Below are 114,881 nucleotides of genomic sequence, written 5' to 3' on the forward strand. Positions count from 1 at the left end.
AACAGGACCCTCGACAAGTCCCATCGTTGCAGGTCAGGAGCACTCTCCGCTTATTTGATCAAGCCTCGGACACCCCATCTCGTGAAAGCGCGAGGCTAGGGCTCCATGACGCCGGTTGCGCATCATGAACTCGACGTTCGGGGTTAGTAGGTCCTCGGGGGTAGTGATCTCGGTCATTGGGTTACTTCCTCGGGAGTGGTGGTTATCAGGAACCGGGACGGAGAATCCCAGTAACGATGCGGGCGGCTAGTTCCTCGCCCTCGGCGCGCTGCATGAACTCGGCATGACTCTTACGCGCTGCGGCCAATTGCTCGGTGAGGCTGGAATTCGGCTCAAGGGCTAGGTCGTCCTGCCAGCGCTCGCCCAATTCCTGACGCTTGCGCCGTTCGACGTCTGCCTTTTCCTCGGCCCGGTATGCCTCTAGCTCGCGCTGCTCCGCTTCCTTGCGTGCGGCGCGTTCCTCGTAAACGTCGGCATAGCTCACAGCGGAGGAACCGGCCCGACGCTCGCTTAGTAGCCGGTCGGCATTCTCGGTCGAACCCTGCTGCATTCGCGCGCTGTTCAGGCGGGAGTTTGAACCCGCCCCCGGCGTGGTCATGTCGTGTGCGGTCATCGGGTGATTCCTTCCGGATACGAGAAAGGGCCCCCTTACGCGCCGGGTCTCTGCATAGACCACAGCGGGCAAGGGGGCCCGAACGGCGAGGAGTACGCCGCTATATGCGCGCGTGACTTCAACTCACCGAAGAATGAGGAGGATTGCGGATGCAGCCGCAGGCGGGGAATCGGGGCTCATCACCCCTTAACGTTGAGGGGTGATCCGACGGCCGGGCCGATCGCAGGAGAAACGACCGGCCACGTGCCGAAGGGGAAGCCACCCAACTCCCGTGACGGCAGGTCTCCCCGCCGCTACTACCAAGAGAGTGAGTTGGTAAAGGGAATGGGTCGGAATTCTCGGGATAACGACTGCCGACCGGCATTCCGTTACCGAGTTGAGACAATGCCGACTGGAGGCCATTTCGGCACTACAGCGGGGATGACGCAGTGACGCTAGTGACGCACCCTCACAGACACTTTCTCTCTATGGGTTGTCTCTCTCCAAATACTTTCTTCAACCTAGCGTCACTTGCGTCACTAGCGTCATAACCCCAGGTCAGACGGGGTGACGCACGATGACACAAGGCGGTGACGATGACACATCATGCGTCACCGCCACCCCTCCCGCTGTCTCGCCTGCGGCGATTCCTAGGAATTCCGCCTACGTCATGCGTCACCGGCCATCAGGCAGCGTCACTAGCGTCATGCTGTGTCACGCCTGCGTCATTCGCTGAAGATGCCGGGACCGGTGAATGCGTCACTCGACAGTCGCACCCCGCGCAGTCCTCGGGCCTTGGCATTGCGGAACGGCTCTAGGGAACTGTCCCGCTCCCGCAGTGCCAGCGTGAGAGTGCGCGAGGAACGGAACGGCGGGATTCCCTGATCCTCGGCCCAATTCCGGTACGCCTCCCAAATGTCGGCCGTCTGCGTCTGCGCTGTCGGGTCGGCCACCAGGACGCCGGGGAAGAATCCGGCTAGCGGGTCGGAATCCTCGCGGTAGTCCGCTGTCGCCTCGGCCACAGACGGAGTCTCCCCGAGGCCGTACGCGTGCCACTCCATAGCGCCGCGAACGGCCCAAGCAAGGATGCCGGGGAACTCGGCCCGTAGCGTTTCCTCAAGCGAGTAATCCCGTTCGTGCGCCTCGAACTTGCGCTCAAACGGCAGCAGCTTGACGCGTCGCCACGTGCCGTAATCCTGCTCCCGAATCTCCGGCCGGTAGTTCGTGGCAAGGAGAATGAGCGCCTGCGGCTTGAACGAATACGGGTCGCGGTACTTGGGGTTTACGTTGATCTCCTCCCCGCCGGTCGCATTCTTGATTGCCGCGCTGTCCAGGGTCGCGCCCCGGTTGATCTCACTTGCCAGCGCGAGCCGGGCCCCGCGCAATAGCTCGGCGTCTGCCCCACCGCGCTTAGTGCCGTTGCCGGTGAACATGTCGAAAGGCACCGTTGCCGAGTGGTCCGCGAACAGCAGCCGAAGCGTGTTCAGGAATACCGACTTGCCGTTAGAACCCTCGCCGTAGAGGACCGCGAACACCTGCTCCCGCGTGTGGCCGGTAATGCCATAGCCGATCAGCCGCTGTACGTACGCCGGTAGTTCGGGGTCACCGGGGAACACTTCCGCGAGGAATCGCAGCCAGCGCGGACACGTGGCCTCGGGGTCATAGTCGATGCCGACAGCGCGGGTGATCATGTCGCCGGGCCGTCCCTCGCTGACAGCACCGGTGCGGAGATCAACAACGCCATTCCGGCACGCGAGCAAATCGGGGTTGGCGTCCCAGCGCTGGCCCTCCACCAGGACGCCGGGCAACGTCTTGAGCATTGCCACAACGGCGTCACGCCGGGCGCGGGAACCGAGGTTGCGATACTCGAAAGTGCTTAGCCGGTCACGGATCTTGTTGCGGAAATTGCGAATGAATTCCTGCGCTGCCTGCTCCACCATGAGGCCGTTGGGGTGCCACTTCCACGCGTGCCCGCCCTCGGGGAACAGTGCCCAACCGGTGGACCGGTCATAGCGCACGTTGCGCCCGAGGTGATCGAACAGCGCACGCGCTAGGTCGTCGTCGCTGTCTCCGTCGATTGTGTCGGCCGCCGCATTCTGTGACGCGAGCGCGGCGAAAGCCTGCGCAATCTCGGGCGATAGGTTCTTTAGAAAATCGGCGTCAATGCTCATCGGGTGGCCTCCATCGGGACTAGGTTGTACGACCCGCCGGGGCCGGTCTTGCAGTGGGCTACGCGGTGCCCATATGCGGGGTTGTCGGGGTCACCGGCACCGTGTCTGTGCAGCGAGCCGCAGATAGGGCACGAGAGCACGAATTCGCCGGGACTCATGTTGGGGTTAGTCGGCGGGATGAATCGAGCGGGAACGTCGATTAGGTCGGCGCTCCCGCTGGGTAGTCGTCGGGTCATTTCGGGTGGCTCCTGGGGTGAGCACCCCTTAACGTCAAGGGGTGGTTAGCGGGTGGTGCCGTAGGTCTTGCGCTGGTAGTAGGCGCGGCTACGGCATGAGCGGCTGCAATAGATGGGGCGGCGGCCGGTCCCGTGATACGGCGGGAGCGGTGCACCACAGTTGCACTTTGAGTGCATGGCGGATCTCCTTTGGATTAATCCAAAACGGGCCAAAGAAAAAGCACCCTCGGCGGGTGCCTTCACAGCAAAGAGAGTGAGCCGGTAAAGACTCTTAGGGAGGGACAGCGAGCGCGGTTAAGTCATAGGACGTCGTGACCTAGCGCCGCCCGCTGTCCCTCGTAGTACAGAGAGCGAGTTGGTAAACCGCACAAGGGTCGGAACGGGCATTGCCGACAAGGCCGTTACCAATCCGTTATATGGAGTGCCGGCGAGTCCATTATCACTCTCCGTAATGCTTTGATTACAGCTTTGCCCTATGGCTCTCTGACGGCCTATCCGGGGTCTCGACAGGGACCGGGCCAGCGAGCGGGAGAACGGCGCTCACGCGGCCGTCTGCGGCTTTCTCGGGCCCGTTGTCGGCAACCGGGGTTCACCCCCTCGGCGCTGGCCGGTCGGCATAGCCGCTGTGCGGCCGTCTGCGGACATGAAAGAACCCCGGCGGGTAGTTCTCCCACCGGGGTTCTCAGCGTGTCTCAGCGAGCCTTACGGGCCGTCAGTCCTCCGTCTCGTCCTCGGCCGTCGGCCGGTTGAATTCCAGGACGATTCGTGGGGCCACGTCGTACCCGCCGCGCACTCGGCCAGCGTGCGGGGTGTCCGTCGCGTTGACCGTGATGCGCCGGACGAACAACTCAACGAACCTGCGCCGGTCGGCCAGTTCGGCCGTCGCCCACCATGATCCCTTGCCCAACGGGTCTCCGTTGTCGGCCCCCTCCAGCCAAGCGGACAGCGGGAGTTCGATCGTTTCCGGGTCGGCCAGTTCCTCAAGCCGCGTATCGGCCGCACGGATGCGAGCCTCAATACGCGCTTTCTTTTCCTTGAACCGGTCGCGCCCCATCTTTCCGTCGTAGAGACCGGCGTCTAGGTCGTCGTAAAGGTCGCTCAGTGCGTTGTTCGCGTCGGCCCGCTCGGTCACCACCTCGGTTCGCTCGGCGGCCGTCTCGGGGTTCTCGATGCCACGGGAGAATACCCGCGTTGCCTCGGCCACGATCTCCAATTCGTCGTCCGTCGCTGCTCCGCTTTCCACGCTGGCAATCACAGCGAAGATGCGCCGGGCCACGTGGTCGTCAAGGTGGCTTTGCATCACCCGGTTGAGTCCCGAGTGTTCGCCATTACTGGCCACGGTCGTTCCCCGAGTGCAGCGGTAAATGGGCTTGGCCCCGCTGTTCTGTGCCGACTGCGGGCGGCCACACTCACACGTGAGGACAGCCTTACGGGGAGCGCTGCGGAGACCGGAAAGGAGAGACGTACCGCGCGCCACCCCTTCACCCTGCCCACGGCCCAACAGCCAATCGCGGATGACGAACCATTGCGCCGGGGGAATGATCGGGTCACAGACTGTTTCGGGGCGGCCGTCCTCATCCCGAATGATCCGGTATCCCTCAAGCGTGTTGGTCTTGGTGCCGTCCTCCCGCAGCTTGTAAATCGGGTCGGCCCGCATACCGGCAATCGCGGGGTTAAGGAGAATCCATTTCAGCGTGCGAACCTGCCAGGTGGAGTTCTTCCGTTCCTTCCCCTTGCGCTGTCCTCGGGTCGGAATGCGCCGGGCGTTCATGTCGTCGCACAGCGCGGAAAGGGTGCCGGGGTTCCGCTGGCCAGGCTTGCGCGTGATCGGGTCGTTCATGTGCTTGAGGATCAGCGCGCCGACTCGGCGGAGGTTCGCGGCCTCGGCCTTGTTGTGGACGAGACGCATAAGCGGCATCTTGCCTTCGATGTACGACTCAGCGTCAAGGCCGTACGGCGTCTGTCCGCCAAGCCAGGAACCCCGCGCCCGCTGTGCCGCCTTTACGTCGCGGACTTTCTTGGACTTGGTCTCTGATTCCTTGTTCACAGCGTCGGCGCGCATCATGAGTTGCATGAGCTGCCACGTGTCGCCGTTCGGGGGGAACACCCCGTCCTCAAGGCTGACAATCGTGATGCCGTAGTTCTGGAGTTCCAGAACCAATTGGATGGCTTGCCGAACTTCCTGCCGGGAAAAGCGGGAGAGGTCGTAAACGATGAGCATGTTGAATGCGCCAGCGCGGGCGGCCTTCAACATGTCTTCGAATCCGGGGCGTTCGGCGTCCGGGTCCCAACCGGAAATGCCAATGTCCTCGTAGTGCCGGACGAACCGCGCGTTGAGTTCAGCGGCCCGTGCTTCATTGGCTGCGCGCTGAGTGAGCGGAGATGCCTCGGTCTTGTTGGCTTTCGCCGAGGACTGCCGTACGTAGCTGACGGCCACGGCCTCAAGCGCCGGACGCTCGGGCAGGAAGCTAGCCGGGATACCGGCCGGTGTGGTGGTGCCCACGCCTCTACTCCTAGGGGTCTCGTAGTGGACCCCTCGGGGCCGCTACCTAGGAGCGAGCGAGTCTGTGAAGACCGTGGTACCTAAGCGGCAACCCCGAACGCGTTGCCGAGGACGACGAAGGCGGTCTTGCGGCCCACGCCCGGCAGCTTGACGAGGTCCTCGAGACGGCCGGGGACCTCGCCCCCGAAGTCGTCCCTGAGGGCCTTGGACAGCCCTATGACGGCCTTGGTCTTGGCCCGGAAGAACCCGGTCGGCCGCAGGATCTCCTCGACCTCCTCCGGGTTGGCGGCGGCGAGGTCCTCGGGAGTCGGGTACCTGGCGAAGAGGGCCGGTGTCGTCTGGTTCACCCTCAGGTCGGTCGTCTGGGCCGACAGCACGGTGGCGAGCACCAGCTGGAACGCGTTCTCGAAGTCCAGCTCGGGGTGTGCGTACGGGTACACCTCGGCGAGCTCGCGGTTGATCCGCCGGGCGCGGCGGACGAGCGCGGTACGGGACTCGGCCTTGGCCGCTCCCGCCACCGTGGCCACTCCCGCCGCCTTGGCCGCCTTCGCCGCCTTGGCGGGCGCCTTGGCCGCGGTCCCCTTCTTCGCACTGCCGGCCGCTGCGGCCGCCTTGGTGGCCTTCGCCGCGGCCTCCTTCACCGGCTTCTTCACCGGCGCCTTGGCCGACGGCTCCCCTGCAGCCGACTTTGCCCCTTTTGTCGCTTTCCTGCTTCCACTGGGATCCTGTTCGCCCACAGCGGAATCACGACGTACAACCACCCGTACAGCCCCCTTGGCCTGTGCTCTCACCGGCTATTTGGACACCCGGCCAGCCTAAAGCCCGCCACCGACATCCGCCGTGGACCCGGAGGATCAGCCCCCAATTGGCCCCCTGCCACACTGCTCGGGACAACCGTGCGGCAGACTTGTGACTGATCACACTGTTTGGACCGCCCGGCAAAATGGGGAACACGGTCCCCTGGATGTACGGGGGAACAAGATCCCCTGAGCAGGTCGAATAGGAGAGAACTCGTGGACGACGTTCTGCGGCGCGCCCCGCTCTTCGCGGCGCTCGATGACGAGCAGGCCGCGGACCTCCGCGCCTCCATGAGTGAGGTGACCCTCGCGCGCGGCGACGCGCTGTTCCACGAGGGCGACCCGGGTGACCGCCTCTACGTGGTCACCGAGGGCAAGGTCAAGCTGCACCGCACATCGCCCGACGGCCGGGAGAACATGCTCGCCGTCCTGGGCCCCGGTGAGCTCATCGGCGAACTGTCGCTGTTCGACCCCGGCCCGCGGACGGCCACGGCCACCGCGCTGACCGAGGTGAAGCTGCTCGGCCTCGGCCACGGCGACCTCCAGCCCTGGCTGAACGTGCGCCCCGAGGTGGCCGCCGCGCTGCTGCGCGCCGTCGCCCGGCGCCTGCGCAAGACCAACGACCAGATGTCCGACCTGGTGTTCTCGGACGTCCCCGGCCGTGTCGCCCGTGCGCTGCTGGACCTCTCCCGCCGCTTCGGCGTGCAGTCGGAGGAGGGCATCCACGTGGTGCACGACCTCACCCAGGAGGAGCTGGCCCAGCTGGTCGGCGCCTCCCGCGAGACGGTCAACAAGGCGCTCGCCGACTTCGCCGGCCGCGGCTGGCTCCGCCTGGAGGCCCGCGCCGTCATCCTGCTGGACGTGGAGCGCCTCGCGAAGCGCTCGCGCTGACCCTGCCGCCTGCCGCCTGCCGGCCCACCGGAACATCGCCGCGTACGAACGCCTGTACGTGAGCCGCTGAGGCCCCGTCTCTCCCGAGGCGGGGCCTCAGCGCGTCCCGGGGCCTCCAGGTCTCCGGCGCCGGCCCGGCATGATCCGAACGAGAGGGCCTAGATGAGTCCGTGCTCGCCGAGGTAGTCCAGCTGCGCCCGCACCGACAGCTCGGCCGCCGGCCACAGGGAGCGGTCCACGTCGGCGTACACGTGGGCGACGACCTCCTGCGGCGACCGGTGTCCGTCCTCGACCGCCGTCTCGACCTGGGCGAGCCGGCTGGCCCGGTGGGCGAGGTAGAACTCGACGACCCCCTGGGCGTCCTCCAGGACGGGGCCGTGCCCCGGCAGCACCGTGTGCACGCCGTCGTCGACCGTCAGGGAGCGCAGCCGGCGCAGGGAGTCGAGATAGTCGCCCAGGCGCCCGTCCGGATGCGCCACCATCGTCGTGCCGCGTCCCAGGACCGTGTCCCCGGTCAGGACCGCCCCGTCGGCCGGGAGGTGGAAGCACAGCGAGTCGGAGGTGTGGCCGGGTGTCGGGACGACGCGCAGTTCGAGGCCGCCGACGGTGATGACGTCCCCGTGCGCCAGTCCCTCGTCGCCCAGCCGCAGCGCCGGGTCGAGCGCCCGTACGCCGGTCCCGGTCAGCTCGGCGAAGCGTGCGGCGCCCTCCGCGTGATCGGCGTGCCCGTGCGTCAGCAGGGTCAGCGCGACCCGCTTCCCCGCCCTCTCGGCCGTCTCCACGACCCTGCTCAGATGCCCGTCGTCGAGGGGGCCGGGGTCGACCACGACCGCGAGGCCGGAGTCCGGCTCGGCGAGGATCCAGGTGTTCGTGCCGTCCAGGGTCATCGCGGACGCGTTCGGCGCCAGTACGTTGACGGCCCGTGCGGTGGCGGGGCCGCTCAGCACGCTGCCCCGCGGCCGGCCCGGGAGCACGCTCGCGTTCGTCATGAGGAGTCTCCACCGCTCGGGATGTGCTTGGTGAACTCGTCGTGGCCGGGCCAGGAGAGGACCAGCTCGCCGTCCTCCAGCCGTGCCTCGGCGATCACCGGGGTCAGGTCGCGGGCGGGCGCGGCGGCGAGGGCGTCGGCGGCCGCGGCGTACGGGACGAGCTGCCGGAGGGTCGCGATGGTGGGCGGCATCATCAGCAGCTCGCCCTTGTCGTACCCCTCCGCCGCGTCGGTGGGGCTGATCCAGACGGTGCGGTCGGCCTCCGTGGAGGCGTTGCGGGTGCGCTGGCCCTCCGGGAGGGCGGCCACGAAGAACCAGGTGTCGTAGCGGCGGGGCTCGAACTCCGGGGTGATCCAGCGCGTCCAGGCCCCGAGCAGGTCGGAGCGCAGGACGAGACCGCGGCGGTCGAGGAACTCCGCGAAGGACAGGTCACGGGCGACCAGCGCCGCGCGGTCCGCCTCCCAGTCCTCGCCCGTCGTGTCGCCGACCACGGTGCCGGGGGTGGGCCCGGCGAGGAGGACACCGGCCTCCTCGTACGTCTCGCGCACGGCGGCGCAGACGATGGCCTGGGCGGACGTCTCGTCGACGCCCAGCCGGCCGGCCCACCACGCGCGCGTGGGGCCCGCCCAGCGGACGTGACGGTCGTCGTCACGCGGGTCGACGCCGCCGCCCGGATACGCGTACGCGCCCCCGGCGAAGGCCATGGAGGCGCGTCTGCGCAGCATGTGGACGACGGGCGCGCCGTCGGTGTCCTTGAGCAGCATGACGGTGGCCGCCCGCCTGGGGGCGACCGGCGAGAGCGTGCCGTCCGCGAGCGCGCGGATCCGCTCGGGCCACTCCGGTGGGTACCACTGCCCATTAGCCATGGGCGGAGGCTATCCCGTAGTGCGCTGATGTTCGAGAGGCGACAATGGGCTGCTCCGGGCGGGTGCCCGGAGCAGAACGACCGACGAGGACGACCGACAAGGACGACCGACGAGGGCGGTCCAAGAGGACCATCGGCGGACCCGGCGGGTCAGCCGTCCGTCAGCTCCACCTGGATCTCGACCTCGACCGGCGCGTCCAGCGGCAGGACCGCCACACCGACGGCGCTGCGGGCGTGCACGCCCTTGTCGCCGAAGACCTCGCCCAGCAGTTCGCTGGCACCGTTCAGGACGCCGGGCTGGCCGGTGAAGTCCGTGGCCGAGGCCACGAAGCCGACGACCTTCACGACACGCGCGACGCGGTCCAGGTCGCCCACGACCGACTTCACGGCGGCGAGCGCGTTCAGCGCGCACGTACGGGCCAGGTCCTTGGCCTCCTCGGCCGTGACCTCGGCGCCCACCTTGCCGGTGAGCGGCAGCCCGCCCTCCACCATGGGGAGCTGGCCGGCGGTGTACACGTACGCGCCGGACCGCACGGCGGGCTGGTAGGCGGCGAGCGGCGGGACCACCTCGGGCAGCTTCAGGCCCAGTTCCCGCAGCCGGGACTCGACCGCGCTCATGACTGCCTCTCCCGCTTCAGGTAGGCCACGAGCTGCTCGGGGTTGGGCCCGGGCACCACCTGGACGAGCTCCCAGCCGTCCTCGCCCCAGGTGTCCAGAATCTGCTTCGTGGCGTGGACGAGCAGAGGAACGGTTGCGTATTCCCACTTGGTCATGTGGCCGACTGTAGCCGCTGTTATCCACAGCCTCCCGCGTAGCCCGGGCGCGGACTGGTTAGGCTCGAATACGTGAGCAGGCTCCAGGTCGTCAGCGGCAAGGGCGGTACCGGCAAGACCACGGTGGCCGCCGCCCTCGCGCTCGCCCTGGCCACGGAGGGCAATCGCGCCCTCCTGGTCGAGGTCGAGGGCAGACAGGGCATCGCGCAGCTCTTCGAGACAGAGGCGCTGCCCTACGAGGAGCGGAAGATCGCCGTCGCTCCGGGGGGCGGGGAGGTGTATGCCCTGGCCATCGATCCCGAACTGGCTCTCCTCGACTATCTCCAGATGTTCTACAAACTGGGGGGAGCCGGACGCGCGCTGAAGAAGCTCGGCGCGATCGACTTCGCCACCACCGTCGCGCCCGGTCTCAGGGACGTGCTCCTGACCGGAAAGGCGTGTGAGGCGGTGCGCAGAAAGGACAAGAGCGGACGTTTCGCCTACGACCACGTGGTGATGGACGCCCCGCCCACCGGCCGCATCACGCGCTTCCTCAACGTGAACGACGAGGTGGCCGGGCTGGCGAAGATCGGCCCGATACACAATCAGGCGCAGGCGGTCATGCGGGTCCTCAAGTCCGCCGAGACGGCCGTGCACCTGGTCACCCTCCTGGAGGAGATGCCGGTCCAGGAGACCGCCGACGGCATCGCGGAGCTGCGCGCGGCCCGGCTGCCCGTCGGCCGGGTCATCGTGAACATGGTGCGGCCCGCCCTCCTCGACGACGCCGGCCTGGAGCTCACGGCCGCCGCCCCGCGTGCCGCCATCGCCAAGTCGCTGTCCACGGCGGGACTCGGCGGCGCCCGCCGCGGCGGGAACGCCGAGCGGCTGGTCGGCCCCCTTCTGGAACAGGCCGCGGAGTACGGGGAGCGCCACACCCTGGAGCGTGAGCAGCGGGCCCAGCTCACCGAGCTCGGCCTGCCGCTGCACGAACTCCCGCTGCTCGCCGAGGGCATGGACCTGGCGGGACTGTACGAACTGGCCAAGGAACTGCGTCAGCAAGGGATCTCATGAGTTCGGACCCGGCCCGCACCCCGAGGAACTCCGCCCGCGCACCCGGATCCGAGTCCTCCACCGGAGGTCACGCGTCCCCGCCCTCCGGCGGCGATCACGGCACCGGCCGCGCCCGGGGGTCCGGCGACACCCGGGGGTCCGTCCGGGCCCGGGAGTCGGCGCGTGCCCTCCGTGCCGCACGGCTCCTGGACGTCGACCCGCTGCTCGACGACCCCGGTACCCGCATCGTGGTGTGCTGCGGTTCGGGCGGTGTCGGCAAGACGACCACGGCTGCGGCCCTCGGGCTGCGCGCCGCCGAGCGCGGCCGCAAGGTCGTCGTCCTCACCATCGACCCGGCCCGCAGGCTCGCCCAGTCGATGGGCATCGACTCCCTCGACAACACTCCGCGCCGGGTGAAGGGCGTGGAGGGCGACGGCGAACTGCACGCCATGATGCTCGACATGAAGCGCACCTTCGACGAGATCGTCGAGGCGCACGCGGATCCCGACCGGGCGGCCGCGATCCTGGGCAACCCCTTCTACCAGTCACTCTCGGCGGGCTTCGCGGGCACGCAGGAGTACATGGCGATGGAGAAGCTCGGGCAGCTGCGCGCGCGGGACGACTGGGACCTCATCGTCGTCGACACTCCCCCCTCACGCTCGGCGCTGGACTTCCTGGACGCCCCCAAGCGGCTCGGCTCCTTCCTCGACGGCAAGCTGATCCGGGTCCTGATGGCTCCCGCCAAGGTCGGAGGCCGGGCGGGCATGAAGTTCCTGAACGTCGGGATGTCGATGATGACGGGCGCCCTGGGCAAGCTGCTCGGCGGCCAGCTGCTCAAGGACGTGCAGACGTTCGTGGCCGCCATGGACACCATGTTCGGCGGCTTCCGCACCCGTGCCGACGCCACGTACAAGCTGCTCCAGGCGCCCGGCACGGCGTTCCTGGTGGTGGCGGCCCCGGAGCGGGACGCGCTGCGGGAGGCCGCGTACTTCGTGGAGCGGCTGGCCGCCGAGGACATGCCGCTCGCCGGTCTGGTCCTCAACCGCGTCCACGGCAGCGGCGCGGCCCAGCTGTCCGCGGAGCGGGCGCTCGCCGCGGCGGAGAGCCTCGACCTCGCGGCGGCGGAGCGTCTCGACCTCGCCGCGGCCGAGGACGCGGCCGTCTCCGCCACTGAGGAAGCGGCCGTCGCCGCTGGTGACGGCGGGGACGCGGCGGCTGGGGAAAATCTTGCAGCCACCCGCATTGTGGATCATATGGACGGGAAAGCTGGACTTCGTAACTCCCCCGAAACGCAAGGAAGTTCAGACCCTCTCCCATCGACACGGCGCACCTCTCCCACCGACTCGCCGGCAGGCTCCCCCACCGGCGTCCCGGGCAGGGACGGGACCGTCGACCAGCTGACCGCGCGCCTGCTGAGGCTGCACGCCGAGCGGATGAGGCTGCTCTCGCGCGAGCAGCGCACGCGTGACCGTTTCACCGCACGCCATCCCGACGTGGCGGTGGCCGAGGTGGCCGCGCTGCCCGGCGACGTGCACGATCTCGCGGGGCTGCGGAACATCGGCGACCGGCTCGCGGACAACCGGACGGAGCTGCCCGAGACCGACGTCAGGACCGAGGCCGAGGCCTAGGCACACCGGAGGCGAGGCCTAGGCACACCGAAGGCGAAGACTCAGGCACGTACCCGACACCTGGCAGCCACCCCGCTGCCGGGCGTCGATGGTTCCCGCACGGCCCTGGCCGGCCCTCCTGGGTCCGGCGGGGCTCACGGGCCTCGCGTGGATCACGGGCCTCGCGGGCCTCGTGTGGATCACGGCTCTCGTGGGGCTCAGCCCACCGCCGCGTAGTTCTCGAACACCTCTTCCTCGTCCAGAGGGAGCAGTCCCGCGCCGCGCTCGTACTCCGTGCGCGCGGTCTCCAGGAGGCGACGCCACGACGTGACGGTGGGCCTCCTGCGCAGCAGGGCGCGGCGCTCGCGCTCCGTCATTCCGCCCCACACGCCGAACTCGACACGGTTGTCGAGCGCGTCGGCGAGGCACTCCGTGCGCACCGGGCAGCCGGTGCACACCGCCTTGGCCCTGTTCTGCGCTGCTCCTTGAACGAACAGTTCATCCGGATCGGTAGTGCGGCAGGCCGCCTGCGCACTCCAGTCGGTTACCCAGCCCATACCGGCGCCGTCCTCTCCCGAATCGAGGCTCCCCCACGGCGGCAGCGGCATATTCACCGCCGCCAGTTGAGGACGTTACGGAAGGTGGGCACAGCGCAACACCCCCTTCGGGCCCAATCTTGAATGGCCCGAACGGACTATGCGTCAGCGGCAGGTCACCCGGGGGAGTGATCGAACGACATGCGTGAGGATTCCGGCGAACCGGGACGGTTCGGTGCAGTCACAACGGGCGCCAGGTGACGCATGAGGCGATTCGGACACGCGTCCAACAGAAAGTCGGGGAACTTCCGGAACGATTCGGGGGCACCGGACGTATTGATACGTGACCGCGCTGCTGTGACAGTTGAGAGCAGCTTAGGCCAAGGCATATACGTGTGTCCGGCGAATGAGAACGTAGGCTGCCCTCATGCCAAAGAAGCCCTCCGGCGGTGGCCTGTCGCCCATGCAGCAGGCTGCCAAGTTCCTCGGTGTCAGCGTGCTCGCGGGAGCCGTCATGGCGGGAATCGCGCTGCCAGCGGCGGGCGCGCTCGGCCTGGCGGCCAAGGGATCGGTCGAGGGGTTCGACGAGATCCCGGCCAATCTCAAGCGCCCCCCGCTGAGCCAGCGCACCACGATCCTGGACAGCGAGGGCGGGCAGATCGCCACGGTCTATTCCCGTGACCGCACGGTGGTCGACCTCAAGGACATGTCGCCGTACATGCAGAAGGCGATCGTCGCGATCGAGGACTCCCGCTTCTACGAGCACGGGGCGGTGGACCTCAAGGGCATCCTGCGCGCTGTGAACCAGAACGCGCAGAGCGGCGGAGTCTCCCAGGGCGCGTCGACGCTCACCCAGCAGTACGTGAAGAACGTGTTCGTCGAGGAGGCCGGCGACGACCCGACGAAGGTCGCCGAGGCCACCCAGCAGACCATCGGCCGCAAGATCCGCGAGCTGAAGTACGCGATCCAGGTCGAGGAGGAGCTGGGCAAGAAGCGCATCCTGGAGAACTACCTGAACATCACGTTCTTCGGTGAGCAGGCGTACGGCGTCGAGGCCGCCTCCCAGCGTTACTTCTCCAAGCACGCCAAGGACCTCAACCTCCAGGAGTCGGCCCTGCTCGCCGGCATCGTCCAGTCGCCGAGCCGGTACGACCCGGTCAACGACGAGGCCGAGGCCACCAAGCGGCGCAACACCGTGCTGCAGCGCATGGCCGAGGTGCACGACATCTCCCGGGCGGAGGCCGCCAAGGCCAAGAAGAAGCCGCTGGGCCTGAAGATCAGCAAGCCGAAGAACGGCTGCATCACGGCGGTCAAGGGCGCCGGCTTCTTCTGTGACTACGTGCGCGAGGTGTTCCTGAACGACAAGGTCTTCGGGAAGACCAAGAAGGACCGCGCCAAGGTCTGGAACCAGGGTGGTCTGACGATCCGCACCACGCTGGACCCGCAGGCGCAGGACTCGGTACAGGCGTCGGTCAAGAGCCACGTCAACAAGTCCGACGAAGTGGCGACGGCCGCCAGCATCGTCGAGCCCGGCACCGGCAAGATCCTCGCGATGGGCCAGTCGCGGCCGTACGGATTCGGCAAGCACGAGACCCAGATCAACCTCTCCGTGGACAAGGACATGGGCGGCGGCGCCGGGTACCAGCCCGGTTCGACGTTCAAGCCGATCGTCGCGGCGGCGGCCATAGAGGGCGGCAAGCCGGCGACGCAGACGTACTCCTCGCCGTACGAGATGCCGTACCCGAGCCCGATCTCGGCCTGTGACGGCAAGAACTGGGTGAACACCGAGAACGCCAAGCTCTCCAACGAGAACGAGTCGGAGCGCGGCCCGTACGGCATGAAGGAGGCGACCGCGAAGTCGGTCAACACCTACTACGTGCAGCTGATCAGCGACATCGGCATCTGCCCGGTCACCAAGATGGCCAAGAAGATGGGCGTCGAGCGCGCCGACGGCGACAAGATCACCCAGGCTCCGTCGATCGCTCTCGGCACCCAGGAGATGTCGCCGCTGACGATGGCCAACGGGTACGCGACCTTCGCCTCGCGCGGCATGTACTGCACGCCCATCGCCATCGAGTCGATCAGCCAGAAGGTGGGCAACTCGAAGAAGTCCCTGGCGGTGCCCAAGTCGACGTGTTCGCGGGCGATGTCGGAGACGACCGCCGACACGGTCAGCACCCTCCTCAAGGGCGTGGTCGAGGACGGTACGGGCCAGCAGGCGGGCCTCGGCAGTCGCCCGAGCGCCGGCAAGACCGGTACGACGGACTTCCGCTACGCGGCCTGGTTCGTCGGCTACACGCCGAACATGGCAGGCGCGGTCTGGGTCGGCGACCCCGCGCACAAGCGCCGGATGACCAACATCACCATCGGCGGGGTCTACCACGCCAAGGTGTTCGGCGGTGAGGTCCCGGGACCGATCTGGCGCGACATGATGAGCGGCGCCCTGGACGGCAAGCCCGCGCCGGGCTTCAACCTGGTCGACATCCCTGACGCCGGCGACAAGGACAAGGACCGGGGCAGGGGCCACAACGATGGGGACAACGGCGACCACGGCAACGGGCACGGGAACGGCGGCGTCCAGACCAACGGCGGGGTCAACGGCGGGACCATCACCGGTGCCACCATCGGCGGCACCTCCCCGAACCCCACGCCCACCTTCTCCATCCCGGACGGCTTCATCCAGGGACAGGGCGACGGCGGCAGGGGTAACGGCGGCCAGAGAGGCTAGCCGGTACGACGGTGGGGGCGCCCCTTTTCACTGGGGCGCCCCCACCGTCGTACGCGGGTGGCGTGACCGCTGCCTCGCGGCCTGCCGTGCCGCTCAGCCGGTCCAGCGCGGGCCGTGCCGCTCAGGCGGTCCAGCGGCCTGCCGTGCCGCTCAGCCGCCCGCGAGGAGCTGCTTGACGATCGCGGCGACGCGGCCGCCCTCGGCCTGACCGGCCACCTTCGGGTTCACGATCTTCATGACCTGGCCCATGGCGCGGGGGCCCTCGGCGCCGGCCGCCTTCGCCTCCTCGACGGCCTGGGACACGATCCGCTTCAGCTCGTCGTCGGACAGCTGCCTGGGCAGGTACGCGGCCAGCACCTCGCCCTCCGCCTTCTCCCGCTCGGCCGACTCGGCACGGCCACCCTGCGCGAAGGCGTCCGCGGCCTCGCGCCGCTTCTTCGCCTCCCGGGTGATCACCTTCTGCACCTCGTCATCGGAGAGCTCGCGCTTCGTCGTGCCCGCGACCTCCTCCTTGGTGATCGCGGTGAGGGTCAGCCGGAGCGTCGAGGAGCGGAGCTCGTCGCGCTCCTTGATGGCGGCGTTGAGGTCTTCCTGCAGCTTCGACTTGAGCGTGGTCATGCGGCGATTGTCGCAGGTGTGGCCCGGCCGCCGCGCCCTCATTTAACGGCGGTGCCACAGCGGTGCGCATGCCCGCGCCTCCGCCGGACGCCTTCCTCTCCGCGCCTCCACCGGGGTTGTCCACAGGGGGACATGCGCCGGACCGCGGGTCTGACACGATGGACACATGCGCGCTCGATACGGAGTACCCCTGGGAATCGCGGCGGCCGGCGCCGCCGGTGTGTTGTACGCGGCGGGATTCGAAGCCCGTTCGTTCCGTCTGCGGCGGGTGACGGTCCCCGTGCTGCCGACCGGAATGCGGCCGCTGCGCGTCCTCCAGGTCTCCGACATCCACATGGTGAGCGGACAGCGCAAGAAGCAGCGCTGGCTCCGCTCGCTGGCCGGTCTGCGCCCCGACTTCGTCATCAACACCGGGGACAACCTCTCCGACCCGGAGGGCGTCCCCGAGGTACTGGACGCGCTCGGCCCGCTGATGGAGTTCCCGGGGGCGTACGTCTTCGGTTCGAACGACTACTACGGCCCGACACTGCGCAACCCCGGCCGGTACCTGGTGGAGAAGGTGCAGGGCCGCCACGGGATGAACGGCAACAAGCCCGCCGTGAGTGTCGTCCACAACCCGTGGGAGGACCTGCGCGACGGATTCGACGCGGCGGGCTGGCTGAACCTGACCAACACCCGAGGGGCGCTCAAGATGGAGGGCGCCTCGGTGGAGCTGACGGGGCTGGACGACCCGCACATCAAGCGGGACCGGTACACGGAGGTGGCCGGCGGCCCGTCGGCGTCGGCCGACTTCTCGATAGGAGTGGTGCACGCCCCGTACCTGCGCAGCCTGGACGCCTTCACCTCGGACGGCTATCCGCTGATCCTGGCCGGTCACACACACGGCGGCCAGATCTGCATCCCCTTCTACGGCGCCCTCGTCACCAACTGCGACCTGGACACGGACCGGGTGAAGGGGCTGTCCCGGCACACGGCGGACGGGCGGACCTCGTACATGCACGTCTCCGCGGGCTGCGGCGCGAGCCGCTACACGCCGGTGCGGTTCGCCTGCCCACCGGAGGCGTCGCTGCTGACGCTGGTGGAGCGGGGCTAGCACGACGCCGGGCCGCTTCGGCGGACGGCAGGCAGGCGGCAGGCGGACGGCACGCGCGATGGGACGACGGGCCGCTTCGGCGGACGAGCGCGGTGGCGGGACATCCGGGCGGCATAACCCACCCGGATGCCTCACATCGCCCCATATGTCCGTTGGTCCTAGCGTGAGGGCATGATCGCCCCCCTCCCCCGGGACATACCGGATCTCCCCCCGATCCCGGGCGTACCCGTGCTGTACCCGTCCTTCGTTCCCGCGTCCGCCGTCGTGGCCCCCGTCCGCCGTCCGGCGGCAGCGGCGTTCCGCGCCCTGGTGGCCGTGGCGGCGCTGACGGGCGTGACCCTCGACCTGGTCGTGGGCAGCCCGGCGCGCGTGCTGAGCCACTTCGCCGTCCAGAGCGCGGTGCTGGTGGCGGTGGTCTTCGCCGCCTCGGCCCGCCGGGCCTGGACGCGCCGCCGCCCGCTGCCGCCCCTCCTGACGGGCGGCGTCCTGCTCTACGCCATGATCACGGCCCTGGTGCATCACCTGGTCCTCGCGGACCGGCCGGGCGGCTTCTCGATCACGGGAGCCACCGGCACGCTCACGGCCCGGGAAGCGGCAGCCGGTCTGCTCCTCCACACGGTGATCCCGGTCGCCGTGGTGATCGACTGGCTCCTCCTGACCCGCTCGGACGCCCTCCGCGTACGCCACGCGGCGATCTGGCCCCTCTACCCCTTGACCTACCTGGCCTTCTCCCTGCTCCGCGGCACACTCATCCCCGCTGGCTCCCCCGGCCGCTACCTCTACCCCTTCGTCGACGCCGCCCGCCACGGCTACCTGGGCGTCCTCGGCTACGCGGCCCTCCTGACCCTCGCCTTCCAGGCCCTGGCCCTCCTCGTCGTGGCCACCGACCACGTACGCCCGGACCCGGCCCGCCGCCACCCGGCCCACGGCCCGGAAACCGGATTTCGTGTCCAGCCACCCGTGGGCTAAAGTAAACGTCGTCGCCACGAAAGCGGCGACAATCGGGGTGTAGCGCAGCTTGGCAGCGCGCTTCGTTCGGGACGAAGAGGTCGTGGGTTCAAATCCCGCCACCCCGACAGCTAAAACACCAGGTCAGGGCCGGTGCTGAGAGATCAGCACCAGCCCTGATTTGCGTTGCGGGCCCATTTTGGGAGCCATTTGGGAGCCGACCTCAGTGAGCGGCTCCCGGACGGCTCCCCGAGTCCTAGCGCCAGGGGAGAGACGAGCGTCCAGCCGACGTGGGCTTCCACCCCGCTTCAGACATCGTCGCCTCCGATTGTCAGTGGCAGTCCTTACTCTGAGACGTGCTCGGCCGCACATCTCCAGGAGCACCCGTGGACTACTTCTACAAAGACCTCGGCAACCTCAAGAGAGGTTCCACGGTCATCGTCACCCTGCGCAACCAAGCCAACGTCCAGGTGATGACGCGCAGCGAGTACAGCAAATACAAGTCGGGGAAGAGATACCGGTACCTGGGCGGTCGCGTCACTCGCTCGCCTCACCAGATCACCATCCCCAGTAACGGACAGTGGGTCGTGGCCATCGACCTTGGCGGCTATTCCGGTCGCATCTCTGCGTCTGTCCAAGTCCAGCCACCTCCGCGGGGCTTCCTGCCCCCGGCCCGCGACCCACAGGGCAGTCCGGCCCGCTCCGTCGCGGTCCATGAACCGGAGGAGCCTACTGGCGACATACTTGGTGGCCAGACCTGGGACGTCTTCATCTCCCACGCGTCCGAGGACAAAGGAGCTGTTGCCCGCCCCCTTCGAGACGCGCTTACCAAGCTGGGTGTGACTGTCTGGCTCGACGAAGCCCAGATGCGGATCGGCCACAGCCTCCGCCGCAAGATCGATGAAGGGATCAGGGCGAGCCGCTTCGGCATCGTAGTGCTCTCGGCCCCCTTCTTCGCCAAGGGTTTGGACCAACCACGAACTCGACGGACTCGTCACCCGTAATGTGGCCGGGGAGCAATCACTCCTGCCAATCTGGCACAACCTGAGTGCAGAAGACGTCCGGCGCTACAGCCCCTCCCTCGCAGACAAAGTGGCGATGAGCACCAGCGACTACTCCATCGAGGAGATCGCGCAGCAGATCGCTGACGTGGTTCAGGAGGAAAGCGCCGCTTAGCTCCAGAGCACCAGCACGCCGCTTCGGTGTGCACCGGTTCCAGCGAGTCGTGTCGGCGGCCAAGGATCTGGGCTGCTCGGACAGCGAGGTGCGGTGCCTTCTCCTCGTCGATTCGGCCAAGCCACACAAGGTCGCTGCCAGCAACGGCCGACGGCTCCTCCTCATCCAGGCCGAGGTGAACGGCGAGTTCGGTGATCGGCTGGTGCTCCGCGTACCGCTCGATCATCTCGGGCGAATAGCAGTAGAGCCGTGACCGCCTGCCATCGAAGGCCGCGTCGGCGTGCTGGAAGACGGGCGAGTGCTGGAAGGTGGCGACGTCACAGTCCAGCTCGTTCCACTTGCGCGTCCAGGCCGGCAGGGACGGGTATTCGTGCCCCACGACCAGGAGGTCGTATCCAGTGTCGCGAAGCTCGCGCTCGGCGAGCGATCCGGCGGTGATGTCCTCCAGTCGGACCGGCCGACGAACCCAGTCGTTCTCCAGGTCCGTGAGCCAGCCCGGCCCAAGAAGGTGTACGTCGGCGCCTGCGGCTCGGGCGCCTACGGCGACCGCCCACAGCCATCGTTCGATCCCGCCGTAGCCGGCGGGTGGGAAGGCGTAGCTACCAGGGAAGTCGCAGACGCCGACGAGCACGTTATGCCTCCGGTGTTCCGTCCGCCGAGATACGGCGGAAGCCGAGGTACGGGACGAGCGATTCGGGCAGGACGATGGAGCCGTCCTGCTGCTGGCACTGCTCGAGGAGAGCGGCCAGGGTGCGGCCGACGGGGAGACCGGAGCCGTTGAGCGTGGCGACGAGCTTGGGCTTGCCGCCCTCACCGCGGGTCCGGATGTTCGCCCGGCGGGCCTGGAAGGTGCCGAAGTTGGAGACCGAGGAGATCTCTCGGTACGTGTTCTGGCTCGGGATCCAGACCTCGATGTCGTACGTCAGCTGAGCGGAGAAGCCCGTGTCACCAGCTGCCAGCTTGACGACGCGGTAGGCGAGGCCGAGTTCCTTCAGGCACGCCTCGGCGTGGCCGACCATCGTCTCCAGCGTGGTGTCCGCGTCCGCGGGGTCGACCATCTGGACGATCTCCACCTTGGCGAACTGGTGCTGACGAATCAGGCCCCTGGTGTCGCGGCCGTACGACCCGGCTTCGGACCGGAAGCACGGCGTGTGGGCGGTGAGCGCCAGCGGCAGCTCAGCCGGCGGGATGATCTCGTCGGCGTAGAGGTTGGTCAGCGGCACCTCGGCCGTCGGGATCAGGAACAGCTCGCGGTCGGCGACGCCGGTCTTGAACAGGTCCTCCTCGAACTTCGGCAGCTGCCCCGTGCCGGTCATCGTCTTGCGGGTGACCAGGTACGGGACCGCGTGCTCGACGTATCCGTGACGACGGGTGTGCAGGTCGAGGAAGAGTGTGGCCAGGGCACGCTCCAGCGCCGCTCCGGCGCCGCGCGAGACCGCGAAGCGCGGGCCGGACAGCTTCGTCGCCCGAGCGAAGTCGAGGATGCCGGTGGCCTCGCCGAGGTCGACGTGGTCCTTCGGCTCGAACGGGAAGGCCGGCGGAGTGCCGACCCGTCGGACCTCTTCCGCGAAATCCTCGGAGTCGCCGTCGGGGGCCGCGTCGTCCGGCAGGTTCGGGATGCTGAGGAGGAGGTCGCGGAGCTGTTCCTCGACCTGCACCTGCCCGGCCTCGATGTCCCGGATCTGGTCCTTGAGCTCGCGGGCGCGCTCCTTCAGTTTGGAGATGTCGCCGCCCTGCTTGGCCGTCTGCTGGACCTCACTCGCCACCCGCTTGGACTCAGCCCGCAGCTCGTCGGCCGAGCGGATGTTCTGGTTGCGCCGAGACTGGAGGGACTCCAGCTCGGACAGGTCCAGGGAGTAACCGCGACGAGCGAGCCGACGAACCGCTTCGGCACCCATTTCGATTAGGGCGCGGGCATCATGCATGAGGAAGATCCTTTTGATCCGGCTGGTGGGATACGGAATCGACGGTAGCAACCGCCGAGCCCTCACCGATCCGGAATATGTCCGCGCCACCGCGGTCGGCGCGACCTCCGGGAACGTCCCTGTCGAGATCACTCATCAGCGCCGTGATCCAGTCCGGCAGCTCGTCGTCGGGTATGGCGATCGGCTCGACGTACGGCGCCTCGGGGAAGAAGAGCGGCATGGCCTCCTTCGGAGATCGGTTCTGATGCCAGAGGAGCACGGAGGCCAAAAGGCCGTGGCCTACGAGAACGCGGGGTCCGGGTCGCTCCAGGGTGGCGAGCAATCCGGTGAGCATCCTCCGGATGCCGGCGCGCTGGGACTCGGTGCCACCCGCAGGCCGCTCGTTCGGACCCTGGCCGTCAAGCCAGACCGCGTACTCCAAGAACGGGCGGCCCTCGAACTCTCCGTAGTCGAGTTCATTCAGGCGAGGATCGATGACCAGCTTCGCCGCCGGCACTCCCATCATCAGAGAAGCCGTCTGCTGGGCACGCGGGAACTCGCTGGTCAGCCACGTCCTCACGGTGTGGAGGGGGAGGGTGGACCAGCCCAGGCTCAGCGATTGCCGACCCTCCTCAGTCAGGTGGATGGGTTGGGACGGGTCGCCGTTGACAAGGTACCGCTTGCTGTAGTTCGTCTGGCCGTGGCGGAGGACGTAGGTGGTCACGAGCCCCTCCTCGAGGTCGACGCGGAAAGGCCGGCGAGCACTTCCGCCATCTGCGGTGCTCTCGGGTCCCCGGCCTCCAGGTAGTAGAGGAGTCCGTCGAGGGCCAGCGCTCTGCACCACGGCGCGAGTACGGGAACGGGGATCCGCGAGATCCGGGCGGCAGCGGCCAGCCGCCCGTCGGTCCCGTGCCCAAGGTCGTAGTAGACGGTCCAGAAGGCCCAGTCGAATGCCGCGTCGCCCAGCATGGGCAGCGGATCGAGTAGGCGAGGGTGCCCCAGACAGTCGAACGGCACGTTCTCCCGATACAAGTCCGCGTGCAGGACGGTCGTCCTGCCTGGGTCTTCCTGCAGTCCTGCGAGCGCCGAGAGCGCGGCGTCGACGAGGGGATGCCATGCGTCGAGGTCGAGCGTCTCCATCCGTCGCCGGATCCGCGGCAGCACCTCCGTGCCGAGGTGGTCGGTGAGCAGCAGGAAGCTGTTCGGTCGCCTTCGGCGCTGGCCGAGGATGTGCAGCCCCTGAAGGGCAGCCGCCACCATCTGAACCTCGCGCTCTGGCCGCTGGGCGCCACCAGGGCGCCCTCCCACCAGCTCCAGGGCGGCCACCGCCAAGTCGTCAGCGGCCTCGACGACGTCCGCCGTCGGTCCGCCGGCCCACAGCCGCAGTGCACTCACTTCGTGGCGATACCGGGTGGGGTCGGTCCATGCCTTGAGGAGTAGCGGACGCCCGTCGAGGGCGGTCGCTGTCGCGATCACCGAGGCGTGGCGCTTCACCCCGGCGGTCCAGCTGGTGAACGATGCGGCAGCCGTGATGCAGCCTGGCCTGCGCACCGCGAACGACGAGTACCTCTCGGTCTACGGCACCCTCTTCCTCGCTGGCGCCATGGCGGCCGCCCGAGCGGAGGACCGGGCGACGACGCAGACCTTCCTTCGAGAAGCCGACGAAGCCGCACAGCGGTTGGGCACCGATGCCAACCACCTGTGGACGGCCTTCGGCCCGACGAACGTGGCTATCCACTGCGTCGCCACCGCCGGAGAGCTCGGAGACATCCAGATAGCCGCGGACCTCGGACAACGCATCGACACCAGCGGTTTGCCGGTGGAACGCCGCGTGAGGCACAACCTGGAAGTCGCCCGAGCACTCAGCGCCTGGAACCGGACCGACGAAGCCCTGGCCACCTTGCTGGACGCCGAACAGGCTGCCCCCGAACAGGTGCGCCACCACTACCTGAGCCGGGAACTGGTCATCGGCTGGATCCGAGGTACCCGAGGCCGCCCGTCCCAGCCGGTGGCAGACCTGGCACGCAGGCTCGGCGTCGTCGGCGGTTAGAGTCCGTCCCGTGAGCGAGAACGAGCACGAAGCGAAGATGGCCCACCCGCGCATGGCAGCCGGCGCACTCTTCTTCGACGACGCCGACCGGGTCCTGCTCGTCGAACCCTCGTACAAGGACTACCGCGACATCCCCGGCGGATACGCCGAGCACGGAGAGTCTCCGCGACAAGCCTGCATGCGCGAAGTCCACGAAGAGCTGGGTATCAAGCCCCACATCGGCCGCCTACTCGTCGTGGACTGGGCACCGAATCCGGGAGAGGGAGACAAGGTCCTCTACCTCTTCGACGGTGGCCGTCTCAGTGCGGAACAGCGCCAGCAGATCGCCTTGCAGGCCGACGAGCTCCGCAGCTACGACTTCCACGACGCCCAGCAACTGCCAGAACTCACCATTCCACGCCTCGCACGCCGGATCACCGCCGGGATCCAGGCCCGTGCAGCTGACCTGACTGCCTACCTGGAACAAGGAGTGTCGCCAGAAACAGGGGCTTGACCAGGGGCCGCTTGGCCTCAGCACGCGCGACGTGCTCGCCTCGAAGCGACCTCGGCTCGTCGGTCTGATCAGGATGGCCGAGTTCGATCTCGAACATGCCCTGACGGTCGCCGGCCAGCGGGAGTTCTCTCTGTCGAGCCCCTTCGGGGCCTGGGGATGTCGTAGGGAGAGTCCACCTCATGAAGGAAGCCCCCGTGTGAACGATCACGTAATTCGTGACCGCTCACACCGCTCGATTGCCAGGCCAGTGGAGGGCAGTCCATCCAACGGCGGATAGCCGAAGAGACCCGGTGGTACTGCCGAAGAGGGGTCACGCGGGACGCAAGTCGCGCCAGGGAGCCGAGCGCTCGCCTATCCAGTCACCCCATGGATTTGTTGACATCGCCAACGCATGCACTATCGGATTCTATCCCGATTGCGTGTACGGTGGAGCTATGAAGGAATCGACTCCCCCGGCTTCCGACTCACTGATCACTGGTGCAGAGATTGCCAGGCTGGCGGGAGTGACACGTGCTGCTGTCTCCAACTGGAGGCGGCGGTACAGCGACTTCCCAGCACCTGCTGACGGTGGAACGAGCACGCCCCTCTTTTCGCTGACCGAGGTCCGTTCCTGGCTGGCCAAGCAGCAGAAGGGCACCGATCTTTCAGACGACGTCCGCCTGTGGCAAGCACTGCGGGGTGCCTTCGGTGACGACATGGTCGCAGGCATCGCGGGCGCTGCCCGCTTCCTCGCACACGAGGATGATTCCAGGCTGGACGACAACCTGGTCGATCTGGCTGCGAGGGTGGCGGCTAAGGAATCAGCAGCCCGAGTCATCGACCAGCTGGTCGAACGCTTCCTGGACTCCTCACGACGTGCTGGCTCCGACCAGGTCACGTCGTTGCGGCTGGTCAAGGCCGTGAGGCACTTCGTGGGACCAGTGCCCGACGACTCTGTCATTCTCGATCCGGCCTGCGGTATCGGCACGCTCCTCCTTTCCGTTGGTCTCACCAAGGGGTCTGTACGCCGGGGTCAGGAGATCGATCCAGCGGCTGGGGAGCTGGCCCAGGCGCGAGCCGAGCTCACAGGGCCACAGGACACCGTCATCGAGATCGGGGACTCTCTCCGCGAGGACCGCTGGCCCGATCTGCGCGCCGACCTTGTCCTGTGCGACCCCCCGGCCGCCGGCCCGGACTGGGGCCGGGAGGAGCTGCTCCTCGATGCCCGCTGGGAACTGGGCACGCCTTCCAAGGCGGAGGGGGATCTGGCCTGGCTCCAGCACTGCTACGCCCATACCGCTCCAGGCGGTCGGGCCGTGGTCGTCATGCCCGCTTCCGTGGCCTACCGCAAGGCCGGCAGGCGCATTCGGGCCGAAATCGTCCGGCGCGGCCTCCTTACTGAGATCGTGGCACTCCCGCCCGGCATGGTGGCATCACACGCTCAACCGGTGCATCTGTGGGTGCTGCAGCGCCCGAGCGGCCCCTCTGACAGCGCGACTTCAGTGCGGATGGTGGATCTCACCGCCAATGCGCCCGATGGCCCCATGGAGCCGACAGCCGAGCAAGTCGCCGACGTACCACTGATCGATCTCCTGAACGACTCTGTCGACCTCACGCCGAGCGCGCACGTGGACGCTTCCCGGCAGGACTTCCCCGCCGAGTACCGCGCCTTGCAACGGGGCATCGAGGAGCGGCTCAACCGATTGGCCGCATTGCTGCCCGCCCTCACAGCGGGCGAAGGACCGGGAACACTGGACAGCGCGACGATCAGTCTGGCCGATCTCTCCCGTGCTGGGCTCGTCGACCTCGCCGATGCTGAACCAACCTCTACCAGTGAGCAGTTGGACACCGAGTATCTACGGGGGTTCCTGCGCAGCGCTTCCAACAATCGTCGTTCGACGAGTGGCAGCGGCTCCTATCGCCTCGACGTCAAGGGAGCGCGCATCCCGCAGATGGCCGTGGAAGAGCAACGCCGTTACGGTGCCGCCTTCCGTGCGCTCAAAGAGTTCGAGGAGCACATCGGCGAAGTGACCCGGCTGGCAGAACAAGTCAGCGCTCTTGCCCGTGACGGCCTCACCAATGGGGCACTTCTGCCTCCCGAGGACGGTGCCTGACGGATTCCTGGGTAGGTCACGTCGCGACCGCGCCTTCGACCATCGAGCGGGCGATGGACGTGATCGCGGCCAGCAGCTCGTCGGGCGACTGTTCCAGGGCCAGGGCGTGCTGATGGATACGGATTCCCGCGTGCCGCACCCGATGAGTCGCGCTCGGCTCGTAGCCCCTCGCATAGACGAGATGACCGTCGCGGAGTCCGAGCGCCGTGCAGTAGGCGAGCATCTGATAAAGGTCGGCGTCCGGAAATCCTTCGGGCTTCTCCGCCTTGTACTTGGCGTCCGCGACAGCTCGTGGGATGCCATGGTTGCCGTACCAGACCAGGTCCGGACGCATCCGAATAGCCTGGGCCTCATCGAGGTGCACGCCCTGCGCCTGAAGTGCGCTGCGCCCCCCATATTGCGCCAGCGCCTCGCGCAGTGCGATGCAGACGAAGTCCTCGAAGATCTTGTGCGTATCGAAGAGGTACCCGTCGATGGTGATCCGGCCGTCCATATGCTCCACGGACAAGCCGCGCAGCACCGTCTCGGCCAGCCGTAGCGCGGGCTGGTAGCGGAGGTTGAGCCGGCTCGCCCTCCACTGCGGCAGATCACGGCTGCCGGGGATCAGCGGCTGTGCGTCCAGCAGCCGGCCACGGTGGTGGCGCAGCCGACGGCGTACGCGGTCGGGCACCCTGGGCAGGGTCAGCAGCCGCTCCGTGGCAGCGCGCAGCAGCCGGTTCTCCGCGATGTCGGTCCCGTAGTCGTCGTAGGCGACCTCGACCGGGAACGCCCGCCCATGGTGCCGCCTGACCTGGTCCGCTTCTCTGATACGTCCTCGGACGACCGGTGCGGCCTCTTCCGTGTGCCGGTATCCCTGGAGCACTCCCTGCCGGAGGGCACGTTCGAGGGATCTCTCGAATCCCTGCGCCAGCGCGGGAAGCAGCTCGTCCTGCTCGGCAACACTCACCTCCCCGTCCCGGTGGAAGTGGGGGTTCGATGCGTAACCGATGAGGAAGAACAGCCGCGCCACCGGCACCTTGGGGGCGATGCGGAGGGTGACGGCGCTGTGCCCGGGTGACCTCAGGGCCACCGCGCCGACCTTGCCGCCGGCGCGCAGCCGCCAGCAGCCCGACCGGTAGGGATCGGGTGCGGCTTCGACGATCCTGGAGGCAGCGAGCGAGCGCCCGACTTCGTCCGGGAGAGGCACAGTGACGGGCGGCCCGTACTCGGCCAACTCGACAGTCGTCACGGCGAAGGCTCGTACGATTCGCCGTCGCCGATGGACCGGGCCAGCGCATCGAGTCCGTAGCGCTTCTCGATGTCGAAGGACTCCCCGTAGTGATGCTCCTCCAGCAGCGGCAGGATCTTGGTCCGCCAGGTGCGCTCCAGACCGCCCTGCCGGTGTGCCCCCTTCTTCATCAGGTAGGAGGGACCGATACGGAAGTCCGCTTCTTCGATACGGGAGTTGAGCGCGTCCAGAAGGTCCGCGGCCCGGGTGTCGAGCCCCTCCCGGTCGAGCCAGCGCCGTAGCAGGCCGCTGGTGGGCTCGGTGCGGGGTGACAGCTCGACGAAGGCGAAGCGCCTGCGCATCGCCGCGTCCACCAGGGCGATCGACCGGTCGGCGGTGTTCATCGTGCCGATGACGAAGAGGTTCGGCGGGAGCGCGAAGTCGTCGCCGGAGTAGGTGAGACGTACCGACTTGTTGCGGTACTCCAGGAGGAAGTACAGCTCGCCGAAGACCTTGGCCAGGTTGGCCCGGTTGATCTCGTCGATGATCAGGAAGTGCGGGATGTGCCGGTTGCCCTCGCGGGACGCCAGGTCTGCGAGCTCGCGCAGGGGGCCGGCGGTGAGACGGAAGGCGACTTCCCTTGTATCCGGGTCCTCACGAGGGCGGAACCCCTCGAAGAAGTCCTCGTAGGCGTAAGAGGGGTGGAACTGCACGAGCTTCACCTGCTCGGGCCCGCCGCCGAGGTTTTCGGCCAGTTTGAGGGCCGTGTACGTCTTGCCGGTTCCGGGCGGGCCATAGAGGATCAGCTGCCGTTCGTCCCACAGCAGGTCGCGGATGTCCCGTAGCCAGGCCACGTCGTGCACCAGTAGTTCGTCGGCGAGGTGCTGTTCCGGCACGGGGAGTTCCAGCTCACGCCGGGCGGTGAGGGCGGGTGTCGTGCCGCTGGGGTCGTGCTCTATCGCCTCGGCCTCGTCCGCCAGTTCCTCGTCGGAGAGGCCGAGCCCTTCGATGAGCGGCTGGACCGTGGTGAGGTCCACGACATCGTGCTGGACGGACAGCCGCTGCTGGATCTCCTCGGGCAGCACGTCGTACGGGTGGCCGGTGCTCTGCCACTCGACGGGCCGCCGCAGATTGGACCGGCCGTTGTCGGAGGCGGTCTGCTCGGCGGGGCCGGTGATCTCACCGACGTAGAACCGTCCGCCGGAGAGTGTGCACACGGTGTCGCCGGGCTTCATCCGGGACAGGAACGCATGGAGTTCCTCGACGAGTTCCAGCTTCTGGTTGTACGTGGCCGTGGTGCCCCAGTCCTCCTCGACGACCGTGCGCAGGCGCTCTTTGCTGGTTCCCTGGTCGATCCCCTGGCGCAGGCGAGGGGCGGCGAGCGAGACCCGCTCCTCGGGAAGCCACAGCTTCTGAACGAGATCGGCCCCGGCCACGTTGGAACCCCGGACGAGCCAGGCTCTGGCAGGACCCGGCCAGACCCCCTCCATGAAGTCCGAGAGCGGCGCCCCCGCTTCCGTCTTCCAGTCCACCCAGCCGTTGCGCGGCGCCCCGACCAGAACGCCCGCGGCGAAGGACGGGGACCCGCAGTCGACGTCCTGGGCCAGCTCCAGCCACCCGGGCCAGCGGGTGGACGGGCGCAGCACACCCGTGTTCTTCATCGTCTCCCGCGCGACGGCCGTGCCGGAGAAGTGCTTGGAGAAGGACGGCATCTCGCGGTCCCTGGCGGGCGAGCCCGCCAGGATGCGGAATTTCCGGCTTCCGTTGGTCCCCACCTCGTCCAGCAGCACCCCTCGTGCCCGGTCGACCCCGCTCGCCCCCGGCAGTCGCAGCAGGAACTGCGGCGGCTCCCCCGAGTCGGGAGTCCCGCCTTCGGTCTCGGTCATGTTCGCTCCCCCGTTCCGGGCGGCACAAGCATTGCCACCTTTCCCAACAACCCTATTTTTTGGCGTAGTTAAGCGCATAATCTCCCGCCAGGGGAGCACGGTGTGTGTCACCCCACGGGTGGAGGGACACAGTCGCCGTGACCATCATGGATCAGCTCACATTGCGACGGGACGGCACGACGCCGAAGGACTACGCGGCCACGTGTTCCGGTGCGCAGTCCAGGGGGGTGGCGGGGGTGTGGCGGGTGCAGTTGGCCGGCCGGCCCGGTCTGACGATCCACGACACGCGGTGGGAGAACGGGGAGCGTGACCTCGTCCTGTACCAGCCCGCCGTCGTGCCGGAGATGCCTGCTCCGCTGTCCAACCTGCACAACCGGCGGCGTGCCGGTATCCAGGAGTCCGAGCTGTACGACGAGGAACTGCGGATCATGGGCTGGGTCGCCGTCCCCGGCGACCGCCCAAGCTTCAAGAAGACGTTCACCACTGCCGACTTCGTCGACCTGTGCGGTCTCGACGATCTGCGTGAGCTGACCGATCGCCCCGGGGTGGTGCTCGACGTGGCCTTCGAGCGGCCGGACCCGCTGCTCATCGACCTGGACGAGCCGCAGGACACGGATTCCGTTCAGCACGCGCTCTTCTTCCCGCAGGACGATGACCAGACACCGGTGGTGTTCTTCCTGCTCAGTCGGGTCGCGCCGACACTGCGCCACATCGGCTGGCTGCCGGATCTCGTCCGGCCGTAGCCAGACGACGCGGACGGCTCCCGGTACGTTCACGGGCCGCCGACGACCGGAGGTTCGGCCCGTCGTCCCGGCGGCGGGCAGGGCTTCGGTACGGGGCGGCCCGCCCGCAGGTGCCCCGTCGGGGGCACGGCGGGAGTCGCGGCCAGTGTCGTGGTCCGGACGGTCGGGGGGACCGGAGCCGGGATGACCACGGCAGGTGTGGCGGTGGGCGCCCCGTCGAGTGCGTCGAGCAGGGCGTTCACCTCCAGCAGACGCGCCTGGATCTCGGCGGGCAGGGGAGGCAGTTCGGGCACGCGGTGGTGGCAGACACCGCTGAGCGCGGACCAGGTGAGGCGCCAGCGCCGGGCGGTCCCCCGGTCCGTGTACGCCTCCAGGCACAGCATGCGGTGCTTGGCGTTGCGCGTCATGGCAGGGGCCACACCGTGCCAGAAGTCGTCCAGCCGCTGGTCGAGAGCGAGGCGCAGCAGCATGGCGGCGGCGCGGGCCCGTACGCCGGGGCTGAGCGGTCCCGCCGTGCCTGCCGGAGGCTGCAGAAGGGCCTCGGCATCGGAGACGAGTTCGCGGGCGTTGTCCGTCATCGGGCACCGCCCTGCGACACGACCGTTCCCCGGCCACGCCGGATCGCCCCGGCCAGCCTCTCCGTACGCGTCACGAGCTGCCTGCGGTCGTCCAGGGTCGGCAGCCCCGGGTGAGAGCCCTCGTTGAGCTCGTTGATCAGCGCCCATCCCCCGTCGTACAGGCTCTCGACCACCGTCTGGGGCCTCCCGGAAGAGTCACCGAGCAGGGCGAGGGCCACATGTTCCTTAGTGCGCACCAGCGGGGAGATACGCTCCTCGATCTCCGCGAGGCCAAGGCCATGGTCGTCCCGCAGCGTACGGCGCGCGGTCTCCATGCAGGCGACTTCCAGTGCGTGCCGGCACATCGCCGGAATCACCCGGTCGGCGACGCTCTGAGGCAGATGCTGATCGTAGGAGAGGTCACGGGCCTCCTGGAACGCCTGCTTGACGGGATCGCTCCTCTTCTCGACAGTGACGACGGAGTCGCTCTCGCGGGAGATGTGGAGGATCGTCGCCTCGATGCCGAGGTGGGAGATGGCCTGCTCCAGCCGCGTGTCGTGGGTGAAGACGACCACCTGCCGGTGGCGGGCGCACTCGCTCAGGACGGTGGCCAGCCCTTCCACCTTCTGCGTGTCCATCGACTGCACCGGGTCGTCGATGACGAGGAAGCCGAACGGGCTGTCGTCGTGCGTCGCGCGCGGGATGAACAGCGACAGGGCGAGCGAGTGCAGTTCGCCCTGGCTCATCACGCTGTACGCGGGCGCCTCGTGGGCGTCCACGGAGACGCCGAGCTGCACACTCCCCTGCCGGGCCGTGCCCTTCAGCTCAATGTTCCCGAGCGACACGCTACTGCTCTCGCAGAGCTTGTTCCACACGTCCTGCGACTGCTTCTCGAACTTCGCCATCCGTACTTTTCTCAGGTCGTCCGTCTGCGTCCTGAGCCAGAAGCGAGCCTCTTCGGCCTCCTTGCGCTGGTCCTTCGCCTCCGCGGCCTTCTCCGTCGCGTCGAGCCACTCGGCGAGCCGCACGGCCGCGGGCCGCCAAGCGGTGTTGCGGTCGGTGAGCCTGCGGGCGGCCTCCTCGCTGGTCTGCCGGCATGCCGCGCCCAGCGTCGGGGCGACGCGTTCGACGCGGTTCGCCAGCTCGGCGGGGTCGGTCAGGCTCCGGCACAGGGCCCATTCGCGCCAGAGGCCCGCCAGTTCCGACTCCTCCGCCCGCAGCAGGTCGGGGACCGGCTGCACCAGGTCGTGGACGGCACGCTGCGCGGCGCCGAGCGCCCGGCGGGCCGTTTCGGCCCCGGCCGCCTCCGACTGGAGCCGCTCGATCTCCGCCCGCGCGCCGTCCGCCCAGGCCGGGTCCAGCCGGTCCGCGGTGCCACAGACGGGGCAGTCGGCGTTCTGGGAGCGGCGACGGTGTTCGAGGGCACTCTCCAGCAGCCCGGCGAGCCGCCGCGCGTCCTCGGCGTCGGAGTGCCGTACGTCCTCGGCTGCGGCAGCCGCCTCCCGCAGCCGGGCCAGCGCCCCGGCGACCTCCTGCTGGTCGGGGCCGGTCAGGGTGGCGAGTGCCCGGAGGCGGACGTCCGCACCCGAGTCGGTGACCGCGTCCCGGTCGAGCAGGGCGCGGACGGCGTCCGCATCGGGGATACGTCCGCCGAGTGCCCGAGCAGCTTCGACGGCACGCTGGTCGTCGAGTCCGGTCAGGGCGTCGACGGCCGCGGTCTTCAGGGCGCCGGGCCGCTTCTCGACGTCCTTGCACTCCTTGATACGGGCCGCGAGCCGGTCGTCGATGTCGCCGAGCTGGCCGAGCCCGATGAACCGGGCCAAGGTGTTGTGCAGGGCGCTGAGCGTCCCGTCGACCATCGAGCCCAGCTCGCTGTACGGCAGGAACGGGCGGTAGAGGGAGAGCGTCGAGGCGTCGAGGCTCTCCTCCAGCTTCTGCTCCGTGCCGTCCGCCCGCTCCACCGTCGTGCGCGCCTCGTCCACCTTCGCCCCGTACCACGTGCGGCGCACGGTGACCGGGTCGCCGGTGTCGTCCAGGGTGAGCCGTACGGAGACGGTCGGAACCGTGGAGTCGTGCAGGTTGCGCCACCCTTCCTTCCACACCGCCGTACGAGCCTTGCCGTTGCTCCCGTCCCAGCGGGCGTTGAAGCCCGTCAGCGCCATCTCGGCGGCTTCGGCGAAGCTCGACTTGCCGGTGCCGTTGCGACCCGCGACGACGGTCAGCCCGGGGCCGGGCGGAAGGTCGAGCGTGGTCTCGGGGCCGACCCCCCGCCAGCCCGCCGCCGTGATGGAGCGCAGGTACACGGGCCCGGCGCGTCCGGTCCTCTCCGGCGTCGGCTCGGGAAGCATCCCGCGCAGCAGGTCGGCCGCCTCCGGGGCCAGTTCGGACGCGGCGAGGCTCGCGGTGAGGCGGTCATCGAGCAGCTGACGCAGAGGGGTGTCGTCGGTCATGGCAGTGCTCCTTGCACGATCAGGCGGAGAGCACGACGGGACCGCCGCACTGTTCACTGCTCGATCTTCCAAGATGCACGTTGGCGATGTCAACAGACTTTGCTATGTTCAGAAACTCGAAAACGTGTACGGTATGGATCCCGGCGTGGCCCCGTAGGCGGTCCACTCGCCCGGAACCCGCGAATGCAACCCGTCTGAACCGAAGTACGAGAAGGGGTCAACAAGTGCAGCCCACCCGACCGAACGGGACGGAAGACCTCATGGCCGATGAAGGGCAGGGGGTGCAGGAAGAGCTGGAGCACGATCCGCTGGAGACGGCGCGTACGCACGTAGGTGCCCTGCTCCACCACGCCCGCATGCTGAGGGGCGAGCCCGGCGACGTCCTCGACATGGCCTTACGGACAGCGCAGCGCGCCTTCGTCGAGATCGACGCATGCAACTCGCTGCTCGACGCGGCCTCCGAGCGTGCGCATGCCCTTGCGCGGGAACTCGAAGGCCGTCTCGCCGAGGGGGACTCGGCTGCCGTGCCCGGCATCCTCGACGAACTCGACACTCTGGCGGCCAGGGTGGCCGTTTCCGAGGCTGAGCGGCAGGTCGTTCTGCGCATCCTGGACATGGAGGACGCTGTCGCTACCTCGGATGACGGCAGATCTGCGGGAGCCGTGAGGATTTGATGAGCCTCTCGAGCGCCGGGACCCCGTCATGGTAAATAGCCGGGCCTGATGCACCGGGCATGAGTCGGCGCAGGGCACCGGTTGCGATATCGGCGAGCGTAGTTCCGATGTCGCTGCCTACGTCGATGGGCAACGTGCCGATGAGGGTGACCTCGCGGTCATCCCACTCGTCGATGTGTTCAGTGAGGAAGTCCACCGCCACCGACTGCCGACGGGCAAGCAGGAGCAGCTCGCAGGCGTGCACGGCGTCGCGGAGATCGAAACGGAGGCGGGCTGTGATGCCTGAGGGTCCGGACCCGGGCTCCTGGCAGGTGATGACAAGCTCGTCAGCGTCACGGCTCTTGGCGGTGATACTCATCTGCATGCCGCCGCGGACAAGCAGTTCCTGCGCCGCAAGTTGTTCGCGCTCGTCGTGCAGGGCGATCGACCACCATGGAAGCGGGCCCCAGGTGCCGTGTGTTGTCACGTGCTCGGGGAAAGGGGTGAAGGACCGGTACCGCTCCAGCAGATGCTGCTGGAAGGTGACAAGGCAGCCGTCCTGGAAGTGTTCGTCCCGGCTACGCTCGCGTAGCAGCTCGTACTCGATGGCGCTCATGCCCTCTACAGCCAGGGCGATGTGCTCCAACTGTTCCTGGATGATCTTTGCGGCCCGCTCAAGAACACCGCGGAACTCATCGCCGGGAGGTGCCTGATCGAGGAGACGGCCGAGAGCACGCTGCGCGGCCTGGCAGCGGACGAGATCTCCGCCGAGGCGCACCAAGTGGCGAGCCTTGAGAATGCTCCAGGTGCGGGTGGACATCCACCGATCCCAGGCGCGGTCGCCGCCACCCCGCTCGCCGAGCACCATGGCCCCCGCGTTGCCGACGCGGAAGTCCGACTCGTCTTTCAGCCTCTTCCACACGTCGGGATATGCCTCCAGTGGAGAGGACGGCAGCGCCGAGAGTGCCGCGTGGACACGCGAGTCCGTGCTGTCCCACAGCTCCCTGAGTTCACGTTCCACACGTGTACGAGGCACCGTACGACCTCGTTGGGCAGCCCAGTATTCAATGAGAAGCATGTCCGTGCTCTCCGGCCTCCAGGGGAGCAGTCCCAGGCCGTCGAGGACCACAACGGTGGTGGCCAGCCCGTCATGCTGGAACCCGAACTGGACCGTGCTGATGAGCTCGGTGAGCTCATCAGCATTGGGGCCGGGCGCAGTGAAAAAAGGGCTGGCGGCGAGCCAGCCACGGATATTCGCCGTGCCCTCACCCCGAGCGAGCCGGGCGGCGATCCGCGCCACCAGCAGGGAGCCGATGAGCCCGGGTTCGCCGAACTCGGTGCGTAGTCGGCCCTCAGCAAGCGCCGGGACATCCCTTACATGCCAGAGCAGCCCTTCTTGGATCGCGCGGAACCACTCTTCACGCAGCGTCGCGAGCGTGGGCTTCTTCCTGGGCCGCTTCCACTTGTTTCGGAACAGTGTGATGGCGTGCCCCTGGTCGCCGGCCCGTTGCAGGGGTACCGGCATGCCCTGTGATGCCAGTTCACGGCTGACGTGCTGGTAGAGGGCGTTCATGTCGAGTGGGCCCAACACGTCTGGAACGCCATCGGTAATGGCTTTCACGAGTTCACCGGTGAACGCAGTGAAGTGCGCACCCACGGGGGCCATGGCAGCCTGCGTAGCGGCTGAGGCAGTCATGACATAGGTACCCTCGATGGCGGCCTGGTCCGCGAACTCATCCGGCCCGCCCATGTATCCCTCCAGCGCGGCACCGCTGTAGCAACAGTCGAGGATCACGACCTTCCTGGGCGCTGCGCTTTCCAGCACTGCTGTGCGGAGGTAGTTGAACGCCACCGACTTGTACAGCTTCCGGTTTCGCTCGGAATGCCCCAGCGCGAGATAGAGAAAGCCATCGAGCGACCGCATACCGTGGCCGGCGAAGTACACCACCAGCGTGTCTGTCGCCTCGCTTGCTGCCTGGTGGACGGCATCGAGTACGTCCTGGCCATCGGCGGGATTACGCAGCGACACGCAATGTCCGGCGGGTAGCCCCCCAACGTCCGGTGACCTGAACAGCTCTGCCAGCCTGGCGAGGTTGTTCCGCACCGCTGGCAGGTCCGAGAAGTTCTGATAGTCGTCCGCACCGATCAGCACCACACGAGTTCCGTCGGGGTCGGGCAGCCCCATCACCGATTCCCTGCAACCGACGGTGCCGACGGACGTCCCGGACCAGTGGCCCCTGGGTCTCCGCCGTGGGTCTCGGGAGCCAACAGCAGTGCGACTCGGCGCAAGGTTTCGTCCGACGCATCGTGCACGGTCACTGTCATACCGCCGTGCTCGAAGGTCACGGCCCCGGGCGGCGAAGGTCGGGATGCTCGCCAGGCGACCACGATGTTCACCAACAAGCTCGCAGCGGCAATACCGTTGCTGACGAACATGTTGATGATCTCGCCCGCGCTCATGCGGTCAGAGACTTCGGAGGCTTGTTCCAGTTCGACCTCCATGTGACGCCGGAGGTCGCGATCCTGCCGGAGCCAGTAGTAGAGATCATGTGCCGCTGCGTCGTCGCCCTGCGCATCGACCGTGATCTGAATCTCCACGACGTCTCCCTCTATCGTCTCTGCTGCCTAGCGCTCACGGCAAGGAGCGGATATGGGGCCGTCACTCCTGCCACAGCTTTCACCCCAGAGGGAAGAATACGTCTCAACTGGCCTTCAACGGTGTGGCGTTGATTCGTACGCCACGAAGCCGTCTACGCCGCATCAGCGGCCTCGGCCGCACCGGCGATCTGAAGCAGTCGGGCCAGTTCCTTCCGCCCGCGCTTGATCACTTCGAAGGCCGCCATTGGATCCATGTCCGGCGGCAGCGGAGTATCGGTGAGGAGATCCGTAATGGTGTATCTGCCGAGCAGCCACCGCTGCAGTGCGCGCCAGTCGGCACCCCGGTCAAGCGGTAAGCCGTCCGCCCACGGCAATGCCTCGTACCGGGTGCCGTCGATGCCGTTGGCGTGGAGTAGCCCGGAGCGGCGCACGAGGCACGGGAAGCAGACCCCGCAGTTGGCGATGGGAGGGCCGCCGCTTCGGCGGGTTGGAGGCTTGCCGCAGCTCAGAGTGGACTCCAGGTCGGACGGGGTGAGCCCCGCATCACGTCCGGCCTTGCACACCTCGCCTTTCGTGAGCTGTGCCAAGGGGTTGACCACCTGCACCGCGCTCTCCGTGTCACTCACGGCCGTCACCAAGGCGTTCAGGCTGCGCAGCGTCCGCGGGTGCACGGAGCGCGTGGAACAAGCGGCCGAACGCGCCGCTGTCAGGGACGGATTGAGGGCGAGCTGGCCATTCTCGGGGATGTGGACGGTACTCACACCGTGCGCGGTGGCGGCGCGGATCGCGCCTGTCGCATACAGCAGGCCACGTGTGCGGGAGGAGGTCTCCAGCCGTAACCTCGAGCCGTCGCCCGCCGGGGTCTGGCTCATCGGCAACAGCAGGACCGGCCGTGCTCCGCCCAGTCGTTCGACGGCCTTGTACACCCGCTGCTGGAGACGCAGCAGGCCGATCTCGCGGAACATCACGAGCAGCAGCGGTCGGGAGTCGGCGGCGCGCGCACGGGTGGCAGCCCAGCTGAGGGAATCCAGTCCGCCGGAGAACAACGCGACTTCCGCGGCACGCGGGTCGTCGGGAGAGATCATCGCCTCCTCGACGTAGTGACCGGTGAGTGGACGGAAGTCCACGTTCCAGAGGTCCCCGGTGAGGACTTGGAGAAGCGCAGTGAGGTGGGTACGGACCGCTGCGCTTGCCCACCGCTCGTGTTCCGTGACGGGCACGGCGAGGCTGATGCGGCGGGTCCACCTGTCCCGTACTCCGGTCCGGCGTACGTACTTGTCGGCGATGAAAGCCGCCCTGGCGACGCGGAACAGGTCCTCGGCCCAGTCGGGGACGGAACCGGGCAGATAGTGCCGGCCGGTGATGCGGCGCTCCTTTTCCTGGAAGGATTCCTCGCCGATCTCCGTCCAGCGGTCGCCACGAGGTCGGTCGCTCCGAGGACCGCGCCACCACAGGAAATCGTCAGAATCGGTCACGCCGCAGCTCCCTCTTCTCCGGTGATCTCCTCGGTGATCAGGCCAAGCACCTTTCCGACCGCCCGCGGTACCAACAACTCGGCGATCTTGGGCAATGCAGCCGACGGGTCCTGCAGAGCGTCCACCACTGACTGCGCGGTATCCACACCCTGTGCAAGGTCCGTCGCTTCGGCGGACTCCTCGCAAGGATTCGGCACCAGGTCCACTACCTTCTCCGCGACCCAGTCGGCGATCCTGCCTTCCGGATCGGCCGCGATGAGCACCGGGACCGCCACCTTGACGTGCTCGGCGACAACGGACCTGAGGAACTCCCCCACCATGTCCGCGAAGAACACCTGGTAGAGATCGCACAGGATGTCCCAGGTGAAGCCGCCGCCGCCTCCGCCCATGGCATCGTCCAGCTCGGGATGTCTGCTCCGGACATCGCGGACCGCCGCGGCCATCCCCCTGCGCACCGCGGCGTCGGCGAGTGTGCCGCCGTCCCCACCGACCTCCAAGACGAGACGCGCGACGAGCGCGTCCTCCGACTCCGCCCCCTCTGTAGCCAGCGGCCCCAGGGCTCCGGCGAGCCGTTCGCCTGCCGCGCAAGCCGTGTCGTACAACCCGAAAGCCGATCGATCGGCACAGAGCGTCTCGTGCAGGGCGCTCAGGTGGTCCGCCGCGATCTCCTCTAGCCGCTGATCCGCGTTACGTGAGTCCTCCCGCCAGCGCGCCAGCCGCCTCCCAGCGGAGCTCCACCGATCGCCGTTCGGTCCCTTCCATCGCGTGGATGTCCCCACATCGCCCCCAACGATGGTGTCCCAACCAGCCACTTCGTCCATGGCATCAGACCGGACGATCCCCAGGTAGGGCGGGACTCGGCCAGGGGCCCGCGGACCGACCAGGTGCTGAAACAGCCAGGGGTATCACTTCCCGTGATGCCTATACCCAGATACGTGACCAGTCGTAGCGCTGAGTCACAGACGCCCCGCAAGTACCGGTTCGGGGCAGGTCGCGGGCTGGCAAGATTGGCCCTTGCGTCGTATGCCCTGTTGTCCGTGCTCTCTGCGGTGCGGCTCCTGACCGCGTATCAAATCAGGAAGCTCCGGCTGTCCGCTCCAGACGACACCAGTCGCCTGAAGGCCGCTTGCGATCCAGGTCCGGTCACAAGTCGTCATCCGGCACACGGGCAGTCGGCTCACGGGGTGGCCACGCCAGCATGCATTCCACGGTTGTGCACGAGAACACGGTGCAGCGAAGGGTGAAGCCATGGCCAAGCTCACGGAGGAGCAGAAGCGGCGACGAGCCGCCAAACGTGCTCTGCGCTCGGCCCTGAATGCCGAAGCGGACGACCGTCGTCGCCGCGAGCGGGATGCACGCTGGAAGCGAGAAGGTACGTGCCTCAGCTGGGCGGAGTACGTGGCCGGTGAGCCCTGTCGCGGTTGCGGACAACCCATGACGGATGAGCTGGGGAGCTGGCCACCTCTCATGAGGTTGTCCGAGGCCGAGAAGCGCGAATACGAGGAAGCCAACCAGAGGTTCCGCGAGCGGCACGCCGACTGCCGGGATGCTCGGTGGTCCGTCAGCGGTTCTCGGGTGACGCACTGCTGTTTTTGTTGCCCGCCACCGCCGATGGGGCCGAAGCAGATAGAGAAGCTCGCCAGCCTGTTCGCGTCCTGGCCTTCGCGGGAGGAGAGCAAGAAAGACCTCGATACTTGGGACCTCACTCTCCGTTGCGACCATGTGGTGCCCCACATTCAGCATCGCGAGAACAGCCGCGTTTCCACCCGCGTCATCGACTGCCCAGAGTGCGGAGAGCGTCGCGGCGTAGTGAGCAGTGAGCGAGTAGGGCCCGCGTACCGCGATGACGGGACCATCCGTGAGCGGGCGGCAGCTGATCGAGAGCGGCTCGCCCGGGAACTGGCAGCCGCCGAGGCGAAGCTGACCCGTCAGCAGAAGAACGCGGCGGCAACCCAACAACGCATCGCCGAACTCCAGGAAGAGCTCGGCAGTGAACCTTGATGAGACGAAGCGCAGGCAGCGATGCCAGGTCATTCCCCGCATCGATTCCGATGGGTTACTGGCCGGGAGCCCTCGTGTATCGAGGTGTCAGGACTCAGCGGTCGAATCGCGCCCCGGCCAGTGCTTCGGCGGGGCGACGGCCGGGTCCGTGATCTGGAGGCGCTTCTGCCGGGTCGGGTCGATCGACGTCAGAGAGACGAGACGCTGGCCGTCAGCTGCTTCGAGTTCGGACAGGGCGTGCGGAAGGGCCGCGCAGACAGTGGCGATCGCCGTGCCCAGGCCCACCAGGCCACCGTGCTTGTTGTTCTGGCGGTACTCGATGCGATGCAGGCCCGACTGTGCGATGGCCGCCACTTCGAGTGGCCGGCTGAGCTGCTTGGTGTCGTTGGTGATGACGACCTCGAAGCCGTCGGTCTTGGCCTTGGCGTACAGCTCGATGTCCTTCGTGCCCGTCCAGCCCTTGAGCTCGTGGACGTGGACGACTTCATGCGCCTTCAGCAAGATGCGCACGATCTCGGCCATGGGACGGGGCACGTTCTCGTCGAGCAGCAGTTTCAAGCGACGACCTGCCGGGGCTCACTGCTGCCATAGCTGTCGACGTACTCGCTGAAGTCGGCAGCGTCCCGGGCGGCCTCGGCCGTCACGCCTGGGTAGAACTCACCGATCTGGTCCGGCGGGATGCCGTCTCTCACGAGGGCAGCGACATCTGACGCCGGGATCCTGGTGCCTTGGATGACCGGTTCGCCGCCTCGCACCGACTCGTCGACCGCAACGTGTTCACGGGGGGTGAGCAGAGCGGGAATGCTGCGGCCGTCCTTATAGAAGGGCGCGAGAACATCCACCATCTGGTGGATGACCACGTTGCCTCCCTTGATCAGGTCTACGGCATGGTCGGGTTCAGCCAGATAGATCGTGTCCGGGCCCGCGACGAGTTTGTACGAGGAGAGGTGCTCCCACTCGCCGAGATCTTCCCGGAGAGTGTTCAACGCACGGCGGATCTTCTGCAACGAAGCCTCTTCGCGCAGCTGCACACAGATGCGGAGCGCGACAACGTCGCGGAACGAGTAGAGGATCGGCCTCTCGCTGGAGATCTCGGGCACGAGCACGGCGCCCTTGGGCCCGGAGGCTCGGCGCCAGTGGGACAGCTGGCGCAGCGTCGCGCCGGAAAGAGCCGCGGCGAGTTTAGGTTCGTACGACACCGCGCGCCTCCTTCCGCCCCTGCCGATACGGGCCTGAACGTACCCCATTCTCATGGAAGCCACTCGGCGCAGAAGCCGAAGGGCCCATTCAGGGGGCCTGGCACACGTCCGTGGCATTTTCGGCCACTCACCGGCGGTGCCCGGCTGCGCCACGTAACCTCACGGACATGGGGGCATCAACATCCGGTGCAGGTCAGGGCACCGACGAGGAGGCGCGGCGGCGGCTGGACGCATACACGTACCTCAGCGCGCCCGAGCGGCTGGAGCACGTCGCGATCATGCGGGTTTTCTGCGGGACGCTGCTGGCGGATCTTGCCGTCCCGGACATCATGGCGAAGCTGCGTCAGAGCAGTGGTCCCGCCGCGGGGCTCGACGCCGACACCCTCACGGTCCGACTGGAACAGTTAGCGCAGTGGGGAAACCTGCTGCGCAGCAGCCACACGGTGAAGGCGTCCAGCATCAGCGAGTACCAGCGTTCCCGCTCGCGCTACCAGCTGTCGAAACTGGGCGAACGCATCCAGAGGGACGCCGACGGGGTCCTGGCCGAGGCCGACGCCGCCCGCGAGGTGAGCAACGAACTGCTGGCCCTTGTCGAGCGCGGGCTGCGGGAGCTGGCCGGCCTCGTGACCGCGCCGGGCGGCATCCAGCCGCAGGACGGGCTGGAGCGGATCAGCACACTGTTCGTGCAGTTCACCGAGTTCGCAGACTCCATACGTGACTTCTACGCCTACCTCGGCCAGGTGCTGTCCCGCTACGACCTGGACAGCGCCGAGTACCAGGGCTTCAAGGAGCTGCTCCTGGACTACGTCGAGGCGATCACCGAGGACGTGGCGTTCCGCGCACCCCGGATCTCGGCGGCGCTGGACACCCTGTGGCCGCACATCCCGGCTCTGCTGGATCGGCTGGACGCCCACGCCCAGGGGCTCACCGGGCTATCGGCGCAGGGTGAAGGACGCCTGGAGGTCCGGGTACAGCGCAGCCGGGGCCGCGAGCTCGCGGACTGGGAGGGCCTGCGCGGCTGGTTCAGGGACACCGACGGTCAGGGCAGTCAGGTCGATCAGCTGCGGGACGCCACGCTGCGCGCGTTGCAGTCGCTGCTCGCCAACGCCAAGCGGATGCTGCGGTCGGCCACCGGGGAGATGTCCCGGCGTAAGGATCTGCTGCGGCTGGCCCGCTGGTTCGAGGAAGCGGCGCCGCAGGACGCGCACGACATCGCCGTCGCCGCTTTCGGTCTGTACGGTGCCCGCCATCTGGGCATACCCCCGGCCACCGACGAGGTGGTGCCGGCCTACACGAGCTGGTGGACCGGTCCGGTGGTCGAGGTGCCGGTGGCCCTGCGGGAGAGGGGCAGCCGTGCCCAGCGGGGCCGGGCCTCCGCGGTGGAGGATCACTCCGCGCAAAAGGAGCGGCTGCGGGAGGCCGCCCGGCAGCGGGCGGCGGCTAGGACAGCGGCGGCGGACGAACTGCGCAGCGCGTCGGGTCGGTTCGCCGACGTACGGCTGACCTCGGCGGCGCTCGGGCTGCTCTTGGAACTGCTGGCCACGGCACTCGGGAACGCTCAGCTCAAGCGACTCGCCGATACGGACGGTGATGGACCTAAGAGCTTCAGCCTCGACTCGGCGCGCAGCGAGGACGCCGAACTGGGCATCCGGCTCACCGTGCTCCGGACGGCGGGCGCGCGAACGGTGCTGTACTCGGCCGACGGTGACCTGCTGCTGGACGACCTGGAGCTGGACATCAGCCGTATCGCAGCCGCAGTCGACGGTGAAGGCGCTCTCGACGGCGAGGCCGAGGTGAGCGTGTCATGACCCTTCCTTCGACTCACGACGTGGCCTTGGCCGCCGAACGCCGTACCGCCGCCCGGCTGTTGCTCGCCCACCCCCTGGTCGCATCGGACGGCCCTCACGCCGACCTCTTCCCACTGATCCGCAGGCACGCCGACTGGCTGGGCAAACGGTTCCAGCAAGTGCTCGGCTACCGCCTGCTGGTCGACAGCTCCTTCGCCCGACTGTTCAAGGCGGGGCTGGGGCCGGGATCGGGTCACCGGCTGGAACGCTCCACCGGCACCCCCTTCACCCCGCACACTTACGCCTGCCTCGCGCTGGCCCTGTCCGTGCTGGTGACCGCGCCCGAGCAGATGCTGCTGTCACACCTGGTCGCCGATATCAGGGCTGCCGCAGCCGACGCCGGGATTGAGCTGGAGGAAACGGGCCGGGCGGCCGGGAAGCGGACCCTGGTCGCGGCTCTGCGCCAGCTCGTCGACTGGGGCGTGCTCATCGAGACCGAGGGCCATGTGACCGCGCTTGCGCAGGAGGCGGGCGGAGAAGCCCTGATCACGATAGATCGGGAGCTGGCACGCGTGGTTGTCGCCGGCCCGCTCTCCCAAGCACGGGACGGCGCCGACCTGGTCCGGCGGGCTGCGGACCCGGGCTTCGGCGCACCACGCACCTACGTGCGCCGGATGCTCGTCGAGACACCCGTCGTCCACCTCGACGAGCTGACCGACGCCGAGCGTGACTGGCTCCGCACCCGGCAGCGCCGGGAAGCCCAGGCTTTCTCCGAACTCCTTGGTCTGGAGATGGAGATCCGTGCCGAGGGCGTGGCACTGGTGGACCCCGAGGAGGAGCTCACGGATCTGCACCTGCCGGGAACCGGGACCGTCGCACAGGCCGCGCTGCTGCTGGCGGAACGACTCGTGGAACGGCTTCGGCCGCAGGAACCGGGGCATCCGGCGACCGGCGGGACGCTCGTCATCGGGGTGGCCGTCCCGGACGGCCTGGTGGATGAGGTGCTGGCCGAGCTGATCGCCGAGTACGGGCAGCGCAGCAACTGGCAACGCGGCTACCTGGAGGACCTTCCCTCCCTGCGAGAGGCCGTACTGGACCTGCTGGTCCGCATGCGGCTGATGGCCCGCGCGGGCCGCCTGCGCGCCGAGGGCGAAGGACTTCCGGAGGGGTACGTCGAAGAGGCGTCGGAAGGACGCACGGTGACCGATGTCCATGGCGCACGGCCCGGCGGCGACGGCTGGGTACTGCTGGCCGCAGCGGCCCGCTACGCCACCCACGTCACGGTGCGCCCGGCCACCGCAGCAGGCAAAGGCACTGACGTTCAAGAGGAGTTGCCGCTATGACCACCGACGCGCGTGGCCTCGTTCCGCTGCCGCGTTCCGGCGCTGCGACACCCGCCGGCCCTGCGACGACCGCCGGCACCCGCTTCCGGCTGCACCGGGCGGGCATCCAGAACGTCTGGCAGTACGACGAGCAGGAGTTCTCCTTCGGCGACGGACGGCTGCTGCTGCGCGGCAAGAACGGCGCGGGCAAGTCCAAGGCCCTGGAGATGCTGCTCCCGTATCTTCTGGACGGCGACTCCCGGGCACTGGACTCGACAGGCACCGGCCGCACCACGCTTGCCTGGCTGATGCTGGACGGATTCGAGCAGACCAACCGTCTCGGGTATCTGTGGGTGGAGTTCCGGGGCACGGCCGACGACGGCGGTCACCGCCACCTGACGCTCGGTGCCGCCATCCGCGCCTCGAAGTCGACGCAGAAGGCGCTGCCGACATTCTTCGTCACCCCGCTGCGGATCGGTGAGGACCTGCACCTGGTCGAAGCCGGTAAGCCGCTGCCGGTCGACCGGCTCAAGGAGATCGTCGGCTCCGACAACACGACCGAGCGGGCCGTCATGCACCGCTCCCGGGTGGCCCGAGACCTGTTCGGCATCACCGACGCGACGCGCTACCGCAACCTCACCCAGCTCCTCCACCGGCTGCGGCGCCCCACGGTCGGGGACCGCATCGAGCACGGGGGCCTGGCCTCCCTGCTGAGCGAGACCCTGCCAGGGCTCGACGAGGACGTGGTCGAGAAGGTGGCACGCAACCTCCACGACCTCGACGCCGTACGCGACGAACTCGGCCGCCTGGAACGCACCGACACGGCACTGCGCACGTTCCTCACCAGTTACCGCGGCTACCTGGCCGGAGTCCTGCGTACCTCCGCGCAGCGAGTCAGCCACGAGCTGGGCGTCCTCGCGCAGCGGCGCCGGGCGGCCGGAGACGCCGCACATCGGACGAGCGACCTGCGGACGCAGGAGGAGGAGTCGGAGGGCCGACTGGAGACCCTGCGCGAGGAGGAACAGGCAGCCCGGACCGACCTGGCCGCCCTGCACGCCAGTCACGCCTACGGCAGCCTGCGCGAACTGTCCGAACGCCGCGGCACGGTGGAGGCGCTGCACACCGCCGCCGAGGCCGCCCTCACCACCCTGCACAACGCACACGACGCGGAGGAGAGTACGGCGGAGCGGCTGGCCGAAGGGGTCGAACACCTAGGGAGTCGGCTGGCCGAGCTTGGAACCGAACACCGCGAGCTGCTGACGCAGGCGGAGAAAGCCGGGCTCCCCACCGGCCATCTCGGCGAGGCGGTGGCTCTGTCACGCACCGTCCTGTCCCAGTCCACCGAGACGGAGTTGACGACTCCAGACGGGGGGACGCGCACCGTACGGCATCGGTCCGCAGCCCGCGCGGAAACAGCCACCACGCGGGAAGCACTGCGGTCCTGGCAGCACCAGCTGGAGGACGCCGAGACGGTCGCGAAAAACCGGGCCCGGATGGTCCAGGAAGTTAACCGCCTCATCTCACGGGCGGATGCGGCCCGCGCCGGAGCGGCTCAGGCCGATGCCGAGCGGGAACGGCTGGAGGGCGAGGCGGAAGAGGCCGCCGGCCGTCTTGACCTCAGCCGCCAGAACGTGGCCGAGGAGAGCAGCGTCTATGCGGGCAGTGTCGCCGAGTGGACAGCGCACACGCGGACCGTGCTGGGGCCCGACTGCCCGCAGCTGGACGCCGTCCATGCCACGGTCGGCCACGAGACCTCCACCGACGCACCGTTCGCGGACCGCACGCTGCCGCCCGACATCGACAGCCAGGCGTGGCGAACCGCTCAGGCCGCGCTCGAACCGTACGGCGAAGAACTCACCAGACGCCGGGACGCACTGGCGCTCGGCGTCGGCCGACTCGATGAGGAACTCGACCGCCTGACGGAGCAGAAGCGGGACTGGGAGCAACGTACCGACCCTGAGCCGTCGGCCCCGCACCATCGCGTCGCCGAGAGGAGGTCGGGCAGCGGAGCCCCCTTCTACCGGCTCGTGGACTTCGCGGACGACCTGGCACCGGTCGACCGGGCCGGTCTCGAAGGGGCGCTGGAAGCGAGCGGAATCCTGGACGCGTGGGTAGGCGCGGACGGCGTCCTTCTCGACCCTCGCACCCGGGACACCCTCCTCCAGCCCGGTCCCGCTCTGTCCGACGGACCGACTCTCGCTTCGGCCCTGCGCCCGGCCCCTGAACCGGGGTGCGGTGTGACGTTCGAGCGCGTGGAGGGTCTGCTGACCGCTATCGCGCTCACACCGGCAGCACAGACCGCCACACACAACGCGGTGTGCTACGACGGCAGTTGGCGTCTGGGCGTGCTCAGCGGGCGTCACGACAAGGGCGACACCGAGTACGTGGGGGCCGCCGTACGCGCCGAGACCCGGCGGCGCATCCTCGCCGAGCTGCAGGAGCGGATCGCGCGGACGGAACAGCGGCTGGCTGACGTCCGCGACGAGCTCGCCGTAACCGATGCCATGCGTCGGGCTCTCACACTCGCGGAACGGAACTTCCCCCGGGCGCAAGATCTCGCGAACGCATGGAGCAGGGCCGAATCAGCCGACAAGACCCTGCATGACCTGACCGTCAAGGCGGCCCGGGCGGCACGGCAGGCCGAGGAGGCCCGCGCTCTCGCGGTGTCGGCGCGTGCCGAGGCGGACGCCACCGCGACCGCCCACGACCTGCCCGGCGACCCTGACGCATTGGACCGCGTACGCACCGCACTGGCTGCCCTGCTCAGCGGTGTGGGACATCTACGCAGGGCAGTCGGCGGCACGGGCGAGCGGCTCGGCGCGAATCAGACGGATGCCGAACGGTACGAGCGTGCCCGTGAGGATCGCCTGGCCGCGGAGGAGAGCTACCGGGTTCATCTCACCGGACTGCGCACCGCGGAGCAGGACCTGCGGACCCGCGAGGAGGCCATCGGGTCGTCCGAGGAGGAAACCCTCACCCGCGAGCAAGAGACCAAGCAGCGCATTGCGAGCGCCGTCCGCGCCTTGCCTGGGGCGCAACGAGCCCGCGACGACCTCCACGACCTGCGCGTGCGGGCGGAAGAGGACGAGAAGCGTCTGCGCGGGACCCTGGCGGACCAGGAGACGGAGGTCATCGACACCGGCAGCGCTCTTCGCGGTGCTCTCGGCCGACCGGAGGTGGTGCTCGGCGCCGGCCTTGATCGGTCCTCGCTGCCCGAGTACGTGTCGGATGATCCGAGCGTGGACGTCCGCAGCCGTCTGCGAGCGCTGCGGGCACTCGCCGACGCCCTGGAGCAGGCCCTCGGCCGTCCGAGGGGCGAGGTGTCGGACAGCGCCCTACTCATCCGGCACACCGCGCTGCGAGACCAACTGGCCGGCGGATACGACGCACAGCTGGAGGAACGCAACGGGATCAAAGTGTGCCGCCTGGTCGACGACCACGGGTCTCATGACGTCGCGGCCGTGGGCGAGCGGATCGCAGTCCAGGCCGCGGAGGCCCGAGGACGACTCACCGAACGCGAACGCGAGGTGTTCCAGCGGTTCCTGACCGGCGAGCTCGGCGACCATCTCTCGACACAGGTCATCACCGCGGCGAACCTGGTCGCGGCTCTCAACGACACCCTGCGGACCGTGCGCACCTCTCACGGTCTCGGCGTCGAGCTGCTGTGGAAGCTGGACGAAGACGTGGACGCGGACGTCCGGGCAGCCGTGGATCTGCTGCGCAGTCCGTCGAGCCTCCGGACGCGCGAGGAAACCGAGCAGCTCCGCGAAGTCCTGCAACGCCGGATCGAGGACGCCCGACGGGCCGATCCTTCAGCCGGTTACGCCGCCCATCTTCGGACCGCGCTGGACTACCGCGACTGGTTCCGCTTCCACACCTTCGTGGTCGAGGACGCGGCTCCGGGCCGCCGTAGGAAGCTGACGGGCCGGACCGGGCTCAGCCAGGGCGAGCAGCGGGTGCTGTCCTACCTCGTGCTCTTCGCCGCCGCTGCCGCCCACTTCACCAGCCTCGCCGAGTCGGCACCGCATGCGCCGCGGCTGATCCTCCTGGACGACGCCTTCGCGAAGGTCGACGAACCCACCCATGGGCGGCTGGGCCGTATCCTCGTCGACCTCGATCTCGACTTCGTCCTCACCAGCGAGCGGCTCATGGGCAACTGGCCCGAGGTTCCGTCTCTGCACATCTACGAGTGCCTCCGTGATCCCCATGTGCGCGGGGTCGCCACCCTGCACTACACCTGGAACGGTCGGCACCGGCGTCTGGTGTCCGTGTGAGCGGGCTGCCCTCCGCGACGCGCGAATGGCTGACGGGCCCCGGGCTCACCCGGCTCTGGGAGGGGGTGCGAAAACGCCTGGAGAGCAACGGCGTGCAGGCCACGGGTTCGCTCCGGTTGGCTTCGCTGAACGCCCAGGAACGCAACGACCTGTCTCTCCTCCTGGGTAAACCCCTCACCGGTGCCGCCGTGACCATACGGCTCGACGTGCTCGACGCACGGCTACGCGCCTCAGCCGCCGGACTCGGCCTCAGACAGACCCTGGAGGAACTCGGCCCGTCACTCACCGACCGCCGTGCCGCCCGCGCGGACGTGGCGGCCCGGCGGGAGCAGGTGTGGTCGTCCCTCGCTTCGGCACTGGATGCCTCCCCTCTCGCCAGCCAGGAATGGCCCCGGCAGTGGTACGACCTGTTGCGCCGGGCTGGCGTTCCGAGAGGAGTGGCGCCCGAAGCGGCGATATGGACACTCCAGCAGGCGGTCCAGGTCCTCACCGCTCTCCTCGGCCCCGAGAGGGGCAGCGCACTCGGCCGAGGAGAACTCGCCGCCATGGCGACCGGCTCCGCGCACGGCCTGGACGACGGCACCTGGCTCGCACGCCTCGTACAACGCGGCGTCGCCCTCGCCCATGGCACCGAGTTCCCCGACGACGCGGCTGGTCGACGCGCTCTGTGGCGGCTGGTGTCCGTCACTCCGGACGAGGTCTCCAGCACGGTGCTGACGTACGGGCTGCGACCCGACGGCGAGGGCTGGCGGGAATGCGCCCTGCGCGAGCGGGCCGAGCATCACGCCGAAGCCCACGTCACACCACGCGACCTGCACACCCTGCGGCTGCGACTCCCCGCCGGAACACTCATCCACATCTGTGAGAACCCTCGCGTGGTGGAAGCCGCGGCGGACGCAGCCTGCGTCCAGCCCCTGGTGTGCACGTCCGGCAGCGCCGCCACGGTGGTCTTCACGCTTCTGGACGCCCTCGCCGCCACGGGCTGCCGCTTCGCGTACCACGGCGACTTCGACTGGCCGGGGATCGTCCTGGCCAACCGGGTCATCCGCCGCTACGAAGCCCGGCCGTGGCGCATGGGCACCGCGGACTACGAGCACCTGGCCGCTCGCAGCCAGGCTGAGGGCATCCCTCAACTGGCGCTCGACGGCCGGCCGGTCAGCGCGGACTGGGACCCGGATCTCGCCCCTGCCATGGCCGCCCTCGGCGTCGCGCTCCACGAGGAAGCCACCCTCGACGTCTTGGTGGCCGACCTTTCACGCTAGGCGTAGAGACATCGGCGCCGTGCCGAACTCCAGGAGCCAACCCGCTCCGCGGGCCCCCTCCAGACCCGTATGTCCGTAACCGCCCTCACTGTCAGTCCCTTTCGGCATGATTGACGCCCACACCTGGTACACCACCGTGCCCGGGTGGGTCCGATCAGAGGCCAGAGGCACGGTGTCGGAGATTGGAGTCCGATGGCCGCGGCGGAACCACGTACGTCCCTCCCTTTCGATTTCCTGCGTACGGTCATCGCACAGGCGTCCGCCGACTCCCCGCCCACACACATGGCTGTCGAGGCGATACGCACGGCGCCCCAGGGCACGGACCGGGACGGTCTACTCATGGCCCTGCTCACGGGACCGCTCGCAGAGTCGGCGCCCGAGTGGCTGTTGGCCACGGCGGTGGAGAGCGACCTTAATCGCGAACCGCAGCCGTATATGACGACCGGCCGCATGGAGTTGGCCTGTGTCGCCCTGTCGCACCCCGCCTGCCCGGACGAAAACAGGGTGCGGCTTCTGCGGGAGTGCACTGAGGCGCAGCTCGGTGTGCTTGGCCGGAGAGAGAGTGGGGCAGCGCTCATCCGCGCCGTCGCTGCTGAGCTCCACCGCCGCTCGGCAACGGGCCTGACCATCACCCCCGAACTGCTCACCGCTCCGACGCCCGCCCAGCTCGTACTCGGCGAACACGGCTTGCACGAGGACGTGTTCGTCGCAGCCCTCGACTGCCTCCCGTTCGGGCCAGACATACATGACGGCGAAGAAGACGTCGAGGCGTGGATGGAGCGCCACCGCGCCGCATCCGACGCATGGGAAAGCATGTGGTCCGGCATCCTCCGGGCACAGACGGAGCATCACCGCCCTCTGCTGGCCTGGTCCGCGCAGCACCCCGCCGCCGATCGCGTGGTGCGCGAGCACCTGCTGGGCTCCTTGCCGTGGCACGTCGAACCGGCCTTGTTGGAGGAAGTCGCCGCACACGACCTGGAGTACTTCGGTCGAGCGGTCCTCCTCACCCGGATCTCCCGGTCCTGCCGGGACGGGCTGACGCCCGCGCAAGTACGAGAGCGCTACGCCGAGGAGCTGGCGGCTGCGTCCCAGGAGGAGCGGGACTACGTGGAGCGATTCCTCGACGAGGAGATGCAGTCCGAGTACCTTCAGACCATGGCCTGCCGGTCCGCTGTCGCCTGGGTGGAGCGCGCAAGCAGGCAAACCTGGCGGTTCCTGCTCAACCCCAGCGAGGCCCGGCGTCTCGGACGGCCCCGGGAATGGCTGGCGTCCGAAGAACTCGTCGCCGCCCTCGGCACCCGGTTCGCGACCATCTCCCTTAGTGCCTTGAGCCTCTGGGAACCGGACCCCGATTCGCGCTATCCGGTCGTGCGTGATCTCGGCTGGTTGCGCGCACTCCTCGTACATCTCCCCGAAGTCCCGGACGAGGCACGGCAGAAAGCACGTCTCGTAGTGCAGGAAACCCGGCGGACCCTGTCCGCCCGGTCAGGTGCGCACGGCTACTCCTCCTCCGGCCATTCCGCGTGGGAGGAGAACCGACGGGCCAATGAACTGATCGCCACCATCATGCCGCTCATCACTGATCCCGTCCCCGCCTTGCCGGGCCGACGCACGGCCTCCCTCGGCGACCCGCAGGACATCGGTTTCAAGAAGCTGGCGGACGCCGACGAGAACGTTCTCAGCGCCTACCTCGACCGGCACACGGGCAACGACACGCTCGTCGAGGAGGCCCTGCTCTCCTTCGCCGCCCGCTCCTACCGGAAGTCCCTCACCTTCGACGACGTACTGGCCCGCCACTCCGCCCCACAGCACACACTGCTCGATCTCACGCTGCACCTGCGCAGGCGCCTGGGCGGCGGACCAGACCTTCGTGGGAGCTGGGCCGAGATCATGCTGGCCCGGCCCGAGTGCCCTGCGGAGTTGATCCGGCTGCTGCCTGCCTGGTCAGCGCTGAAGGCCCGCGGCCCGCACTACGACACCACTCATCCCGCAGTGGCCGCCTACGTCACCGAGGCCCTCGGAGACAGTGACGCGGCGTGGCTACGGTTCGCGGCAAGCCCCATGTCGCACGCCGGCCCGGGCGCCTGGCATCGGCTCGGCGACCTCCTCGACGCGGCAGTCAAAGGGACCGCGTGGCCGACGCCTCCGCCGGGACGATGACAGCAGCCATGTCGATCGGTCTCAGTCTCGTGGGCATGATCCCCGAGTGCCTCGCCAAGTACATGGAGAACGTCAACGGCGATGTCCGGACGAGTGGCTCCTCGGGAGCCATCTGGGAGCCGACCCGCTCCCCGAGCCCCTTCGAAGCCACCCGAGACCACGACAGTCTGACCCTCTGACCTGGTAAAACATCATCCGTGCAGGCAAGATCAGCACCCGAACCTCATTCGGGACGAAGAGGTCGTGGGTTCAAATCCCGCCACCCCGACTTCGTAAGTGCAGGTCAGGGCCGGTTCTCCTTCGGGGAGACCGGCCCTGATCGCGTTGTATCTGGGTGTCATCTGGGTGTGATCTTGAAACGGGGTGTCACCGCTCGGCGGCGCGCTGCTGCAACAGCCGGTCGAGGATCGGGACCGGGGAGCGCGGGGCGAGAAGCAGCCGGTCGTCCAGGGACTCGTGCCAGACCTCGGTGAGTTGGTCCATGAGGAGCGCGCGTATGTGTCCGTCACGTGGGTGTACCGGGCGCTGACCGATCCGTCCTCGTGGCCCTGGCGCTCGTCCGCGAGAACCTTCGGGCAGTCCAGCTCCCTGAGAGGACGTCGAGAAGGAGCTGTGCGACGTCATCGTGACGGCCCAGGTGGACCTGCTCACGATCAACCCGGAGGCGGAGAAGGCCCTGGACGCGCGAGTGCAGAGGCTCCTGGAGCGGCTGAACCTCAGCTAACCCTCAGCGCGAACGCACCGCGGCCCCGGAGCCCAGGAGACTCGGCCCGTGGCAGCGGCATTCCCTGGCCCGGTCTCAGGTGGCGGGGCGCTCGGCCGTGACAAGGAGGGTGGCGGCGGGCCGGGGGCCGTCGCCAGCGGGCAGCTCCTCGACGCGGATGTCGGTGAACCCGGCCTGGTCCAGGATTTTGGTCCACACGTGCTCCTGCAGCACCCACCGGTGCATGGTGGCGCTCTCGCCCCCCGGGGTCTTCGCCGGCACCTCGGCGGCCGTGACGTCCGGCTGCGCGGGCCTGCCGGACAGGTAGTGGGAGAGGGTGGAGAAGACCAGGTGTCCACCGGGGCGGAGCGCGTCAGCGGCAGCCGGGAGCAGCTCGCGGGGGTCGGTGAAGTCCACCGCCCCGAAGTGGCTGTAAAGCACGTCGTAGGCGCCCGGGTTCACGCGAAGGTGGGCGACGACGTCCGCGTGGACGAAGTGCAGGCGCGGGGCGAGGTCGGCGTACAGGGCGGTGGCCATGCTGTGCTGGGCCGGGGACGCGTCCACGGCGTCGATCCGGTTCGGGGCGTGGTGCACGGCCAGGTGCGCGGCGTGGCGGGCGGCGCCAGCGCCGAGGTCGGCCACGGTCTTGCCGGTGAGGTCGCCGAGGACTTCCGGGCCCGGCCCGTCCTGCTGGTCCCAGGTCCAGCGGAAGGAGTCGGGGACGGCGTGGTCCTGCGCGGCGCGGGCCCGGCCGTAGTGGTGCCATAGGTCTGTGGTCGTGGTCGTCACCCGCATCATCCTGGCGGCACCGCGCGGGGGGCTGCTGCCGGTTCGGGCGAAAGTAACCCGGGCGTGCCTCGGCGGCCCGAGCCGTGGGCCCGGACCGCCGAGGGCGTCACGTGGGGGTCAGTGCGAGTCGTTGCCCGGGTGGCAGGGGCCGCAGTCGGCGGCGTCCTCCCACAGCGGGAGGTCCACTTCCCAGCCGGCGCGGGCGACGAGGTGGGCGGTCTTGATGACCGACCCGTCGTTCTTCATCTTGACCTTGGGCACGTGGTGCAGGAAGTGCCCGCCGTTGTACTTGTCGCACAGCTCGGCGTAGGCGACGGTGTCCAGGATGATCGTGTGGGCGCCGATGTCGACCAGTTTGCTCGGGGCGAGTCCCAGGCCCTGGCCCCGGAGGGACATGGCAGTGAGCAGGTAGGCGTAGCCCTGGCCGAGGACGCGGGCGGCCATGACGGAGTCGTACGGGCAGTCCCGCATCAGCAGGCCGACCTGCTTCTGCCAGAGGTCCGCCGGCACGATGTCACGGGGGGAGCGGGCCGCTCCGGTCACCGGGTCGGTGGCGACGGGGGTGTCGGCTGCGGTTGCCATGGTGCCTCCCTTGGATGGTGCCCCACGAGGTGCGGGGCGATATAACGAGAACACCGCATCCGGCACCCGGCCGGTAATCAACTGGCTCTCCTTGCAAGGCGTTTGCACGTCGTGCAAGCGGTCTCGACGGGTGCCGTCCCGCGCCCGTACCGTGGTGACCCCCGGTCGTGCAGCAGGGGGAGGGGCCAGTGCCCGGTGACCCGCTCTGGAACAGCGCGAAGGTCAGGGAGCTAGTCGCCCGGCGACAACCGGGCGGACTCGTACGGTTGGGCCGTGAGCACCGAGGATGGACGCTCGCCGAACTCGGCGAGCACCTGGGGTGCTCGGCGGCGACTGTCTCGCGGATGGAACGCCGGACCCAGGTCACCGACCTGACGCTCGTTCACCGGGCTGCCTCCACGGTGGGCGTTCCTCGACACGTCCTGGTGAGTTCTCTGGCGCCCCCCGCTCCTTCCGGACAGGCCAGCACTAGAGTGTCGGCCAGTCCGCACGCCGAGGAGGACCCGATGCGCCGCCGCTCGTTGCTCGCCGCCACGGCGACCGTCCCGGCCGCCATGCTGCTCGGTATGGACCGGGCCTTGGCCGACACCCCGCCACCGACGGGCAGGGGTGCCCTGGACGCCCGTTTGGCCTCCACCCGCGACCTCTACGACAAGGGGGCCCACACGCAGCTCCTCGGGCTGCTGCCGGGCCTCCTGGCCGACGGGCACGCCGCTGCCTCCTCGCGCCGAGAGCTGGACCAGGCCCGAATGTCCTCCGTCTACAGCCTGAGCGCCGCCCTGCTGATCAAGCTCGGCTCGTACGAGCAGGCCCGCCTCACCGCCGACCGCGCGCGCACCTGGGCCGAGGTGTCCGGGTCCCCGCTCGCCGCCGCTGCTGCCTCCCGCGAGCTCGCAATCGTGCTGCGTCACCAGGACCGGGGCGAGGAAGCCCAAACCCTCATGGAATCGGCCGCGGCCCGGGTGGAAGCGACAGGGCTGCGGACGGACGCGGCCTTGTCGGCCTACGCGCAGATGCTGTGCACCCTGGCCTACACCGCCGCCCGGGGAGGCCGGCGCGCGGAGGCCCTGGTCATGGCCGAGGAGGCACGGCGGGCCGCACGGCGCCTACCGCTCCAGGCGCCTGCCGGGCGTCTCTTCCCCATCAGCCCGGCCGCCGTGGATCTCTACGCCGTCGGCGTCTACTGGGCCCTTGGCGACGCCGGCGCCGCCCTGGAGGCGGGGCGGAACCTTCGGCCCGAGCACTTCCCCACGGCTGAGCGGAAGGCACGTCTGGGCACAGACATGGCCCGTGCCTGGTGGGCGTGGGGCCGCCCTGAGCAGACCGCCCGCGCCTTGCTCGACGCCCACCGTGCGAGCCCCGGCGAGGTGAGAGACCGCCCCGCGATCCGCAGCATCGTGACCGAGTTGGCGCAGCGGCACCCTCGTGCCGTTGGCGTGCGGGAGCTGCACGCCGCCGTGTCCGCCCCGGCGAGCTGAGACCGCCGCCCGTTGGGCCCCACCGGGTCCGGACATGCCTCGCTCCGGGCACCAAGGGGTCCCGGCCAGCCGTCGACCCGGCCTGAGTCGGCGCTCGCCTGGGTGCGACACCCAGCTCTGGAGGCGACACCCAGGTGTCGGGGGCAGCGTTGCACCCTCTCCAACCTGGGCAATCTGCGGTACTTCTGCCGATTCTGGGTGTGAACCGGGTGTCGGTCTCCGGAACCAAGGAGTGCGGGAGGGGTGTCCCAGAGGTACCGCAGACGCAGGGCGGCGGGACATCGGCCTCGAACTAACGTCTCTGAACTGGGCTTATGCGGCGCTACAGTGCAGTGCAGGTCAGCAGGGTGCAGAGCGCGGGGCCGTTACCCAGCGTCCCTGATTCGGGACGAAGAGGTCGTGGGTTCAAATCCCGCCACCCCGACAGCCGTAACAGCAGGTGAGGCACCTACCAGTCTTGGTGGGTGCCTCACCTGTTTCTGTGTACGCGTATGCCTGCCGCGTTCCGGGCGCGGCTCCAGCCGCCCCTTCCGGGCTCCGGGAAGGCAGCCGGCATCAGGGGCGGACGGAGATGCTGGTGCCAGGGCGTTCCGGCGCAGGGCGTCCCGGCACCCGGGCGCCCGGCGATTTCCGGGCGCCGTCCGTGACTCAACGCCCCCGGCGGCGCCCCTTGGAGCGGCGGGGGTAGGGGAAGAGGCGTGGGCGGCGTTTGGCTGCGACGTCCTCGATCCAGCCGAAGAGCAGGATCGCCAGGCAGATCAGCGGGACGGAGATCACCAGGGGGGTCCATCGGCTGGCCAGCAGCCACTGCGCGTGCTGGTAGATGAACGTGTTGCTCCACAGCGGGTCGATGAGCGGCTCGGTCAGTACCAACGCGACGGAGTGCCACAGGTAGACGGTGACCGCGCGGGAGTTGAGCAGGCTGATCACGCCGTTGAAGCGCTCCAGCGGCTTGGGCCACTGCTCCCAGGAGGGGCTCAGGTGGAGCAGCAGCAGCACCGCGCCGAACGACCAGATCGCCTGGGCGACCGGCACCGCTTCCAGATCGTGCCCGAGCCGGGGGTTGTCCACCGGCGACCGCAGCAGCCACCAGTAGCCGAAGACGAGCACCAGCGGTGCGAGGGACGGCACGATGTACTGCGGGATCTTGCGGAGCAGCCCTTCCCCGTGGGCCATGCCGAGCAGCCAGCAGGAGCCGAAGGTGGTGAAGTCGGTGGCGGCCTCCATCAGCCGGCCACTCTGGTCGACCAGGCCGGAGTTGATGAAGAAGGCGAGCGCCAGCGGCACCATCAGGGTGACCCAGGGCAGCTTCCGCAGCGCCTTGAGCATGAGCGGCGACAGCAGGACGTACCAGAGGTAGGCGCGCAGGTACCACAGCGGTACGCAGATCTGTTCGGCCCAGGTGCTCGGCAGGTGCCCGCCGAGCGTGTGCAGCGAGTCCCCGAACGGGGGTTCGCTGAGCGGCAGGATCCAGTAGGCCAGCTCGCCCCACCACCAGTTGGGGTGGTGGTCGTAGCCGGGGCCCCAGCCTTCCAGCAGCATCAGCGGCACCACGATCGCGCCGAACAGCCACATCGGCGGCAGCAGTCGGCGCAGCCGGCCGCGGATCACGCTCAGCGCCGGCCGGTTGAGGGACCGCACCATCAGCGACCCGGCCAGCGCGAACATGACACCCATCGAGGGGAAGACGACCGGCAGCCAGGTCCAGCTGAAGTTGTGGTAGATCACCACGCGGACCAGGGCGAGCGCCCGCAGCAGGTCGAGGTAGCGGTCGCGGACGGGCTTCCGCGGCGGTGCCGGGACGGTCTCCTCGGGCCGCGGGACGCGTTGCCCGGGAAGCAGGGCGGGGTCCGTCACGCGCAGGGCTACGGTGTCGGAAGGGTCCTGGATGCCGAACGCACCCGGTTTCGCGATGCTCATGAGGATGCAGCCCCCGTCGTGACGTCGAGCCCGACCTCACCGGTGCGCCGCAGCTTCTGCCAGCGCAGGCGGCCTCCGGTCAGGGCGGTGATGGCGGACTGCAGCAGCACCATGTACATGAGCACGCGGTAGACCACCTGCTGGGCGGGCAGCGTGATCAGGTGCCAGGATTTCTCCTTGTCCAGGTGGAAGGACCACCAGGCGCAGACGGCCTGCAGGGCCATCACCGCGAACCAGGCGGCCAGCGTCCGGTAGGCGTCGACGAAGACCACGCCGTAGACCATGCCGATGTCGATGGCGGGCGCGAGCAGCGGGGTGACCACCATGAACAGGGTGACGAACGGCAGACCCACCCGGCCGAAGTGGCCGGCCGCGCCGCGCTCCAGCACCGCGTGCCGGTGCTTCCACATCGCCTGCATGGTGCCGTAGCTCCAGCGGTACCGCTGCGACCACAGCTGCTTCATGCTGTCGGGTGCCTCCGTCCACGCGCGCGCGTTCTCGGCGTAGACGACCTTCCAGCCGGCCCGGTGCAGGGCCATGGTCACGTCGGTGTCCTCGGCGAGCGTGTCGTCGCTCATGCCGCCCGCCTGCTCCAGAGCGCTGCGGCGGAAGGCGCCCACGGCGCCGGGGATGGTCGGCATGCAGTTGAGCACGTCGTACATCCGGCGGTCGAGGTTGAAGCCCATCACGTACTCGATGTGCTGCCACGCGCCGATCAGCGTGTCGCGGTTGCCGACCTTGGCGTTGCCGGCCACCGCGCCGACGCGGGGGTCGCCGAAGGGCTGCACCAGCTCGCCGACGGTGGCGGCCTCGAAGACCGTGTCGCCGTCCATCATGACGATCAGGTCGTACGAGGCGGCGGCCACACCGGTGTTGAGGGCGGCCGGCTTGCCGCTGTTCGGCTGCCGGATCAGCCGGACCATCGGCAGGCCGAGCTCCTCCACGATGGCGGACGTGTCGTCGGTCGACCCGTCGTCGACGACGATCACTTCGATGGGATGGTCGCTCCGGGCCAGTGAGAGCAGGGTGTTGGTGATGCACTCCTGCTCGTTGTACGCGGGCACCACCACGGTGACCGGTTCGGTGACCGGGTCGCCCCAGGAGAAGCCCGGTCTGCGGATGCGCCGCACGTGGACGGTCGAGAGCACCAGCATCAGCGCGAACCGCGCCATGACCAGCACACCGACGACCGCCAGCAGGCCGACCAGCCACGGCAGCAGGCTCACCGCGAAGGTGGTGCACCACAGGAACGCCTTGCCGACCCACAGGTTGTAGCTGGTCACCTTGGTGTTGGCGGAGCCGGTGCCGAGCGCCTCGCCGGTGGTCTTGAAGGCGTATCCCTGGGCCTTGAGCTTGTCGATGATGATCGGCAGCGCGGCCAGCGTCTGCGCACGGTTGCCGCCCGCGTCGTGCAGCAGGATCATCTCGCCCTGGCCGGGGAGGTCGGGCATGGCGGCCTTGACGATGGAGTCGACGCCGGGGCGCTTCCAGTCGTCGGTGTCCTTGTCGATGAAGGCGGTCAGGTACCCCTCCGACCCGGCCTGCTTGGTCACCGGCCACGACCAGTCGTCCAGCGCGTCCACGGTGGAGGAGTAGGGCGGGCGGAACAGGCTGGAGTGGATGCCGGCGACACCGGCCAGGGCGAGCTGGGTCTCGCCCAGCTCCCAGGTGAGCCGGGTGCCGGAGTGCAGCGCGAGGTCGGGGTGGGTGAAGGTGTGCAGGCCGATCTCGTGGCCGTCGGCCACGATCCGGCGGATCAGCGCCGGGTTGCGGGTGACCATCGAGCCCGTGACGAAGAAGTCGGCGCGGACGTCCTTCTCCTTCAGCACCTCGAGGATCTTCGGCGTCCACTGGGCGGACGGTCCGTCGTCGAAGGAGAGGACGACGGTCTTGTCCGGGATCGTGTAGTTGACCGGCCTGCCGTTCTTGTCGCCGCGTGCGTCGACGACCGGGCCGCCCTCCAGCACGCTGGCGGGGACGGTGCCCTTGTCCACCGAGACGGCGATCTTGTCGTCGTGGAAGGCCTCGTTGTTCGCCATGCCGCGGAGGACCATCAGCGCGAGCAGGGTCGCCAGTACGGTCACCGGCAGGAAGAACCGCAGGGGAGGCGCGGCGAGTCGGCGCGGCCGCGCGAGGGACTGCCGTGGGCGCTGGTGGCGGGGGCGGGGCATGGGCTTCCTGGTCGGTCGCATGTGGCTACTGCGCGGCGGCGGTCGCTGAGCCCGGCGCTGCCGGAACGGCCGGGGTCGTCGCGGTGATGGGCACGGTGGCGTCGGACGCGGTCGCCGGGGTCGTCGGGGTCGTCGGGGTGACGGTCGCCGTGGCGCCGGACGCGCCCGCCGGGGTCGTCGCGGTGACGGGCACGGTCGCGTCGGACGCGCCCGCCGTGGCGGTGGCGCTCCCGCTGGGCTCGGCGGCGCCGGGGGCCGCGGGCAGCGGCGCGTTCAGGTACTGGTGGGGCGGCTTGGTGTCCGCGGTGCGGGGGACGGTGAGCGCGGGCGCCTGCGACTGCGTTCCGACCAGGCCGGAGATCATCGCCACCACGCAGCCTGCGCAGACGATGCCCACCAGCCAGCCGAGGCCCCGCAGGCGGCGGCCGCGCTGACCGGTCCGGTCCACGAAGACGGGAGCCGGCTCGGCTGCCGTGGGAGTACTCGTCATCGACAGCCTCGAGCTTCTTTCATCGTGCTTGCAACCAGCTCGGCGCTGTCGAAAGTCGTGAGTAGTGGAAAAAAATGATCAATACACGAGGAAGGGGAGCGTATCTGACCCACCCCTGATCACGTACGAAGATTAGTATGGAGATTCGGTGAATGTCACGCGGGTCTCGTACAGTTCGGCTAAGTCGCTTGCATCCCTGCCCGAACGGACCCACGCACATGGCCACAATCCGCCGCGGCCGCCTGACGGCCGCCGCGATCCTCATGGTCGCCGTCTCGTTGCTGGTGGGCGCCTGCGGCGGTGGGGGCAGCGGGGGTGACGCGAAGGCGGGTACGGCCACCGCGCCGGCCGCGCGCGACCAGGTCTCGTCGCTGCTCAAGCCGTCCGGGCAGGCGCTGGGAGTCGTCGACGCCAAGACGCCGTGGCAGTACGACATCGTCACCACCTTCACCGAGGAGGCCGGGCGGGCCCCCGACATCCGCGAGTACTACAGCTCGTGGGGCGAGGACTTCGACGCGGAGGGCAACGCCTTCCTGTGGCGGCGCGGCCAGTTGCCCATGATGGCGCTGGTGCCCGCCGACACCTCGCTCGCCGACATCGCCAAGGGCGAGGACGACGCCTACATCCGCAGGCTGGCGGACCAGATCGCCGCCTACGACGGCCCGTTGGCCCTCTCCTTCGCCGGCGAGATGAACGGTCCGTGGAACTCCTGGGGTCCCCCGCACACCAAGCCCGCCGACTTCGTCGCGTCCTGGAAGCACCTGCACGACGTCTTCGCCGCGCGAGGCGTCACCAACGTGATCTGGGTGTGGACCCCGCACGTGATCGACTCGGGCACGAGCACGAAGCTGCGGCCCTACTACCCGGGCGGCGCCTACGTCGACTGGGTCGGCCTCATCGGCTACTACGGGCCGATCGACGGCGTCGCCTTCTCCAGCCTGTTCACCCCCACGCTGCACCGGATCGCGGAGTTCTCCAGCAAGCCGGTGCTGATCGCGGAGACCGGGGTGGCGCAGAGCGACCAGAAGGAGGCGCACATCCGTGACCTGTTCCGGGGCGCCGTGAAAGCCGGCGTCATCGGGCTCGTCTGGTACGACCAGCGCAAGGACTGGCCCGGCGGCAAACAGCTGATGGACTGGCGGATCAGCACCTCGCTGGGTGCGCGGGCCGCGTTCCAGGTGGAGTCGGCCCGGAACGGCTTCGGCCATTCGTTCAAGAGCGGCTGATCCAGGACAGTCAGGGCATCCCGGGCGCGAGCCCGCACGTAACGACATTCATCGGGGCGCATCACTGCGGCTGGCGCACGCGGATGCCCGACCAGGGGAGAGCACGGAGATGGCGACGGAATCGTCACCGGGACAAGGGGCTTCACCGGACGATCTCGGCTGGGCCTTCCGCCCCCGCGAGTCCGCGCCAGCTCCCTCCCCCGGCCAGGAGACTCCGCAGGGCGACGACGACTGGGCCTTCCGCCCCCGCCGGTCCCCTGCCGCCCCTCAGCCGTACGGGGAACCGCGACGGACGGAGCAGGCCGCACCGTGGGACGGCCAGGCGCCGGCCGCGCCGTACGGTGGTTCCTCCGGTACGCGGTGGGACAGCACCGTTCCGCTGCGGTTCCCCGAGCCCCGCACCGGCGACCACGAGGCCATCGACGGGCCGGGCCGCCCGACACCCCCGCACAGCCGGCACGGCGGTGAACCGGCGGACCGGGAGCCCGTGCACGCGTCGGCGCCGTCCGCCGCCCCCGCCCGGGTCGCCCTGCGTCCCTCCGAGCCTGCCGCCGCGCCGCCGCAGTCCCCCGCTGGCGCGGGCGGCGGACGGACCGGGAAGCCCCGGTGGGTGCGGAGGGTCGTACTCGCCCTCGCCGTCCTCGCCGTCGCCGGCGGGTCCGCCGCCGTCATGCTGGAGCGGCAGGAAGCCGCCGCCGCGGCCTCGGAGAAGCTGACGCAGGCGTGGCAGATACCGGCGCCCGCCACCGACGACGCGCTGATCGGCAGCTGGCTCACCGACGACCTGCTCGTCCGGGCCGGCAGCCGGGGCGGTCTGCGGGCCTACGACCTGGCCGACGGCAAGCAGGTGTGGCGCGCCGCGTCCGGCTCCACCGGCGCGAAGCGCGGAACCGTCCCGTGCGCGATGTCGCCGACGCTCAGCGCCAAGGGCGTCGGCACGGTCGCCTTCGGCAAGGACGCCGGCACCTGCACCCGGCTGGCCGGTGTCGACGCGTCCACCGGCAAGATCCTCTGGTCGGTGCCGCTGACCAACGCCAAGCACCCCACGGCGGTGACCGCGTCGACCTTCGTACAGGGCAACGTCGCCACCGTCGTCAGCCAGAACTTCCTCGGCGGTGTGGACATCCGCACCGGCAGCCGCGTATGGGGCTACAAGGCCCGCGGGCACTACTGCAACGCCTACACCTGGGGCGCCGACGGCGTCGTCCTGGTGGACGACTACTGCCTCGACCGGAAGACCCGGTTCACCCTCACCGCGTACGACGGCCGGACCGGGAAGGTGATCTGGCGGAAGGCCGAGAGCGCCCACTCGGACGTCACGCACATCCTGTCCGGCTCACCGCTGGTCGCCGCCATCCACACGTCGCGGCAGGACGCCGTGCGGGTCCTCGGCACCACCGGGACCGGCCGCAAACTGGCCGTGGGCGACAACGAGCTGACGACAGGCAACAACACCGGCGCCGACCACTCCGCCCGGCTCTACGGCAACGTCCTCGTCACCCCGGCCTCGTCCTCCGGCCACATGGTGATCGACGGCTACGACACCACCACCGGCGCCAAGCTCTGGACCCGCCGCTCCGCCGCGCTCGCCGTCACCGCGTCCGGGACGGACGGCAAGGTGCACGCCGTCACGACGTCCGGCTCCCCGCAGCTCATCACCCTCGACCCGCGCACAGGCCGCACCACTCCGGTCGCGGACCTGCCGGCGGGAACCGGCAAGGGGAACTTCACCTCCGGCACGGTGTACGTCACCTCGGACGGCGGCGTGCTGGAACTCGACGCCCTCGGGTCGAACGGAGGCGTGCGGCTCTACCGTTAGCGTGCCCCGCCGATCAGGTCGAGGCGCTACCGGGAGCCGGCACGGTGATCCGCGCGGAGGACGAGCCACCGACGCCCGCGCCTCCCCACTCCTCCCGCAGCAGCCCGAACAGCACACTGTCGTACCGCTCGCCCGCCGCCAGCATCGCGCCCCGGCGCCGTCCCTCCTCCCGGAAGCCGGCCTTGGTGAAGGCGCGGGCGGCACGGGTGTTGCCGCTCCAGGTGTCCAGCTCTATCCGGTGGAGGCCGAAGCTGCCGAACAGGTGCCCCACGAGCAGTCGCAGCGCGTCCGAACCGTGGCCCCGGCCCCAGCGGGTCCGGTCACCGATGGTGATGCCGACCGTGACGGTCCCGGCGTACGGGTCGAGGTCGCGATAGTCCGCCATGCCGATCACCGTGCCGTCGGCCGTCGGCCAGGTCCTCGACGGTGAGGACGGCCGCTTCCCGCGGGTTCAGCCGCAGCATCGACTCGAAGGCGAGATCGACGGCCTCGGCGGTGACGGGCCCGAACATCGGGTCACCGGCGGTGGCCCAGTGCACCACCTCCGGGTCGTTGCGCCAGCGCAAGTGATGCTCGGAATCCTCCGCCCGCAACGCGCGAAGCCTGGTCAATTCACCTTCGATCATTCGGGCAATGCCTACAAGGCGTGGGAGCAGATGCGAACGGATCCCTGCCCGAAGGAGCAGACCGACCGGCATCATCAGCTGAGGTTCGACCTCGCCTACCGGAACCCTTCGGTGTGACCACAGTCGGCGCGGGCCGGCGCCCTCGGGTGCGCCGAGCAGCAGTGGGAACCAGGGGCGGTGTGGGGCAGTCTCTTGCGGTGTGGGGAGTGTTCCTGAGCAGGGTGGGGCCGGGGCGGTAGGTGGGTTTGTCGCGCACATGGTGGTGTGTGGGGACGATGGGCTCGCTCATCGGCTCGCGGCCGAGTTGCGGGGCGTGTACGGGGAGCAGGTGACCCTCGTGGTGCCGCCCGCCGAGCGCGGGGTGCAGCCGCCGGTGGTGGGGCGGGCGCGGGCCTCGCAGCTGTTCGACCGGGTGTCCGCCGCCGTCAACCGCGCCGCCGGGAACGGGAACGCGGGCGGGGGCGGGAGCACCGGTGGGGGCGCCGGGGGTGAACCCTCGCGCGGGGCACGGGTGTTGGAGGCCGGGGACGCCACCGAGAGTGTGCTGGTGGAGGCCGGTGTCGAGCGGGCCGCCGCTCTCGCCCTCGTCTATGACGACGACGAGGCCAACATCCGGGCCGCGCTCACCGCACGGCGGCTCAATCCCCGGCTGCGGCTCGTGCTCCGGCTCTACAACCGGCGGCTGGGGCAGCACATCGAAGGGCTTCTCGACCAGGCCGCCGCGCTGGCCACCGGTGGTACAGGTGGTGGTGCCGGCGGTGCGGTCGGGGGTGGTGCCGGGGGTGCGGGGTTCGATGACGGAAGCGACGCCTCCACCACCGTCCTCTCCGACGCCGACACCGCCGCACCCGCGCTGGCCGCCACCGCCCTCACCGGCACCAGCAAGGTCGTACAGGCCGACGGGCTGATGCTGCGGGCCGTGGAACGGCGGCCGCCCGGGCCCGGGCAGGTCGCCGACCCCGGGCTCTGCACCCTCGCCCTGCTCTCCGCCACCAGCAGCGATCCCGCCGGCGCCGAGGGTGCCGAGGGCAGCGGCGAGCACGGGCCCCGGCTGCTGCCCGACGAGAGCGCGGTGGCCGCGGCGACCGGGCGCGGGACCGTCGTCCTGGAGACGGTGTCCTACACCGGCCCCTCCCTGCCCGCCGGGCGCAACGTGCTGCCCTTCGCCTCGCTGTTCTCCCGGCGGCTGCGATGGTCCTTCGTGGGGCTGGTGGCGTGCGTCGTCGCCCTCGCCGTCGCGTCCATGGTGACGACCGGGGAGCACCCGCTGCGGGCCACGTACCTCACCCTGCTCGACCTCTTCGCCATCAACGATCCCGCCGTCGGCGAGCCCCTCGGGCGTCAGCTGCTCCAGCTCCTCTCCGGGCTCGTGGGGCTGCTGTTGCTGCCGGTGCTGCTGGCCGCCGTGCTGGAGGCGCTCGGTACGTTCCGCAGCGGGGCGGCGCTGCGGCGGCCTCCCCGGGGGCTGTCCGGCCACGTCGTGCTGCTCGGCCTGGGCAAGATCGGGACGCGGGTGCTGGGGCGGCTGTGCGAGCTGCGCATTCCCGTGGTGTGCGTCGAGACCGATCCGGAGGCCCGGGGACTCGCGGTGGCGCGGCGGTTGCGGGTGCCGGTGGTGCTGGGCGACGTGACGCAGGAGGGTGTGCTGGAGGCCGCCAAGATCCACCGGGCGGACGCGCTGCTGGCGCTCACCAGCGCGGACACGACGAATCTCGAGGCCGCCCTGTACGCCCGGTCCGTACGGGCCGATCTGCGGGTCGTACTGCGGCTGTACGACGACGACTTCGCGACCGCCGTCTACCGCACCCTGCGTGCCGCGTACCCCGGGGCGCTCACCCGGAGCCGCAGCGTCTCCCATCTCGCCGCGCCCGCGTTCGCCGGGGCGATGATGGGACGGCAGATCCTGGGGGCGATACCGGTCGAGCGGCGGGTGCTGTTGTTCGCGTCCGTGGACGTCGGCGGGCACCCGCAGTTGGAGGGGCGGACGGTCGGCGAGGCGTTCCGGGCCGGGGCGTGGCGGGTGCTTGCCCTGGACACGGCGGAGGCCGGGGGACGGCGGGTGGATTCCGCGTCCGCGTCGCGCGACGCGTCGCGGGACCCGTCGCGCTCAGCCTCGCGGGACGCGTCGCGGGGTGTGCGGGGAGAAGGCTCGGGGCTGGTGTGGGGGCTTCCTTCCAGCTATGTGCTGCGGGCCGAGGATCGGGTGGTGCTGGCGGCGACGCGGCGGGGGCTGGCGGAGTTGCTGGGGCGGCGGGGGCGGGTCAGTGGCGGGCCGGGGTGACGTGCCCCGCCCCTGGGTGAACCGGGGGGACGTGCCCCCCAGGGTGGACCGGGGTGACATGACCTCCGAGGCGGGGCGGGCGATCGCCCGTGCCGGTGCCGGGTTTCTCGCCCCCTCCGCCCCCTCCGCCCCCTCCGCCCCCTCCGCTGAACCAGGCTCAGTCTCTGGGGGCCGGGGTGCCCAGGTGGGTGGCCGCGAAGGCCAGTTCCAGGCGGAGTTGCCTGATGCGTTCGTCCACCACCAGGGAGCCGTGGCCGGCGTCGTAGCGGTAGACCTCGTGGATCGCGTCGCGGGCCGCGAGGCGGGAGACGTAGTTGTCGATCTGGCGGATGGGGCAGCGGGGGTCGTTCACGCCCGCCGAGATGTACACGGGGGCCTTGACCGCGTCCACGTAGGTCAGGGGTGAGGACGCCTCGAACCGCTCCGGGACCTCCTCGGGCGTGCCGCCGAGCAGCGTGCGGTCCATCGCCTTCAGGGCCTCCATCTCGTCGTGGTACGCCGTCACGTAGTCGGCGACCGGGACGGCCGCGATGCCCACGCTCCACTGGTCCGGCTGCGTGCCGAGGCCGAGCAGGGTGAGGTAGCCGCCCCAGGAGCCGCCCGTCAGGATCAGCCGGTCGGGGTCGGCGAGACCGGACGACACCGCCCACTCCCGTACCGCCGCGATGTCCTCCAGCTCGATGAGACCGACCCGGTGCTTGAGCGCGTCCGTCCACTCCCGCCCGTACCCCGTCGAGCCCCGGTAGTTGACCCGCACCACCGCGTACCCGTGGTCCACCCAGGCCGCCGGGCCCGCCGCGAACGAGTCGCTGTCGTGCCAGGTCGGGCCACCGTGGATGTCGAAGACGGTCGGAAGGGGGCCGGTCGCGTCCGCGGGCTGCTGGACCAGCGCGTGGACCAGGCCGCCGGGACTCTCCACCCAGACATCCCGCACCGGCACGGAACCCGGCGACTTCATCCCGGGCGGGTCCAGCACGACCGCACCCGACGTCGAGCGGACGACCGGCGGCTCGGCCGCCGACGACCACAGGTACTCGACGGTCCCGTCGGGGCGTGCCGTCGCCCCGGACACCGTGCCCGCCGGCGTCGGCAGCTGCTCCAGGGTGCGGGTGGCCAGGTCGTAGCGCCACAGGTCGCCGCGCGCCTCGAAGCTGTGCGCGACCAGCAGGGCGGAGCCGTCCGGATACCACTCGGCGCTCATGTCGCCCCTGAGCCGGTCCGCGAGGTCCAGGTCCAGCTCCTCCCCCGACGCGACGTCCCACACCAGCGGCTCCCAGCGGCCCCGGCGCTGGTGACCGATGAGCAGCCGGGTGTCCCCGTCGACCGGGGCGAAGCCCAGCACCTCCAGGCCCAGCTCGACCGTGCCGCCCTTGGTGTCGTCCAGCTCCGCCACCGTCGAACCGTCCGGCCTCAGCACCCGCAGGGCCGAGTGCATCGCGTCACCGTGCTCCGTGTGCTCGATGGCGATCAGCGAACCGTCGTGCGACAGGTCGCCGACCCCGGCGGACTCGCGGTGCCGGTAGATCTCCACGGGCTCCTCGCCCGCCCGCGCCACATGGATCGTCGAACCGTCCTCGTCCGTGGACCGGCCGACCACCGCCGTGCGCCCGTCCCGGCCGATCGCCAGGCCCGCCGGGTACGAGGGATCGAGGCCGGCCACAGCGGGCTCGTCCCGCGCGTTCGGACCGGAGGCCGCGGCCGTGGCCGCCGGGCTCGTGAAGGGACGGCGTCGCCAGATGCCGAACTCGTCCCCGTCCTTGTCGTCGAACCACCAGATCCACGCGCCGTCCGGTGAGAGCACCCCGTCCGTCGTGCCGTTCGGCCGGTTCGTGACCTGGTGCTGCTCGCCCGTCGCACGGTTCCACGCGTACAGCTCGTACGTCCCCGTCGCGTTGGACACGAACAGCGCGTGGTCCGGCGCGTCCTCCGCCCAGTCCGGCAGGGACACCCGCGGCGCCCGGAATCGCTTCTCCCAGTCGGGCATGGACCCGTTGCTCTCAGTCATGGCCCCATAGTGCCCCTTCGCGACGGCACCCGGCCGCCACGGCCCCCAGCCTGTGGACAACCCACCTGTGGACAACCCCGGACCCCGCGGCCCGCCCCTCCGCACGAGCCCCGTACCGTGGGGGTGTGTACCGGTTTCTGCTGACGCCCCGCTGGTGGGGGATCAACCTCTTCGTGCTGTTGGCCATCCCCTTCTGCGTGTTCATGGGGTCATGGCAGCTGGGGCGGTTCGAGGACCGGGTGCAGGACCACCAGGCCGCGGGCGAACAGGCCGACGCGGCCAGGACGGACCCCGCCCGGCCGCTCGGCGAGCTGCTGCCCGTCGACAAGAGCACGTCCGGCAAGCAGGCCGTCGCGACCGGCCGGTACGACAGGCAGCTCCTCGTACCCGACCGCGACCTCGACGGCAGGCACGGCTACTACGTGCTGACCCTGCTGCGGACGGACGGCGGCCGGGCGCTGCCCGTCGTGCGCGGCTGGCTCCCCGGGGACGCGGATGCCGCGAAGGCGCCCGCCCCGCCGGCCGGCGAGGTCACGGTGACCGGCGCGCTGCAGGCGTCGGAGAGCCCCGGCGCGAACGGGGTGAGCGCGGCCGGCGGTCTGCCCGCCGGGCAGACCGCGGCGATCAGCTCGGCGTCCCTGGTCAACCTCGTGCCGTACGACGTCTACAACGCGTGGATCACCCTCTCCGACGCCGGCGACGGCATGAAGGCCGTGCCCGCCGCGGCCGCCGAGGGCACCGGCCTGGATCTGAAGGCCTTCCAGAACCTCGGCTACACCGGTGAGTGGTTCGTCTTCGCGGGCTTCGTCGTCTTCATGTGGTTCCGGCTGCTGCGCCGCGAGGTGGAGTTCGCCCGGGACGCGGAACTGGGGATCGCCCAGGACGGCGGCGAGGAAAGCGGCGAGGACGGCAGCGAGCCGGACGGCCGCGCGGCATCCGGAGCACCCGCGGCGACCGGAAGCGGTGCGGGGACCGGCGCCGGTCCCGGCACTGGTACCGGCTGAACCGAAGCGGTGGAGGGTGGACGCCCGATTCCCGCGCGTCCGCCCTCCACCGTTCTCCGCAGTCCGTGGACGGCCCCGTGACCCGCTACGACGCCGTCAGCAGTCCTGTCCGGTACACCGTCCCCGCGCACGCGTGCGCCACCGTCGCCGTGCCCGCCGGTGAGCCGGGCTGGGCCGTGTGCGAGACGACGACGCTGCCATCGGCGGTCCCGCCGTCGGTGAGGAGCTGGGCGGAGACGCCGTTGTCCGACGAGGAGCTGCCGCCGTCGGTCGCGCCGCCGGAGGGCGTCGGGTCCGGAGAGGGGCCGCCGTCATCGGTGGGGCACGTCTCCGACGGCACCCAGGCGAACTTCACCTCGTAGGCGAAGCCCGGCTGGAGCACCAGCTGGGCCGCCTCAAGGGACGGGTCGGGCAGTCCGCCGGCCGCGTCCCCCGCGACATGCTGCGCGAGCCGGATCTTCGCCGGGTCGGCCGCGCCCAGCACGGACGTCGAGACGGTGCCCTGCCCGCCGACCGTGCAGCTCGCACCGGAGACGTTGGTGACCCGGAAGCTGCCGTACACCGTCCCGGTGGTGTCCGCGGGGGACGTGTTGCCGCTCACGCCGAGCTGGCCCGCCGTGCACGCCGGGGCGCTCACCACCGAGGCGGACGGGTCGGGGCCGGTGGCGCCGCTCGTGGCGCTCTTGCCCTGCTTGTCCTTCTGGCCGTTCTGGCCCTTGCCCTTGGACTGTCCGGCGGAGCTGCCCGAACCGTCGCCCCCGCCGTCCTCCCCCTTGCCCTCGCCGGCGCCGCCCTGGGTGTGCTCGCTGTTGCCGACGATGGACGGGTCGGCGCTCGAGCCGGAGGAGTTGGAGACGTGGACGAGAGCCGGGACGGCTGTGCCGATGAAGAGCGCGGCGGCGGCCATGCCGACGACGGCCTGGCGCTTGCGGGCGCGCCGGGCCGGGACCGCGCGCCGCAGACGCTCCAGGGCGCCGTCGGCGGGCTCCACCTCGTCGACGGCCTGGCGCAGCAGCCTGCGCAGCGCCAGCTCGTCCGGGGCGAGACCGGTCCCGTGGTCGTCGGACTGGTCACCGGCCGGGTCGTCGGCCCGGTCGTCCCCGCGGGTGCCCGCGGAGGCGTCGGCGCCCGGGTCCTCCGAGGGCCGGACCGCGGCGGCCAGCCGGGCGAAGCCCTCCAGCGGGTCCTGCCTGCCGGGGCCCGGTCCGTCCGGGCCCTGTCCGTCCGGGCCGTGATTCACAGTTCCGTTCCCAGCGTGCGGTTCCTGCCTGCGTACGTCCTGCGCGTCCTGCGCCTCGTGCCCGTCCTGCTCTTCGCGCACGTGCCGTTCTTCCCTGCCGTCCCGCTCGTACCGCTCGTCCCGCTCATGGCCGTCGTACCCACTCATGCCGGCGCCTCCATGGCGACACGGAGCGCCGCGATGCCGCGGGAGCCGTACGCCTTGACCGAACCCAGCGAGAGCCCCAGCGTCGAGGCGACCTGCGCCTCGGTCATGTCCGCGAAGTAGCGCAGCACCAGGACCTCGCGCTGCCGTCGCTGCAGGCCCTTCATGGCCTTGATCAGCGCGTCGCGCTCCAGCTGGTCGTACGCGCCCTCCTCGGCGCTCGCCATGTCGGGCATCGGCTTGGAGAGCAGCTTCAGACCGAGGATGCGGCGGCGCAGGGCGGACCGCGAGAGGTTCACGACGGTCTGCCGCAGATACGCGAGCGTCTTCTCCGGGTCGCGGACGCGCTTGCGCGCGGAGTGCACCCGGATGAAGGCCTCCTGGACGACGTCCTCGCAGGACGCGGTGTCGTCGAGCAGGAGCGCCGCGAGGCCCAGCAGCGACCGGTAGTGGGCGCGGTAGGTCTCGGTCAGGTGGTCGACGGTGGTGCCCGCGGCGATCGCGTCCTGGGCACCGTCTCGCTGACTGGGGATGCGGGCGGGCCGCGTTGCGGGCATGGGAGCGATCACCGGCATGCCGCCGGGCACGCCGGGGCTGCGGAGACGGCGGGGTGGACGGAGGGCTGCGCCTCTCGTCTGTACCGCGGTGAAATCGAGTACCTCTGCCACGCCAGTTGGACCCGTGGACCCCCGCGAGGGTTGTACGCGACAGGCATCACTTTTACATCAGGCACTGCGATCGACGGTGTGTCAGATGCCCTCATGCGTACCAGCTCTTCCCCTACGCCCTTTTTGCCGTGAAGTCCCGGACCCCCTGAAGCGCGTCCGCAAAGACGCTCCCCGCCCTCCGCGCGGTTGCGGAGAGCGGGGAGGAAATCCTTGAACGCCGGCAGGCCCCGGTTCACGTCGGCCCGGCCGTTCGCTCATGTGGTCCGAACCCACGCCCCGGACACAGAACATACACAGATCTTATAAACGGAAACTGTACGTTCGGTACTCCGCTGGTCAGGCTCCGCGTCCCGGGCCGGGACGCCGCGTGCCTACGCCCCCCGCTACGCCCCCCGCAACTCCGCCGCCACCAGCTCGGCGATCTGCGCGGTGTTCAGCGCCGCCCCCTTGCGGAGGTTGTCGCCGCACACGAAGAGTTCGAGCGCCGTCGGGTCGTCCAGCGCCCGGCGCACCCGCCCCACCCAGGTCGGGTCGGTGCCGACGACATCGGCGGGGGTCGGGAACTCTCCCGCGGCCGGGTTGTCGAAGAGGACGACCCCGGGCGCGGTGGCGATGATCTCCCGGGCCCTGGCGACCGTGACCTCGCCCTCGAAGCGGGCGTGCACGGTCAGGGAGTGGGTCGTGATCACGGGGACGCGTACGCAGGTGACGGCGACGCGCAGCTCCGGGAGACCGAGGATCTTGCGGGACTCGTCCCGGATCTTCATCTCCTCCGAGGACCAGCCGTCCTCGCGCGGCGAACCGGCCCACGGCACCACGTTCAGCGCGACCGGCTCCGGGAACGGGCCCGTCCGGTCGCCCACGGCCCGCCGTACGTCGCCGGGGCTGGTCCCCAGATTTGTACCGGCGACCAGGGACAGCTGTTCGCGCAGGGTGTCGACGCCGGCGCGTCCCGCACCGCTGACCGCCTGGTAACTGGAGACCACCAGCTCGCGCAGCCCGAACTCGGCGTGCAGCGCGCCCATGGCGACGATCATGGAGAGGGTGGTGCAGTTCGGGTTGGAGACGATCCCGCGCGGGCGCACCCGGAGGGCGTGCGGGTTGACCTCCGGCACGACCAGCGGCACGTCCGGGTCCATCCGGAAGGCGCCGGAGTTGTCCACGACGACGACGCCCCTGGCGGCGGCGACCGGCGCCCACTGGGCCGCGACCTCGTCGGGGACGTCGAACATGGCGACGTCGACCCCGTCGAACGCCTCCCGGGTCAGCGCCACGACCTCGACCTGCTCCCCGCGCACGGCCAGCTTGCGGCCGGCCGAGCGCGGCGAGGCGACCAGACGGATCTCGCCCCAGATGTCCGCGTGCTGGGACAGGATCTGGAGCATGACCGTGCCGACAGCCCCGGTCGCTCCCACGACCGCGAGCGTCGGCTTGCCGGTCATCGCGGTACGTCCCCGCACGGGCGTCCGTGCGGACGCACGGACGCGGAGGCCGCCGCGGGCCCCGTGGCCACGGGGGTCGCGGACGCCGCCGGGGGCGTCGCGGGGACGGTCATCGTCCGGTGCCTCCGTAGACGACGGCCTCGTCGCTGTCGGAGTCGAGCCCGAACGCCGTGTGCACGGCGCGCACCGCCTCGTTGACGTCGTCGGCGCGGGTGACGACCGAGATGCGGATCTCGGAGGTCGAGATCAGCTCGATGTTGACCCCGGCGTCGGACAGCGCCTCGAAGAAGCCGGCCGTGACACCCGGGTTGGTCTTCATACCGGCGCCGACCAGGGAGATCTTGCCGATCTGGTCGTCGTAGCGCAGCGAGTCGAAGCCGATCGTGTCCTTCGCACGTCCCAGCGCGTCGATGGCCTTGCGGCCCTCGGTCTTCGGGAGGGTGAAGGAGATGTCCGTCAGGCCGGTGGACGCGGCGGACACGTTCTGCACGACCATGTCGATGTTGATCTCGGCGTCGGCGATGGCGCGGAAGATCGCGGCGGCCTCGCCGGGCTTGTCCGGGACGCCGACGACCGTGACCTTGGCCTCGGAGGTGTCGTGAGCGACACCGGAGATGATGGCCTGCTCCACCTTCTGTTCCCCTTGCTGCTGTGCCTTCTGAGCGAGTGGCTCACTGCTGACCCAGGTGCCCTGGAGGCCCGAGAAGGACGAGCGCACGTGGATCGGGATGTTGTAGCGGCGGGCGTACTCCACACAGCGGTGGAGCAGCACCTTCGAACCGGAGGCGGCGAGCTCCAGCATGTCCTCGAAGGCGATCCAGTCGATCTTCCGCGCCTTCTTCACCACGCGCGGGTCGGCGGTGAACACGCCGTCCACGTCGGTGTAGATCTCGCAGACCTCGGCGTCGAGCGCCGCGGCGAGCGCGACGGCCGTGGTGTCGGACCCGCCGCGCCCCAGCGTGGTGATGTCCTTCTTGTCCTGCGAGACGCCCTGGAAACCGGCGACGATGGCGATGTTGCCCTCGTCCAGCGCCGTCCGGATGCGGCCGGGCGTGACGTCGATGATCCGCGCTTTGTTGTGGACCGAGTCGGTGATGACACCTGCCTGGCTGCCGGTGAACGACTGGGCCTCGTGGCCCAGGTTCTTGATCGCCATGGCCAGCAGGGCCATGGAGATCCGCTCTCCCGCGGTCAGCAGCATGTCGAACTCACGTCCGGAAGGCATCGGTGACACCTCTCCGGCGAGATCGATCAGCTCGTCCGTCGTGTCGCCCATCGCGGAAACGACGACGACCACCTGGTGGCCGTTCTTCTTCGCTTCCACGATTCGCTTGGCGACGCGCTTGATGCCCTCGGCATCGGCTACGGAGGAGCCTCCGTACTTCTGCACGACAAGGCCCACGTGCGCTCCTCGCTCAGTCCGTCTCTGTCCGCACATACGGTGTACTGCGGTCGGCTCAGTCTATCGAGCGGCCGGATCAGCCCTTCGTGATATCGCATCGTGAGATGTCCCGCTCACGACATGATCATCCCGGAGGCCCGCCGGCCGCTCCAGGACGGCACCTGCCCCACCGCGGGCGGGCCACTCGGAACGTGTGCGGGGTCACACGTCCGTCACGGACGCCACACGCCCCCGAGGCGCTCGGGGCGCTCACCGCGAGGCGCGCGGCCTCACTTGACCGTGCGCAGTCCCAGCGGGCCGGCGATCTCCTGGACCATGACCCGGCCGGCCTCCTCCGCGAGGGACTCCTCGCCGAGGTCCTGGTCGGTGTCCAGGCCGTCCAGCTCGTCCAGGGGCTGGTCGAGGCGGACGTGGGCGACCAGGGACTGCAGGGCGCGCAGGCACGCGGAGGCCGTGCTGCCCCAGTTCGAGAAGTACGAGAACTGCCACCACCACAGGGCCTCGGTGGTGCGGCCCGCGCGGTAGTGGGCCATCCCGTGGCGCAGGTCGGTGATGACGTCGGCGAGGTCGTCGGAGATGCGGCAGGGCACCGGGGCCTTGCGCGGCTCGTAGGGGTCGAAGACCTCGGAGTAGACGTCGACCGGGTCCAGCATCTCGGCGAACCGCTCGCGCAGGCCGTCCACGTCCGGCTCCGGGCCCGGGTCGGGCTCGTAGCGATCGTCCGGGACGATGTCCTCGTGCGCGCCGAGACGGCCGCCGGCGAGGAGGAGCTGGGAGATCTCGAGCAGCAGGAACGGCACGGCCGAGTCCGGTTCGTCGCCCTTCGCCACTTCGGTGACGGCGACGATGAAGCTCTCGACCTGGTCCGCGATCTGGACGGCGAAGTCGCCGGGGTCGCGGCTGGTCGCGTGCAGCGTGGCGTCAGACATCTAGGAGTCGTCTCCCCTCGAAGGCGCGGCCGAGCGTGACCTCGTCCGCGTATTCCAGGTCGCCGCCCACAGGGAGGCCGCTGGCCAGGCGGGTGACCTTGAGGCCCATGGGTTTGATCATGCGGGCGAGATACGTGGCCGTGGCCTCGCCCTCCAGATTGGGGTCCGTGGCCAGGATCAGCTCGGTGACCGTGCCGTCCGCGAGCCGGGCCAGCAGCTCCCTGATCCGCAGGTCGTCGGGGCCCACGCCCTCGATCGGGCTGATCGCGCCGCCCAGGACGTGGTACCTGCCCCGGAACTCACGCGTCCGCTCGATCGCGACGACGTCCTTCGGCTCCTCCACGACGCAGATGACGGAGAGGTCGCGGCGCGTGTCGCGGCAGATGTTGCACAGTTCCTCCTGCGCGACGTTCCCGCAGACCGCGCAGAAGCGGACCTTCGCCTTCACCTCCATCAGCGCCTGGGCGAGCCGGCGTACGTCGGTGGGCTCCGCCTGCAGGATGTGGAAGGCGATCCGCTGCGCGCTCTTGGGACCGACGCCGGGCAGCCGCCCGAGCTCGTCGATGAGGTCCTGGACCACGCCTTCGTACAACGGAACGCCTTTCCCTCACTGCCACCGCGGCGGCGGATGCCGCCGTCTCGTACGTACGGTAGTTGGCCGTACGTCCGCCCGCCGCTCCCCGGTACGAGAAAGACCGGCCGGAATCTCAGAACGGCAGGCCGGGGATGCCGCTGCCGCCGCCGAGACCCTGGGTGAGCGGGCCGAGCTTCTGCTGCTGGAGCGTCTGCGCGTTCTCGTTCGCCGCCTGCACGGCCGCGACGACCAGGTCGGCGAGGGTCTCCGTGTCCTCCGGGTCGACCGCCTTCGGGTCGATCCTCAGCGCCCGGAGCTCGCCGGACCCGGTCACGGTGGCCCGTACGAGGCCGCCGCCCGCCTGTCCGTCGACCTCGGTGCGCGCCAGTTCCTCCTGGGCGGCGGCGAGATCCTGCTGCATCTTCTGGGCCTGCTGGAGCAGCTGCTGCATATTGGGCTGGCCACCACCGGGAATCACGATCAGCTCCTGGTCCGTACGGCTTCCGGCGCGAGATTTTCCCGCCTGGAACGAGCCTACGTGGTCCGGGGTGCGATCGCTCCAGCACTCTTTCGAGTGACTGTTTTCGTGGCCCTATACCTGACCAACACCCCCGTCCAGGCGGAAAACCACGGAAACCCGGCCCATCGCCACCCATTGGGCGGTAGTAAAGGGTCCGGCGCCTCAGCGTCACGCGCCACTCAGGCGTACACGCACGTCAACACAGGTCACCGCACGTCAACACACGTCGACGTCGGTGAGTGTCACCAGTAGGGAGTGCCGGGTGAGCCAGCCGGAGATGCAGCCCGAGGGAGCGCCGCGGGACGGACGGGCCGTCGGCAGAACCCTGCAGCCGGGCGACCTCGCGGGGCGGCCGCTGCCCCTCGGCGACTGGGGGCAGCCCGCGGAGCGGCTCGACGAGCTGTACCACTGGGTCGAGAGCGGGGCGCTCACCACCGCCCAGTGGTATCTCGCGGACCGCGTCCGGAAGCGGCGGGCGGCGCGGCTGCTGCGCGGCGGGACGGCGGCGGGCGCGGTCGTCGCGACGGCCGTGCCCCTGCTCGACCTCACCCGGATCGTCGAGGGGGCGGCGCCCTGGGGCTGTCTGGGCCTGCTGGCCGGGGCCGCGTGCCTGGGCGCCGACCGGTTCTTCGGGGTCACCTCCGGGTGGATGCGGGACGTGGCCACCGCGCAGGCCGTGCAGCGCCGCCTCCAGGTACTCCAGTTCGACTGGGCGTCCGAGAGCGTGCGGGAGGTGCTGGGGCCCGCCGAGGGGACGGCGAGCGAGGCCGCCGAGCGCTGCCTGGGGGTGCTGCGCCGCTTCTGCGAGGACATGACGGAACTCGTCCGCGCCGAGACGGTGGACTGGATGATCGCCTTCCGTACGGGTCCGGCTCCCCTCGGCCTCCAGTCCGCCCCGGCCGGGACGTCCCGGCCGGACTGCGCCCCGGTGACCCGCCCGCCCCTGCCTCCGGGCGCCCGGCCGAACATGCCCAGACAGCGGCCGCCGGATCCGCGCTGAGGCGGAGCCTGATCCGCCTGAAGCGGAGCCGGCTCCGTCAGCCGGACTTCGTGTAGGTCAGCGACTTGCCCGAGTCCGTGATGACCCGGCGCAGCCGGCCGTCGGACAGCAGGGTGACCTCGGAGGCGCCGCCCGGGGTGCAGGACGAGGCCGGTTCGCCGACGGTGACCACGGAGGGGCCGATCTCCAGGGGCCCGTCCTCGGACGGCTTCTCGGCCAGCCCCGCCTGGAAGACGCAGTGGTAGGTGCCGGTGCCCGCCGGGCCGTCCGCGGTGAGGGAGAGGACCGTGTCGCCGACCTCTCCCTGCTGGATGACCAGCGTGCGGGGGTTGTGGCCCGACTTGTTGTCGATGCTGCTGGTCCAGGTTCCGAGGAACTCGGTGGGCACCGTGGGGCCGTCCGGCTCCTTCGTACTCGGCGTCGCGGTCGGCGTCGACGGGCCGGACGTCTGCGGTCCGGAGGTCTGCGGGCCCGGCGTGCTGGGAGCACCGGAGCTCTGCCCCGCCTTGTCGTCGTCGCCGCCGTCGCCCCGCATCAGCGCGTACACCGAACCCCCCGCGCCGAGCGCGACGACCAGGGCCACGGCGATCAGCACGGCCGTCGACCGGCTGCCGCCGCGCGCCGGCTGCGGCGCCTGGACGTAGAGCGGGGCCGGACCGTACGGGGGTGTCGAGCCGTACCCGGGCGTGGGCGCCGGACCGTAGCCGCCGGGGGCGGGGCCGTACGGGGGCGTGGACCCGTAACCGGGGGCGCCGTTCCAGGCGGCGCCCTGCTGCGGATAGCCGTACGCGGGGTGGACGGGGCCCGGTCCCGCGGCGTGCGGGGTGGCGGCCGGAGGGGGTGTCCGGGCCGCTCCGCCCGTGACCATCGTCGGCAGGTGGTCCAGCGACGACGGCCGGCCCGGCGGGGGCGGCGCCGCGGCACCGTCCGGCATGCCGGCGGCAGGCGGGCGCTCGGCGTCCGGGGCACCCGGGGCGGACTCGGCGGATTCGGCGGACGGAGCGGACGCGGGCTTGGAGAGGTCGGGGCCGGCCGACGGGCCGGGAGGCAGCGCGGGGACCGCCGGGACGGCGGCGTCCACGGCGGGAGCGTCCGCCGGAGCCGCAGCCGGCTTCCCGGCGGGCAGGGCGGGCTGGGCGGGCGGCGCCGCCACCGCGGGAGGCGTGGCCGTCCCCGTCCCGTCCTCCGGGTCCTCCGTGTCCAGCAGGCGCACCGCGTGCCGCCCGAGCTGGGCGACCAGGGCGCCCGGCAGCCAGGGGTCGCGGGCCCGGCCGTCCGAGACGGTGTCCTCCGCCCCCGTGCGCTCCAGGACCTCGTCGATCGTGGGCCGGGCGGCGGGGTCCTTGCGCAGACAGTCCCGTACGAGGTCGGAGAGGCCTTCCGGCAGGGCCTCCAGGTCCGGTTCCTCCTGCGCGATGCGGAACATCATCGCGTGCACGCCGCTGTTCGACGTGCCGAAGGGCAGCACCCCGGTGGCGGCGTAGGAGAGGACCGAGCCGAGGCAGAAGACGTCGCAGGCGGGGGTGATGCGGTCGCCGCGGACCTGCTCGGGCGCCATGAAGCCGGGCGAGCCGACGAGCGCGCCGGTCCGGGTGAGCCCGCCGTCGGTCACGGTCTCCAGGGCGCGGGCGATGCCGAAGTCGATGACGCGCGGGCCGTCGATGGTGACGAGCACGTTCGACGGCTTGAGGTCGCGGTGGATCAGCCCCGCGGCGTGGATGTCCCGCAGGGCGTGCGCGAGCCCGGCCGCGAGGATCCGCACCGACCGCTCGGGCAGCGCTCCGTGGTCGTGACCCACGACGGACTGCAGGGTCGGTCCGGCGACGTAACCGGTGGCCACCCACGGGATCGGCGCCTCGGTGTCCGCGTCGAGCACGGGCGCGGTCCAGTGACCGCCGACCCGCCGCGCGGCCTGCACCTCCTGGCGGAAGCGGGCGCGGAACTCCTCCTGTTCGGCGAGCTCACGCCGCACCAGCTTGACCGCGACGGTGCGCCCCCGGTCGGAACGGGCCAGGTACACGTGCCCCATCCCGCCGGCGCCCAGCCGCGCCAGCAGCCGATAAGCCCCGATCCGCTGCGGATCCCCGGCCGCCAGCTTCTCCACGATGCGCCACCCTCCCCCGTACGTACGCAACATGCCGAGGATAGTGCGGCCGTACGGGGCGGCGGGGCGGGCCGCTGTCTACGGTTCCGTAACAGCACGGGCCGCCTGCGTGACCGCGCGGCCGGTCCCGGCAGCGGCGCCCGGCCCCGCCGCACCCGACAAGGTGTCGCGGAAAGCCGTCCGCCGCAGACAGGACGCCGATGTCGCCGCCGTGCCGGTGCCGCCTACCCTCGGGCGCATGACCCCTCAGGCACACCCCGCGAACCCGCAGGCCGGCGCCGCCGTGAAGGCCGCGGACCGCGCGCACGTCTTCCACTCCTGGTCCGCGCAGGAGCTCATCGACCCGCTCGCCGTCGCCGGTGCCCAGGGGTCGTACTTCTGGGACTACGACGGCAAGCGGTATCTCGACTTCAGCAGCGGCCTCGTCTTCACGAACATCGGCTACCAGCACCCGAAGGTCGTCGCCGCGATCCAGGAGCAGGCCGCGACGCTGGCCACGTTCGCGCCCGCGTTCGCCGTCGAGGCGCGGTCGGAGGCGGCCCGGCTGATAGCCGAGCGGACCCCCGGCGACCTGGACAGCATCTTCTTCACCAACGGCGGCGCCGAGGCCGTCGAGAACGCCACGCGGATGGCCCGGCTGCACACCGGCCGCCCGAAGGTGCTCTCCGCCTACCGCTCGTACCACGGGGCCACCGCCGCCGCGATCAACCTCACCGGCGACCCGCGCCGCTGGGCCAGCGACAGCGGGGCGGCGGGGGTCGTGCGGTTCTGGGCGCCGTTCCTGTACCGCAGCCCCTTCCACTCCGGCACCGAGGCGCAGGAGTGCGAGCGGGCGCTGCAGCACCTCGACGACACCATCGCCTTCGAGGGGCCGCAGACGGTCGCCGCGGTGATCCTGGAGACGATCCCGGGCACGGCCGGCATCATGACGCCGCCGCCCGGCTACCTCGCCGGCGTCCGCGAAATCTGCGACCGGTACGGGATCGTCATGGTCCTCGACGAGGTCATGGCCGGGTTCGGGCGCACGGGCACGTGGTTCGCCGCCGACCTGTTCGGCGTGACGCCGGACCTGATGACCTTCGCGAAGGGCGTGAACTCCGGCTACGTGCCGCTCGGCGGCGTGGCGATCTCCGGCGAGATCGCCGAGACGTTCGCCCGGCGCCCCTACCCCGGCGGGCTCACCTACTCCGGCCACCCGCTGGCCTGTGCCGCCGCCGTCGCCACGATCGGCGTGATGGAGGAGGAGGACGTCGTCGGACAGGCCGCCCGGCTCGGCGAGAACGTCCTCGGGCCCGGTCTGCGCGCGCTCGCCGAACGCCACCCCAGCGTCGGCGAGGTGCGGGGCACCGGCGCCTTCTGGGCCCTCGAACTGGTGAAGGACCGCGAGACGCGCGAACCGCTCGTCCCCTACAACGCCTCGGGCGAGGCGAACGCGCCCATGGCGGCGTTCGGAGCCGCCGCGAAGGCACGCGGACTGTGGCCCTTCATCAACATGAACCGGACGCACGTCGTGCCGCCGTGCAACATCACCGAGGCCGAGGCCAAGGAGGGCCTGGCGGCGCTGGACGAGGCGCTCTCCGTGGCCGACCAGCACGTATCGGGCTGACCACGGCGGTGCCGGGGCGGCCGGCACGCCCCGGCCGGGCCGCCTCCGGCCGCCGCGTGGGCGCGCCGGGGGCGGGCCGGGACCTCCGCGGCGCGGGTCCGCGTGCCGTCCCCCCGCCGTCCGCGCGAGGTCCCCGTCCCCCGTGGCGGACGGGCCGGCCGCCGGACCCCACCGCGTAAGGTGACGTGCTCGTAGGCGTACACGTATCCGAACGCGATGGGGAGCGAGACCACGATGCCCGGCACCGGCGGCAAGGGCGCCGTAACCCGCAGCACTCTGCGGCAGCAGATCGCCGACGCGCTCCGTGACGAGGTGCTGGCCGGCCGGCTCCAGCCGGGGCAGGAGTTCACGGTGAAGGAGATCGCCGAGCAGTACGGCGTCTCCGCGACCCCCGTCCGCGAAGCCCTGGTCGACCTGTCCGCGCAGGGCCTGCTGGACGCCGTCCAGCACCGCGGCTTCCAGGTCCACGCGTACTCGCCGGACGACTACCGGGGCATGGTCGAGGCCCGCAGCCTCGTCTCCGACGGCATCTTCCAGCGGCTGGGCGACGCCGGTCTGCCCGGCGGGCAGGAGGCCCGGGCGATGGCCGCGCTCGCCGGGGTCCGCCGCCGCGGCGAGGAGGCGCAGCGCGCCGCCGACGCCGGTGACCTCGCCATTCTCATCGGGTACGACCTGCGGTTCTGGCGCGAGCTGAGCGCCCTGTTCGGCAATCCCTACCTCGTCGACTTCCTGCACCGGCTGCGCGTGCAGTGCTGGGTGTGCGCGGTGCAGCACCTGCGCCGGGGCCCGGGCGGGACGGGGGGCGCGGGCGGGACCGACGGGGGGTGGGCGGCGGAGGCGAAGGGCAGGCTCTGGTCCGGGCACACCGAACTCGTGGACGCGCTGGTCCGCCGGGACGCCGTCGCGGCGCAGGCCGTCGTCCGCGCCTACAACGCGCACTCCCTCGCCCTGATCGAGCGCCTGGCCGCCGGATGAGCGCCACGCCCGCCCCGGACGTCGTGAAGGACACGCCGGTCATGGATCTGACGATCGTCGTTCCCGCGTACAACGAGGAGAAGCGGCTCGGCCCGACCCTCGAGTCGATCGTGACGCACCTGACGGGGCGCGGGGACCGCTTCGGCCGGTGGGAGCTGATCGTCGTCGACGACGGCTCCACCGACGGCACGCGGGACGTCGTCGCCGCCGTCTCGGCCCGCGAACCCCGCGTCCAGCTCGTCACCAGCCCCCGCAACCGGGGCAAGGGCCACGCGCTGCGGCTCGGCGTGGCCGCCTCGTACGGGCGCCGGGTGCTGATCACCGACGCCGACCTCGCCGCGCCGATCGAGGAGCTGGAGCGGCTCGACACGGCGCTCGCCGACGGCCGGTCCGCGGCGATCGGCTCCCGTGCGACGGCGGGCGCGACGATCGAGCACCACCAGCACCGGATGCGCGAACTGCTCGGCCGGGCCGGGAACTTCCTCATACGCCGCGTCGCCGTCCCCGGCATCCGCGACACCCAGTGCGGGTTCAAGCTGTTCGACGGCGACCGCGCCCGCGAGGCGTTCGCCGCGTCCCGGCTCAACGGCTGGGGCATAGACGTCGAGGTCCTGCAGCACTTCCGCCGCTCGGGCTGGGCGGTGGCCGAGGTCCCGGTGCGCTGGGCCCACCAGTCCGGTTCGAAGGTGCGCCCCCTCGACTACGGCCGCGTACTCGCCGAACTCGCCCTCCTCAAGGCCCGCTCGGTCCGCCCGGCGGACGTCCTGGCGACGGCCGTGTTCCTGCTGATGGCGGTGGTCCTCTACTCCGGCCGCTGGAAGGACCCCGGCGGCCGGTACCTCCCGGACTCACTCCAGGACCAGAACCAGTGGGAGTGGTTCTTCGCGGTCACCGCGGACAGCGTCCGCCACCTCCACAACCCCCTCTTCTCCACCCTCCAGGGCTTTCCGGACGGCGTGAACCTCATGGCCAACACGGTCATGCTCGGCCTGTCCGTCCCCTTCGCCCCGGTCACGCTGCTGTGGGGCCCGGCGGTCGCGCTGACCCTCGTGATGACGCTGGGTATCGCCGCGACGGCCGCCGCCTGGTACTGGCTGATCGTCAGGCGGGTGGTGGCCCGGCGCGGAGCCGCCTTCGTCGGCGCGGCCCTCGCGGCGTTCGCGCCGCCCATGGTCAGCCACGCCAACGCGCACCCGAACTTCGTCGTCCTCTTCATGGTCCCGCTGATCATCGACCGCGTGCTGCGGCTGTGCGCGGGCACCCGGGTCGTCCGGGACGGGGTCGTGCTCGGTCTGATGACGGCGTACCAGGTCTTCCTCGGCGAGGAGCCGCTGCTGCTCGCCTCGATCGGGATGGCACTGTTCGCGCTCGCCTACGGGGCCGCGCGCCCGGACGTCGCGAGGGCGTCCTGGCGTCCGCTGCTGAAGGGCCTCGGGATCGGCGCGGCCGTCTGCCTCCCGATCGTCGCCTTCCCCCTCTACTGGCAGTTCGCGGGGCCGCAGAGCTACAAGAGCGTGCTGCACGGCGACAACGCGGGCAACAGTCCGCTCGCCCTGCTCTCCTTCGCGGAGCGTTCGCTGGTCGCCGGGAACGCGCAGACGGCGAACGCGCTGTCGCTCAACCCCACCGAGCAGAACGCCTTCTACGGCTGGCCCCTGGCGGCCCTCGCCTTCGCGATCGTCGTCCGGCTGTGGGAGCGGGCGCTCGTCAAGGCGCTCGCGTTCACCGCGCTGGCGGCGGCGCTGCTGTCCCTGGGGCCCCGGATCCGCATCCCGCTCACCGACGTCGTCCTCGACGGCCCCTGGGCGGCGCTCGCGCACAAGCCGCTGTTCGAGTCGGTGATCGAGGGGCGCGTGGCGATGGTGTGCGCGCCGGCGCTCGGCATCCTCGTCGCGCTCGCCCTGGAGCGGCTGGCGCGTACCCCGGGCATCGGCACGCAGTACGTGGGCATGGTGGCCGTCGCCGCCGCGCTGATCCCCCTCGTGCCCGCCCCGCTGAAGGCGGTGGACCGGGTGGACGTGCCCGCGTTCATCGCCGACGGGACCTACAGGTCGTACGTCGGCGAGGGCGAGTCGCTGGTGCCGGTGCCGCTGCCTGACCCGGGCGACGCCGAGGCCCTGCACTGGCAGACGGCGGCCGGACTGGGCTTCCGTCTGCCCGGCGGCTATTTCAACGGCCCGTACGGCGAGGAGCGCGTCGGCATCTACGGAGCGTCGCCCCGTTACACCTCCAACCTCCTGCGCGACGTCCGCAACAACGGCACCGCTCCGACGATCGGCGACAACTGGCGCCGCCAGGCCCGCGCCGACTTCGCGTACTGGAAGGCGGGCGCGCTGGTGCTGGCCCCGCAGCCCCACGACACGGTGCTGCGCGAGACGGTCGACGAACTGGTGGGCCGGCCCGGCAAGTGGACCGGCGGGGTATGGGTATGGGACCTGCACGACGGGCGCTGAGCACACGTTCGACCCATTACGCTGCCTGACGACCGACCGGCGCGGCCGCACCGCTCCCGCGCCCCGCACCTGCTACGCGAGGAGCTCTCAGTTGGCCTGTGACCTGTGGCTGGTCCCGCTCGTCGACGTGTTGTGCCACACCCCCGACAACCCCTTCGCCGAGGAGCTCGCGCTCTACGACAGGGCGCTGGGCGAGGCCGGACTCCCGCCGGTCCCGGTGTACGCCTACATGCCCGGCCTGTCGGGCGACGTCGCCCCGGTCGCGGGCTTCGACTACGACGCGCTGCACTTCCTGCGGCGCGCCTACCTGCTGCAGATGTGCGGTCTCGCGGTGACGCCCGTGGACGAGCTGGGCGGCGACTACGAGCAGTTGCTGGAGATGTTCGAGGCGAACGCCCGGCAGTCCCACCTGGTCTGGCACTACGACCACGCGGGCGCCTACGTCCCCGTGGACTTCCCGTACCCGCTCGGCACCGACGAACTCCTCGCCGGGGGCGGCCCGCTGGGCTCCTCGCACGGCCTGCTGCGCGAGCTGCAGTTCGTGGCCCCGTCGATCGGCATCGACCCGGCCAACCCCCCGGCCGCGCCCCAGCCCCCGCCCGGCCCCACCGAACTCGAGGAGCCCGCGGCCCCCGCGCCCTACGACGCGAGCCCGTTCGCCCGTGAGCGGCACGTCTGGCTCGGCCTGCACGCGGCGGCGACCCGCAGCCTCGCCCAGGGCTCGATGATCGTCTTCAGCTGAGGCAGGCCGTCAGCGCAGGTTCGCCAGTCCCTTCTGCAGGTCCTCCGGGTTCATGACCGGGAGGAACTCGACCTCGGCTCCCATCTGGGAGAAGAAGGGTTCCGCGATCGAGGGCATCTGGGAGCTGTCCTGCATGTCGAAGACCATGTAGCAGGTCCGCCGGCCGTTGTGCGCACCGAAGTACGCGGCCTCCGGCTTGATTTGCTCCATGGTGTCCTGCACGATCTTCGGAAGCTTGCCGCTCTCGATGACCTCGTTCGTCTTGTCCGTGTTCATCGTGGCCTTGAGCATCACGCGCATCGCACTCACGTCTCCTTACGAGAGCAGCACCGGACCCGCACGCGATCCCACGGGCCCGTTTCGCGCCTTCACTCCCAGTATGCGCCGGACCGTCGCAGCCGTCCGGCCGACAGGGGGCGAGGGGAGGGCGTGCGCGGTCGAGTGGGCGCTCTCAGGCGCCCGCTCGCCAGGAAGGCGGCCAGGCGGCCCGTTCCGCGATGACCTCACCCGGTACGCGCAGGCTCGCCCGGGCCTTCTCGTAGAAGGCCCGGCGGGCCGATCTGTACGCGCCGTACGCCTGCTCCCAGGCAGCGGCGTCCGCGGCCAGCCGGCCACGGGCCAGCCATTCGAGGTGCCACACGGCGTCGTTGAGCTCCCGGACCGCGGCCGCCGCGTCCGGGCCGGCGAGCAGACGGAGGGGTTCGGTCGTGGCGGCGCGCCGCAGTTCCGCCTGCGCGGCGTCCTCCAGCGCGTCGCCCGTCCCGGGAGCGGAGTCCGGGGTCAGACCCCGGTCGGAGGCGAGCCGCTGGTAGGCGACGACGCATTCCTTCACGGCCCGGCCGTAGTCGCCGTACGCCTCCAGGAGCAGGCCGTCCCACCGGGCCCCCTGTTCACGTCGCCACCGGGCGCGTTCGTGCAACGCCCCCACCAGGTACGACATGGCCGCACCGACCACGACACCGATCAGTGCCGACAGCTGACCCATCACGGAACCCCCAGGACCTGTCCGGCCGATCATGCCGGACGCGCGAACGGCCGGCCCCCTCAGGGGCCGGCCGTCGTGCGGGGGCTCTCGCGAAACCGTCCGCTCGCTCGCTCGTGCGATCGCTAGATGAACGAGTTGACCTCGATCGTCTCGTCGCGGCCCGGGCCGACGCCGATCGCGGAGATCGGGGCGCCGGACATGTCCTCCAGCGCCTTGACGTACGCCTGCGCGTTCTTCGGCAGGTCGGAGAAGGACTTCGCCTTGGTGATGTCCTCACTCCAGCCGGGGAGCGTCTCGTAGACCGGCTTCGCGTGGTGGAAGTCGGTCTGTGAGTACGGGAGTTCCTCGACGCGCTTGCCGTCGATCTCGTACGCCACGCACACCGGGATCTCCTCCCAGCCGGTCAGCACGTCCAGCTTGGTGAGGAAGAAGTCCGTCAGGCCGTTCACCCGGGTCGCGTACCGGGCGATGACCGCGTCGAACCAGCCGCAGCGGCGGTCACGGCCGGTGGTGACGCCACGCTCGCCGCCGATGCGGCGCAGCGCCTCGCCGTCCTCGTCGAACAGCTCGGTCGGGAACGGACCCGAGCCGACCCGGGTCGTGTACGCCTTCAGGATGCCGATGACCCGGCTGATCTTCGTCGGGCCGACGCCGGCGCCGGTGCAGGCACCGCCCGCCGTCGGGTTCGACGACGTCACGAAGGGATACGTGCCGTGGTCGATGTCCAGCAGGGTGCCCTGGCCGCCCTCGAACAGCACGACCTTGTCGTCCTCGAGCGCCTTGTTGAGGATCAGCACCGTGTCGGCGACGTACGGACGCAGCCGCTCGGCGTAGGTCAGCAGCTCCTCGACGACCTGACCGGCCTCGATGGCGCGGCGGTTGTAGAGCTTGGTGAGCAGCTGGTTCTTGACGTCGAGCGCCGCCTCGACCTTCTGCGTCAGGATCGACTCGTCGTACAGGTCCTGGACGCGGATGCCGACGCGGTTGATCTTGTCCGCGTACGTCGGGCCGATGCCCCGGCCGGTCGTGCCGATCTTCCGCTTGCCGAGGAAGCGTTCCGTCACCTTGTCGACGGTGACGTTGTACGGCGTGATGATGTGAGCGTTTCCGCTGATCAGAAGCTTGGAGGTGTCGACGCCGCGCTCGTTCAGTCCGTTCAGCTCGGAGAACAGGACCGACGGGTCGACGACGACTCCGTTTCCGATCACCGGAGTGCACTCCGGCGTGAGGATTCCGGAAGGGAGGAGGTGGAGGGCGTACTTCTGATCGCCCACGACCACCGTATGGCCGGCGTTGTTGCCGCCCTGGTAGCGCACCACGTAGTCCACGGATCCACCGAGCAGGTCGGTGGCCTTTCCCTTGCCTTCGTCACCCCACTGAGCACCGAGCAGCACAAGTGCGGGCACAGGCGTACACCCCTTCCGGGCGGGGCATGTCCAAGGTCGGGGACGTACGCGACCGTTTCTCGTACGGTTACGTGCGCCCGCGACCACCTTTGGCCGCGACCGTCGGACCGGATGCCCCGGAATAGACGAAGCCCCTGGCGCAATAGCGCAAGGGGCTCTTGCACCAAGATGCTACCCGAGGAAGCGAGGCATGACCGAGGTGGCGGCTTCCGACCAGCTTCTGGTGGTCATAGACCCGGTCGCCCGTCGCAGCGACGGTGAGTCCGTACGGATCGCGAAAGACGTGCTCAGCGCGGGTGCGGCCACGAAAGTGTGCCTGCCCGAGGGGCCCGAGGAATTCGCCCGCGCGCTGGCCCGCCGGGGTGCGCGGCGGCCCGTGGTGGTGGGCGACGACCGTGCTCTGCTGCGCGCCGTCTCCCTGCTGCACCGACGGCGGGAACTCGCCACGTGCGCGCTGTCCCTCGTGCCCGTCGGCGGCGTGCTGACCCTGTCCCGTTCGCTCGGGGTGCCGACCGGGGCGGTCGCGGCGGCGCGGGCCGTGCTGGAAGGGGCCGAGCGGCGCTTCGACCTGCTGGCCGACGACAGCGACGGCGTGGTGCTGGGCGCCCTGCGGATACCGTCGGTGCCCACGGCCGCCCCTGAGCCCTCCGCGACGGACCCGGAGCCGGGGCACCCCTGGCTGCGTACCTGCCAGTCCCTGGTGCGGACGCTGGCCGCGCGGCCCCCGCGGGCGGCCCCGGCCGGTCCGGGTCCCTCCCGGCTGCGGGTGGAGGTGGACGGCCTCGTCCTCGTCGACCTGGACCAGCCGGTGGAGGCGGTGTCCGTGGTGCCCGGCGCGCCGGGCGGCGCGGAGGTCGAGGTCCGCCCCCTGTCGGTGGGCGCGGCCGCCGCCCCGCTGCGGGCGGTCGGGCGGCGCATCACGGTGTCGGGGGCCGACTTCCGCTACCGCGCGGACGCGGTGACGGGCGGGCCGGTACGGACCCGGACCTGGACGGTGCGGGAGGGCGCCTGGGGGCTCACGCTGCCGCTGTAGGCGGCGGGTGGCGGGCACGGGCCCGTTCGTGCCCGGCCCGGCGTACGCGGCGCGGGCGGGCGATCCGGGTGGCGTACCGGCCTACGGGTGCTCAGTCGTCGGCGAAGACGCGGGCCCTGTGGGCGCGCCAGCGGTCCATCATCGCCGCGACCTCCCGGTCGACGAAGTCGAAGAAGGCCAGGGTCTCGGCGAGGCGGCGGCCCGCCGGGGTCTGTTCGCCGAGGCTGTCGACGCCGTCCCGCAGGGCCGACTGCCAGCGCTTCAGCACCGCCTCACGGCTGGTCAGCGCCTCGTACCACTGGTCGCCGTGCACCCGGTAGCGCTCGCGGCGCGAACCGGGCTCCCGCTCGCGGGAGACCATGTGCTGCTGGGCGAGATAGCGCACCGCGCCGGACACCGCCGCCGGGCTGACCTGGAGCTGTCCGCCCAGTTCGGCGGAGGTCAGCGCGCCGGAGTCGGAGGCGAGGAGCGCGGCGAACACACGGGACGGCATCCGCTGCATACCGGCCTCGACGAGCTGCGCGGCGAAGCCCTCGACGAACCGCGAGACGGCCTCCTCGTCCCGCGCCCCGGCCTCCGGCCGTGCCGTCCCGGTCCGCTCGGCCGCTTCCGTACTGCCCCGTTCCGTCATCGCACCATCATCCCCTCGCGCGCCCGCCTCCCACGATCTCCGGGCCTCCAGCCTAGTCGCCGTTCGGACATTTCCTTAACTTCACAAATTTCTGAAAGAAGCGTACGTTCTGGAGCATGACGAAGTCGCACCTCGCCATCGAGGTATCGGGACTGCACAAGTCGTTCGGCAGGACGCACGCGCTCGCCGGCCTCGACCTCACCGTCAGGACCGGCGAGGTCCACGGCTTCCTCGGCCCGAACGGCGCCGGGAAGTCCACCGCCATCCGGGTCCTGCTCGGCCTGCTCCGCGCCGACGCGGGCGTGGCGCGGCTGCTGGGAGGCGACCCCTGGGCGGACGCCGTGGAGCTGCACCGCCGCGTCGCCTACGTACCCGGCGACGTCACCCTGTGGCGCAACCTCTCCGGCGGCGAGGTCATCGACCTGTACGGGCGGCTGCGCGGGGGACTCGACCCGGCCCGCCGCGCCGACCTCGTAGAACGCTTCGAACTGGACCCCACCAAGAAGGGCCGCACCTACTCCAAGGGCAACCGCCAGAAGGTCGCCCTCGTCGCCGCCTTCGCCTCGGACGCCGACCTGCTCATCCTCGACGAGCCGACCTCGGGACTCGACCCGCTGATGGAGGAGGTCTTCCGGCGGTGCGTCGAGGAGGAGCGCGACCGGGGGCGCACCGTCCTGCTCTCCTCGCACATCCTCAGCGAGGTCGAGGAACTCTGCGACCGGGTCAGCATCATCCGCGGGGGCGTGACCGTCGAGAGCGGTTCGCTCGCCGAGCTGCGCCATCTCACCCGTACCAGCGTCACCGCCGAACTCGCCGGCGCGGTGGACGGACTGGCGTCGCTGCCCGGCGTGCACGGCCTCGACGTACGCGGAAGGCGCGTCAAACTCCAGGTGGACTCGGACAAGCTGGACGCGGTGCTGCGCTGCCTGGCCGGCTCGGGCGTACGGTCGCTGACCTCGACGCCGCCGACGCTGGAGGAGCTGTTCCTGCGCCACTACCAGGGCGAGGCCGCCGCCGACGGCGTGCGCGCGGTGACCCGGTGAGTGCCGTCACCGGGCCGCGCCCCGCGCCCCGCGGGTCCGGGGTCGCGCGCGGGCTGGCCGGTACGGGCACGCTGACGCGGTTCGCGCTCCGCCGGGACCGGGTGATGATCCCGCTGTGGGTCCTGGTCACCGGCCTGATGGTGCTCTCCATGCCGAACGCGCTCGCGAGCGTCTACGCCACCGCCGCCGACCGGGCCGGGGTCGCCGCCCAGATGCTGACCAACAGCTCGCTGCGGGCCACCTACGGGCCGGTGTTCTCCGACTCGGTGGGCGGGCTCGTGGCCTGGCGCATCGGCGCCTACGCCGGGGTGCTCGCCGCGGTCATGAGCCTGCTCGTCGTCGTACGGCACACCCGGGACGAGGAGGAGAGCGGACGGCAGGAGCTGATCTCCTCGGCGATGGTGGGGCGGCGCGCCCCGCTGACGGCGGCGCTGGGTGCCGCGTTCGCCGCGAACGCCGTGCTCGCGCTGCTGATCGCGGTGGGCCTCGCCGGACAGGGGGCACAGGGCGCGGTCGCGCTCGGGCTCGGCACGGCGGGCGTCGGCATGGTCTTCGCCACCCTGGCGGCGATCGTCGCCCAGTTCACCCAGAGCGCGCGGCTCGCGAAGGGGCTGACGGGCGGGCTGGTCGGCGCGGCGTTCGTGCTGCGGGCCGCCGGTGACGCGGCGAGCACCGACGGCTCGTCCGTGCTCACCTGGCTCTCGCCGGTCGGCTGGCTGGAGAACCTGCGCGCCTTCGCGGACGAACGCTGGTGGGTGCTCGCGCTGTTCGGCGTGGCCGTCGCCGTCCAGGGCGCCGCCGCGTACGCGCTCGCCGGGCGCCGCGACCTCGGCATGGGCTTCCTGCCCAGCCGCCCAGGACCGGCGGCGGGCCGCCTCGGCACGGCGTGGGCCCTGGCCTGGCGACTGCAGCGGGGCGCCGTCCTGGGCTGGAGCCTCGGCTACCTCGCCGCGGGTGCCGCCTTCGGCTCCCTGACCAAGGGCGCGACGGACCTGGTCGGCGACAACGAGCGGACCCGCGAGATCATCGCCCGGATGGGCGGCACGGCGGGCCTGACCGACGCCTTCCTCGGCACGATGGCCGGGATGCTCGGGATGGTGGCCGCGCTCCACATCGTCCAGTCCGTCCTGCGCCTGCACGCCGAGGAGATCTCCCAGCGCGCCGAACCCGTACTGGCGAACGCGGTCGGCCGGCTGCGCTGGGCCGCCGGCCACCTGACCGTCGCGTTCGGCGGCTCGGCCCTCGTCATGCTGCTCGGCGGGCTCGGCCTCGCCGCCGGATACGGGCACGACCTCGGCCCCGTGCTGGCCGCCTGCCTCGTGCGGCTCCCCGCGATCTGGCTGATCGGCGGCGCCGCGACCCTCCTGTACGGGGCGTCCCCCCGCCTGGCCCCCGCTGCCTGGGGCGTGGCAGGCGCCGCGCTCCTCCTCGGCTGGATCGGCCCCGCCCTCGACGCCCCCCAGGCCGTCATGAACCTCTCCCCCTTCACCCACCTCCCGGCCCTCCCGGGCACCCCCATGTCCTGGCCCCCGGTCCTGACCCTCACCGCCACCGCGGCAGCCCTGACCACAGCGGGCCTCACAGCCCTGCGCCACCGCGACATGAGCACCTGACGGGGGCCAACGACACGACTCACCTCCACCCCCGTCTCCCTGCCGCTCAGCCGGTCTCGTACCGCGGAAGTTCCTCTGGAAAGTCACGAGGCTTCTGACATTCGGCCACCGCGTAGGCGTGCACAGTGACTTGGTAGGCGAAGTCGGTCAGGGCCTGTCTCAGCTCGATACCGTTGGCCTTGTGCTTGCCGACGACCCGCGCCTCGGTCACCAGCGCGTAGGTCTCATCAGCGTCGGCCGCATCCACGCCACGGGGAACACACGGGACGTAGACGGTGGCGAACCCACGCTTGGACAGCGCTCGCACATCTCCCGAGGGGACACGGACGACCTTCCCTTCATTGTCGCCACCGTACTGCTCGTAGAAGTCGGCCCAGCCCGATTCGGAGACGTCACGCATTATCGCCTCACCTGAGACCATGTAGTCGTCGGACGTGTCTACACGGCACGCGAACATGAAGTTGTCTCCCGCACCGGTAACATCCGACTTGTGCCCCGCCGACCGAGCTTCCGGAAGCACGCGAGCCGCCACTTCGCGCTTGACTGCACCGTCACACAATGTGGCCGGAAGCCGATCAATCCCTCTGCGAAATATCTGCTGGTACCCGAACCAGATCCCGCCGAATATCGCGCAGAGCACTACGGCAGCAGTCACGGCATTTTTCGCCTTGATTTTCAGCGAATATCCGCCTGCACTTCTAGGCGCTCGGGCGCTTTTGAGCGTCCTCCATGATGCTGTCACTCGACTCCCAACCATCGTTGACGGCATTCCGGATGAGGTCATCCGTTCCGCCTTTCGGCAAGTCGACGTGGTGCCGCTTCAAGGCCTCCTCGACCGACCACTGCGTCTGTTGATTCACTGACTCCTGCATCTTGTTCAAGTCCTGACCGGTTCGATACAGCGACTCGTCCAGCGCGTTGTCCAGCTCCTTGCCATCAAACAAGCGATCCACGGCCATACCTGCGACACCGCTGAAGAAGCCGCCACCCACCGCCCCCCTCACCGCGCCTACCCGGGTGTCGGGCACCAATGTAACGGCCCCGACTCCGATACCGGTCGAAACCACGGTCTTGAAGAAGTCCCCCTGTTGTTTGAGGGCGTCATTTTCTTCGTGCTCGATGTCGACGGCACTGCCGATGTCCGCATCAGCAACGGATCTACCGACGATTCCCTCAATAACGCCAGCATTTCGACCGATGTCTTCGAGGACTTGGGTCCGGCTTCCATCGAAGAGCGCCGGATCCGACAGGTGGGCGTCGATCAGGCTACCGGTGTAGACGCTCTCGCCGTAGCGGATCGCCGCGCGGCCGTTTGCGTCGGTGGACACCGCCGACAGGAATCGCGTCACGTCCGTCTTATTCAGACCTGCGGGATCCGCACTGCCGGACAGAAATACGTCTTCTGAACTGGGCCCGCCAAAGGCCCTGCTGATCTCCGGCATGTACGACGCCGCCATGTGTCCGAAGTGTGCTCCGATACTTTTGTCCACCAAGCTACTACCGCCATCCGGCTGAGCGACCGCCTGCATGACGTTCGCCATGATGTGCACCTGCGTCTCGCTGTGCGGCAGGGCGGCAGGGGCCTTGTCTCCCGCGGCGACGCCGGTGACCGCGGTCTCCAATGCCTGGCCCAGGGAAGCACCTCGGTCCGTGTACTTCGTGCTGTCGAGCATGTGGTTCAAGTCCGACTTCGACTCGAACGCGTGGACCGCCGCCTCAGGGTTGTGGGACAGCGCATCGAAGACGCCGTACAACGGGTCACGCCCGTTGGCCTCACCGAAGACGAGGTCAATCCCTCGGTTCCCGGTCTCCCAGAGATCCTTGGTGTTCGACCGGCCCGCGGCTTTGTCAGCTTTGAAGACCTTGGACCTGTATGCGTCCAGAAACTCGGTGTCGAACTGCCCGCGGTGCATCAAGCTGCTCATCACCTGGGAACCCAGGGCTCCCACAGGGCTTTTCACCGGGTTCGTGGGATCGGCATGGAAGCTCGTGTTCATCTCCCCGAGCATGTCCTTCTTCCAGCTCTGCATGGAGTCCGAGTCAGAGAACGAGGCCGTCGCCAGGGTCATACTCAGGTTGTTCTGCAGGCTTTTCATCCGGTCGAGATCAGCGCCCGTCGCCCCTGCGTGCGCGTCCGTCATCTCTGTCCAGAACTGGAGGGTGCCCTTGGCGCCCAGCCGGGTCGCGAACCGCTCTGCGAACAGAGGATCGTTGTGATACTTGTCCAGGCGCCCGTTGAACTTCGCTACATCGTGCATCGACATTCTGTCCGGATGCTTGGCCATCCGGGCCAACTTCTCGGCTTCCTTGAGTGCCTGGGCAGCCTTGTCCCGGTTGGGGTAGCTGGCGTCCGAGAAGCCGTAGGCGACCTGATCGACGATTGCCTTCAGTACCTCCTTGGCGGACTTGTCGGACTCGGTGGCCCCGCTCAGGACGCGCTGGACTTCGTCGCGTAAGCCATCGACGTCCTGCTGGTCGTGAGAGGGCACCTCGGCCCCCTTCGCGCCACGGTCGGGGTGGATGGTCATCTCGACCCGGAAGGTGCCGCTCCCGGTGTCCGTCACGGTGAGATTCTTCTTGGAACCGCGTTCGACGGCCTGGTCGAGCTGTCCGCGGTAGTCGATCAGCTCGAGCCGGGTGTCGGCGAGGATCTTCGCGATGGTTTGGCCTGGGTGTGGGCGTCCGCGAACTCCGCGGCCGTCTTCGCGACGAACTCGCGCGTCACTCCCGCGTTGACGCCCGCCCAACGTGCCTTCACGGCCTTCTGCAACAGGTCCTGATCGGCGGTCTTCTCTAACTCGCCCAGCTTCCTGGCCATCTGCTCCCAGTCGGTGACGGCCTCACCTAGCTTCGAGAAGTTCCCGAACCGCAGGGCATCCAGGTCCATCAGTGTCCCGCCCTGTCGTCAAAGCCCTTGTCCAGAAGGGAGATGCTGCTGAGCGTGCCCGCGATGTACACCTCGTCACCCGCGTGCGCACGCTTGGTGTAGTCCAAGTGGTTGGAGATGTGGGCGCACGCGTCAAGGAGGGATTGGACCTGGTCCCCCCAGCGCTCGGCGACGTGGTCGAGGCCCTCGCCGAGTTCGTAGCCCTCTGACTTCAGTCCGCCGGCGGCCGCCATCGAAGTGATGCGAGCGTGGTCACCGTAGTGGTCGAGGTCCCCGTGCAAGCGGTACGCCGCGTCTCCGATGGCCGCCAGGTCCGTTTGATTGACGTGCAGGTCGCCCTGCACTTCTCCGCCTCCGCCACCGCCTGGGACAGCCAATTGGTTCAGTCTCATCGCGGTCGATTTTTTCGCAGCCGCCTGCGTCTTCAGCTGCTCCCACTCGTCCCACGCCATGCTCCGAGCGCCCCCCTTGGCCATGTGTCGTGCGGAGAGCCGGACGGTCGTCGATCAAGGCTTCCGCGGCACACGACCGTAGCAAGCAGGCTTCACCGTGCGGAGGCTCTGGCCGGAACGCGCCACGACCACGGCCTGGAGTTCATACCGAGTAGTGAACCCGGTTTCGGACGGTGTCACAGCCCGACGTGCAGGCTCTCCAGGCCGCGGATGACGAAGTTCGGTTTGCGGGTCGGGGGTGAGGTGGGGTGGAGGGTGGGGGTGTGGGTCAGGAGGGCGGTGAGGGATGCGGTGAGTTCCATGCGGGCCAGGGGGGCGCCGATGCAGTAGTGGATGCCCGCGCTGAAGGAGATGTGCGGGTTGTCCCGGCGGGCGAGGTCAAGGCGGCCGGGGGCGGAGAAGGCCGCCGGATCGTGGTTGGCGGAGCCGAAGAGCAGGGCCAGTTCCGAGCCGCGGGGGATCGTCGTGCCGTCGATCTCGATGTCGTCCAGCACCCAGCGCTCGAAGAGCTGCAGGGGCGTGTCGTAGCGCATCAGCTCTTCCACGGCCGTGGGGACCAGGGAGTGGTCGGCGCGCAGGGCCGCCAGCCGGTCCGGGTGGCGGAAGAGGGCCCACCAGCCGTTCACCGTGGCGTTGACCGTCGCCTCGTGGCCCGCGTTGAGGAGCAGCACGCAGGTCGAGATCATCTCCTGCTCGGTCAGGCGGTCGCCCTCGTCGTGGGCGGCGATCAGGCCGGAGACCAGGTCGTCGCCGGGCTTCTCGCGGCGGGCGGCGATCAGCTCGCGCAGGTACGCGGTGAACTCGACCGACGCCCGCACCGCCCTCGCGGCCGTCTCCTCGGAGGGGTTCAGCTCGTACATCCCGCAGATGTCGGCCGACCACGGGCGCAGCGGGCCCCGGTCGGACCCGGGGATGCCGAGCATCTCCGCGATCACCGCCACCGGGAGCGGTTCGGCGACGTCGGTCAGCAGATCGCCGCCGCCCGCGTCGGCCAGGTTCCGGGCCAGTTCGTCCGCGAGCCCCTCGACGTAGGGCCGCAGCCGCTCCACCGTCCGGGCCGTGAACGCCTTCGAGACCAGCCGGCGGATCCTCGTGTGGTCCGGCGGTTCGAGGTCGAGCATCCCGTGGTCGTTGAGGACGTGGAACGGCTCGTGCCCGGGCGGGGGCGCGGTCCTGCCGAAGTCCTCGTGGGTGAAGCGGTGCCGGTACGTCCGGCCCAGCCGCCGGTCGCGCAGCAGCGCCGAGACGTCCGCGTGGTGCGGGACCAGCCACTGGTCGCTCGGCTCGTAGTGGAGCACCCGGCCCCGGTCGCGCAGCTCCGCGTACGCGGGGTACGGGTCCGCGACGAACTCCGGGTCCCACGGGTCGAACGCCGACGACGACGGGAGCGAGCGCTTCGAGACTGCCATGACGGGACGCTAGCCCGCGGCGGCGGCCGGTGAACAGGGGCCCGGGGGCCGTGGCCCCCGCCTCACCCGGGTGTGACCAGGCGCGCCTCGTAGGCGAAGACGGCCGCCTGGGTGCGGTCGCGCAGGCCCAGCTTCACCAGGACGCGGCTCACATGGGTCTTGATGGTGGACTCGGCGACGACCAGTCCCGCCGCGATCTCCGCGTTCGACAGGCCTTGCGCGATGAGGACCAGGACCTCGGTCTCCCGCTCGGTCAGTTCGCCGTACGCCGCCTGCGCACCGGCGGAGAAGCGCGGCGCCCGGTCGATCTTCGAGAACTCCGTGATCAGCCGCCTGGTCACGGACGGCGCGAGCAGCGCCTCGCCGGCCGCCACCACCCGTACCCCGTCGGCGAGCCGGCGCGCCGACGCGTCCTTGAGGAGGAAGCCGGAGGCCCCCGCCCGCAGCGCCTGGTACACGTACTCGTCGAGGTCGAACGTCGTCAGCACGAGGACCTTGGCCGCCCCGTCCGCCGCGACGATCTCCCGGGTCGCCTCGATGCCGTTCAGCCCGGGCATCCGGATGTCCATGAGCACGACGTCCGGTGACAGCTCGCGCACCCGCCGGACCGCGTCGCGTCCGTCGACCGCCTCGCCGACCACCTCGATGCCGGGCATCGCGTTGAGCAGCACCGAGAAACCCTCGCGGACCATCATCTGGTCGTCGGCGATCAGCACGCGGATGGTGCCGCGCGTCGTCTCCTCCGTCGTGCCGTCCGTCGTGCCCTCCGGGGCCGGGCCCGTCACGCCGGGTCCACCGTGGCGGGGACGGGAAGGAAGACCGTGACCTCGTAGCCGCCGTCCGGTGCCGGGCCCGCCGTCATCTCTCCGTCCAGCATCGTGACCCGCTCGCGCATCCCCGTGATGCCGTGCCCGGCGCCGTGCGTGGCCTTCACGAGCGCCGGCCCCGGAGCCGGACCGTTCACGACGCGCAGCCCGAGCCCGCCGAGCACGTAGCCGATCTCCACCCGGGCCGTCGCGCCGGGCGCGTACCGCAGGGCGTTGCTGAGCGCCTCCTGGACGATCCGGTACGCCGACAGCTCGACGCCCTGCGGCAGCTCCCGCACCCCGCCGGTGACCACCTTCTCGACCGCCAGTCCCGCGTCCCGCACATTGCCGAGGAGGCCGTCGAGATCCGCGAGGACGGGCTGCGGGGCGTCCGGGGCCTCGTAGTCCTCCGCCCGTACGACGCCGAGCACGCGGCGCAGCTCGGTGAGCGCCGCCACCGCGTTCTCCCGGATCGTCGCGAAGGCCTTCTCCAGCTCCGGCGGCGGGTTCTCCACCCGGTACGGGGCCGCCTCCGCCTGGATGGCGACGACCGACATGTGGTGCGCGACCACGTCGTGCAGTTCGCGGGCGATCGTCGAGCGCTCCTCCAGCAGGGTGCGCCGGGAGCGCTCCTGCGCCGTCTCCGACTGCTGCGCGGTGACCTCCCGCTGCGCGGCCCGGCGTATGTGCAGCACCGTGACGGCCAGCAGGGCCAGGGCGGAGACGGACAGCAGCGGCGCCGTGTTGGTGTCGTAGTGCCCTCCGCCGAAGAAGGTCTCGGCCGCCAGCCCGTACACCGCGGTCAGGACCCACATCCAGGCGGCGGTGCGCGGCCTGGTCCGCAGCGCCACGACCGTCAGGACGACCAGGTGCGCGGCGAGGGCGCCCGGCGGCCACGGCCAGTCGCTCCAGGGATCGCCGAACGAGACGGCCACCGGCGCGGCGGCCAGCGACGCCCAGAAGGCACCGACCGGCCGGACCAGGGTCAGCAGCACCGGTGCCAGCGCGAGGAGGGCGAGGAAGAGACCCGGGGTGCCGGTCGCGTCGGTGTCGATACCGGCGAAGGCCACCGCCAGCAGGCCGGCCAGGCCCACCGCGGCGTGCGGGGTCCAGGCCGCGCGCGCCCGCAGGTGTCCGGGCAGCCGCCCGACGAGCGGTCCGTCGACGCGCATGCGCGGCAGCGGCCGATAGGCGAAGGCGTCGTGGAACAGGTCCTGCCACAGTCCGCGCAGGGCGCCCACGGCCAGTCGGAACTCCGGGCTGCGCGGCGTCACTTCGCCGGGCGGCATCGTCTGGGTCTGGGTCATCTCGGTCACGTACAGAAAGGTAGGCCGGGGCGGGGGCGGCGGTCGTCACCCATGAGACGGGTCCTCGGGGGTCCGTCTCAGGTACTACGGGACATTGTCGGTCCGTACGGGTACGGCCCTCGCGCGTACGGCGCCCCCGCCCCCGCGTACCGGGCCGGGTGCCTACCAGGCCAGCTGGGCGATCTCCTCCGCGACCACCGCGCACGCGTCCGCCGCCGGGTCGATCAGCGGGAAGTGGCCCACGCCGTCGAGGAGTGTCAGGCCCACCGTCTCCCCCGCCCTGGCCGCCGCGTCGGCGTACGACTCGGCGACGGCCTGCGGCACGACGACGTCGGCGCGGCCCTGCACAAGGGTGGTGGCGATCCCGGTCGGGAGCAGGAACACCGGGTCGGTGTACGGCCTGCGCTCCTCGAACCGCGCCTCGCCGCCCAGCAGCTGGCGCGCGGCACCCCCGCAGACGTCCAGCTTCCCGGCGACGGCGAAGTCCGCGATGGGGGCGAGGGCGACGACGCCGCGCAGCGGGGCCGGGCGGCCGGTGTGCCAGGGCGCGTCGGCCGGCAGTACGTGGCGGGCGGCGGCCCACAGGGCCAGGTGGCCGCCCGCGGAGTGGCCGGTGGCGACCGTGCGCCGCGGGTCGGCCCGCGGAACCGCCCGGCGTACGAGGCCGGGGAGCGCGTCGAACGCGGCCGCCACGTCGTCGAACGTCTCGGGGAAGCGGCCCGCGACCGGCCCCGTCCCGCCCTGCGCGGGCACCGTGGTGCCGCGGCGGTACTCGACGTTGGCCACCGCGAAGCCGCGGCGGGCCAGGAAGTCCGCGAACGGCGTCACGTGCAGGCGGTCGTACGCGGCGCGCCAGGCGCCGCCGTGCAGGAGGACGACGAGGGGAGCGGGGGCGTCGCCGCCGGTGCGCGGGGCGTAGAAGTCGATCACCTGGTCGGGGTGGTCGCCGTAGGCGGCGGTGGCGTCCGGGGAGACGGGCGGGTGCGAGAAGGCGGAGGCCTCCTCGGCGGCGTCGTCCGACATGCTCCAGCCTCTCGGTGCGGTGGCGTGTGCGGCGGACCGGGCGGGCGATCGGCCGTCGGCCGGGACGGTACCAGGGCCGGTGCGCGGCGTGACGAGGGGATGTCACCCACGGTGAGGCGCCCCCCGTGGCCCGCGCCGGGGCGGGCCACGGGGGCAGGGAACGGTCCCCGGGGAGCCGGCTCCCCGGGGACCGTTCACGGCCCTGGCTAGGCGACGACCTCCGCCAGCACCCGCGCCGCCCGTTCGACCTCGCCGAAGCCCAGGTACAGCGGCGTGAAGCCGAAGCGGAGGGCGTCCGGCGGGCGGAAGTCGCCGATGACGCCCCGGCCGATCAGGCGGGGCATGACCTCGGCGGCGTCGGCGCAGCCGAGGGTGATCTGGCTGCCGCGTTCCGCGTGGGCGCGCGGGGTCAGGCACTCCAGGCGTCCCCCGGGGACGTACGCCTCGACGCACTCCAGGAAGAAGTCCGTCAGGGCGAGGGACTTGGCGCGGACCGACTCGACCGGGACGCCGTCCCACACCTCCAGGGCGGCTTCGAGCGCCAGCATCGAGAGGATGTCCGGGGTGCCGACGCGGCCGCGCAGCGCACCCGGGGCGGGCTCGAACTCCCGTCGCATCCCGAAGGGCTCCACGTGGGAGTTCCAGCCGGGCAGCGGCGAGTCGAAGCGGTCCTGGAGACCGGAGCGCACGTACAGGTAGGCCGGTGAACCCGGGCCGCCGTTGAGGTACTTGTACGTGCAGCCGACCGCCAGGTCGACCCCGTGCGCGTCCAGCCCCACCGGCAGGGCGCCCGCGCTGTGGCACAGGTCCCAGACCACGTGGGCCCCGGCCGCGTGCACGGCGGCGGTCAGGCCCGGCAGGTCGTGCAGCCGGCCCGTGCGGTAGTCGACGTGGTTGAGCAGCACCGCCGCCGTACGCGGGCCGAGAGCGCCGGCCAGCTCGCCGGGGGCCACCGGGCGCACCCGGCACCCCGTCATACGGGCCGCCGACTCGGCGATGTAGCCGTCCGTGGGAAACGTCGTTGCGTCGACCAGGACCTCGTCCCGGCCACCGGCCCCGGGAGCGCCGCCGTCCCGGGTGAGCCGTACGGCGCCGACGACCGCTTTGAAGACGTTGACGCTCGTCGAGTCACCGGCCACGATCTGCCCCGGTGCCGCGCCCACCAGCGGGGCGATCAGGTCGCCGATCCGCTCGGGCGCCGTCCACCAGCCGCTCTCCTGCCAGGACCGGATCCGCAGCTCGCCCCACTGACGGCGGACGACGTCCTCGATCCGCCCGGGGACGGCGGCGGGCAGCGCGCCCAGCGAGTTCCCGTCCAGGTAGGTCACGCCGGGGGCGTCGTCGAGGACGAACAGCTCGCGCCTCTTGGCGAGTTCGTCGGCCGAGTCCAGCGCCTCCGCCCTGTCGCGCGGTGCGGACGCCTCAGACATGGGACCTCGCCGTCCACAGCTCCGGGAAGACGTTCTTCTGCGCCCGCTTCTCCAGCCAGGCCACCCCGGCGGAGCCGCCCGTGCCGGTCTTCGCGCCCATCGCCCGCCGTGTCGCGACGAGATGGTCGTTGCGCCATCGCCACACCAGCTCGGCGACGTCCGTCAGCGCCTCGCCGAGACGCGCGAGCTCGGCGCTCTCGTCACCGGCGTACAGCTCCGTCCAGACGGCCTCGACCTCGGCGGCCGGCTCGTAGCGCGCCGACACGTCCCGCGTCAGCACCGCCTCGGGGATCGCGAAACCGCGCCGGGCCAGCAGCCGCAGCGTCTCGTCGTACAGGCTCGGCTCGTGCAGCGCCTTCTCCAGCTCCGCGTGGACCCGCGGGGCGCCCCGGTGGGGCACCAGCATGGACGCGGACTTCTCGCCGAGCAGGAACTCCATGCGGCGGTACATCGCGGACTGGAAGCCGGATCCCTCGCCGAGTGCGGAGCGGTACGAGTTGAACTGCGCCGGGGTCAGCTGGCCGAGCGGCCGCCAGGAGGCGTTCAGCGCGTCCAGTTCGCGCACCGAGCGCTTGAGCGCGGCCACGGCCGTGGGGACGTCGTCGGCGCGCAGGGCGCGCGCCGCGGTCTCCCACTCGTGGACGATGACCGTGAACCACAGCTCCATGACCTGGGTCGTCACCAGGAAGACCATCTCTCCGGGGTCGTCGGAGAGGGTGTGCTGGAGGCGGGTGAGGACGTCCGCCTGCACGTAGTCCTCGTACGGCGTCGTGCCCTGGAAGTCGAGATGCGGGGTCTCGGGCTCGTGCCCCTCGTCGATCCGGTCGGTCCGGTCCGTCGGGTCACTCCGATGAGCCTGTTGGGACATCGCTGTCTCCTGTTGCGTACTCCGGGTAGCGGTCCGCCCCTGCCGTTACCGGCACGGGGGCCCCGGTCCCCACTCGCATCCTCCGCAATCGTGCCCCGAAACGGCAAGGCCCGCCCGGTCACGACCGGGCGGGCCCTGCCGCGCGCGGCGCTAGCCCAGCGTCTGGGCGGCGGCCGGCGAGGAGTCCTTCAGGAACTGGCTGCAGCGCTCGTACTCCTCCTGCTCGCCGATCGCCTGCGCGGCGCGGGCGAGGGCGTGCAGGGCGCGCAGGAAGCCCCGGTTGGGCTCGTGCTCCCAGGGCACCGGGCCGTGGCCCTTCCAGCCGCTGCGGCGCAGGGAGTCCAGACCGCGGTGGTATCCCGTACGGGCGTAGGCGTACGACTCGACGACGCCACCCCGCTCGTACGCCTCGTCGGCGAGCCGTGCCCAGGCCAGCGAGGACGTCGGGTACTTCGCGGCGACGTCGGAGGGGTCCGTGCCGTTCGCGAGGAGCTCGCGCGGCTCCGGGTCGTCGGGCAGGTGGGTCGGGGGCGGTCCCCCGAGGAGGTTCTCGTGAAGGCTCATGGGTTCCAGTCTGCTGCATTCGGCGTACGGGGAAACGGCAGGATACGGGCCGGGCACGGGCCCGGCGTCACGGCACCGGCGACCGCCCCCGCCGCCCCGCGTCACCCCTCCGGCACCCGCCTCCCGCGCCCCGGCTCCAGCGGGGGCACGGCCACCGAACCGTGGGTGTGGCACTCCGGGTGACGGCAGTCCGGTGCCGGGCGGCGCACCGTCGTGAAGGCGAGGACCGCGCCGGCCACCAGGACGCCCGCGCACAGCGGCATCGCCCGCCGGAAGGCGTCGTCGAACCGCTCCGCCGAGCGGTACGCCTCCGGGCCCATCCCCGCCAGCAGCGGCAGCGCGGCCACCGCGACCAGCCCGGCCGCCCGCGCCGCCGCGTTGTTGATGCCGCTGGCCAGCCCCGCCCGGCCGGTCTCCACCGAGGCGAGCACGGTCGCCGTCAGCGGCGCGACCAGCGTGACCATCCCCAGGCCCAGCACGAGCAGCGCGGGCAGCACGTCCCGCACGTACGAGGCGTCCGGGCCCACCCGCAGCATCAGCAGCATCCCGGCGGCGCACAGCAGCGGGCCCACCGTGAGCGGCACCCGCGGCCCGATCCGCTCCCCCAGCTCCCCGGAGCGCGCCGACAGCAGCAGCATCAGCGCGGTCGTGGGCAGCAGCGCCGTACCGGCGCCGAGCGCCGAGTAGCCGGCGACGACCTGGAGCTGCAGCGCGGCGAGGAAGAAGAAACCGCCGAACGCCGCGTACACGCACAGGGTGACGCCGTTGACCGCGCTGAACTGGCGTGACGCGAAGATGCCGAGCGGCAGCATGGGGTCGGGGCGGTGCCGCTCCACGTGGACGAACGCGACGGCCGCCGCCACGCCCAGGACCGCCGTCACGGCGACGCCGAGGGTGGCGCCGCGTGCCTCGATCAGCGCGTACGTCAGCAGGGCGAGGGCCAGTGCGCCGAGCGCGGCGCCGAGGACGTCGAAGCCCCGGCCGTGCACCCGGCCGTCGCGCGACTCGGGGACGTGCCGCACGGCGACCGGGGCGCAGACCAGGGCGACGGGCACGTTCAGCAGGAAGACCCAGCGCCAGCCGGGGCCGTCGACCAGCCAGCCGCCCAGGAACGGGCCGACGGCCGCGCCGACCCCGCCGAACCCCGACCACAGGCCGACGGCCCTGGCCCGGTCGTCCGGGTGGAAGGACGCCTGGATGATCGCGAGCGATCCGGGCGTGAGCAGGGCGCCGCCGACGCCCTGGAGCGCGCGGGCCGCGATGAGGACGCGCGCGTCCGGGGCGATGCCGCACAGCAGCGAGGCCGCCGCGAACCAGATCACGCCGAGCACGAAGATCCTGCGGCGGCCGAACCGGTCCCCGAGGGCGCCGCCCAGCAGGATCAGGCCCGCGAGGGTGACCATGTAGGCGTTGACGGTCCACTGGAGGGCGGCGAGGTCCGCGTCGAGGTCGCGGCCGATGCGGGGCAGCGCGACGTTGACGACGGTCGAGTCGAGCAGGGCCATGCTGGAGCCCAGCACGGTGGTCAGCAGGACCCACTTCCCCTGCGGGGAGGAGATCCTGATGCCCGGGGCCTCCCGCGGTGGCGCATCAGCCATGCCCCGGAGCATACGAGCATGCGGAAGGGCCCGGCATCCTGGGAGACCGGGCCCTTCGTGCGCTGTCCGCCGAGCGGGGCGCCGCGAGCGCGGCGCCGCCGAGCGGGCCCTACTTGATGCGGGTGCCCGCGGAGCGCAGGTGGCCGCAGGCCTCGGTGACGCGCTTGGCCATGGAGGCCTCGGCGAGCTTGCCCCACGTGCGCGGGTCGTAGGTCTTCTTGTTGCCGACCTCGCCGTCGACCTTCAGGACACCGTCGTAGTTGCGCAGGACGTGGTCGGCGACGGGGCGCGTGAACGCGTACTGGGTGTCGGTGTCGATGTTCATCTTGACGACGCCGTTCTCCAGCGCCGTGCGGATCTCGTCCTCCGTGGAGCCGGAGCCGCCGTGGAAGACGAAGTCGAACGGGGAGGCCTTGCCGAACTTGGCGGCGACGCCCTCGTTCAGCTCCTTGAGCAGGTCGGGGCGGAGCACGACGTTGCCCGGCTTGTAGACGCCGTGGACGTTGCCGAAGGACGCGGCCAGCAGGTAGCGGCCCTTCTCGCCCAGGCCGAGGGCCTCGGCGGTGCGGATCGCGTCGTCGACGGTGGTGTAGAGGGAGTCGTTGATCTCGTGCGAGACGCCGTCCTCCTCGCCGCCGGTCGGGGTGATCTCGACCTCGAGGATGATCTTCGCCGCGCGGGCCTTCTCCAGCAGTTCCTGCGCGATGGAGAGGTTGTCGGCGAGGGTCTCGGCGGAGCCGTCCCACATGTGCGACTGGAACAGCGGGTTGCGGCCGGCCGCGACGCGCTCGGCGGAGACGTCGATCAGCGGACGTACGTAGCCGTCCAGCTTGTCCTTGGGGCAGTGGTCCGTGTGCAGCGCGACGGTGACGTCGTACTTGGCGGCGACGATGTGCGCGAACTCGGCGAGCGCGACGGCGCCGGTCACCATGTCCTTGTTGTGCTGGCCGCCCAGGAACTCCGCACCGCCGGTGGAGATCTGGATGATGCCGTCGCTCTCGGCCTCCGCGAAGCCGCGCAGCGCGGCGTGGAGGGTCTGGGACGAGGTCACGTTGATGGCCGGGTAGGCGAACTTGCCTGCCTTCGCCCGGTCGAGCATCTCGTTGTAGACCTCGGGGGTTGCGATAGGCATCTGACCGCTCCTTGTGTATGCGGGTTGCGTGGTGCTTAAGGCCCTGACCTAGGGGGGCGACGTCATCGTCGGCCCCATCTTTCCAGACCGGGCCGGATGGTCCGGCCCCCTGTCCGGGATCCGGGACCTGGGCGGCCGGACGGGTCCGGGCGGGCGTCCGGGCGGGCGCCCCGGCGGGCGCCGGGACGCTTCCCGGCGCCGTGGGACGGTGGGGCGGACGGCGGGCCTCAGTCGAGGCCCAGCTCGTCCTTGGAGTAGGCGAAGAGGTACGGGACGCCGGTGCCCGACTCGATCTTCTCGGCGGCGCCCGTGGCCCGGTCGACGATGGTGGCGACGCCGACGACCTCCGCGCCGGCCTCGCGCACGGCCTCGACGGCGGTGAGCGGGGAACCGCCGGTCGTGGACGTGTCCTCGACGACCAGGACGCGGCGGCCCTTGATGTCGGGACCCTCGACCCGGCGCTGCAGCCCGTGCGCCTTCGCGGCCTTGCGGACGACGAACGCGTCCAGCGTCCGGCCGCGCGCGGCGGCCGCGTGCAGCATCGAGGCGGCCACCGGGTCGGCGCCCATCGTCAGGCCGCCCACCGCGTCGAAGTCGAGGTCCGCGGTCAGGTCGAGGAGGACCTGACCGACCAGCGGGGCGGCCCGGCCGTCGAGGGTGATGCGGCGCAGGTCGATGTAGTAGTCGGCTTCCAGGCCCGACGACAGGGTCACCCTGCCGTGCACGACGGCCTTGTCCTTGATCTGCCGCAGCAGCTCGTCCCGGGTGCCTGCCGGCCCGGTCGCGTTGACGTCACTCATGGCAGCCAGCTTAAGTGCGCACGATCGGGGCCGGGTCACGCCCCGGGCGGGGCCGTCAGGGGTGCCGCCAGCTCCAGGTGGTCGACGCCTCCAGCGGGTCGAGCGGAGTGACCAGGCGCGGAAGCGTGTTGAGGCCGTTGGGCGGGCCGGTCTGCGGTTCCACGCAGACCGCGGCGTCCTGCTCGTCGTAGACGACGACCCACTCCTCACGGCTGGTGACCCGCAGCTCCAGCTGCCCGGGCCAGGTCAGCGTCACGTCGACGCCGTCCGGCATGCCGAAGCAGTCGTCCCAGGGGCCGGGCCGGGGGTCCACGCGCCGTCCGGTGGGCAGGTGGTCGTCGCCGCGCTCCTCCTGCCAGGCGGCCGTGAAGCCGAGCCGGACGTCCTCGCCGCCGAGGTTCCGGTTGAACCACGGGTGCCAGCCGATCTGCGCCGGGAAGGAGTCCTCGTACGTCTCCACCGACGCGGTGACCGTGAACGTGTCCTCGGTCAGCGCGAAGGACTGGGTGACCAGACCGCTGTGCGGCCAGGGGTCGCCCAGGTCGTACGTGAGGACGGCCTCGCCCGCGTCCGCGCGGGCGGTGCGCCAGGGGTGGTCGCGGGCGGTGCCGTGGATGGCGTGCGGCGGGGCGTTGAGCGGCAGCTTCCGTACGGTCGCGCCGTCCAGGAACCGCCCCTCACGGGTCCGGCCGCACCACGGGATCATCGGGAAGCACCCGAATCTCGCGCCCTGCCGCAGCAGTTCGACGCCCCCGATCCGCAGACTGCCCACCCGGCCGCCGTTCCCCGGCTGCACGGTCACCTCCGCGTCACCCGCGGTCAGCGTGATGTCTTCGTCACTCACGGAGTTGACCCTACTGGTCACCGCGTCGCGGAACCCGCGGCCACCGGCACGGCGACGTGCGCGGACCGTCGCGCGGGCCTCCCGTCCGGCCGCGTCCGCGCGCGGTCACTCCCTCGGCGGCGCGGTCGCTCCCTCAGCGGCGCTTGCGCAGCACGCGGCTCACGACGATGGCGGAGGCGACGACGAAGGCCGCCGCGGGTGCCGCCCAGCGCAGGGTCGCGCCCGACACGACGGACTCGGGGGCCGGGACGGGGGCGTACCGCCCGCGCGGCGGGGCGTGGTCGACCTCCTCCGCGCTGCGGCCGATCATCGTCCGCCGGGCGTGCGCCGCCTCGGCGGGCGGCTCCTCGTCGTCGGCCGGTCCGTCGGCGAAGTCCTCCGCCACGAGGTCGTCGCCCACGACGTCGTCGGCCGTGCCGTCGTCCGCGAGGGGGTCGAGGGACGGCGGCGGCACCTCGGTGTCGAAGACCGACGGGGGTTCGCGGTCGGCGCCGGGCCGGGTCTCGTTCTCCGGTTCCGCGGCGGCCGGGGCATCGGCATCACGTCCGGGCTCCGGCTCCGGTTCCGATGCCGGTTCCGGGCCCGATCCCGGTTCCGGCTCAGCCGTCCGGTCGCCCTCCGGCCACGACGCGGGTTCCTGTCGCGCGCCGGCCGCGGGGTCCGTTCCGTCGCCGTCCTCCCGGGCCAGTCCGCCGGGCGCCTCCTCGGCCGGTACGTCCGCGAGGTTGCCCGCGAAACGGTTCAGCAGCCGGGCCACCGCCGAGGCCACCGCGTCCGCGGGGATGTCCGCCACGCGGCCGTCCGCCGTCGCCGCCCCGGTGAAGGTGACCGTCGTGCCGCTCTCGGCGGGGGCGAGCCGCACCGTGAGGGCCAGCTTCACCGCACCGGTGCCGCGGGCCTCGGTCGCGTCGCCCTCGACGGCGTACGAACCGTCGTCCTGCGCGGTGACCGCGAGGACGCCCCGGTAGGTGATGGTGTGGCCGCCGACGCGGACCTTCAGGCGCCCGGAGACGGGCGGCGCGCCCGCCTCCTGCTGGAGCCCGGGCACCGCCCTGGCCACCCGGGCGGGATCGGCCAGCGCCTCCCTCAGCCGCGCGGCGGGAACCGGAACGTACACCTCGTGCTCCATGTCGGCCGAGCCTACCCAGCACGGCCCGGACCGCACCCGCGTATCACGGGATTCCTCCGCCCCACCCTCGGTCGGCGTACCGGGGATGCACCAGGGTGGAAGGCGTCAGCCCGGGGACGCGCGTACGGGAGGCGGCGCGGGCGTCGGCCCTCAGCGCGGCCGCGGTGAGGGTGCGCGGGGAGGGGCCGGCGGGATCGAGGCGCAGCTCGGGGCGGGCCCGGGCGGCGAGGACGAAACCCCAGTCGCGCGGGGGGTGGGACGAGCGGGCGGCGCGGTCGGGGCCGGCCGCGCCGGATTCCCGGCCGGTCACCCGGTAGTCCGCGGTGCGCAGTCCGGCGGACCTGACGGTGGCGTCGACGGTCCAGAAGACCCGCGGGCGCGGCGCGACCGGTCCCGCGTGGACCGCGAGCCGCCCGCCGGGGGCCAGCACCCGGCGGGCCAGTCCGTAGAACTCCTGCGAGTACAGCTTGGTGCTGGCGGTGATGCCGGGGTCGGGCAGGTCGGAGATGACCACGTCGTACGTCGTACGGGTGTGCCGCAGCCGCCGGAACGCGTCGGCCGTGACGGCGTGCACCCGCGGATCCCGGTACGCGTGGCCGTTGAGCGCGGCGAGGGCGCGGTCGTCGCGGGCCAGTCCCAGGACGCCCGGGTCGACCTCGACGACGTCGACGCGACGCACGTCCGCGTACCGCAGGACCTCGCGCGCCGCCAGTCCGTCGCCGCCGCCGAGGATGAGCACGCGCGCGTGGGGGCCGTTCATCGCGGGGTGGACGAGGGCCTCGTGGTAGCGGTGTTCGTCGCGCGCCCCGACGCGCAGCCGTCCGTCGATGAACAGGGAGAGCGGGTGGCCGTCCGTCCCGCCGGTGAGCACCACTTCCTGCACGCCGGTCCGCACGGCGACGCGCACGTGCGCCCCGTAGACCGCCTGCCGTGCCGCCCGCTCGAAGTCGTCGACGAGGGCGGCCGCGGTGCCGAGCAGGCCGAGCACGGTGAGGTTGGCGACGAGCAGCGCCCAGCGGGCCCGCCGGGTCAGGTCGCGGCGGAAGAGGCCGAGGACGAGGGCGCCGCCGACCAGGCTGTTCACCGTGCCGGTGAGCAGCGCGCCGGTCAGCTGGCCGAACAGGGGCAGCAGCAGGAAGGGGAAGGCCAGGCCGCCGACCAGCGCGCCCACGTAGTCCGCGGCGAAGAGGTCGGCGACCGCGCCGCCCGCGTCCTGGCGGCGGATGCGCTGGATCAGCTCCATGAGCAGCGGGACCTCGGCGCCGATGAGCAGGCCGATGGTGAGGGAGAAGACGACCAGGAGGCAGCGGGGGCCGCCCGCCCAGAAGCCGCCCCAGTCCCCGGTCCAGGCGAACACCGCGTACAGCGCCATCGCGCTGCAGCCGCCGACCAGCGCGAGCGCCGCCTCCAGCGCGCCGAACCCGGCCGCGGCGTGCCGGCGCAGCCGCTTGGCGGCGAGTGAGCCGATGCCCATCGCGAAGACCATCACGGAGAGCACGACGGACGCCTGGGTGACCGAGTCCCCGATCAGGTACGAGGCGAGGGCGACCAGTTCCAGTTCGTACACCAGTCCGCAGGCCGCGCAGACGAACACCCCGGCGAGCACGAGGAAGCGTCCGGTGCCGGGCCGGACGGGCAGCCGCGCCTCGCTCCGGCCGCCCGGCCGGGGCGGGGCGCCGGGGGGCGCGGGCGCGTGCGACTCGATCACGTTGCGAACGCTACGTCACCGGGCTTCCGCACCCTGTCACCCACACGTGTGGTCTGTGCCGTACGCCACCCGTCGCCACCCACTGCGGCTCGCCCCCCACTCGCTACAGCGCGGCGGCGGCCGGAACCCGGACGCCCACGCGCGTGCGGGTGGCGACGAGCTGTCCGTCCTGCGGGTAGGCGTGCCAGGTGCGCCAGTGGATCTGGCCCTCGTGGCGCCGGGCGAGCATCGCGGTGAACGCGTGCGGGCTGCCGGGGAAGACGCCCGCGAGGCCGTGCGGATGGTCGGCGACCAGGGCGAGCAACTCCTGGGCGCGGCCCGCGAACGAGTGGTGCGAGAGGGTCTCGACGTGGGCCGCGAACTCGTACTCCCAGCCGCCCGCCCGCTTGGTGACGCCGAGCGGCAGGGGCGTGCTGCTGCCGGTCATGCACGCGACGGTCTCCGAGCAGCCGCGCCCCTCCTCCTCCAAGAGCACTTGGTGGGACGCGCCGAGCAGCCGCAACTGCACGGTCGCTCCGGGGAGTTCGAGATCGAGCGTGGCGAGCGCGGGCAGCGGCTCGCGCCCCATCGCCCACGCGAGGTCGGCCGCGCACGTGTCGGTGTAGGAGGTGTTCAGGGTCGTGAGCATGGATCGGCTCCGCGGGCACGCAAAGGGAGGTGTGGGTACGGCGCCACTCCGGCCGGCGCCGGGGAACCGGCACCGGGAGACCGGCTCCGGCAGCACGCTCGGGAGGACGGCCGAGGGCTGCGTCTGATGGGGGAGAGCGAATCACGAACTATGGCGCCACCACAGCGTTTTTACCCAACTTCGGTCGGTTTCCATCCCCCCGAGGGCTGCACAGCTCACTTGTTCACCAGCGGCCCGCGCCCCGAGCGCCCCGGCGCCCTCTTCCGACCGCCGCGTGCCACTTCACGACCACCGGCGACCGCTGACGCGACCGGCAGACACGACAGCGGACGACGGGCGACAGGCGGCGAGGAGGGACGAGGGGGACGACGGGTGACGACGGGCGACGACACCGCACGACGCCGGACGGCCCGCCGCGGGCGCGCGTGGGTACGCACGCACCCGCGACGGGCCGTCCGGCGGTCCGGTGGTCCGGGAGCGGGGCCCCGGTTCGGACGCCGTCCCGTCAGCCGCCTCCCCCGCCACACCCGCCACCGCCGCCACAGGAGGACCCGCCCCCGCACGACGAGCCTCCCCCGCACGACGAGCCCCCGTGGTGCGACGAGCTTCCGCCGCACGACGAGCCCCCCTGGTGCGACGAGCTCGCGCAGGACACGGCCGCGCCGCCCCCGCCGGCCCACCAGCTGCTGTCGCTCCCCCCGCCGCTCCTCCCGGTGCGGCGCCCCGGCCGGTGTCCGGCCCTTCTGTCCCTCCTGCTCGCGTTGACCACGAGCAGGATCAGCGCGATGACGATGAACGCCAGGATGACGCCGACGAACATGGCCCCACCCTCCTTCCGTTCCCCCGGAACGGCCCCCCGTGGACCGTGCGTGAGAGGGGGATGCCCTCGGCCGCGACGCGTCAAAGCGGAGTTGAGGAAGTCCAGAGCTTGGGCGCAGGATGGCCGTCATGACCTCCAGCGCACGCCGCCCGCTCCTGAACCGCCGGCTCGCCGAGTTCGGCACGACGATCTTCGCGGAGATGTCCGCTCTCGCCCTCAGCACCGGGGCGGTCAACCTCGGTCAGGGCTTCCCCGACACGGACGGGCCCGAGGAGGTCAGGGAGGCCGCGGTGCGCGCGCTGCGCGACGGGCGCGGCAACCAGTACCCGCCGGGCCCGGGCGTCCCCGAACTGCGGACGGCGATCGCCGCGCACCAGCGCCGCGAGTACGAGCTGGTGTACGACCCCGACACCGAGGTGCTCGTCACGGCCGGTGCCACGGAGGCGATCGCCGCGTCCCTGCTGGCGCTGCTGGAGCCCGGGGACGAGGTGATCGCCCTCGAGCCGTACTACGACTCGTACGCGGCGTCGATCGCGATGGCGGGCGGCCGGCGCGTCCCGGTGACGCTGCGCCCGCACGAGGGGGCGTTCCGGCTGGACCTGGACGAGCTGCGCGACGCGGTCACCGACCGCACCCGGCTGCTGCTGGTCAACACCCCGCACAACCCGACCGGCACCGTGCTGACGCGTGCGGAACTGGCCGAGATCGCCCGGCTCGCCGTCGAGCGCGACCTGCTGGTGATCACCGACGAGGTCTACGAGCACCTGGTCTTCGACGACGCCGAACACATCCCGCTCGCCACCTTCCCCGGGATGCGCGAACGGACGGTCACGATCAGCAGCGCGGGCAAGACGTACTCGTTCACGGGCTGGAAGGTCGGCTGGGTGACGGCTGCGCCCGCACTGGTCTCGGCGGTCCGCTCGGCGAAGCAGTTCCTGACGTACGTGTCCTCGGGCCCGTTCCAGTACGCCATCGCCGAGGCACTCGCCCTGCCCGACAGCTACTTCACCGCGTTCCGCGAGGACATGCTGGCCAAGCGGGACCTGCTGGCGGGCGGCCTGGCGGAGGCGGGTTTCGGGGTCTTCAGGACCGCGGGCACCTACTTCATCACCACCGACATCCGCCCCCTGGGCGAGAGCGACGGCTTCGCCTTCTGCCGCGCCCTGCCCGAGCGCGCGGGAGTCGTCGCCATCCCGAACGCGGTCTTCTACGACCACCGGGAGGAGGGCGCGCCCTTCGTGCGGTTCGCGTTCTGCAAGCAGACGGGGGTGCTGGAAGAGGCGGCCTCCCGACTCAAGGCGCTCGCCCCCTAGGTGCGCCGTCTCATGGCATCGGTCCCCCGCGGTCAGGCTCGGCGGGCGGAGGCCGTGAGGCGGTCGGCGAGCGCGGTGACGAGGTCACGGAGTTCGTCGGGGCGCTCGATGACGAACGGCCGGTCGAGCGAGGCGAGTACCGGAGGCAACCAGTCGAGTCGCTTCGCCCGCAGCTCGACGCGCAGCCAGCGCTCGGTCGCCCGGTCCTGGCCGGCCAGGGGCTCGTGTTCCTCCAGGCGCGCGACGCTGACGGAAAGGCGGGCGCGGATCTGCTCGACTGTCCCGTGGATCCGCAGGGTCACCTCATGCCGGTACTCGGCCGTGGCGAACCCCGACAGCACGCGCTGTGCCGGACCGGGCCCCGCGGGCGCCTCGAACGAGCCGGGCAGGGTCCGCGCGTCCGCGATGCGATCGAGCCGGAGGGTCCGGTCCTCGCCGATCCTGGCGTCCTCGCCCGTGACGTACCACCGGCCGGCATGGGCGACGATCCCGTACGCGTGCAGCGTGCGTTCGCTGGGCCGTCCGTCGCGGTCGGTGTAGCGGATCGAGACCGGCCGGCGGTGGCGCACCGCATCGGCGAGGGTGAGCAGGACTCCAGCGTCCGGGGTGTCGAACTCGCCGTGCTGATCCGTGAAGGCGAGAGCTGCCAGGAGTGTGTCGAGCCGGCGGGCGATGTGCTTGGGCAGCACTCGCCGGATCTTCGCCGATGCCGTCTCGCTCGCCGTGCGCTCCGTCGTCGTCAACCCCGCTCGGCGGCCCGCGACCAGGCCGAGCAGCACGGCCAGCGCCTCGTCGTCGCTGAGCATGAGCGGAGGCAGGCGGTACCCGGGGGCGAGCCGGTACCCGCCGTAGCGGCCGCGCACCGATTCCACGGGCACATCGAGGTCGATCAGCTGGTCCACGTACCGCCGCACGGTGCGCCCTTCGACGCCGAGCCGGTCGGCGAGTTCTGCCACCGTCCGGGTGCCGCCCGACTGCAGCAGCTCCAGGAGCGTCAGCACGCGGGCGGTCGGTCGGGACATGGTCGCAGCCTACTGCGAATACAGGACCGATTCTGTCCACTATTTCTCCTAGCCTGCGCAGTGCACGCCTTCAGCACAGCCGAGGAGATTCCCATGGACTTCGTCTCTATCCGCATCATCACCGGCGACGTAGCGCGCCTCGTCGACTTCTACGAGCGGGCCACGGGGGCGCGGGCGACGTGGGCCACCGAGGACTTCGCCGAACTCAGGACCGGGGGCGCCACCCTCGCGATCGCCGGCACCCGCACCGTCCCGCTGTTCGCCCCGGGCTCTGCCCGCCCGGCGGACAACCACAGCGTGATCACCGAGTTCCTCGTCGACGACGTGGACCGCGTTCACCAGAACCTGACCGGCTTCGTCACCGACTTCGTCACCAAGCCCACCACGATGCCCTGGGGCAACCGGTCGCTGCTGTTCCGCGACCCCGACGGCAACCTCGTCAACTTCTTCACCCCCGTCACCCCCGCAGCCATCGAAAAGTTCGCACGCTGACGCCACGCGCGGCCCCGCAGACGGGAGCCCTGAGCCTCCTCCGGAACCATGCCGCACCGGAGGCATGAGCCGGCCGTCACCGTCTCCCTCGAGGACTACGCACCCCTGAGTCATCGGATGACAGGTTCTTCAAAGGTTGTTCGTCACCTCCGGCCTATGGTCGCAAGGCCCGCCGCGCCCACGGTCGGGCGCGACAGCAGGCGGGAGAACCGATGAGGACGAACCGGGTGCTGACGGCCGTGGTGACGGCGTCGGTCATGGCGATCACCCTGGCCGGCTGCGGGGGCGGGGGCGGGGGCGACACCCGAGGGTCCCGACCGCGGGCGGCGGCAAGGCGTCCGGCGGGACGACCGCGCCGAGTGGCGGCGACGACGTGGCCGCGTACGTGAACGCCCAGCGCGAGTGGGTGACATACCTGCGGGAGAACGGGGTCGACGCCCCCGACCCGGATGCTGAGGGGCAGGTCGACTTCGGCGACAACGCGGCGCTGAAGAAGAACACGAAGTTCCTGGACGCCTCCGAGAACTGCGTGCTCAAGGGCTGATGACGGCGGAGGCGGTCGTGCGGACCGATCACGAGCACGGGGAGGTTCCCGCGCGGTCGGCGCGGACGACGTACGGTCCTGGTGGCCTCGGCTCTGGTCGAGGAGCACGTGGGCTCCGCCGCCCCGCCACGCCTGGTGATCCGTCTCGGCGTCCGGGACGAGTCTCCGCTCTCGCGCTGGCCGAGGCCGGTGGCCTCACCTACCACCGGGTGCGCGTCGACCTGCGCGAGCTCCTCGAAGCCGCCGGCACGGCTCACCGTGCCCAGGCCGACGCGGCAGGTGTCGCGCTGCGGCTGAACGCGCCGCGACCTGTGGACGTCATCGCCGACGCCGACCGGCTGCGCCAGGTCGTCGGCAATCTGGTCGGCAACGCACTGAGGGCCACGGCGCCGGGCGGCACGGTGACACTGGCTTTGGGCCGGCACGGCGATCTCGCGTGCCTTCGGGTGCGGGACACCGGAAAGGGAATACCCGCCGAGGACCTGCCGCATCTCTTCGACCGCTTCTGGCGGGCGGACGCGCGGGGCCGCGCCATCGGAGGAAGTGGCCTGGGGCTGTCCATCGCCCGCCAGATCGTGGCCGACCACCAGGGGACGATCACCGTGGAGAGCACCGTCGGCGCCGGCACGGCCTTCACCGTCACGCTCGCCGCGACCGGACCGTCGCCGACCGACGCCGGCTGACCGGCCCCGGTCAGGACCCCGCGGGCGCCCGGGTGGGCGCCGGGCCGTCCACCATGCGGTACCCCCGGCCGTACACGGTCTCCAGACGGCGCGGCCGGGCGGGGTCGTCCCCCAGCTTCCGGCGCAGGTTGCGCACGTGGGCGTCCACCGTG

98 protein-coding genes, 1 tRNA gene and 2 pseudogenes (1 of these 101 running past the window's edge) are annotated in these 114,881 nt (G+C 70.7%); 38 read left to right on the top strand and 63 right to left on the bottom strand.

The window, feature by feature from the left end:
- Positions 1-205: 205 nt before the first annotated feature.
- The 4 genes and pseudogenes from ACFY93_RS21955 to nth form a co-directional block, all read right to left on the bottom strand.
- Entirely contained in the window at positions 206-613 is a 408-nt protein-coding gene (locus tag ACFY93_RS21955) for a hypothetical protein (protein WP_391361588.1), read from the bottom strand.
- Positions 614-1,317: 704 nt separating this feature from the next.
- A complete protein-coding gene (locus ACFY93_RS21960; RefSeq protein ID WP_391361590.1) occupies positions 1,318-2,763 on the bottom strand; it encodes a phage/plasmid primase, P4 family in 1,446 nt (481 codons plus the stop codon).
- 948 nt (positions 2,764-3,711) lie between these two features.
- A complete protein-coding gene (locus ACFY93_RS21965; RefSeq protein WP_391361592.1) occupies positions 3,712-5,502 on the bottom strand; it encodes a recombinase family protein in 1,791 nt (596 codons plus the stop codon).
- A gap of 92 nt (positions 5,503-5,594) precedes the next feature.
- Positions 5,595-6,263 (bottom strand): annotated as a pseudogene (nth, locus tag ACFY93_RS21970) (endonuclease III domain-containing protein); the annotation flags it as partial.
- A gap of 252 nt (positions 6,264-6,515) precedes the next feature.
- Here nth and ACFY93_RS21975 point away from each other — a divergent pair.
- Entirely contained in the window at positions 6,516-7,190 is a 675-nt protein-coding gene (locus ACFY93_RS21975; protein WP_391361595.1) for a cyclic nucleotide-binding domain-containing protein, read from the top strand.
- A gap of 158 nt (positions 7,191-7,348) precedes the next feature.
- Here ACFY93_RS21975 and ACFY93_RS21980 read toward each other — a convergent pair whose 3' ends face one another.
- The 4 genes from ACFY93_RS21980 to ACFY93_RS21995 all read right to left on the bottom strand — a co-directional run bounded on the left by ACFY93_RS21980 (position 7,349) and on the right by ACFY93_RS21995 (position 9,817).
- The gene (locus ACFY93_RS21980; protein WP_391361598.1) at positions 7,349-8,179 is read right to left on the bottom strand and encodes an MBL fold metallo-hydrolase; all 831 of its coding nucleotides are present in this window, start codon (positions 8,177-8,179) and stop codon (positions 7,349-7,351) included.
- On the bottom strand, positions 8,176-9,045 hold the full coding sequence (locus tag ACFY93_RS21985; RefSeq protein ID WP_391361600.1) for an NUDIX hydrolase: 870 nt from the start codon (positions 9,043-9,045) through the stop codon (positions 8,176-8,178). The genes ACFY93_RS21980 and ACFY93_RS21985 overlap by 4 nt, the downstream gene beginning before the upstream one ends.
- 149 nt (positions 9,046-9,194) lie before the next feature.
- A complete protein-coding gene (locus tag ACFY93_RS21990; protein WP_391361603.1) occupies positions 9,195-9,662 on the bottom strand; it encodes an Atu1372/SO_1960 family protein in 468 nt (155 codons plus the stop codon).
- Entirely contained in the window at positions 9,659-9,817 is a 159-nt protein-coding gene (locus ACFY93_RS21995; RefSeq protein WP_391361606.1) for a hypothetical protein, read from the bottom strand. The genes ACFY93_RS21990 and ACFY93_RS21995 overlap by 4 nt, the downstream gene beginning before the upstream one ends.
- Before the next feature lie 72 nt (positions 9,818-9,889).
- Here ACFY93_RS21995 and ACFY93_RS22000 point away from each other — a divergent pair, with 72 nt between their 5' ends.
- Together ACFY93_RS22000 and ACFY93_RS22005 are read left to right on the top strand one after the other, a co-directional pair.
- Complete coding sequence (locus ACFY93_RS22000; RefSeq protein WP_391361608.1) at positions 9,890-10,867, top strand: ArsA-related P-loop ATPase; 978 nt, start codon at positions 9,890-9,892, stop codon at positions 10,865-10,867.
- Complete coding sequence (locus ACFY93_RS22005) at positions 10,864-12,474, top strand: ArsA-related P-loop ATPase (RefSeq protein WP_391361610.1); 1,611 nt, start codon at positions 10,864-10,866, stop codon at positions 12,472-12,474. Before ACFY93_RS22000 ends, ACFY93_RS22005 begins: the two co-directional genes overlap by 4 nt.
- Positions 12,475-12,671: 197 nt before the next feature.
- Here the strand turns inward: ACFY93_RS22005 and wblA are convergent, their stop codons facing one another.
- On the bottom strand, positions 12,672-13,010 hold the full coding sequence (gene wblA, locus ACFY93_RS22010; protein WP_391361611.1) for a transcriptional regulator WblA: 339 nt from the start codon (positions 13,008-13,010) through the stop codon (positions 12,672-12,674).
- Positions 13,011-13,416: 406 nt separating this feature from the next.
- Here wblA and ACFY93_RS22015 point away from each other — a divergent pair, with 406 nt between their 5' ends.
- Positions 13,417-15,717, top strand: coding sequence for a transglycosylase domain-containing protein (locus tag ACFY93_RS22015; protein WP_391361613.1), 2,301 nt, complete (start codon positions 13,417-13,419; stop codon positions 15,715-15,717).
- Between the two features lie 150 nt (positions 15,718-15,867).
- On the opposite strand, the gene ACFY93_RS22020 is transcribed toward ACFY93_RS22015, so the two are convergent.
- Positions 15,868-16,335: a GatB/YqeY domain-containing protein gene (locus ACFY93_RS22020; protein WP_391361615.1), complete on the bottom strand. Its 468-nt coding sequence runs from the start codon at positions 16,333-16,335 to the stop codon at positions 15,868-15,870.
- A 166-nt stretch (positions 16,336-16,501) separates the two neighbouring features.
- Between ACFY93_RS22020 and ACFY93_RS22025 the strand changes: the two genes are divergently transcribed.
- The 4 genes from ACFY93_RS22025 to ACFY93_RS22040 all read left to right on the top strand — a co-directional run bounded on the left by ACFY93_RS22025 (position 16,502) and on the right by ACFY93_RS22040 (position 19,380).
- On the top strand, positions 16,502-17,428 hold the full coding sequence (locus ACFY93_RS22025) for a metallophosphoesterase (RefSeq protein WP_391361616.1): 927 nt from the start codon (positions 16,502-16,504) through the stop codon (positions 17,426-17,428).
- 171 nt (positions 17,429-17,599) lie between these two features.
- Positions 17,600-18,397: a Pr6Pr family membrane protein gene (locus tag ACFY93_RS22030; RefSeq protein WP_391361619.1), complete on the top strand. Its 798-nt coding sequence runs from the start codon at positions 17,600-17,602 to the stop codon at positions 18,395-18,397.
- Positions 18,398-18,430: 33 nt separating this feature from the next.
- Positions 18,431-18,504, top strand: a tRNA-Pro gene (locus ACFY93_RS22035).
- A 258-nt stretch (positions 18,505-18,762) separates the two neighbouring features.
- Positions 18,763-19,380, top strand: coding sequence for a DUF1883 domain-containing protein (locus tag ACFY93_RS22040; protein WP_391361621.1), 618 nt, complete (start codon positions 18,763-18,765; stop codon positions 19,378-19,380).
- Here the strand turns inward: ACFY93_RS22040 and ACFY93_RS22045 are convergent.
- The 4 genes from ACFY93_RS22045 to ACFY93_RS22060 are packed head-to-tail and all read right to left on the bottom strand — an operon-like array spanning position 19,371 to position 22,851.
- A complete protein-coding gene (locus ACFY93_RS22045) occupies positions 19,371-20,183 on the bottom strand; it encodes a glycosyltransferase (RefSeq protein ID WP_391361622.1) in 813 nt (270 codons plus the stop codon). The two genes, ACFY93_RS22040 and ACFY93_RS22045, sit on opposite strands and share 10 nt — an antisense overlap.
- A gap of 1 nt (position 20,184) precedes the next feature.
- Positions 20,185-21,477 carry a serine--tRNA ligase gene (gene serS, locus ACFY93_RS22050; RefSeq protein WP_252545239.1) on the bottom strand — a complete coding sequence of 431 codons (1,293 nt, stop codon included), beginning with the start codon at positions 21,475-21,477 and terminating at the stop codon, positions 20,185-20,187.
- The gene (locus ACFY93_RS22055) at positions 21,470-22,180 is read right to left on the bottom strand and encodes a histidine phosphatase family protein (protein ID WP_391361624.1); all 711 of its coding nucleotides are present in this window, start codon (positions 22,178-22,180) and stop codon (positions 21,470-21,472) included. The genes serS and ACFY93_RS22055 overlap by 8 nt, the downstream gene beginning before the upstream one ends.
- Positions 22,177-22,851, bottom strand: a complete 675-nt coding sequence (locus ACFY93_RS22060; RefSeq protein WP_391361626.1) for a phosphotransferase — start codon at positions 22,849-22,851, stop codon at positions 22,177-22,179. The genes ACFY93_RS22055 and ACFY93_RS22060 overlap by 4 nt, the downstream gene beginning before the upstream one ends.
- A 115-nt stretch (positions 22,852-22,966) precedes the next feature.
- Between ACFY93_RS22060 and ACFY93_RS22065 the strand changes: the two genes are divergently transcribed.
- From ACFY93_RS22065 to ACFY93_RS22075, 3 genes are all read left to right on the top strand, one after another.
- Positions 22,967-23,506, top strand: a complete 540-nt coding sequence (locus ACFY93_RS22065) for a hypothetical protein (protein ID WP_391361629.1) — start codon at positions 22,967-22,969, stop codon at positions 23,504-23,506.
- A gap of 10 nt (positions 23,507-23,516) precedes the next feature.
- Positions 23,517-23,999: an NUDIX domain-containing protein gene (locus tag ACFY93_RS22070; RefSeq protein WP_391361631.1), complete on the top strand. Its 483-nt coding sequence runs from the start codon at positions 23,517-23,519 to the stop codon at positions 23,997-23,999.
- Positions 24,000-24,433: 434 nt separating this feature from the next.
- Complete coding sequence (locus ACFY93_RS22075) at positions 24,434-26,092, top strand: N-6 DNA methylase (protein WP_328312102.1); 1,659 nt, start codon at positions 24,434-24,436, stop codon at positions 26,090-26,092.
- Between the two features lie 16 nt (positions 26,093-26,108).
- Here ACFY93_RS22075 and ACFY93_RS22080 read toward each other — a convergent pair whose 3' ends face one another.
- Positions 26,109-27,320, bottom strand: coding sequence for an McrC family protein (locus ACFY93_RS22080; RefSeq protein ID WP_391361633.1), 1,212 nt, complete (start codon positions 27,318-27,320; stop codon positions 26,109-26,111).
- The gene (locus tag ACFY93_RS22085; protein ID WP_391361636.1) at positions 27,317-29,185 is read right to left on the bottom strand and encodes a DUF4357 domain-containing protein; all 1,869 of its coding nucleotides are present in this window, start codon (positions 29,183-29,185) and stop codon (positions 27,317-27,319) included. Before ACFY93_RS22085 ends, ACFY93_RS22080 begins: the two co-directional genes overlap by 4 nt.
- A gap of 146 nt (positions 29,186-29,331) precedes the next feature.
- On the opposite strand from ACFY93_RS22085, the gene ACFY93_RS22090 reads away from it, so the two are divergent.
- Positions 29,332-29,928 (top strand): hypothetical protein, encoded by a 597-nt coding sequence (locus ACFY93_RS22090; protein WP_391361930.1) that lies wholly within the window; start codon positions 29,332-29,334, stop codon positions 29,926-29,928.
- A 29-nt stretch (positions 29,929-29,957) separates the two neighbouring features.
- Here the strand turns inward: ACFY93_RS22090 and ACFY93_RS22095 are convergent, their stop codons facing one another.
- Positions 29,958-30,506 (bottom strand): hypothetical protein, encoded by a 549-nt coding sequence (locus ACFY93_RS22095; RefSeq protein WP_391361638.1) that lies wholly within the window; start codon positions 30,504-30,506, stop codon positions 29,958-29,960.
- Positions 30,503-32,935, bottom strand: a complete 2,433-nt coding sequence (locus tag ACFY93_RS22100) for an AAA family ATPase (protein ID WP_391361641.1) — start codon at positions 32,933-32,935, stop codon at positions 30,503-30,505. The genes ACFY93_RS22095 and ACFY93_RS22100 overlap by 4 nt, the downstream gene beginning before the upstream one ends.
- A gap of 260 nt (positions 32,936-33,195) precedes the next feature.
- Here ACFY93_RS22100 and ACFY93_RS22105 point away from each other — a divergent pair, with 260 nt between their 5' ends.
- Positions 33,196-33,609: a hypothetical protein gene (locus tag ACFY93_RS22105; RefSeq protein ID WP_391361643.1), complete on the top strand. Its 414-nt coding sequence runs from the start codon at positions 33,196-33,198 to the stop codon at positions 33,607-33,609.
- Here ACFY93_RS22105 and ACFY93_RS22110 read toward each other — a convergent pair.
- The 4 genes from ACFY93_RS22110 to ACFY93_RS22125 form a co-directional block, all read right to left on the bottom strand.
- A complete protein-coding gene (locus ACFY93_RS22110; protein WP_391361645.1) occupies positions 33,566-35,773 on the bottom strand; it encodes a caspase family protein in 2,208 nt (735 codons plus the stop codon). The genes ACFY93_RS22105 and ACFY93_RS22110 overlap by 44 nt on opposite strands.
- Complete coding sequence (locus ACFY93_RS22115; RefSeq protein ID WP_391361647.1) at positions 35,773-36,186, bottom strand: hypothetical protein; 414 nt, start codon at positions 36,184-36,186, stop codon at positions 35,773-35,775. The genes ACFY93_RS22110 and ACFY93_RS22115 overlap by 1 nt, the downstream gene beginning before the upstream one ends.
- Positions 36,187-36,338: 152 nt before the next feature.
- The gene (locus tag ACFY93_RS22120; protein ID WP_391361650.1) at positions 36,339-37,661 is read right to left on the bottom strand and encodes a 7-cyano-7-deazaguanine synthase; all 1,323 of its coding nucleotides are present in this window, start codon (positions 37,659-37,661) and stop codon (positions 36,339-36,341) included.
- Positions 37,658-38,482, bottom strand: coding sequence for a hypothetical protein (locus ACFY93_RS22125; RefSeq protein WP_391361652.1), 825 nt, complete (start codon positions 38,480-38,482; stop codon positions 37,658-37,660). Before ACFY93_RS22125 ends, ACFY93_RS22120 begins: the two co-directional genes overlap by 4 nt.
- Positions 38,483-38,909: 427 nt before the next feature.
- On the opposite strand from ACFY93_RS22125, the gene ACFY93_RS22130 reads away from it, so the two are divergent.
- Positions 38,910-39,662 carry a hypothetical protein gene (locus ACFY93_RS22130; protein ID WP_391361654.1) on the top strand — a complete coding sequence of 251 codons (753 nt, stop codon included), beginning with the start codon at positions 38,910-38,912 and terminating at the stop codon, positions 39,660-39,662.
- Positions 39,663-39,749: 87 nt separating this feature from the next.
- On the opposite strand, the gene ACFY93_RS22135 is transcribed toward ACFY93_RS22130, so the two are convergent.
- Complete coding sequence (locus ACFY93_RS22135; RefSeq protein WP_301998495.1) at positions 39,750-40,220, bottom strand: DUF5615 family PIN-like protein; 471 nt, start codon at positions 40,218-40,220, stop codon at positions 39,750-39,752.
- The gene (locus tag ACFY93_RS22140) at positions 40,217-40,861 is read right to left on the bottom strand and encodes a DUF433 domain-containing protein (RefSeq protein WP_097251353.1); all 645 of its coding nucleotides are present in this window, start codon (positions 40,859-40,861) and stop codon (positions 40,217-40,219) included. Before ACFY93_RS22140 ends, ACFY93_RS22135 begins: the two co-directional genes overlap by 4 nt.
- 167 nt (positions 40,862-41,028) lie before the next feature.
- Here ACFY93_RS22140 and ACFY93_RS22145 point away from each other — a divergent pair, with 167 nt between their 5' ends.
- The 6 genes from ACFY93_RS22145 to ACFY93_RS22170 all read left to right on the top strand — a co-directional run bounded on the left by ACFY93_RS22145 (position 41,029) and on the right by ACFY93_RS22170 (position 51,845).
- Positions 41,029-42,669 carry a TIGR02677 family protein gene (locus ACFY93_RS22145; RefSeq protein ID WP_391361658.1) on the top strand — a complete coding sequence of 547 codons (1,641 nt, stop codon included), beginning with the start codon at positions 41,029-41,031 and terminating at the stop codon, positions 42,667-42,669.
- Complete coding sequence (locus ACFY93_RS22150; protein WP_391361659.1) at positions 42,666-43,991, top strand: TIGR02678 family protein; 1,326 nt, start codon at positions 42,666-42,668, stop codon at positions 43,989-43,991. The genes ACFY93_RS22145 and ACFY93_RS22150 overlap by 4 nt, the downstream gene beginning before the upstream one ends.
- Entirely contained in the window at positions 43,988-48,244 is a 4,257-nt protein-coding gene (locus ACFY93_RS22155; RefSeq protein WP_391361661.1) for a TIGR02680 family protein, read from the top strand. The genes ACFY93_RS22150 and ACFY93_RS22155 overlap by 4 nt, the downstream gene beginning before the upstream one ends.
- The gene (locus tag ACFY93_RS22160) at positions 48,241-49,506 is read left to right on the top strand and encodes a TIGR02679 family protein (protein WP_391361663.1); all 1,266 of its coding nucleotides are present in this window, start codon (positions 48,241-48,243) and stop codon (positions 49,504-49,506) included. The genes ACFY93_RS22155 and ACFY93_RS22160 overlap by 4 nt, the downstream gene beginning before the upstream one ends.
- 339 nt (positions 49,507-49,845) lie before the next feature.
- Positions 49,846-51,666, top strand: a complete 1,821-nt coding sequence (locus ACFY93_RS22165) for a hypothetical protein (protein WP_391361666.1) — start codon at positions 49,846-49,848, stop codon at positions 51,664-51,666.
- A gap of 8 nt (positions 51,667-51,674) precedes the next feature.
- The gene (locus ACFY93_RS22170) at positions 51,675-51,845 is read left to right on the top strand and encodes a hypothetical protein (RefSeq protein WP_391361668.1); all 171 of its coding nucleotides are present in this window, start codon (positions 51,675-51,677) and stop codon (positions 51,843-51,845) included.
- Positions 51,846-52,465: 620 nt separating this feature from the next.
- Here ACFY93_RS22170 and ACFY93_RS22175 read toward each other — a convergent pair.
- Together ACFY93_RS22175 and ACFY93_RS22180 are read right to left on the bottom strand one after the other, a co-directional pair.
- On the bottom strand, positions 52,466-53,164 hold the full coding sequence (locus ACFY93_RS22175; RefSeq protein ID WP_391361933.1) for a methyltransferase domain-containing protein: 699 nt from the start codon (positions 53,162-53,164) through the stop codon (positions 52,466-52,468).
- A gap of 111 nt (positions 53,165-53,275) precedes the next feature.
- Positions 53,276-53,740 (bottom strand): hypothetical protein, encoded by a 465-nt coding sequence (locus tag ACFY93_RS22180; RefSeq protein WP_391361670.1) that lies wholly within the window; start codon positions 53,738-53,740, stop codon positions 53,276-53,278.
- 188 nt (positions 53,741-53,928) lie between these two features.
- Here ACFY93_RS22180 and ACFY93_RS22185 point away from each other — a divergent pair, with 188 nt between their 5' ends.
- Positions 53,929-55,218 carry a helix-turn-helix domain-containing protein gene (locus ACFY93_RS22185; RefSeq protein ID WP_391361672.1) on the top strand — a complete coding sequence of 430 codons (1,290 nt, stop codon included), beginning with the start codon at positions 53,929-53,931 and terminating at the stop codon, positions 55,216-55,218.
- Between the two features lie 648 nt (positions 55,219-55,866).
- Here ACFY93_RS22185 and ACFY93_RS22190 read toward each other — a convergent pair.
- The 3 genes from ACFY93_RS22190 to ACFY93_RS22200 are packed head-to-tail and all read right to left on the bottom strand — an operon-like array spanning position 55,867 to position 59,799.
- Positions 55,867-57,138: an acyltransferase family protein gene (locus ACFY93_RS22190; protein WP_391361675.1), complete on the bottom strand. Its 1,272-nt coding sequence runs from the start codon at positions 57,136-57,138 to the stop codon at positions 55,867-55,869.
- Positions 57,135-59,309 carry a glycosyltransferase gene (locus tag ACFY93_RS22195; RefSeq protein WP_391361678.1) on the bottom strand — a complete coding sequence of 725 codons (2,175 nt, stop codon included), beginning with the start codon at positions 59,307-59,309 and terminating at the stop codon, positions 57,135-57,137. Before ACFY93_RS22195 ends, ACFY93_RS22190 begins: the two co-directional genes overlap by 4 nt.
- A 25-nt stretch (positions 59,310-59,334) precedes the next feature.
- Positions 59,335-59,799 carry a hypothetical protein gene (locus ACFY93_RS22200; RefSeq protein ID WP_391361681.1) on the bottom strand — a complete coding sequence of 155 codons (465 nt, stop codon included), beginning with the start codon at positions 59,797-59,799 and terminating at the stop codon, positions 59,335-59,337.
- Positions 59,800-60,017: 218 nt separating this feature from the next.
- Between ACFY93_RS22200 and ACFY93_RS22205 the strand changes: the two genes are divergently transcribed.
- Together ACFY93_RS22205 and ACFY93_RS22210 are read left to right on the top strand one after the other, a co-directional pair.
- Entirely contained in the window at positions 60,018-61,025 is a 1,008-nt protein-coding gene (locus ACFY93_RS22205; RefSeq protein WP_391361684.1) for a glycosyl hydrolase, read from the top strand.
- Between the two features lie 109 nt (positions 61,026-61,134).
- On the top strand, positions 61,135-62,844 hold the full coding sequence (locus ACFY93_RS22210) for a PQQ-binding-like beta-propeller repeat protein (RefSeq protein ID WP_391361687.1): 1,710 nt from the start codon (positions 61,135-61,137) through the stop codon (positions 62,842-62,844).
- A 13-nt stretch (positions 62,845-62,857) separates the two neighbouring features.
- Here ACFY93_RS22210 and ACFY93_RS22215 read toward each other — a convergent pair whose 3' ends face one another.
- Positions 62,858-63,229 (bottom strand): GNAT family N-acetyltransferase, encoded by a 372-nt coding sequence (locus ACFY93_RS22215; protein WP_391361690.1) that lies wholly within the window; start codon positions 63,227-63,229, stop codon positions 62,858-62,860.
- Here ACFY93_RS22215 and ACFY93_RS22220 point away from each other — a divergent pair.
- On the top strand, positions 63,228-63,587 hold the full coding sequence (locus ACFY93_RS22220; RefSeq protein ID WP_391361693.1) for a hypothetical protein: 360 nt from the start codon (positions 63,228-63,230) through the stop codon (positions 63,585-63,587). The genes ACFY93_RS22215 and ACFY93_RS22220 overlap by 2 nt on opposite strands.
- Positions 63,588-63,726: 139 nt before the next feature.
- Positions 63,727-65,751 carry an NAD-binding protein gene (locus tag ACFY93_RS22225; RefSeq protein ID WP_391361696.1) on the top strand — a complete coding sequence of 675 codons (2,025 nt, stop codon included), beginning with the start codon at positions 63,727-63,729 and terminating at the stop codon, positions 65,749-65,751.
- A gap of 157 nt (positions 65,752-65,908) precedes the next feature.
- Here the strand turns inward: ACFY93_RS22225 and ACFY93_RS22230 are convergent, their stop codons facing one another.
- The gene (locus ACFY93_RS22230; RefSeq protein ID WP_391361699.1) at positions 65,909-67,756 is read right to left on the bottom strand and encodes a prolyl oligopeptidase family serine peptidase; all 1,848 of its coding nucleotides are present in this window, start codon (positions 67,754-67,756) and stop codon (positions 65,909-65,911) included.
- Between the two features lie 125 nt (positions 67,757-67,881).
- Between ACFY93_RS22230 and ACFY93_RS22235 the strand changes: the two genes are divergently transcribed.
- On the top strand, positions 67,882-68,760 hold the full coding sequence (locus tag ACFY93_RS22235; RefSeq protein ID WP_391361702.1) for an SURF1 family cytochrome oxidase biogenesis protein: 879 nt from the start codon (positions 67,882-67,884) through the stop codon (positions 68,758-68,760).
- Positions 68,761-68,845: 85 nt separating this feature from the next.
- On the opposite strand, the gene ACFY93_RS22240 is transcribed toward ACFY93_RS22235, so the two are convergent.
- The 7 genes from ACFY93_RS22240 to ACFY93_RS22270 form a co-directional block, all read right to left on the bottom strand.
- Positions 68,846-70,147: a hypothetical protein gene (locus ACFY93_RS22240; RefSeq protein WP_391361704.1), complete on the bottom strand. Its 1,302-nt coding sequence runs from the start codon at positions 70,145-70,147 to the stop codon at positions 68,846-68,848.
- On the bottom strand, positions 70,144-70,812 hold the full coding sequence (locus tag ACFY93_RS22245) for a SigE family RNA polymerase sigma factor (RefSeq protein ID WP_391361707.1): 669 nt from the start codon (positions 70,810-70,812) through the stop codon (positions 70,144-70,146). Before ACFY93_RS22245 ends, ACFY93_RS22240 begins: the two co-directional genes overlap by 4 nt.
- A 383-nt stretch (positions 70,813-71,195) precedes the next feature.
- Complete coding sequence (locus ACFY93_RS22250; protein ID WP_391361710.1) at positions 71,196-72,254, bottom strand: aspartate-semialdehyde dehydrogenase; 1,059 nt, start codon at positions 72,252-72,254, stop codon at positions 71,196-71,198.
- 109 nt (positions 72,255-72,363) lie between these two features.
- Positions 72,364-73,656: an aspartate kinase gene (locus ACFY93_RS22255; protein ID WP_391361713.1), complete on the bottom strand. Its 1,293-nt coding sequence runs from the start codon at positions 73,654-73,656 to the stop codon at positions 72,364-72,366.
- Positions 73,657-73,925: 269 nt separating this feature from the next.
- A complete protein-coding gene (locus ACFY93_RS22260; RefSeq protein ID WP_391361715.1) occupies positions 73,926-74,585 on the bottom strand; it encodes a DUF5063 domain-containing protein in 660 nt (219 codons plus the stop codon).
- Positions 74,578-75,177 (bottom strand): recombination mediator RecR, encoded by a 600-nt coding sequence (gene recR, locus ACFY93_RS22265; RefSeq protein ID WP_391361718.1) that lies wholly within the window; start codon positions 75,175-75,177, stop codon positions 74,578-74,580. The genes ACFY93_RS22260 and recR overlap by 8 nt, the downstream gene beginning before the upstream one ends.
- 115 nt (positions 75,178-75,292) lie before the next feature.
- Entirely contained in the window at positions 75,293-75,637 is a 345-nt protein-coding gene (locus tag ACFY93_RS22270; protein WP_391361721.1) for a YbaB/EbfC family nucleoid-associated protein, read from the bottom strand.
- Between the two features lie 304 nt (positions 75,638-75,941).
- On the opposite strand from ACFY93_RS22270, the gene ACFY93_RS22275 reads away from it, so the two are divergent.
- Complete coding sequence (locus ACFY93_RS22275; protein ID WP_391361724.1) at positions 75,942-76,679, top strand: SLATT domain-containing protein; 738 nt, start codon at positions 75,942-75,944, stop codon at positions 76,677-76,679.
- Positions 76,680-76,716: 37 nt separating this feature from the next.
- On the opposite strand, the gene ACFY93_RS22280 is transcribed toward ACFY93_RS22275, so the two are convergent.
- Complete coding sequence (locus tag ACFY93_RS22280) at positions 76,717-78,816, bottom strand: protein kinase (protein WP_391361726.1); 2,100 nt, start codon at positions 78,814-78,816, stop codon at positions 76,717-76,719.
- Between the two features lie 205 nt (positions 78,817-79,021).
- Between ACFY93_RS22280 and ACFY93_RS22285 the strand changes: the two genes are divergently transcribed.
- The 4 genes from ACFY93_RS22285 (at position 79,022) to ACFY93_RS22300 (ending at position 84,559) form a co-directional block, all read left to right on the top strand.
- Positions 79,022-80,389, top strand: a complete 1,368-nt coding sequence (locus tag ACFY93_RS22285) for an aminotransferase class III-fold pyridoxal phosphate-dependent enzyme (RefSeq protein WP_391361728.1) — start codon at positions 79,022-79,024, stop codon at positions 80,387-80,389.
- A 234-nt stretch (positions 80,390-80,623) separates the two neighbouring features.
- Positions 80,624-81,364, top strand: coding sequence for a GntR family transcriptional regulator (locus tag ACFY93_RS22290; protein ID WP_391361935.1), 741 nt, complete (start codon positions 80,624-80,626; stop codon positions 81,362-81,364).
- Positions 81,361-83,817, top strand: a complete 2,457-nt coding sequence (locus ACFY93_RS22295) for a glycosyltransferase (RefSeq protein WP_391361730.1) — start codon at positions 81,361-81,363, stop codon at positions 83,815-83,817. Before ACFY93_RS22290 ends, ACFY93_RS22295 begins: the two co-directional genes overlap by 4 nt.
- Positions 83,818-83,908: 91 nt before the next feature.
- Positions 83,909-84,559, top strand: a complete 651-nt coding sequence (locus tag ACFY93_RS22300; RefSeq protein WP_391361733.1) for a hypothetical protein — start codon at positions 83,909-83,911, stop codon at positions 84,557-84,559.
- A gap of 9 nt (positions 84,560-84,568) precedes the next feature.
- On the opposite strand, the gene ACFY93_RS22305 is transcribed toward ACFY93_RS22300, so the two are convergent.
- From ACFY93_RS22305 to ACFY93_RS22315, 3 genes are all read right to left on the bottom strand, one after another.
- Entirely contained in the window at positions 84,569-84,859 is a 291-nt protein-coding gene (locus ACFY93_RS22305) for a DUF3303 family protein (protein WP_391361938.1), read from the bottom strand.
- 151 nt (positions 84,860-85,010) lie between these two features.
- A complete protein-coding gene (locus ACFY93_RS22310) occupies positions 85,011-85,544 on the bottom strand; it encodes a hypothetical protein (protein WP_391361736.1) in 534 nt (177 codons plus the stop codon).
- Between the two features lie 122 nt (positions 85,545-85,666).
- Positions 85,667-86,950, bottom strand: coding sequence for an adenylosuccinate synthase (locus tag ACFY93_RS22315; RefSeq protein WP_391361738.1), 1,284 nt, complete (start codon positions 86,948-86,950; stop codon positions 85,667-85,669).
- Between the two features lie 190 nt (positions 86,951-87,140).
- Here ACFY93_RS22315 and ACFY93_RS22320 point away from each other — a divergent pair, with 190 nt between their 5' ends.
- Positions 87,141-87,983, top strand: coding sequence for a diacylglycerol kinase family protein (locus ACFY93_RS22320; RefSeq protein WP_391361740.1), 843 nt, complete (start codon positions 87,141-87,143; stop codon positions 87,981-87,983).
- A gap of 91 nt (positions 87,984-88,074) precedes the next feature.
- Here ACFY93_RS22320 and ACFY93_RS22325 read toward each other — a convergent pair whose 3' ends face one another.
- A complete protein-coding gene (locus ACFY93_RS22325; RefSeq protein WP_391361742.1) occupies positions 88,075-88,614 on the bottom strand; it encodes a MarR family transcriptional regulator in 540 nt (179 codons plus the stop codon).
- A 116-nt stretch (positions 88,615-88,730) separates the two neighbouring features.
- Here ACFY93_RS22325 and ACFY93_RS22330 point away from each other — a divergent pair, with 116 nt between their 5' ends.
- The gene (locus ACFY93_RS22330) at positions 88,731-89,657 is read left to right on the top strand and encodes an ATP-binding cassette domain-containing protein (protein WP_391361745.1); all 927 of its coding nucleotides are present in this window, start codon (positions 88,731-88,733) and stop codon (positions 89,655-89,657) included.
- A gap of 104 nt (positions 89,658-89,761) precedes the next feature.
- Entirely contained in the window at positions 89,762-91,270 is a 1,509-nt protein-coding gene (locus ACFY93_RS22335) for an ABC transporter permease (protein WP_391361941.1), read from the top strand.
- A gap of 46 nt (positions 91,271-91,316) precedes the next feature.
- Here ACFY93_RS22335 and ACFY93_RS22340 read toward each other — a convergent pair whose 3' ends face one another.
- The 18 genes from ACFY93_RS22340 to ACFY93_RS22425 form a co-directional block, all read right to left on the bottom strand.
- Positions 91,317-91,925, bottom strand: a complete 609-nt coding sequence (locus tag ACFY93_RS22340) for a hypothetical protein (RefSeq protein ID WP_391361746.1) — start codon at positions 91,923-91,925, stop codon at positions 91,317-91,319.
- Positions 91,926-91,968: 43 nt separating this feature from the next.
- On the bottom strand, positions 91,969-93,834 hold the full coding sequence (locus ACFY93_RS22345; RefSeq protein WP_391361748.1) for a hypothetical protein: 1,866 nt from the start codon (positions 93,832-93,834) through the stop codon (positions 91,969-91,971).
- A 59-nt stretch (positions 93,835-93,893) separates the two neighbouring features.
- Entirely contained in the window at positions 93,894-94,157 is a 264-nt protein-coding gene (locus tag ACFY93_RS22350; protein WP_391361750.1) for a hypothetical protein, read from the bottom strand.
- Entirely contained in the window at positions 94,157-94,609 is a 453-nt protein-coding gene (locus ACFY93_RS22355; protein ID WP_391361753.1) for a hypothetical protein, read from the bottom strand. The genes ACFY93_RS22350 and ACFY93_RS22355 overlap by 1 nt, the downstream gene beginning before the upstream one ends.
- Positions 94,610-94,785: 176 nt before the next feature.
- Positions 94,786-96,018 (bottom strand): cytochrome P450, encoded by a 1,233-nt coding sequence (locus tag ACFY93_RS22360; protein ID WP_391361755.1) that lies wholly within the window; start codon positions 96,016-96,018, stop codon positions 94,786-94,788.
- A 62-nt stretch (positions 96,019-96,080) separates the two neighbouring features.
- The gene (locus ACFY93_RS22365) at positions 96,081-96,803 is read right to left on the bottom strand and encodes a response regulator (protein ID WP_391361758.1); all 723 of its coding nucleotides are present in this window, start codon (positions 96,801-96,803) and stop codon (positions 96,081-96,083) included.
- Positions 96,800-98,140, bottom strand: coding sequence for a histidine kinase (locus tag ACFY93_RS22370; RefSeq protein ID WP_391361761.1), 1,341 nt, complete (start codon positions 98,138-98,140; stop codon positions 96,800-96,802). Before ACFY93_RS22370 ends, ACFY93_RS22365 begins: the two co-directional genes overlap by 4 nt.
- 153 nt (positions 98,141-98,293) lie before the next feature.
- Positions 98,294-99,154, bottom strand: a complete 861-nt coding sequence (locus tag ACFY93_RS22375) for an alpha/beta hydrolase fold domain-containing protein (RefSeq protein WP_391361764.1) — start codon at positions 99,152-99,154, stop codon at positions 98,294-98,296.
- Positions 99,155-99,360: 206 nt separating this feature from the next.
- The gene (locus ACFY93_RS22380) at positions 99,361-100,584 is read right to left on the bottom strand and encodes an aminotransferase class V-fold PLP-dependent enzyme (RefSeq protein ID WP_391361767.1); all 1,224 of its coding nucleotides are present in this window, start codon (positions 100,582-100,584) and stop codon (positions 99,361-99,363) included.
- A complete protein-coding gene (locus ACFY93_RS22385) occupies positions 100,577-101,452 on the bottom strand; it encodes a tryptophan 2,3-dioxygenase family protein (protein WP_391361770.1) in 876 nt (291 codons plus the stop codon). The genes ACFY93_RS22380 and ACFY93_RS22385 overlap by 8 nt, the downstream gene beginning before the upstream one ends.
- 150 nt (positions 101,453-101,602) lie before the next feature.
- Positions 101,603-102,016 carry a DUF3151 family protein gene (locus ACFY93_RS22390; RefSeq protein WP_391361772.1) on the bottom strand — a complete coding sequence of 138 codons (414 nt, stop codon included), beginning with the start codon at positions 102,014-102,016 and terminating at the stop codon, positions 101,603-101,605.
- A gap of 101 nt (positions 102,017-102,117) precedes the next feature.
- Positions 102,118-103,614, bottom strand: a complete 1,497-nt coding sequence (locus ACFY93_RS22395; RefSeq protein WP_391361775.1) for a DHA2 family efflux MFS transporter permease subunit — start codon at positions 103,612-103,614, stop codon at positions 102,118-102,120.
- Positions 103,615-103,723: 109 nt separating this feature from the next.
- A complete protein-coding gene (gene fbaA / locus ACFY93_RS22400) occupies positions 103,724-104,746 on the bottom strand; it encodes a class II fructose-bisphosphate aldolase (RefSeq protein WP_391361777.1) in 1,023 nt (340 codons plus the stop codon).
- Between the two features lie 227 nt (positions 104,747-104,973).
- Complete coding sequence (gene pyrE / locus ACFY93_RS22405) at positions 104,974-105,546, bottom strand: orotate phosphoribosyltransferase (RefSeq protein ID WP_391361780.1); 573 nt, start codon at positions 105,544-105,546, stop codon at positions 104,974-104,976.
- A 55-nt stretch (positions 105,547-105,601) separates the two neighbouring features.
- A complete protein-coding gene (locus ACFY93_RS22410; RefSeq protein ID WP_391361783.1) occupies positions 105,602-106,390 on the bottom strand; it encodes an aldose 1-epimerase in 789 nt (262 codons plus the stop codon).
- Positions 106,391-106,523: 133 nt separating this feature from the next.
- Complete coding sequence (locus tag ACFY93_RS22415) at positions 106,524-107,519, bottom strand: SRPBCC family protein (protein ID WP_391361786.1); 996 nt, start codon at positions 107,517-107,519, stop codon at positions 106,524-106,526.
- Positions 107,520-107,562: 43 nt separating this feature from the next.
- Positions 107,563-109,227: a polyamine aminopropyltransferase gene (locus tag ACFY93_RS22420; RefSeq protein ID WP_391361789.1), complete on the bottom strand. Its 1,665-nt coding sequence runs from the start codon at positions 109,225-109,227 to the stop codon at positions 107,563-107,565.
- A gap of 103 nt (positions 109,228-109,330) precedes the next feature.
- The gene (locus ACFY93_RS22425; RefSeq protein ID WP_391361792.1) at positions 109,331-109,855 is read right to left on the bottom strand and encodes a DUF2617 family protein; all 525 of its coding nucleotides are present in this window, start codon (positions 109,853-109,855) and stop codon (positions 109,331-109,333) included.
- Positions 109,856-110,794: 939 nt separating this feature from the next.
- Here ACFY93_RS22425 and ACFY93_RS22430 point away from each other — a divergent pair.
- Entirely contained in the window at positions 110,795-111,988 is a 1,194-nt protein-coding gene (locus ACFY93_RS22430) for a pyridoxal phosphate-dependent aminotransferase (RefSeq protein WP_391361795.1), read from the top strand.
- A 32-nt stretch (positions 111,989-112,020) separates the two neighbouring features.
- Here the strand turns inward: ACFY93_RS22430 and ACFY93_RS22435 are convergent, their stop codons facing one another.
- Entirely contained in the window at positions 112,021-113,010 is a 990-nt protein-coding gene (locus tag ACFY93_RS22435) for a WYL domain-containing protein (RefSeq protein WP_391361798.1), read from the bottom strand.
- Between the two features lie 93 nt (positions 113,011-113,103).
- Between ACFY93_RS22435 and ACFY93_RS22440 the strand changes: the two genes are divergently transcribed.
- From ACFY93_RS22440 to ACFY93_RS22450, 3 genes are all read left to right on the top strand, one after another.
- Positions 113,104-113,502, top strand: a complete 399-nt coding sequence (locus ACFY93_RS22440; protein WP_391361800.1) for a VOC family protein — start codon at positions 113,104-113,106, stop codon at positions 113,500-113,502.
- A 373-nt stretch (positions 113,503-113,875) separates the two neighbouring features.
- Complete coding sequence (locus tag ACFY93_RS22445; protein ID WP_391361803.1) at positions 113,876-114,046, top strand: hypothetical protein; 171 nt, start codon at positions 113,876-113,878, stop codon at positions 114,044-114,046.
- 209 nt (positions 114,047-114,255) lie between these two features.
- Complete coding sequence (locus ACFY93_RS22450; protein ID WP_391361806.1) at positions 114,256-114,729, top strand: ATP-binding protein; 474 nt, start codon at positions 114,256-114,258, stop codon at positions 114,727-114,729.
- A 10-nt stretch (positions 114,730-114,739) separates the two neighbouring features.
- Here ACFY93_RS22450 and ACFY93_RS22455 read toward each other — a convergent pair.
- A pseudogene (locus ACFY93_RS22455) lies at positions 114,740-114,881 on the bottom strand (response regulator transcription factor) (it continues 575 nt past the right edge of the window).

It is taken from the genome of Streptomyces sp. NPDC008313 (genome assembly GCF_042956125.1).
In the GTDB taxonomy this organism is placed as follows: domain Bacteria; phylum Actinomycetota; class Actinomycetes; order Streptomycetales; family Streptomycetaceae; genus Streptomyces.

Bases quoted from the DNA above. Each gene is read 5' to 3' on its own strand.
- ACFY93_RS22260 (WP_391361715.1), bottom strand. From the start codon at position 74,585: ATGTCTGACGCCACGCTGCACGCGACCAGCCGCGACCCCGGCGACTTC.
- serS (WP_252545239.1), bottom strand. From the start codon at position 21,477: ATGCATGATGCCCGCGCCCTAATCGAAATGGGTGCCGAAGCGGTTCGT.
- ACFY93_RS22240 (WP_391361704.1), bottom strand. From the start codon at position 70,147: ATGAGTGGGTACGACGGCCATGAGCGGGACGAGCGGTACGAGCGGGAC.
- ACFY93_RS22110 (WP_391361645.1), bottom strand. From the start codon at position 35,773: ATGGGGCTGCCCGACCCCGACGGAACTCGTGTGGTGCTGATCGGTGCG.
- ACFY93_RS22190 (WP_391361675.1), bottom strand. From the start codon at position 57,138: ATGAGCATCGCGAAACCGGGTGCGTTCGGCATCCAGGACCCTTCCGAC.
- ACFY93_RS22305 (WP_391361938.1), bottom strand. From the start codon at position 84,859: ATGCGCGTGATGCTCAAGGCCACGATGAACACGGACAAGACGAACGAG.
- ACFY93_RS22100 (WP_391361641.1), bottom strand. From the start codon at position 32,935: ATGACCGACGACACCCCTCTGCGTCAGCTGCTCGATGACCGCCTCACC.
- ACFY93_RS22030 (WP_391361619.1), top strand. From the start codon at position 17,600: ATGATCGCCCCCCTCCCCCGGGACATACCGGATCTCCCCCCGATCCCG.
- ACFY93_RS22015 (WP_391361613.1), top strand. From the start codon at position 13,417: ATGCCAAAGAAGCCCTCCGGCGGTGGCCTGTCGCCCATGCAGCAGGCT.
- ACFY93_RS22330 (WP_391361745.1), top strand. From the start codon at position 88,731: ATGACGAAGTCGCACCTCGCCATCGAGGTATCGGGACTGCACAAGTCG.
- ACFY93_RS21955 (WP_391361588.1), bottom strand. From the start codon at position 613: ATGACCGCACACGACATGACCACGCCGGGGGCGGGTTCAAACTCCCGC.
- ACFY93_RS22295 (WP_391361730.1), top strand. From the start codon at position 81,361: ATGAGCGCCACGCCCGCCCCGGACGTCGTGAAGGACACGCCGGTCATG.
- ACFY93_RS22225 (WP_391361696.1), top strand. From the start codon at position 63,727: ATGGTGGTGTGTGGGGACGATGGGCTCGCTCATCGGCTCGCGGCCGAG.
- ACFY93_RS22150 (WP_391361659.1), top strand. From the start codon at position 42,666: ATGACCCTTCCTTCGACTCACGACGTGGCCTTGGCCGCCGAACGCCGT.
- ACFY93_RS22320 (WP_391361740.1), top strand. From the start codon at position 87,141: ATGACCGAGGTGGCGGCTTCCGACCAGCTTCTGGTGGTCATAGACCCG.
- ACFY93_RS22230 (WP_391361699.1), bottom strand. From the start codon at position 67,756: ATGACTGAGAGCAACGGGTCCATGCCCGACTGGGAGAAGCGATTCCGG.
- ACFY93_RS22290 (WP_391361935.1), top strand. From the start codon at position 80,624: ATGCCCGGCACCGGCGGCAAGGGCGCCGTAACCCGCAGCACTCTGCGG.
- ACFY93_RS22425 (WP_391361792.1), bottom strand. From the start codon at position 109,855: ATGCTCACGACCCTGAACACCTCCTACACCGACACGTGCGCGGCCGAC.
- fbaA (WP_391361777.1), bottom strand. From the start codon at position 104,746: ATGCCTATCGCAACCCCCGAGGTCTACAACGAGATGCTCGACCGGGCG.
- ACFY93_RS21960 (WP_391361590.1), bottom strand. From the start codon at position 2,763: ATGAGCATTGACGCCGATTTTCTAAAGAACCTATCGCCCGAGATTGCG.
- ACFY93_RS22105 (WP_391361643.1), top strand. From the start codon at position 33,196: ATGGCCGATGAAGGGCAGGGGGTGCAGGAAGAGCTGGAGCACGATCCG.
- ACFY93_RS22165 (WP_391361666.1), top strand. From the start codon at position 49,846: ATGGCCCTGCTCACGGGACCGCTCGCAGAGTCGGCGCCCGAGTGGCTG.
- ACFY93_RS22020 (WP_391361615.1), bottom strand. From the start codon at position 16,335: ATGACCACGCTCAAGTCGAAGCTGCAGGAAGACCTCAACGCCGCCATC.
- ACFY93_RS22390 (WP_391361772.1), bottom strand. From the start codon at position 102,016: ATGAGCCTTCACGAGAACCTCCTCGGGGGACCGCCCCCGACCCACCTG.
- ACFY93_RS22130 (WP_391361654.1), top strand. From the start codon at position 38,910: ATGGCCAAGCTCACGGAGGAGCAGAAGCGGCGACGAGCCGCCAAACGT.
- wblA (WP_391361611.1), bottom strand. From the start codon at position 13,010: ATGGGCTGGGTAACCGACTGGAGTGCGCAGGCGGCCTGCCGCACTACC.
- ACFY93_RS22170 (WP_391361668.1), top strand. From the start codon at position 51,675: ATGTCGATCGGTCTCAGTCTCGTGGGCATGATCCCCGAGTGCCTCGCC.
- ACFY93_RS22280 (WP_391361726.1), bottom strand. From the start codon at position 78,816: ATGTTGCGTACGTACGGGGGAGGGTGGCGCATCGTGGAGAAGCTGGCG.
- ACFY93_RS22025 (WP_391361616.1), top strand. From the start codon at position 16,502: ATGCGCGCTCGATACGGAGTACCCCTGGGAATCGCGGCGGCCGGCGCC.
- ACFY93_RS22200 (WP_391361681.1), bottom strand. From the start codon at position 59,799: ATGACGAGTACTCCCACGGCAGCCGAGCCGGCTCCCGTCTTCGTGGAC.
- ACFY93_RS21990 (WP_391361603.1), bottom strand. From the start codon at position 9,662: ATGAGCGCGGTCGAGTCCCGGCTGCGGGAACTGGGCCTGAAGCTGCCC.
- ACFY93_RS22355 (WP_391361753.1), bottom strand. From the start codon at position 94,609: ATGGCGTGGGACGAGTGGGAGCAGCTGAAGACGCAGGCGGCTGCGAAA.
- ACFY93_RS22075 (WP_328312102.1), top strand. From the start codon at position 24,434: ATGAAGGAATCGACTCCCCCGGCTTCCGACTCACTGATCACTGGTGCA.
- ACFY93_RS22005 (WP_391361610.1), top strand. From the start codon at position 10,864: ATGAGTTCGGACCCGGCCCGCACCCCGAGGAACTCCGCCCGCGCACCC.
- ACFY93_RS22415 (WP_391361786.1), bottom strand. From the start codon at position 107,519: ATGGAGCACGAGGTGTACGTTCCGGTTCCCGCCGCGCGGCTGAGGGAG.
- ACFY93_RS22385 (WP_391361770.1), bottom strand. From the start codon at position 101,452: ATGTCCCAACAGGCTCATCGGAGTGACCCGACGGACCGGACCGACCGG.
- ACFY93_RS22430 (WP_391361795.1), top strand. From the start codon at position 110,795: ATGGCCGTCATGACCTCCAGCGCACGCCGCCCGCTCCTGAACCGCCGG.
- ACFY93_RS22440 (WP_391361800.1), top strand. From the start codon at position 113,104: ATGGACTTCGTCTCTATCCGCATCATCACCGGCGACGTAGCGCGCCTC.
- ACFY93_RS21985 (WP_391361600.1), bottom strand. From the start codon at position 9,045: ATGGCTAATGGGCAGTGGTACCCACCGGAGTGGCCCGAGCGGATCCGC.
- ACFY93_RS22325 (WP_391361742.1), bottom strand. From the start codon at position 88,614: ATGACGGAACGGGGCAGTACGGAAGCGGCCGAGCGGACCGGGACGGCA.
- ACFY93_RS22180 (WP_391361670.1), bottom strand. From the start codon at position 53,740: ATGGCAACCGCAGCCGACACCCCCGTCGCCACCGACCCGGTGACCGGA.
- ACFY93_RS22155 (WP_391361661.1), top strand. From the start codon at position 43,988: ATGACCACCGACGCGCGTGGCCTCGTTCCGCTGCCGCGTTCCGGCGCT.
- ACFY93_RS22215 (WP_391361690.1), bottom strand. From the start codon at position 63,229: ATGGCGGACTATCGCGACCTCGACCCGTACGCCGGGACCGTCACGGTC.
- ACFY93_RS22350 (WP_391361750.1), bottom strand. From the start codon at position 94,157: ATGGACCTGGATGCCCTGCGGTTCGGGAACTTCTCGAAGCTAGGTGAG.
- ACFY93_RS22175 (WP_391361933.1), bottom strand. From the start codon at position 53,164: ATGCGGGTGACGACCACGACCACAGACCTATGGCACCACTACGGCCGG.
- ACFY93_RS22125 (WP_391361652.1), bottom strand. From the start codon at position 38,482: ATGGACGAAGTGGCTGGTTGGGACACCATCGTTGGGGGCGATGTGGGG.
- ACFY93_RS22360 (WP_391361755.1), bottom strand. From the start codon at position 96,018: ATGGCAGTCTCGAAGCGCTCGCTCCCGTCGTCGTCGGCGTTCGACCCG.
- ACFY93_RS22285 (WP_391361728.1), top strand. From the start codon at position 79,022: ATGACCCCTCAGGCACACCCCGCGAACCCGCAGGCCGGCGCCGCCGTG.
- ACFY93_RS22095 (WP_391361638.1), bottom strand. From the start codon at position 30,506: ATGACGGACAACGCCCGCGAACTCGTCTCCGATGCCGAGGCCCTTCTG.
- ACFY93_RS22210 (WP_391361687.1), top strand. From the start codon at position 61,135: ATGGCGACGGAATCGTCACCGGGACAAGGGGCTTCACCGGACGATCTC.
- ACFY93_RS22335 (WP_391361941.1), top strand. From the start codon at position 89,762: ATGATCCCGCTGTGGGTCCTGGTCACCGGCCTGATGGTGCTCTCCATG.
- ACFY93_RS22310 (WP_391361736.1), bottom strand. From the start codon at position 85,544: ATGGGTCAGCTGTCGGCACTGATCGGTGTCGTGGTCGGTGCGGCCATG.
- pyrE (WP_391361780.1), bottom strand. From the start codon at position 105,546: ATGAGTGACGTCAACGCGACCGGGCCGGCAGGCACCCGGGACGAGCTG.
- ACFY93_RS22250 (WP_391361710.1), bottom strand. From the start codon at position 72,254: ATGACCGGCAAGCCGACGCTCGCGGTCGTGGGAGCGACCGGGGCTGTC.
- ACFY93_RS22375 (WP_391361764.1), bottom strand. From the start codon at position 99,154: ATGTCGGACGACGCCGCCGAGGAGGCCTCCGCCTTCTCGCACCCGCCC.
- ACFY93_RS22085 (WP_391361636.1), bottom strand. From the start codon at position 29,185: ATGACCGAGACCGAAGGCGGGACTCCCGACTCGGGGGAGCCGCCGCAG.
- ACFY93_RS22205 (WP_391361684.1), top strand. From the start codon at position 60,018: ATGGCCACAATCCGCCGCGGCCGCCTGACGGCCGCCGCGATCCTCATG.
- ACFY93_RS21980 (WP_391361598.1), bottom strand. From the start codon at position 8,179: ATGACGAACGCGAGCGTGCTCCCGGGCCGGCCGCGGGGCAGCGTGCTG.
- ACFY93_RS22195 (WP_391361678.1), bottom strand. From the start codon at position 59,309: ATGCCCCGCCCCCGCCACCAGCGCCCACGGCAGTCCCTCGCGCGGCCG.
- ACFY93_RS22145 (WP_391361658.1), top strand. From the start codon at position 41,029: ATGGGGGCATCAACATCCGGTGCAGGTCAGGGCACCGACGAGGAGGCG.
- ACFY93_RS22395 (WP_391361775.1), bottom strand. From the start codon at position 103,614: ATGGCTGATGCGCCACCGCGGGAGGCCCCGGGCATCAGGATCTCCTCC.
- ACFY93_RS22435 (WP_391361798.1), bottom strand. From the start codon at position 113,010: ATGTCCCGACCGACCGCCCGCGTGCTGACGCTCCTGGAGCTGCTGCAG.
- ACFY93_RS21995 (WP_391361606.1), bottom strand. From the start codon at position 9,817: ATGACCAAGTGGGAATACGCAACCGTTCCTCTGCTCGTCCACGCCACG.
- ACFY93_RS22090 (WP_391361930.1), top strand. From the start codon at position 29,332: ATGGATCAGCTCACATTGCGACGGGACGGCACGACGCCGAAGGACTAC.
- ACFY93_RS22380 (WP_391361767.1), bottom strand. From the start codon at position 100,584: ATGTCTGAGGCGTCCGCACCGCGCGACAGGGCGGAGGCGCTGGACTCG.
- ACFY93_RS22220 (WP_391361693.1), top strand. From the start codon at position 63,228: ATGCCGATCACCGTGCCGTCGGCCGTCGGCCAGGTCCTCGACGGTGAG.